The organism is Rhodococcus sp. LW-XY12, assembly GCF_019317345.1.
GTDB lineage: Bacteria > Actinomycetota > Actinomycetes > Mycobacteriales > Mycobacteriaceae > Rhodococcus > Rhodococcus pyridinivorans.
The window spans coordinates 974,940-1,087,709 of record NZ_CP079225.1; the positions used below are offsets into that span (position 1 = coordinate 974,940).

Annotated in this window: 110 protein-coding genes, 2 tRNA genes and 2 pseudogenes (2 of these 114 running past the window's edge); 66 read left to right on the forward strand and 48 right to left on the reverse strand. The window is 68.3% G+C overall.

The genetic code is table 11. The annotated features are described in order from the left end of the window. Both KXC42_RS04675 and KXC42_RS04680 read left to right on the forward strand, forming a co-directional pair. Positions 1–1,450, forward strand: the 3' portion of a protein-coding gene (locus tag KXC42_RS04675; RefSeq protein WP_219129993.1) for a cation-transporting P-type ATPase. Its footprint begins 1,331 nt before the window's first position; only the last 1,450 of its 2,781 coding nucleotides appear in the window; the start codon falls outside the window, past its left edge; its stop codon occupies positions 1,448–1,450. Positions 1,451–1,459: 9 nt separating this feature from the next. Beyond that, the gene (locus tag KXC42_RS04680) at positions 1,460–3,175 is read left to right on the forward strand and encodes a SulP family inorganic anion transporter (protein WP_039587489.1); all 1,716 of its coding nucleotides are present in this window, start codon (positions 1,460–1,462) and stop codon (positions 3,173–3,175) included. On the opposite strand, the gene KXC42_RS04685 is transcribed toward KXC42_RS04680, so the two are convergent. Next, complete coding sequence (locus KXC42_RS04685; RefSeq protein ID WP_219129994.1) at positions 3,160–4,569, reverse strand: hypothetical protein; 1,410 nt, start codon at positions 4,567–4,569, stop codon at positions 3,160–3,162. The genes KXC42_RS04680 and KXC42_RS04685 overlap by 16 nt on opposite strands. A gap of 196 nt (positions 4,570–4,765) precedes the next feature. Here KXC42_RS04685 and KXC42_RS04690 point away from each other — a divergent pair, with 196 nt between their 5' ends. The 3 genes from KXC42_RS04690 (at position 4,766) to KXC42_RS04700 (ending at position 5,816) form a co-directional block, all read left to right on the forward strand. Next, positions 4,766–5,215, forward strand: coding sequence for a DUF6325 family protein (locus tag KXC42_RS04690; RefSeq protein WP_006551605.1), 450 nt, complete (start codon positions 4,766–4,768; stop codon positions 5,213–5,215). Positions 5,216–5,247: 32 nt separating this feature from the next. Beyond that, on the forward strand, positions 5,248–5,535 hold the full coding sequence (locus KXC42_RS04695; RefSeq protein ID WP_039587683.1) for an SHOCT domain-containing protein: 288 nt from the start codon (positions 5,248–5,250) through the stop codon (positions 5,533–5,535). A gap of 74 nt (positions 5,536–5,609) precedes the next feature. Beyond that, entirely contained in the window at positions 5,610–5,816 is a 207-nt protein-coding gene (locus tag KXC42_RS04700) for a hypothetical protein (protein WP_039587485.1), read from the forward strand. Between the two features lie 80 nt (positions 5,817–5,896). Here the strand turns inward: KXC42_RS04700 and KXC42_RS04705 are convergent, their stop codons facing one another. Beyond that, positions 5,897–7,306, reverse strand: a complete 1,410-nt coding sequence (locus tag KXC42_RS04705; protein WP_219129995.1) for an MFS transporter — start codon at positions 7,304–7,306, stop codon at positions 5,897–5,899. A 162-nt stretch (positions 7,307–7,468) separates the two neighbouring features. On the opposite strand from KXC42_RS04705, the gene KXC42_RS04710 reads away from it, so the two are divergent. Both KXC42_RS04710 and KXC42_RS04715 read left to right on the forward strand, forming a co-directional pair. Continuing rightward, positions 7,469–9,271 (forward strand): glycoside hydrolase family 15 protein, encoded by a 1,803-nt coding sequence (locus tag KXC42_RS04710; RefSeq protein ID WP_219129996.1) that lies wholly within the window; start codon positions 7,469–7,471, stop codon positions 9,269–9,271. 312 nt (positions 9,272–9,583) lie between these two features. Then, positions 9,584–9,784 carry a cold-shock protein gene (locus KXC42_RS04715; RefSeq protein ID WP_033096757.1) on the forward strand — a complete coding sequence of 67 codons (201 nt, stop codon included), beginning with the start codon at positions 9,584–9,586 and terminating at the stop codon, positions 9,782–9,784. 409 nt (positions 9,785–10,193) lie between these two features. Here KXC42_RS04715 and KXC42_RS27080 read toward each other — a convergent pair whose 3' ends face one another. After that, positions 10,194–10,631 carry a hypothetical protein gene (locus KXC42_RS27080; RefSeq protein ID WP_257606026.1) on the reverse strand — a complete coding sequence of 146 codons (438 nt, stop codon included), beginning with the start codon at positions 10,629–10,631 and terminating at the stop codon, positions 10,194–10,196. 124 nt (positions 10,632–10,755) lie between these two features. Here KXC42_RS27080 and KXC42_RS04725 point away from each other — a divergent pair, with 124 nt between their 5' ends. From KXC42_RS04725 to KXC42_RS04760, 8 genes are all read left to right on the forward strand, one after another. After that, complete coding sequence (locus KXC42_RS04725; RefSeq protein ID WP_219129997.1) at positions 10,756–13,164, forward strand: ATP-dependent DNA ligase; 2,409 nt, start codon at positions 10,756–10,758, stop codon at positions 13,162–13,164. 43 nt (positions 13,165–13,207) lie between these two features. Then, a complete protein-coding gene (locus KXC42_RS04730) occupies positions 13,208–13,885 on the forward strand; it encodes a response regulator transcription factor (protein ID WP_006551596.1) in 678 nt (225 codons plus the stop codon). Next, positions 13,869–15,092, forward strand: coding sequence for a sensor histidine kinase (locus tag KXC42_RS04735; RefSeq protein ID WP_024103133.1), 1,224 nt, complete (start codon positions 13,869–13,871; stop codon positions 15,090–15,092). Before KXC42_RS04730 ends, KXC42_RS04735 begins: the two co-directional genes overlap by 17 nt. Further along, entirely contained in the window at positions 15,089–16,111 is a 1,023-nt protein-coding gene (locus KXC42_RS04740; protein ID WP_024103134.1) for a hypothetical protein, read from the forward strand. Before KXC42_RS04735 ends, KXC42_RS04740 begins: the two co-directional genes overlap by 4 nt. 148 nt (positions 16,112–16,259) lie before the next feature. Next, positions 16,260–16,532 carry a LuxR C-terminal-related transcriptional regulator gene (locus KXC42_RS04745; protein WP_016692216.1) on the forward strand — a complete coding sequence of 91 codons (273 nt, stop codon included), beginning with the start codon at positions 16,260–16,262 and terminating at the stop codon, positions 16,530–16,532. Then, complete coding sequence (locus KXC42_RS04750) at positions 16,529–17,743, forward strand: ATP-binding protein (RefSeq protein WP_039583976.1); 1,215 nt, start codon at positions 16,529–16,531, stop codon at positions 17,741–17,743. The genes KXC42_RS04745 and KXC42_RS04750 overlap by 4 nt, the downstream gene beginning before the upstream one ends. Then, a complete protein-coding gene (locus tag KXC42_RS04755) occupies positions 17,740–18,753 on the forward strand; it encodes a hypothetical protein (protein WP_219129998.1) in 1,014 nt (337 codons plus the stop codon). Before KXC42_RS04750 ends, KXC42_RS04755 begins: the two co-directional genes overlap by 4 nt. Positions 18,754–18,764: 11 nt before the next feature. After that, positions 18,765–19,094, forward strand: a complete 330-nt coding sequence (locus tag KXC42_RS04760) for a YnfA family protein (protein WP_006551592.1) — start codon at positions 18,765–18,767, stop codon at positions 19,092–19,094. A gap of 68 nt (positions 19,095–19,162) precedes the next feature. Here KXC42_RS04760 and KXC42_RS04765 read toward each other — a convergent pair whose 3' ends face one another. The 3 genes from KXC42_RS04765 to KXC42_RS04775 all read right to left on the reverse strand — a co-directional run bounded on the left by KXC42_RS04765 (position 19,163) and on the right by KXC42_RS04775 (position 21,522). Then, positions 19,163–19,615 (reverse strand): hypothetical protein, encoded by a 453-nt coding sequence (locus tag KXC42_RS04765; protein WP_219129999.1) that lies wholly within the window; start codon positions 19,613–19,615, stop codon positions 19,163–19,165. Between the two features lie 94 nt (positions 19,616–19,709). After that, positions 19,710–20,483, reverse strand: a complete 774-nt coding sequence (locus KXC42_RS04770) for an amidohydrolase family protein (protein ID WP_219130000.1) — start codon at positions 20,481–20,483, stop codon at positions 19,710–19,712. Positions 20,484–20,538: 55 nt separating this feature from the next. After that, positions 20,539–21,522, reverse strand: a complete 984-nt coding sequence (locus KXC42_RS04775) for a YafY family protein (protein WP_006551589.1) — start codon at positions 21,520–21,522, stop codon at positions 20,539–20,541. A 99-nt stretch (positions 21,523–21,621) separates the two neighbouring features. On the opposite strand from KXC42_RS04775, the gene KXC42_RS04780 reads away from it, so the two are divergent. Next, positions 21,622–21,993 carry a VOC family protein gene (locus KXC42_RS04780; RefSeq protein WP_230826417.1) on the forward strand — a complete coding sequence of 124 codons (372 nt, stop codon included), beginning with the start codon at positions 21,622–21,624 and terminating at the stop codon, positions 21,991–21,993. Positions 21,994–22,014: 21 nt separating this feature from the next. Here the strand turns inward: KXC42_RS04780 and KXC42_RS04785 are convergent, their stop codons facing one another. From KXC42_RS04785 to KXC42_RS04795, 3 genes are all read right to left on the reverse strand, one after another. After that, positions 22,015–22,830, reverse strand: coding sequence for a DUF5602 domain-containing protein (locus tag KXC42_RS04785; protein WP_019289869.1), 816 nt, complete (start codon positions 22,828–22,830; stop codon positions 22,015–22,017). An 89-nt stretch (positions 22,831–22,919) separates the two neighbouring features. Continuing rightward, the gene (locus tag KXC42_RS04790) at positions 22,920–23,828 is read right to left on the reverse strand and encodes an IS5 family transposase (protein ID WP_071936740.1); all 909 of its coding nucleotides are present in this window, start codon (positions 23,826–23,828) and stop codon (positions 22,920–22,922) included. Positions 23,829–24,045: 217 nt separating this feature from the next. After that, positions 24,046–24,118 (reverse strand) — tRNA-Arg (locus KXC42_RS04795). A 236-nt stretch (positions 24,119–24,354) separates the two neighbouring features. Between KXC42_RS04795 and KXC42_RS04800 the strand changes: the two genes are divergently transcribed. Both KXC42_RS04800 and KXC42_RS04805 read left to right on the forward strand, forming a co-directional pair. Then, positions 24,355–25,176: a M23 family metallopeptidase gene (locus KXC42_RS04800; RefSeq protein WP_219130001.1), complete on the forward strand. Its 822-nt coding sequence runs from the start codon at positions 24,355–24,357 to the stop codon at positions 25,174–25,176. 151 nt (positions 25,177–25,327) lie between these two features. Continuing rightward, positions 25,328–26,836, forward strand: coding sequence for a glutamate-cysteine ligase family protein (locus KXC42_RS04805; protein WP_039957993.1), 1,509 nt, complete (start codon positions 25,328–25,330; stop codon positions 26,834–26,836). Between the two features lie 5 nt (positions 26,837–26,841). Here KXC42_RS04805 and KXC42_RS04810 read toward each other — a convergent pair whose 3' ends face one another. The 3 genes from KXC42_RS04810 to KXC42_RS04820 all read right to left on the reverse strand — a co-directional run bounded on the left by KXC42_RS04810 (position 26,842) and on the right by KXC42_RS04820 (position 30,950). Continuing rightward, on the reverse strand, positions 26,842–29,154 hold the full coding sequence (locus KXC42_RS04810) for a M28 family peptidase (protein ID WP_219130002.1): 2,313 nt from the start codon (positions 29,152–29,154) through the stop codon (positions 26,842–26,844). A gap of 74 nt (positions 29,155–29,228) precedes the next feature. Beyond that, entirely contained in the window at positions 29,229–30,452 is a 1,224-nt protein-coding gene (locus KXC42_RS04815) for a globin domain-containing protein (protein ID WP_019289865.1), read from the reverse strand. Positions 30,453–30,506: 54 nt separating this feature from the next. Further along, the gene (locus KXC42_RS04820) at positions 30,507–30,950 is read right to left on the reverse strand and encodes an Rrf2 family transcriptional regulator (protein WP_006551570.1); all 444 of its coding nucleotides are present in this window, start codon (positions 30,948–30,950) and stop codon (positions 30,507–30,509) included. A gap of 146 nt (positions 30,951–31,096) precedes the next feature. Between KXC42_RS04820 and KXC42_RS04825 the strand changes: the two genes are divergently transcribed. From KXC42_RS04825 to KXC42_RS04835, 3 genes are all read left to right on the forward strand, one after another. Beyond that, positions 31,097–32,005 carry a universal stress protein gene (locus tag KXC42_RS04825; RefSeq protein ID WP_006551569.1) on the forward strand — a complete coding sequence of 303 codons (909 nt, stop codon included), beginning with the start codon at positions 31,097–31,099 and terminating at the stop codon, positions 32,003–32,005. Between the two features lie 73 nt (positions 32,006–32,078). Further along, positions 32,079–33,119 (forward strand): LLM class F420-dependent oxidoreductase, encoded by a 1,041-nt coding sequence (locus tag KXC42_RS04830; RefSeq protein ID WP_006551568.1) that lies wholly within the window; start codon positions 32,079–32,081, stop codon positions 33,117–33,119. A 25-nt stretch (positions 33,120–33,144) separates the two neighbouring features. Continuing rightward, complete coding sequence (locus KXC42_RS04835; RefSeq protein WP_006551567.1) at positions 33,145–34,056, forward strand: universal stress protein; 912 nt, start codon at positions 33,145–33,147, stop codon at positions 34,054–34,056. 27 nt (positions 34,057–34,083) lie between these two features. Here KXC42_RS04835 and KXC42_RS04840 read toward each other — a convergent pair whose 3' ends face one another. Beyond that, a complete protein-coding gene (locus tag KXC42_RS04840; RefSeq protein ID WP_006551566.1) occupies positions 34,084–34,353 on the reverse strand; it encodes a hypothetical protein in 270 nt (89 codons plus the stop codon). 17 nt (positions 34,354–34,370) lie between these two features. Further along, the gene (locus KXC42_RS04845; RefSeq protein ID WP_039583966.1) at positions 34,371–35,294 is read right to left on the reverse strand and encodes a nitroreductase family protein; all 924 of its coding nucleotides are present in this window, start codon (positions 35,292–35,294) and stop codon (positions 34,371–34,373) included. 184 nt (positions 35,295–35,478) lie between these two features. Between KXC42_RS04845 and KXC42_RS04850 the strand changes: the two genes are divergently transcribed. After that, positions 35,479–36,126, forward strand: coding sequence for a response regulator transcription factor (locus KXC42_RS04850; protein WP_033096942.1), 648 nt, complete (start codon positions 35,479–35,481; stop codon positions 36,124–36,126). 25 nt (positions 36,127–36,151) lie between these two features. On the opposite strand, the gene KXC42_RS04855 is transcribed toward KXC42_RS04850, so the two are convergent. From KXC42_RS04855 to KXC42_RS04895, 9 genes and pseudogenes are all read right to left on the reverse strand, one after another. Continuing rightward, the gene (locus KXC42_RS04855; protein ID WP_219130003.1) at positions 36,152–37,810 is read right to left on the reverse strand and encodes a GAF domain-containing sensor histidine kinase; all 1,659 of its coding nucleotides are present in this window, start codon (positions 37,808–37,810) and stop codon (positions 36,152–36,154) included. Then, complete coding sequence (locus KXC42_RS04860; RefSeq protein ID WP_071934469.1) at positions 37,807–38,454, reverse strand: alpha/beta family hydrolase; 648 nt, start codon at positions 38,452–38,454, stop codon at positions 37,807–37,809. Before KXC42_RS04860 ends, KXC42_RS04855 begins: the two co-directional genes overlap by 4 nt. Further along, positions 38,451–38,945, reverse strand: coding sequence for a hypothetical protein (locus tag KXC42_RS04865; RefSeq protein WP_200359550.1), 495 nt, complete (start codon positions 38,943–38,945; stop codon positions 38,451–38,453). Before KXC42_RS04865 ends, KXC42_RS04860 begins: the two co-directional genes overlap by 4 nt. After that, positions 38,942–39,385: pseudogene (locus tag KXC42_RS04870) on the reverse strand (tellurite resistance protein permease); the annotation flags it as partial. The gene KXC42_RS04865 and the pseudogene KXC42_RS04870, both read right to left, overlap by 4 nt. Positions 39,386–39,395: 10 nt before the next feature. Continuing rightward, positions 39,396–40,056: pseudogene (locus KXC42_RS04875) on the reverse strand (transposase). After that, positions 40,016–41,107, reverse strand: coding sequence for a hypothetical protein (locus KXC42_RS04880; protein WP_006551558.1), 1,092 nt, complete (start codon positions 41,105–41,107; stop codon positions 40,016–40,018). The pseudogene KXC42_RS04875 and the gene KXC42_RS04880 overlap by 41 nt, the downstream one beginning before the upstream one ends. A 527-nt stretch (positions 41,108–41,634) precedes the next feature. Further along, the gene (locus KXC42_RS04885; RefSeq protein ID WP_083543562.1) at positions 41,635–42,924 is read right to left on the reverse strand and encodes an ISL3 family transposase; all 1,290 of its coding nucleotides are present in this window, start codon (positions 42,922–42,924) and stop codon (positions 41,635–41,637) included. Between the two features lie 83 nt (positions 42,925–43,007). Next, complete coding sequence (locus KXC42_RS04890) at positions 43,008–43,664, reverse strand: tellurite resistance/C4-dicarboxylate transporter family protein (protein ID WP_231913152.1); 657 nt, start codon at positions 43,662–43,664, stop codon at positions 43,008–43,010. Positions 43,665–43,674: 10 nt separating this feature from the next. Further along, positions 43,675–44,541: an Fpg/Nei family DNA glycosylase gene (locus KXC42_RS04895; RefSeq protein ID WP_006551556.1), complete on the reverse strand. Its 867-nt coding sequence runs from the start codon at positions 44,539–44,541 to the stop codon at positions 43,675–43,677. 73 nt (positions 44,542–44,614) lie between these two features. Between KXC42_RS04895 and KXC42_RS04900 the strand changes: the two genes are divergently transcribed. Genes KXC42_RS04900 through KXC42_RS04910 form a run of 3 tightly spaced genes read left to right on the forward strand, consistent with a single transcriptional unit; the run spans position 44,615 to position 46,262 of the window. Beyond that, the gene (locus tag KXC42_RS04900) at positions 44,615–45,415 is read left to right on the forward strand and encodes a thymidylate synthase (RefSeq protein ID WP_039583962.1); all 801 of its coding nucleotides are present in this window, start codon (positions 44,615–44,617) and stop codon (positions 45,413–45,415) included. Next, on the forward strand, positions 45,415–45,900 hold the full coding sequence (locus KXC42_RS04905) for a dihydrofolate reductase (protein ID WP_033096739.1): 486 nt from the start codon (positions 45,415–45,417) through the stop codon (positions 45,898–45,900). The genes KXC42_RS04900 and KXC42_RS04905 overlap by 1 nt, the downstream gene beginning before the upstream one ends. A 35-nt stretch (positions 45,901–45,935) precedes the next feature. Next, positions 45,936–46,262, forward strand: coding sequence for a cupin domain-containing protein (locus KXC42_RS04910; RefSeq protein WP_006551553.1), 327 nt, complete (start codon positions 45,936–45,938; stop codon positions 46,260–46,262). A 58-nt stretch (positions 46,263–46,320) separates the two neighbouring features. On the opposite strand, the gene KXC42_RS04915 is transcribed toward KXC42_RS04910, so the two are convergent. Then, positions 46,321–47,847, reverse strand: coding sequence for a carboxylesterase/lipase family protein (locus tag KXC42_RS04915; RefSeq protein ID WP_071934472.1), 1,527 nt, complete (start codon positions 47,845–47,847; stop codon positions 46,321–46,323). A 55-nt stretch (positions 47,848–47,902) separates the two neighbouring features. Next, the gene (locus tag KXC42_RS04920; protein ID WP_071934473.1) at positions 47,903–49,126 is read right to left on the reverse strand and encodes a hypothetical protein; all 1,224 of its coding nucleotides are present in this window, start codon (positions 49,124–49,126) and stop codon (positions 47,903–47,905) included. Between the two features lie 59 nt (positions 49,127–49,185). On the opposite strand from KXC42_RS04920, the gene KXC42_RS04925 reads away from it, so the two are divergent. From KXC42_RS04925 to KXC42_RS04945, 5 genes are all read left to right on the forward strand, one after another. After that, entirely contained in the window at positions 49,186–49,848 is a 663-nt protein-coding gene (locus KXC42_RS04925; protein WP_024103164.1) for a TetR/AcrR family transcriptional regulator, read from the forward strand. Positions 49,849–49,852: 4 nt separating this feature from the next. Next, complete coding sequence (locus KXC42_RS04930; protein ID WP_071934474.1) at positions 49,853–51,475, forward strand: acyl-CoA dehydrogenase family protein; 1,623 nt, start codon at positions 49,853–49,855, stop codon at positions 51,473–51,475. Positions 51,476–51,572: 97 nt separating this feature from the next. Continuing rightward, complete coding sequence (locus tag KXC42_RS04935; protein ID WP_033096735.1) at positions 51,573–52,364, forward strand: FAD:protein FMN transferase; 792 nt, start codon at positions 51,573–51,575, stop codon at positions 52,362–52,364. Between the two features lie 330 nt (positions 52,365–52,694). Beyond that, on the forward strand, positions 52,695–53,072 hold the full coding sequence (locus tag KXC42_RS04940; RefSeq protein WP_373922181.1) for a recombinase family protein: 378 nt from the start codon (positions 52,695–52,697) through the stop codon (positions 53,070–53,072). After that, complete coding sequence (locus KXC42_RS04945; RefSeq protein ID WP_071934476.1) at positions 53,069–54,925, forward strand: zinc ribbon domain-containing protein; 1,857 nt, start codon at positions 53,069–53,071, stop codon at positions 54,923–54,925. Before KXC42_RS04940 ends, KXC42_RS04945 begins: the two co-directional genes overlap by 4 nt. A 19-nt stretch (positions 54,926–54,944) precedes the next feature. Here the strand turns inward: KXC42_RS04945 and pgi are convergent, their stop codons facing one another. Beyond that, positions 54,945–56,588 carry a glucose-6-phosphate isomerase gene (gene pgi, locus KXC42_RS04950; RefSeq protein ID WP_071934477.1) on the reverse strand — a complete coding sequence of 548 codons (1,644 nt, stop codon included), beginning with the start codon at positions 56,586–56,588 and terminating at the stop codon, positions 54,945–54,947. Positions 56,589–56,707: 119 nt separating this feature from the next. Here pgi and KXC42_RS04955 point away from each other — a divergent pair, with 119 nt between their 5' ends. After that, positions 56,708–58,159: an NAD-dependent succinate-semialdehyde dehydrogenase gene (locus KXC42_RS04955; RefSeq protein ID WP_006553757.1), complete on the forward strand. Its 1,452-nt coding sequence runs from the start codon at positions 56,708–56,710 to the stop codon at positions 58,157–58,159. 104 nt (positions 58,160–58,263) lie between these two features. Here KXC42_RS04955 and KXC42_RS04960 read toward each other — a convergent pair whose 3' ends face one another. Then, on the reverse strand, positions 58,264–58,599 hold the full coding sequence (locus KXC42_RS04960) for a chorismate mutase (protein WP_006553758.1): 336 nt from the start codon (positions 58,597–58,599) through the stop codon (positions 58,264–58,266). A gap of 234 nt (positions 58,600–58,833) precedes the next feature. Between KXC42_RS04960 and pcrA the strand changes: the two genes are divergently transcribed. After that, the gene (pcrA, locus tag KXC42_RS04965; RefSeq protein WP_071934478.1) at positions 58,834–61,212 is read left to right on the forward strand and encodes a DNA helicase PcrA; all 2,379 of its coding nucleotides are present in this window, start codon (positions 58,834–58,836) and stop codon (positions 61,210–61,212) included. Between the two features lie 110 nt (positions 61,213–61,322). Here pcrA and KXC42_RS04970 read toward each other — a convergent pair whose 3' ends face one another. Continuing rightward, the gene (locus KXC42_RS04970; protein ID WP_006553760.1) at positions 61,323–62,312 is read right to left on the reverse strand and encodes a M23 family metallopeptidase; all 990 of its coding nucleotides are present in this window, start codon (positions 62,310–62,312) and stop codon (positions 61,323–61,325) included. Between the two features lie 442 nt (positions 62,313–62,754). Here KXC42_RS04970 and sucC point away from each other — a divergent pair, with 442 nt between their 5' ends. Both sucC and sucD read left to right on the forward strand, forming a co-directional pair. Beyond that, positions 62,755–63,924, forward strand: coding sequence for an ADP-forming succinate--CoA ligase subunit beta (gene sucC / locus KXC42_RS04975; protein WP_006553761.1), 1,170 nt, complete (start codon positions 62,755–62,757; stop codon positions 63,922–63,924). A gap of 16 nt (positions 63,925–63,940) precedes the next feature. Further along, positions 63,941–64,843: a succinate--CoA ligase subunit alpha gene (sucD, locus tag KXC42_RS04980; RefSeq protein ID WP_006553762.1), complete on the forward strand. Its 903-nt coding sequence runs from the start codon at positions 63,941–63,943 to the stop codon at positions 64,841–64,843. Positions 64,844–64,911: 68 nt separating this feature from the next. Here sucD and KXC42_RS04985 read toward each other — a convergent pair whose 3' ends face one another. After that, positions 64,912–65,535 carry a YigZ family protein gene (locus KXC42_RS04985; protein WP_071934479.1) on the reverse strand — a complete coding sequence of 208 codons (624 nt, stop codon included), beginning with the start codon at positions 65,533–65,535 and terminating at the stop codon, positions 64,912–64,914. A gap of 83 nt (positions 65,536–65,618) precedes the next feature. On the opposite strand from KXC42_RS04985, the gene KXC42_RS04990 reads away from it, so the two are divergent. Genes KXC42_RS04990 through purH form a run of 4 tightly spaced genes read left to right on the forward strand, consistent with a single transcriptional unit; the run spans position 65,619 to position 70,631 of the window. After that, on the forward strand, positions 65,619–66,728 hold the full coding sequence (locus tag KXC42_RS04990; RefSeq protein ID WP_071934480.1) for a DUF5336 domain-containing protein: 1,110 nt from the start codon (positions 65,619–65,621) through the stop codon (positions 66,726–66,728). A gap of 49 nt (positions 66,729–66,777) precedes the next feature. Beyond that, positions 66,778–68,379, forward strand: coding sequence for a DUF6350 family protein (locus KXC42_RS04995; RefSeq protein WP_071934481.1), 1,602 nt, complete (start codon positions 66,778–66,780; stop codon positions 68,377–68,379). 55 nt (positions 68,380–68,434) lie between these two features. Continuing rightward, the gene (purN, locus tag KXC42_RS05000; protein WP_024103172.1) at positions 68,435–69,082 is read left to right on the forward strand and encodes a phosphoribosylglycinamide formyltransferase; all 648 of its coding nucleotides are present in this window, start codon (positions 68,435–68,437) and stop codon (positions 69,080–69,082) included. Continuing rightward, entirely contained in the window at positions 69,069–70,631 is a 1,563-nt protein-coding gene (gene purH / locus KXC42_RS05005) for a bifunctional phosphoribosylaminoimidazolecarboxamide formyltransferase/IMP cyclohydrolase (protein ID WP_071934482.1), read from the forward strand. The genes purN and purH overlap by 14 nt, the downstream gene beginning before the upstream one ends. Positions 70,632–70,670: 39 nt before the next feature. On the opposite strand, the gene KXC42_RS05010 is transcribed toward purH, so the two are convergent. The 3 genes from KXC42_RS05010 to KXC42_RS05020 form a co-directional block, all read right to left on the reverse strand. Next, a complete protein-coding gene (locus tag KXC42_RS05010) occupies positions 70,671–70,913 on the reverse strand; it encodes a hypothetical protein (RefSeq protein ID WP_006553768.1) in 243 nt (80 codons plus the stop codon). A 309-nt stretch (positions 70,914–71,222) separates the two neighbouring features. Further along, complete coding sequence (locus KXC42_RS05015) at positions 71,223–72,188, reverse strand: alpha/beta hydrolase (protein WP_039583540.1); 966 nt, start codon at positions 72,186–72,188, stop codon at positions 71,223–71,225. Between the two features lie 12 nt (positions 72,189–72,200). After that, a complete protein-coding gene (locus tag KXC42_RS05020; RefSeq protein ID WP_006553770.1) occupies positions 72,201–72,830 on the reverse strand; it encodes a DUF4126 domain-containing protein in 630 nt (209 codons plus the stop codon). A 72-nt stretch (positions 72,831–72,902) separates the two neighbouring features. On the opposite strand from KXC42_RS05020, the gene KXC42_RS05025 reads away from it, so the two are divergent. Then, entirely contained in the window at positions 72,903–74,291 is a 1,389-nt protein-coding gene (locus KXC42_RS05025; RefSeq protein WP_039583560.1) for an ATP-binding protein, read from the forward strand. Continuing rightward, positions 74,288–76,225: a VWA domain-containing protein gene (locus KXC42_RS05030; RefSeq protein WP_071934484.1), complete on the forward strand. Its 1,938-nt coding sequence runs from the start codon at positions 74,288–74,290 to the stop codon at positions 76,223–76,225. The genes KXC42_RS05025 and KXC42_RS05030 overlap by 4 nt, the downstream gene beginning before the upstream one ends. Before the next feature lie 27 nt (positions 76,226–76,252). Here the strand turns inward: KXC42_RS05030 and KXC42_RS05035 are convergent, their stop codons facing one another. From KXC42_RS05035 to rpmB, 7 genes are all read right to left on the reverse strand, one after another. Further along, positions 76,253–77,425 carry an MFS transporter gene (locus KXC42_RS05035; RefSeq protein ID WP_006553773.1) on the reverse strand — a complete coding sequence of 391 codons (1,173 nt, stop codon included), beginning with the start codon at positions 77,423–77,425 and terminating at the stop codon, positions 76,253–76,255. Positions 77,426–77,428: 3 nt separating this feature from the next. Further along, positions 77,429–77,851, reverse strand: coding sequence for a hypothetical protein (locus tag KXC42_RS05040; RefSeq protein WP_039958480.1), 423 nt, complete (start codon positions 77,849–77,851; stop codon positions 77,429–77,431). Between the two features lie 32 nt (positions 77,852–77,883). Then, on the reverse strand, positions 77,884–78,810 hold the full coding sequence (locus KXC42_RS05045; protein ID WP_071934485.1) for an AEC family transporter: 927 nt from the start codon (positions 78,808–78,810) through the stop codon (positions 77,884–77,886). A gap of 173 nt (positions 78,811–78,983) precedes the next feature. After that, complete coding sequence (rpsR, locus tag KXC42_RS05050; RefSeq protein WP_006553776.1) at positions 78,984–79,241, reverse strand: 30S ribosomal protein S18; 258 nt, start codon at positions 79,239–79,241, stop codon at positions 78,984–78,986. Between the two features lie 10 nt (positions 79,242–79,251). After that, a complete protein-coding gene (gene rpsN, locus KXC42_RS05055; protein ID WP_006553777.1) occupies positions 79,252–79,557 on the reverse strand; it encodes a 30S ribosomal protein S14 in 306 nt (101 codons plus the stop codon). Positions 79,558–79,559: 2 nt separating this feature from the next. After that, complete coding sequence (rpmG, locus tag KXC42_RS05060; RefSeq protein WP_006553778.1) at positions 79,560–79,727, reverse strand: 50S ribosomal protein L33; 168 nt, start codon at positions 79,725–79,727, stop codon at positions 79,560–79,562. Next, positions 79,727–79,963 (reverse strand): 50S ribosomal protein L28, encoded by a 237-nt coding sequence (rpmB, locus tag KXC42_RS05065; protein WP_033098235.1) that lies wholly within the window; start codon positions 79,961–79,963, stop codon positions 79,727–79,729. The genes rpmG and rpmB overlap by 1 nt, the downstream gene beginning before the upstream one ends. Before the next feature lie 101 nt (positions 79,964–80,064). On the opposite strand from rpmB, the gene mrf reads away from it, so the two are divergent. The 10 genes from mrf to KXC42_RS05115 all read left to right on the forward strand — a co-directional run bounded on the left by mrf (position 80,065) and on the right by KXC42_RS05115 (position 88,154). Further along, positions 80,065–81,282, forward strand: coding sequence for a ribosome hibernation factor-recruiting GTPase MRF (gene mrf, locus KXC42_RS05070; protein WP_033098236.1), 1,218 nt, complete (start codon positions 80,065–80,067; stop codon positions 81,280–81,282). Beyond that, positions 81,279–81,530, forward strand: coding sequence for a type B 50S ribosomal protein L31 (locus KXC42_RS05075; protein ID WP_006553781.1), 252 nt, complete (start codon positions 81,279–81,281; stop codon positions 81,528–81,530). Before mrf ends, KXC42_RS05075 begins: the two co-directional genes overlap by 4 nt. 32 nt (positions 81,531–81,562) lie before the next feature. After that, positions 81,563–81,736 (forward strand): 50S ribosomal protein L32, encoded by a 174-nt coding sequence (gene rpmF, locus KXC42_RS05080; protein WP_006553782.1) that lies wholly within the window; start codon positions 81,563–81,565, stop codon positions 81,734–81,736. A gap of 63 nt (positions 81,737–81,799) precedes the next feature. Continuing rightward, positions 81,800–82,495: a response regulator transcription factor gene (locus tag KXC42_RS05085; RefSeq protein WP_170318560.1), complete on the forward strand. Its 696-nt coding sequence runs from the start codon at positions 81,800–81,802 to the stop codon at positions 82,493–82,495. A gap of 8 nt (positions 82,496–82,503) precedes the next feature. Beyond that, complete coding sequence (locus KXC42_RS05090; protein WP_050993447.1) at positions 82,504–83,907, forward strand: HAMP domain-containing sensor histidine kinase; 1,404 nt, start codon at positions 82,504–82,506, stop codon at positions 83,905–83,907. A gap of 167 nt (positions 83,908–84,074) precedes the next feature. After that, positions 84,075–85,289 carry a S1C family serine protease gene (locus KXC42_RS05095; RefSeq protein WP_198040599.1) on the forward strand — a complete coding sequence of 405 codons (1,215 nt, stop codon included), beginning with the start codon at positions 84,075–84,077 and terminating at the stop codon, positions 85,287–85,289. Between the two features lie 74 nt (positions 85,290–85,363). Next, positions 85,364–85,861: a molybdenum cofactor biosynthesis protein B gene (locus KXC42_RS05100; RefSeq protein WP_006553786.1), complete on the forward strand. Its 498-nt coding sequence runs from the start codon at positions 85,364–85,366 to the stop codon at positions 85,859–85,861. Positions 85,862–85,868: 7 nt separating this feature from the next. Continuing rightward, positions 85,869–86,078: a hypothetical protein gene (locus tag KXC42_RS05105; protein ID WP_006553787.1), complete on the forward strand. Its 210-nt coding sequence runs from the start codon at positions 85,869–85,871 to the stop codon at positions 86,076–86,078. Between the two features lie 574 nt (positions 86,079–86,652). After that, positions 86,653–87,468 (forward strand): MspA family porin, encoded by an 816-nt coding sequence (locus tag KXC42_RS05110; RefSeq protein ID WP_198040600.1) that lies wholly within the window; start codon positions 86,653–86,655, stop codon positions 87,466–87,468. A 53-nt stretch (positions 87,469–87,521) separates the two neighbouring features. Beyond that, positions 87,522–88,154 (forward strand): MspA family porin, encoded by a 633-nt coding sequence (locus KXC42_RS05115; RefSeq protein WP_006553789.1) that lies wholly within the window; start codon positions 87,522–87,524, stop codon positions 88,152–88,154. Between the two features lie 89 nt (positions 88,155–88,243). On the opposite strand, the gene mscL (KXC42_RS05120) is transcribed toward KXC42_RS05115, so the two are convergent. The 4 genes from mscL (KXC42_RS05120) to KXC42_RS05135 form a co-directional block, all read right to left on the reverse strand. Beyond that, on the reverse strand, positions 88,244–88,675 hold the full coding sequence (mscL, locus tag KXC42_RS05120) for a large-conductance mechanosensitive channel protein MscL (RefSeq protein ID WP_006553790.1): 432 nt from the start codon (positions 88,673–88,675) through the stop codon (positions 88,244–88,246). 125 nt (positions 88,676–88,800) lie between these two features. Further along, positions 88,801–89,526, reverse strand: a complete 726-nt coding sequence (locus tag KXC42_RS05125; RefSeq protein WP_006553791.1) for an SAF domain-containing protein — start codon at positions 89,524–89,526, stop codon at positions 88,801–88,803. A gap of 103 nt (positions 89,527–89,629) precedes the next feature. After that, positions 89,630–89,917, reverse strand: a complete 288-nt coding sequence (locus KXC42_RS05130) for an FmdB family zinc ribbon protein (RefSeq protein ID WP_006553792.1) — start codon at positions 89,915–89,917, stop codon at positions 89,630–89,632. 84 nt (positions 89,918–90,001) lie between these two features. Continuing rightward, entirely contained in the window at positions 90,002–90,604 is a 603-nt protein-coding gene (locus tag KXC42_RS05135; protein ID WP_024103191.1) for a 5-formyltetrahydrofolate cyclo-ligase, read from the reverse strand. 61 nt (positions 90,605–90,665) lie between these two features. On the opposite strand from KXC42_RS05135, the gene KXC42_RS05140 reads away from it, so the two are divergent. The 7 genes from KXC42_RS05140 to KXC42_RS05170 all read left to right on the forward strand — a co-directional run bounded on the left by KXC42_RS05140 (position 90,666) and on the right by KXC42_RS05170 (position 96,085). Next, a complete protein-coding gene (locus KXC42_RS05140) occupies positions 90,666–91,577 on the forward strand; it encodes a UTP--glucose-1-phosphate uridylyltransferase (protein ID WP_006553794.1) in 912 nt (303 codons plus the stop codon). A 31-nt stretch (positions 91,578–91,608) separates the two neighbouring features. After that, positions 91,609–92,862 carry a gephyrin-like molybdotransferase Glp gene (gene glp, locus KXC42_RS05145; protein WP_019288788.1) on the forward strand — a complete coding sequence of 418 codons (1,254 nt, stop codon included), beginning with the start codon at positions 91,609–91,611 and terminating at the stop codon, positions 92,860–92,862. Beyond that, positions 92,862–93,497: a GNAT family N-acetyltransferase gene (locus KXC42_RS05150; protein WP_019288787.1), complete on the forward strand. Its 636-nt coding sequence runs from the start codon at positions 92,862–92,864 to the stop codon at positions 93,495–93,497. Before glp ends, KXC42_RS05150 begins: the two co-directional genes overlap by 1 nt. A gap of 256 nt (positions 93,498–93,753) precedes the next feature. Further along, positions 93,754–94,572, forward strand: coding sequence for a gephyrin-like molybdotransferase receptor GlpR (gene glpR, locus KXC42_RS05155; protein ID WP_024103194.1), 819 nt, complete (start codon positions 93,754–93,756; stop codon positions 94,570–94,572). A 163-nt stretch (positions 94,573–94,735) separates the two neighbouring features. Beyond that, positions 94,736–94,808 (forward strand) — tRNA-Ala (locus KXC42_RS05160). Positions 94,809–94,909: 101 nt separating this feature from the next. After that, positions 94,910–95,053 (forward strand): hypothetical protein, encoded by a 144-nt coding sequence (locus tag KXC42_RS05165; RefSeq protein WP_153811617.1) that lies wholly within the window; start codon positions 94,910–94,912, stop codon positions 95,051–95,053. A 183-nt stretch (positions 95,054–95,236) separates the two neighbouring features. Then, complete coding sequence (locus KXC42_RS05170) at positions 95,237–96,085, forward strand: SDR family oxidoreductase (RefSeq protein WP_071934487.1); 849 nt, start codon at positions 95,237–95,239, stop codon at positions 96,083–96,085. Between the two features lie 61 nt (positions 96,086–96,146). Here KXC42_RS05170 and KXC42_RS05175 read toward each other — a convergent pair whose 3' ends face one another. Continuing rightward, positions 96,147–96,614, reverse strand: a complete 468-nt coding sequence (locus KXC42_RS05175) for an FABP family protein (protein WP_219130004.1) — start codon at positions 96,612–96,614, stop codon at positions 96,147–96,149. A gap of 100 nt (positions 96,615–96,714) precedes the next feature. On the opposite strand from KXC42_RS05175, the gene arcA reads away from it, so the two are divergent. Next, entirely contained in the window at positions 96,715–97,926 is a 1,212-nt protein-coding gene (gene arcA, locus KXC42_RS05180; protein ID WP_006553799.1) for an arginine deiminase, read from the forward strand. A 7-nt stretch (positions 97,927–97,933) separates the two neighbouring features. On the opposite strand, the gene arsC is transcribed toward arcA, so the two are convergent. Beyond that, on the reverse strand, positions 97,934–98,281 hold the full coding sequence (gene arsC, locus KXC42_RS05185; protein WP_006553800.1) for an arsenate reductase (glutaredoxin): 348 nt from the start codon (positions 98,279–98,281) through the stop codon (positions 97,934–97,936). Between the two features lie 150 nt (positions 98,282–98,431). Between arsC and mscL (KXC42_RS05190) the strand changes: the two genes are divergently transcribed. The 5 genes from mscL (KXC42_RS05190) to KXC42_RS05210 all read left to right on the forward strand — a co-directional run bounded on the left by mscL (KXC42_RS05190) (position 98,432) and on the right by KXC42_RS05210 (position 102,313). Further along, entirely contained in the window at positions 98,432–98,881 is a 450-nt protein-coding gene (gene mscL / locus KXC42_RS05190; RefSeq protein WP_006553801.1) for a large conductance mechanosensitive channel protein MscL, read from the forward strand. Between the two features lie 12 nt (positions 98,882–98,893). Continuing rightward, on the forward strand, positions 98,894–99,256 hold the full coding sequence (locus tag KXC42_RS05195; RefSeq protein WP_006553802.1) for a GntR family transcriptional regulator: 363 nt from the start codon (positions 98,894–98,896) through the stop codon (positions 99,254–99,256). A gap of 114 nt (positions 99,257–99,370) precedes the next feature. After that, the gene (locus tag KXC42_RS05200) at positions 99,371–100,981 is read left to right on the forward strand and encodes a BCCT family transporter (RefSeq protein WP_006553803.1); all 1,611 of its coding nucleotides are present in this window, start codon (positions 99,371–99,373) and stop codon (positions 100,979–100,981) included. Then, entirely contained in the window at positions 100,978–101,424 is a 447-nt protein-coding gene (locus KXC42_RS05205; RefSeq protein WP_071934489.1) for a hypothetical protein, read from the forward strand. The genes KXC42_RS05200 and KXC42_RS05205 overlap by 4 nt, the downstream gene beginning before the upstream one ends. An 88-nt stretch (positions 101,425–101,512) precedes the next feature. Continuing rightward, complete coding sequence (locus KXC42_RS05210; protein WP_006553805.1) at positions 101,513–102,313, forward strand: hypothetical protein; 801 nt, start codon at positions 101,513–101,515, stop codon at positions 102,311–102,313. Positions 102,314–102,344: 31 nt separating this feature from the next. Here KXC42_RS05210 and KXC42_RS05215 read toward each other — a convergent pair whose 3' ends face one another. Then, positions 102,345–103,922: a dolichyl-phosphate-mannose--protein mannosyltransferase gene (locus KXC42_RS05215; protein ID WP_071934490.1), complete on the reverse strand. Its 1,578-nt coding sequence runs from the start codon at positions 103,920–103,922 to the stop codon at positions 102,345–102,347. A gap of 23 nt (positions 103,923–103,945) precedes the next feature. Between KXC42_RS05215 and rsmI the strand changes: the two genes are divergently transcribed. The 3 genes from rsmI (at position 103,946) to KXC42_RS05230 (ending at position 110,722) form a co-directional block, all read left to right on the forward strand. Beyond that, positions 103,946–104,833: a 16S rRNA (cytidine(1402)-2'-O)-methyltransferase gene (gene rsmI, locus KXC42_RS05220; RefSeq protein WP_071934491.1), complete on the forward strand. Its 888-nt coding sequence runs from the start codon at positions 103,946–103,948 to the stop codon at positions 104,831–104,833. A gap of 224 nt (positions 104,834–105,057) precedes the next feature. Further along, on the forward strand, positions 105,058–106,461 hold the full coding sequence (locus tag KXC42_RS05225; protein ID WP_006553808.1) for a sodium:alanine symporter family protein: 1,404 nt from the start codon (positions 105,058–105,060) through the stop codon (positions 106,459–106,461). Between the two features lie 286 nt (positions 106,462–106,747). Next, positions 106,748–110,722: a hypothetical protein gene (locus KXC42_RS05230; RefSeq protein WP_071934492.1), complete on the forward strand. Its 3,975-nt coding sequence runs from the start codon at positions 106,748–106,750 to the stop codon at positions 110,720–110,722. On the opposite strand, the gene KXC42_RS05235 is transcribed toward KXC42_RS05230, so the two are convergent. Then, positions 110,686–112,038: an aminodeoxychorismate synthase component I gene (locus KXC42_RS05235; protein WP_071934493.1), complete on the reverse strand. Its 1,353-nt coding sequence runs from the start codon at positions 112,036–112,038 to the stop codon at positions 110,686–110,688. The two genes, KXC42_RS05230 and KXC42_RS05235, sit on opposite strands and share 37 nt — an antisense overlap. A 12-nt stretch (positions 112,039–112,050) precedes the next feature. Beyond that, on the reverse strand, positions 112,051–112,770 hold the 3' portion of the coding sequence (locus KXC42_RS05240) for an RNA polymerase sigma-70 factor (protein ID WP_024103206.1). It continues 162 nt past the right edge of the window; the window shows 720 of its 882 coding nt (coding positions 163–882); its start codon lies off the right edge, out of view; its stop codon occupies positions 112,051–112,053.

Below are 112,770 nucleotides of genomic sequence, written 5' to 3' on the forward strand. Positions count from 1 at the left end.
CGAAGTGCCGTTCGACTCGGCGTACAAGTTCATGGCGACGTTCCATCACCTGCCGGTCGACGGCGCCCTACGATTCGTCGAGCTCGTCAAAGGCGCCCCGGACGTGGTTCTGGCACAGTGCGGCAGCGCCTTCCGTCCGGGACGACGAGCGGCGCCACTCGACGAGGTTCGTGACGACATCGTCGCGGCGAACCGAGCCCTGTCCGAGAAGGGACTGCGGGTCCTGGCGTTCGCGGCCCGTCTCGTCGACGGGCAGGAGGAAGCGGTGCGGATCGATCCGATGTCGTTCGTGGACGATCTCACCTTCGTCGGGATGGTCGGCATCATCGATCCGCTTCGACCCGAAGCGATCGAGGCGGTGCGCACCGCGCACGCGGCAGGTATCGATGTCCGCATGATCACCGGCGATCATGCGATCACCGCCTCCGCGATCGGCGCCGAACTCGGTCTCGGACCGGGCGTCGTCAACGGACCCGACCTACGTGCGATGCCCGACGAGGCTCTGGCGGCGGAGCTTCCGAACCTGCACGTGTTCGGCCGTGTCACTCCCCAGGACAAGCTCCGCCTCGTCGATCTCATGCAGAAGGAGGGCGCGGTCGTCGCGATGACCGGAGACGCCGTCAACGACGCCGCAGCGCTGAAGAAGGCCGACATCGGAGTTGCGATGGGATCGGGCAGCGAAGTGACGAAGCAGGCCGGGAGGATCGTGCTGACCGACGACAACTTCGGAACGCTGGTCACTGCGATCCGGCTGGGGCGAAACATCTACGAGAAGATCGTGTCGTACATCCGGTACCAGATGTCGAAGCTGTTGTCGCTCGTTCTGCTCTTCCTCGTCGCGAGCATCTTCGACATCAACGACGGCGTCGCCCTGACCCCGTTGATGGTGTTGTTCCAGCACTTCTTCATCACGTTGTTCCCGGTCGCCGTCATCATGCTCGACCCGCCTTCACCGGATCTCATGAGCAAGCCGCCTCGTGACCCGAATACACCCATCGCAAACAGAGCCGCTTTCGTGCAGTGGACGGTCTACGGAACCCTTCAATTCGCCGTGGCTCTCGCGGCCCTGCTCCTCGCCCCGGGCGAAATGAGCACGACCGAACCGTCGGTGCCGATGACGACCGCCTTCGTCGTGCTGTCGTTCGGCTCCGTTCTCGCCGGATTGTCCATGCGGCGCGATCCCGAATCCGGATTCGCCGCGCCGATCGTGGGCGCCCTCCGGATCCTGTCGATTCCGGTGGTGGTCACCGTGCTCGCCGTCGAGTCGGACTTCCTGCAGGACCTTCTCATGACGACGTCGCTGACGGGCGCTCAATGGCTGGTCTGCATCGGTTGGTCGGTGATCGTTCCGGTCGTCGTGGAAGCGGAGAAGGCGATCCGGCGTCACCGACACACACCGGACCTGTCGATCCCCGCGCCGGTGGCGGTTGCTCCTGCGCGTGCTCACTGAGGCCGGGTCATGTCACGAATCCAGGGCTTGGGGGCGCTTCCCGGAATCGCAACAGCTCGTGCCTATCGCCGGGAGTGGCTGCGTCCGGACATCACTGCCGGTCTCGTCCTCACCGCACTGCTCATCCCTGCCGGAATGGGCTACGCGGAAGCGGCGGGTCTGCCTGCCTATGCCGGCCTCTATGCAACCATCGTTCCTCTCTTGGCCTATGCGGTGGTCGGCCCGTCGAAGATCCTCGTCCTGGGCCCGGACTCGTCGCTCGCTCCGCTCATCGCAGCGGCCGTCCTTCCGCTCGCCGTCGCAGACGATCCGGAGAGCGCCTTGGTCTTCGCCGGGGTACTCGGTGTGCTCGTCGGCGTGATCCTGCTCGTCGGAGGATTCCTCCGTCTCGGCTTCGTCACCGAACTGCTGTCCAAACCGATCCGGCTGGGTTACCTGAACGCCATCGCACTCGTCGTGATCGTCGGACAACTTCCGAAACTGCTCGGCTTCTCGGTCGACGCGCCCGGCCTCCTGGGGGAGATCCGAGAGATCGGGGAAACCGTGGTAGGTGGTGGGATCGACCCGGTCGCAGCCGGTATCGGGCTCGCCTCGCTCGCGGTCATCGTGGGTTTCCGATTGTGGTTGTCGCGGATACCGGGAGTCCTGGTCGCGGTCGTCGGAGCGATCGTGGCCTCCGCTGCGCTGGATCTCACCGACGACATCGGAATGGTCGGCGCGCTGCCCGAGGGACTCCCGCTCCCGTCGTTCGGCGGGGTCGAGTGGTCGGACGTCGCCCGTCTCGTCGGACCTGCAGCCGGTATCGCGCTGATCGCTTTCGCCGACACCGGAGTGCTCTCCCGCACCTTCGCCGCGCGACGGGGTGAGAACGTGAACGGGAGCACGGAGATGAAAGCGGTGGGTGTCGCCAACATCGCCGGAGGACTCTTCGGAGGGTTCCCGATCTCCGCAAGCGGATCTCGGACGCCGGTCGCCGAGCAGAGCGGCGCGCGAACCCAATTCGCGTGTGTCGTGGGAGCGGTCGCCGTTCTCGTCTTCGTTCTCGTCGCTCCGGGGTTGACCACCTATCTACCCGATGCGACTCTCGGTGCTGTAGTGATCGTCGCCGCCACGGCCCTGGTGGACGTCCGGGGCATGGTCCGGATGTGGAGGATGAGCTCGGTGGAGTTCGGGCTGGCCGTCGCGGCCTTCCTCGGGGTCGCTCTGGTGGGCGTGCTGCAGGGCATCGTCGTCGCGATCGGTCTGTCCTTCGTCTCGGTGGTCGCGCGCGCCTGGCAGCCGTATCGCACCGAGCTCGTGCGGACCGCCGATCGTCCGGGATTCCACGACGTAGAACGTCATCCCGAGGGCAGTCGTATCCCGGGTCTGGTGATCGTCCGGTTCGACGCCCCGCTGTTCTTCGCCAACGGGGAGATCTTCGATCAGTACGTGCGGTCGGTGGTGGCCCGAACCGAAGCGCCGGTCGAATGGGTGGTCATCGCGGCCGAACCGATCACGGGACTGGACACGACCGCCGTCGACGAGCTCGTCGACCTCGACACCTATCTGGAGGGCAACGGCATCCGCCTCGTGTTCGCCGAGATGAAGGGGCCGATCAAGGACCGGCTCATCAGATTCGGGGTCGGGGACAGGTTCGACCCGACTCGCTTCCATCCGACCGTCGAGGACGCGGTGAACGCCTTCATCGGCAGGACCGGTCGAAGCGACGATCAGATCGTCGGCTGATCCTCGATCGTCGGTCGGTCCTCGACGGTACGGGCGGGCCTGATCACCAGTTCCAGGACCAGCAGCGCCAGTACCGCACCCAGCACGATGAGCGCGACCACGAGCCCGGTCGGGTAGCGCCAGAACATCACGAGCAGTGCAGCCACTCCGATGACGACCGCCCGGATCGCGACGCGGGCACGGAAGGCCGCTTCTTCGAACGCATTCGGCGGGCGGGGCCGACGTAGCCGCTGGACGGCACCGAGGCTGCGGCCGAACCCACGCCGAACGGTCCGGGCGGAGGACGAGCCACCGGTGAGGTAGGCACCGAGAGCGATCACCAGTCCGAGCACCGCGACCGCCCGAAGGCTGGTCCGCAGCGGCATCAGCACGGCATCGATGATGGCTGCTGCCGCCTCCGGCGACAGGACGTCGGGCGGGACATCGTCGAGATACAGCGACCGGACGATGATGAGCGCGACCGCCAGAACGAACATTCCTACGACCAGTGCGAGGCCGACGAAGGCGAGTGCGCGTAGGCGACGGCCCGGCGGCGCGACGGCGACTGCGCCGGCAGCAGCGGCGAGGGTGATCCAGGGCAGCACATCCGAAATGTTGTCGAGAGTGTTCACGGCTCGCTGCGCCCGGACCAGTTCCGGTGATCGGAACAGGACCAACTGCTTGTCGACACTCGGGATCTTCTCCGCGAACGTGAAACCGCGGTCGAGGAGACGGCCCTTCACGTTGTCGATCACCGTGCCGAGCGAGATGCTCACCGTGCCCGAATCGTCGACCGTCACCGACGACGGCCCGACGTTGCCGGTCACCACCGCGACCAATGCGTTGTGGGCGGCGCGGTGGGCCTGGATCCACAGATCCTCGAACTGCTCGCTCTGCACCAGTGACAACACCGTCTCGTTGACGAAGTTCCGCGCCTGTCCGGTGATCACCGGTGCCAGTCCCTCGACGGCGCGGTCGACGCGCGGCGCGTTCTCTGTGGCCGGAACGGCGTCGGTGAGAGCGACCAGAGCGTCGGTCGTCAGACCTTCGACGTCGACGCGTGTGAAGATCTCGTCGGTGACGGAATTCGCGATCTGCGTCTGGATGGCGGGGTTCGAGCCCAGCGGGGCGACGGTTGTCACGTACCGGTCGGTGTCGAGGATCTCGCTGCGCACGAACCGTGCGGTGACCGAGAGGACGGCCAGGACCGCGACCAGCACGGCGAGCAGTGCAAGGGCAGCCCAGCGCCAGCCGTGTCTCGCAGGCCGCGGCTCGGGAACGGGCTCCACCCCGACAGTGGCTCGTTCGCGAAGCGTGGCGACTTCCGCACGCAACCGATCGAGTTCGGCGCGCTCGTCGTCGTCCAGTCGGTCGGGTCGGGGACCTTCACCGCCTGTGCCGATGTTTGTGGTCATCCCTGCATCGCCCCCTTTCGGGGCCGGACCCATTATGCGCCGTTGCCGACAACTCCGGTTGGAATTTGGATCCTATTCCCTTCAGAAGTGGACTTCGAGTGGTCATACTCGACAGGAGGGGATCTGTTGTCGACGACACCGACGGAAGTCCACTCCCGGCTTCCGCCAACGATCTTTCATCGAAAAGAGGCTTCAGGTGACCGATTCGGATATCGACGAGATGGGCCCGGTCGACTATCTCGTCATCGAATTCCCCGCCGACCGACCACCGAACGGTTCTGCTCTACCGCTGCTGCTCGACCTTGTCGAGCGAGGCATCATCCGGGTGCTCGATCTCGCGTTCGTCCGCAAGGACACCGACGGTTCGGTCGCCGGGATCGACATCTCCGAGGTCGGGCTCGAAGGAGAAGTCGACGTGACGTTGTTCGCGGAGGCGTCGTCGGGCCTGCTCGGCGACACCGATTTCGACGAAGCGGGGGCTGCGCTCGAACCCGGCTGCTCGGCGGCCGTGCTCGTCTACGAGAACACCTGGGCTGCTCCGCTGGCGCGGGCACTGCGTCGCAACGGCGCCGAACTCGTCGCGTCCGGGCGTATCCCGGTCCAGAGCATCCTGGCTTCGCTGGAGAAGCTCGACGTCGAAATGTGACTCGAGCGAACGAAATACACGAGGAGATCGACATGCCAGGACTACTCCGCGGGGTGGCTCGCACCGCAGTCGTAGCCGGGACGGCGACGGCCGTCTCCAACCGCGTCTCCCGCCGGCAGGGAGAACGATGGGCATCGCAGGGCCAGGCCGTCTACGGGCGTCCCGCCCAGTACGCACCCGAACCCGAACCCATGCCCGCGCCGCCTCCGGGTGGAACGGATCGCATCACCGCGCTGAAGGACCTCGCCGAATTGAAGGCCCAGGGTGTGCTCACCGAGGCCGAGTTCGAGAGGGAGAAGGCGCGAATTCTCGCATCCTGAGCCCGAGTCCGGCCTCTGCGTCGAGCGGACACGACCACTCCCACGCGCCGCCGACGGGTCGAGGAACGAGCTTCATGGGCGACTGGAGGTGTACGGTACACCGGATCGACGAGCCGACCGACTACGTGGCGAGGCTGTCGCTGGTACTGGCGGACGACCTCACCCCGACGGAGGTGCAGGACCGCGCTCGTGTGCTGGCCCGTCAGCTCTTCGGGCACGACGTCGACGTCGGGGAGGTCGAGCCGGAATACTGGTCGGCCCGTCGGCCGCCGTCGACCTGAGATCGTAGCGGTGACGCACTGTATCTGTTGAAAGAGAGCGTATTCCGTGTGTCTCGGGCCCTCTCCTCGCGACACGGTCGTCACTGGGCTCCGGAGGCGGAAGGCGTGGCACTCGAGGTCGCGGGAAGGAGCGCGGACGCGACGAGTCCGACGAGCCCGATGCACGCCAGCACGATCATCGCGGCCGCATACGACCGGTCCGGCGTGGCGAGGCCGACGACGAGGACGGTGCCTGCCACGGCGGTGCCCAGGGACGAACCCAGATTGGACACGCACCGCGACAAGCCGGAGATCTCACCCTGCTGTTCCTCTGGGAACGCCGACTGCACGACGTTCACGGACGGAGTGAGCATCGCACCCAGTCCGACGCCGATGAGCAACAGGCCCGGGGCGAACGCCCATGCGCTGGTCCATGCACGGACCATCAGGAGCAGCACCACGATGCCGCCGAGGGTGACGACGAAGCCGCTCATGATGAGGGCACGCTGTGAATGCCGGGCGGCCAATCGTTCCGCCAGCAATGAGGAACCGAGAATGCCGGCGGTGGCGGCGGTGAAGATGATGCCCGTCTCGATTGCGTTGTAGCCGCGGACCACCTGCAAGAATGCCGAGACGACGAACGCGACGCCCATCAGCAGCAGCCACTGGATGTTCTGGGTGACGAGCGCGAGATTCGATGTGCGATTACGGAACAGGTCGGTCGAGAGGAGTGACACTCTGCCGGCCCGTTCGAAGCGTCGTACGTGCAGGAAGAACCCGACGACGAGCAGGATTCCGATACCGATGAGGCCGGCGGATACCGAGAGTGCGTTGTCCGCCTGGAGAATCCCCATGACGATACAGACGAGACCTGCGGCGGACAGGACGGCACCGATCCCGTCGAAGGGTGTGGTCGGATCCGGGGGCAGGGGATCCTCGAGTCCTTTGCTCAGAACGACTATGGCGGCGACGATCAGTGCCTGGAAGACGAAGGCGGCCCGCCAGTCGATCGCAGTAGTGATCAATCCACCTATCAGCGGCCCGGCTGCGGCGCCTATCCCACCCATGCCGGTGATCACGCCGAAGGCCCGTGCCCGGGACTTCATATCGGTGAAGAGCATCGTCGTGAGGATGTACACGGGCGGGATGAGCAGTGCGGTGCCGATTCCTTCGAAGATCGAGTTGCCCAGGATCAGGATTCCCAGACCCGGTGCTGCCGCACTCAGGAGGGCGCCCACGCCGTACAGGATGAGTCCGGCGACGAAACACCGCTTGCGACCCCATCGGTCCGTCAGTTTCCCACCCGGAATCATAAAAGCTGCCATGACCAGAAGGAACACGGTGATCGCGGTCTGCACACCCTGCACCGTGGTGTCCAGGTCGACGCTGATGTCGTTGATCATCACGTTCATGTTCGAACCTGCGAAACTGCAGATGAACTGAGCGAGGGCGAGTGGGAGCAACATTCGCCGAATAGGGGCGGAAGGTTTCGCCACCGGATTCTCGGTCATCTCGTACTTCCCGTCGCGAAGGACGTCGCCGAAACTCTGAACGTCATGATCCACCGCGGTGGTGGACGGTGGCGCCGACGAGTCGAAACCGTGACCTTGACCTGATATCCGAGACCGGAGGAAGATCGAAGAACTCGACTCCTCTTCTCGCGAGGTAACGTCATGCTTCTCGAGGACTACGGCTTCATCGGTGACCTGCAGACCTCCGCGCTCGTCGGCCGGAACGGCTCGATCGACTGGCTGTGTATGCCCGCGTTCGACTCCGGGTCGTGTTTCGCGGCCCTGCTCGGCGGCCCGGAGCACGGACGCTGGCTCGTCGCGCCCGAGGCGGAACCCGTGGCGGTCACCCGTCGCTATGTCGACGACACCCTGGTGCTCGAGACCGACTTCGAGACTGCAGAGGGCGCCGTCCGTCTGATCGACTTCATGCCTCGTCGGGGATCGGGTCCACCTCGGCTGATCCGTATCGTCGAGGGGTTGCGGGGCCGTGTGCCGATGCGAATGCACTTGGCGATACGCCCCGATTATGCGGCGGTCACACCGTGGGTCGAGGCGGTGACCGACGGTGCTGTCGCGACGGCCGGCCCGGACGCCTTCCACCTGTGCACGACGGTGCCGTTGGAGATCCGTGCCGGGACCGTCGAATCCGAGTTCGTCGCCGTGGAGAGCGGCCGATACCGATTCGCTCTGGACCGGTACCCATCCTTCGAACCGGCCCCCGTCGTCGAGGATGCCGAATCCGCGCTCGCGCGCACCGTGGAGTGGTGGCGCGAGTGGACCGGCCGGTGCACCTACAAAGGGGCATATCGCGACGAGGTGATCCGCTCTCTGATCGTCCTCGAGGGGATGACCGACGAGACGACCGGTGCGATCGTGGCGGCCCCGACCACCTCCCTGCCCGAAGCGCTCGGCGGGGTACGCAATTGGGACTACCGCTACTGCTGGTTGCGCGACTCGGTGTTGGCGCTCGAAGCGCTGCTCGCCGGGGGATACACCGGCGAGGCTCTGGCCTTCCGCGACTTCCTGCTCCGGGTGGGAACGGGTGATCCTGCCGATGTGCAGATCATGTACGGGATCAGGGGAGAGCGTCGACTGACCGAGTTCGAGGTGGAACATCTGCCCGGTTACGAAGGGTCGGCGCCCGTCCGGGTCGGAAACGCCGCAGCCGAACAGTTCCAGCTCGACGTGTACGGCGAGGTCCTCAGCGTGGCGTACAAGGGAGCCGAAGCGCTCGGTAGGATCGAGCCGCACATGTGGCCCCGCTGGCAGGCCGTGATCGAATACGTCGAAGGAATCTGGCAGGAACCCGACGACGGGATCTGGGAAACACGCGGCCCCCGGCGCCATTTCACGCAGTCCAAGGTCATGGCCTGGGTCGTCTTCGACCGCGCGGTCCGGCTCGCCGAGGGATTCGGGCTCGACGCACCTCTCGACCGGTGGAGGCGGACCCGCGACGAGATCCACGACGAGATCTGCGAACGTGGATACGACCCGGTCCGTGGCACGTTCACGCAGTACTACGGCTCCACGGAACTCGACGCCAGCGTTCTGCTGATTCCGCTCGTCGGCTTCCTGCCCCCGACCGATGATCGGGTCACGTCCACGATCGACGCGATCCGGAACGAACTCGGCCGCGACGGCTTCGTATCCAGGTATTCGACGACGGATACCGACGACGGGCTTCCCGGGGACGAAGGACAGTTCCTGGCCTGCTCGTTCTGGCTGGTGAGCGCGTTGGCGCTCAACGGCCGGGTCGACGAGGCCCGCGCGTTGTTCGAGCGGTTGCTCGGACTCACCAACGACCTCGGACTGCTCGCCGAGGAATACGACGTGCCGGCGGGACGGCAGGTCGGCAACTTCCCCCAGGCATTCAGTCACCTCACCCTCGTCGGCGCGGCCTGTGCGATCACTGTCGCCGAACGGGCACAGGCAGTGGATCCGGTCGACGGAGCACCGGCCGTATGACCCGACGTCATCCGAATGTCATGTGTCCGTAGGCTCTTCACACAAATGCGTGCGTGCTGTATGTATCCTGTCGGCACCCACAGCCCGGATACGCCCCCACGATCGTCGGTGTCTGTCCATCGAACGAACTACATTGGCACGCCGTGAAATCGGTAGAAATCGTACGAATGTCGCCGATTCGGCGTGGACACTTCCCCGGACCCGCCGGGCACGTTTCAATGACAGGTGCAGAGGGGCTGTCGGGAGCGCAGGGGATACGCTTCCGCGTCGCTGCTCCGTCGGGACAACGCGAACGGTGGCAGGGGAGCGACAATGGAACATGGTGTTGTGCTGTGGTTCGACGCCGGTCTGGGTCACGGGTTCATCCGTGACGACGACGGTACGGAGATCCTGGTGCACTACTCACAGATAGATGGGAGCGGCTACCGCTTCCTGACCGGTGGCCAACAGGTCCGTTTCGAGATCGGTTACGGGATCTTCGGTCGACATGCGGTCAACGTGCAGGTGTGCTGACATACGGGACGTTCGGATGGTGGGATCGGGAGATGGACACACGGGCGAACGAGTGGGCGGAGGAGACCCACCTCGCTGCTGCAGCTCCGACCGAGGAGCAGATGTGGGCCTCGCGGGCCAAGATCTGCAGGCCGCCGACCCGAACGATGAGACGGTCGCGTCGATCGCTGCGCGGTGGGGCTTCTCCTCGCCCGGAATAGACTGCACCGGAAGCGAACGATGCGTTCGCTGTCGACTCTGTCGGCGGGGCGCGAGACTTCCGACGCAGGGGGTCGGATCTGTCGACCTGCCCCGTCGGCCGTGCCTCGAGTACGCACAATCGGTCCCGGTGAGGGCATTTCGGCGTATGCTCAGGACATCGGTGATCGCCTGTCACCCCCTGCGTGGACGATCGCCGGCGCCGGGTGGATCAGAGGTAGGCCACTCGGGCGATGCCGAACCCTGTCGCCCATTTCCCCCTGCTCGGGTGGCAGGGTTTCGGCGCGCCGCAGGTCGTTCGGCGCGCGGGCGTCATCACTTCAGCGGTCGGAATCCGGCCCCGTTCCTCGTGATTCGCCGGGATCGTCGTCGCCGTCGTCCACTTCGGGAGGGACGCGGGGAGTTCGGCTGCATAGGGTGCACGGGGTGGGGCGATCTCGTCGAGGCGTTCGTTGATCGCATGGGTGATCAGATCGTGTTGCACACGGGAGAGGGGAAGCAGGCCGTCGAGATACGCCTCGATCTCCATCTTCCCCACCTCGCCGCCGAGTGCGAAGTGGCGGAGCCACAACTCCTCGACACCGGGTTCGGAAGCGCGGAGCGCAGCGAGGAGTTGCCGGCGATGCTCGCCGTCGGGGAAATAGTTCATCGCCGCGTCAGACCGACTCTCCGAACCTACCTCCTTTCGAAGCTCGGCGTTCCCGGACGTGCAGTCCCGATCGTCACCCTTCGACACCGCACCCGAACGCGTCCGAATTGGCAGAATTCGAGATATGCCGACCCGGACGATCGACGGTCACCGCATCACCCTGACCAACCTCGACAAGGTGCTGTATCCGCGCACCGGGACGACGAAGGGCGAGGTCGTCGAGTATTACGAAGCCGTCGCCGAGGCGATGCTTCCCCATATCGTCGGCCGGGCCGCGACCCGCAACCGGTGGCCGAACGGTGTCGGCGAACAGTCCTTCTTCGAGAAGAACCTCCCCGACCACGCACCGGCCTGGATCGACCGTCGCACCCTGCACCACAAGGACCGCCGGGTCACCTACCCGCTGTTCGATTCCGCCGCCGGGCTCGTCTGGCTCGGGCAACAGGCAGCCCTCGAACTCCACGTGCACCAGTGGCGTTTCGACGGAGAGAAGGCCGGACCCGCGACCCGCATCGTCTTCGACCTCGACCCGGGGCCCGGCGTGGGCCTGGCCGAGTGCGGGGAGGTCGCGCGCCACGTGCGCGACACCGTCGCCGAACTCGGGTGGTCGGCCTATCCGGTCACCAGCGGCAGCAAGGGCATCCACCTGTACGTCCCGCTCGATCGGATGCTGTCGTCGTCGGGGGCGTCGAAGGTCGCGAAGCAGGTCGCGCGCAATCTCGAGACCACCCTTCCCGACCTGGTGACCGCCACGATGGCGAAATCGGCGCGCGAGGGCAAGGTCTTCGTCGACTGGAGCCAGAACAACAGTTCCAAGACGACGGTCGCGCCGTACTCGCTGCGCGGTCGCGACGAGCCGTGGGTGGCGGCGCCGCGCAGCTGGGACGAACTCGACGACCCCGACCTCGCGCAACTGCAGTTCCGGGAGGTCCTCGCCCGCATCGAGGAGTTCGGGGACCTGCTCGCCGGTCTCGACCCGCCCCTCGACAAGGCTGTGTCCGGAGACAAGGCCGTGTCCGGAGACAAGGCCGTGTCCGGAGACAAGGCCGGGTCCGGCGGCAAGACCGTGTCCGGCGGAGACGCCCTGGACACCTACCGCGGCAAGCGCGACGCGTCGCGCACCCCGGAACCGGTACCCGACCGCGTCCCCGACGACGGTCCCGGCAACAGGTTCGTCATCCAGGAGCACCACGCGCGTCGCCTGCACTACGACCTGCGCCTCGAACGCGACGGTGTGCTGGCCTCGTGGGCCGTACCGAAGAACCTGCCGGACACCTCGGGGCGCAACAATCTCGCGGTACGGACCGAGGACCACCCGATCGAGTACCTGACCTTCCACGGGACGATCCCGAAGGGCGAATACGGCGCCGGCAGCATGACCGTGTGGGACACCGGCACCTACGACACCGAGAAGTGGCGGGACGACGAGGTGATCGTGCGGTTCCACGGCGACCGGATCGAGGGACGGTACGCGCTGATCCGCACCGAGAAGAACCAGTGGCTGGCGCACCGCATGAAGGACCAGTCGCCGCCGAGCACCGAGTCGTCCGATGCCGAGCCGGCCTCCCTCGTCGGATCGTCGGGGTCCAAGGCCTTCCCGCGCGATCTCGCGCCCATGCTCGCGACCTCCGGTGACGTCTCGGGTCTCGACGCCGAAGACTGGGCGTTCGAAGGCAAATGGGACGGATACCGCGCCATCGCGGAGATCGAGGACGGCACCGTCAGGCTCCGCAGCCGATCCGGTCGCGATGTCACCGGCGACTACCGGAAGCTCGTCGAACTCGCGACGATCCTCGACGGTCACCGGGCGGTGCTCGACGGGGAGATCGTCGCCGTCGACCGCTCCGGGGTGACGAGCTTCTCGATGCTGCAGCGGGGCGTGAACTACGAGTACCGCGTGTTCGACGTGCTGTATCTCGACGGGGTGTCGCTGCTGCGGAAGACCTACGACGATCGCCGACGGGTCCTCGAGGCGCTCGCCGCTGCCACGGACGGACTGATCGTCCCGGATCTGCTTTCGGGTGACGGCTCGAAGGCTCTCGCGCGCAGCCGCGCGAAGAACTGGGAGGGCGTGGTCGCCAAACGCCGGGACTCCGTGTATCTGCCGGGCAAGCGCGGCGCCGGATGGATCAAATCGAAGAACTGGCTCACCCAGACCGTCGTGCTCGGCGGATACCGCCGTGGCAACGGCAACCGTGCCTCGACCTTCGGCTCTCTGCTGCTCGGCGTCTACGACGACGACGGTGAGTTCGTGTACGTCGGCAAGGTCGGCACCGGTTTCGACGACGAGACGCTCCTGTCGGTGGCGAAGGCTGTGAAAGGGCGCACGAGCCGCACGAACCCGTTCGCGAACGAAGTGCCGGCCGCCGAACGCCGCGATGCGGTGTGGTTGCGGCCCGAACTCGTGGGGGAGGTGCGGTTCGGAGGATGGACGGAAGGAGACCGGGTGCGGCACGCGAGCTGGCGTGGTCTGCGCGACGATGTGGACGCGTCGAGTGTGGTGCGAGAAGAGGAAACAGGCGCTGACTGCTAACGTTCGTTCGAAGTCGGGTGATCGGGCATTAGGGGAGGCATCAATGGCCGAGGGCTCGCGTGGCGTCGTCCGTCGGATCGGTTTGGTCGAGGATCACGAGTCGGTCGCGCTCGGGTTCGCAGCGATGCTCGCCGATCAACCCGATCTCGAGCTCGCAGGTACCGCCACCACCGTCTCGGGTCTGCTCGAGCAGGTCACAGACCTCGACCTCGCCGTTCTCGACCTGCGCCTGTCCGACGGATCCTCCCCGAAGAGCAACGTCGAGCAGCTGCGCGCGGCGGGCCTCGAGACCCTGGTCTTCACCGGCGCCGAGAACCCGTATCTGCTGCGTTCGGCCGCCCGCGCCGGTGTGCTCGGGGTGGTGCGGAAATCCGAGCCCGCGGCCGTGGTGATCGAGGCGATCCGCGTGGCCGCCGCCGGAGGGCAGGTCGCCAGCACCGAGTGGGCCGCGGCGATCGACGGTGATCCCGAACTCGACGATGTCGGCCTGAGTCCGCGGCAGCTCGAAGTGCTCGAACTGTATGCGTCGGGGGAGAAGCTCGACCGGGTCGCCCGGCTGACGGGTCTCGCTCCGCAGACCGTCAACGACTACCTGCAGCGGATCCGCCAGAAGTACGCGGAGGCAGGTCGTCCCGCACCCACGAAGACGGATCTGTACAAACGTGCCGTCGAGGACGGGTGGCTGCCGATGCCCGAACGGTCGGATGTCCGCCGTCGCTGACGAGCCGGCCGGGGACACCGGGGAGAAGTCGCACGATCGCAGCACGGCGGCTGCCGACCGACTTCTCCGGATGTTCGCGCGATTCGTCGCGATCGGATATCTCTGCTACTTCGCGTTGCTCGTGCCGGAGATCCTCGAAGTGTCGGCACTCGTCGCGTGGTGGTGGACTCCCACCGCGGCCGTCCTCATGTTCGGATCCGGGGTCGCGCTCGGCTTCGCCTCGTTCCGCGGCACGGTGTGGATGCAGCGGACCGCGACCGTCAATGCGCTCGCCTACGTCGTGATGGTCGCATTGTGGTTCGTGGCGTGGAACGGGACGCAGATCCCGCAGGACCAGTCGTTGTGGTTCACCGCCTTTCCCGGCCTCGCGTCGCTCGCGGCGGCGGTCGCGTGGAGACCCCGGCGGGCGTTCGTCCACATGATCCTCGTGGTTCTGCTCGCGCAGTGCGCGAATCACCTCGCCCGCGACGCCCCCTTCGGATACTTCCTGGCACCCGACCTGGCGTTCGCGTTCGTCTTCTGCACGGTCTTCCTCGCGGCCGCGGTGGTGGGACTCGGCACCGGCCGCACCCTCGACGAGACCATCGCTGCCACCCAGGCCACGGCGGCCGCCGCGGCCGCAGCGGAAGCACGGAACGCCGAGCGCGCACGGTTCGATGCCCTGGTCCACGACCGCGTGATGTCCACCCTGCTGGCGGTGTCACGCAACGCACCCCGAGAGTCGCTCGTCGAGCAGGCCGAACGAGCGGTCGCCGAACTCGACGAGTTGCGGCGCGGCACCGATCGGGAGTCGGCGCTCGACGCCGCCGCGGTCGTGGCGCGGCTCCGATCGGCGGCGACCGAGGCCGACGAGGATGTCGTCTTCACCGGCCGTGTCGCCCCGGGATCCGGCGACGTTGCGTTCCCACCCGAACCTGCGCGCGCGACCGCCGCTGCCCTCGCCGAGGCGGTACGCAACAGCGTGCGGCATGCCGGAAAGGACGCGTCCCGCACGGTCGAGGTCGACGTGGCACCGAGATGGATCTCCGTGCAGGTCGTGGACGACGGCAGAGGTTTCGAACCCGAGGCCGTCGACCCGCACCGGCTCGGTCTGGAAGTGAGCATCCGAGGACGTATGCGCCGGGTGTCCGGGGGCCGGGCGGTCGTGCAGTCCGCGCCGGGGGCCGGGACCCGGGTGTTGTTGTACTGGCGGGATCCGGCCGCATGAACACTGCGAACTCGACCGTCTCCGATCTGCTGCGGATGCACAGCAGGCCCGCGCGGGCCTTCGCCGTCCTGTACGCGGTGACCTGCGTGGTGCTCGCCCTGAACACCGCGCCCCATGCGGAGGTCCGCTGGCCCCTCGCGATCGCCGTGATCGTGTGTGTGGCCGCCGCCTACGCGCTCGTCGCAGTCGAGGGGGACCCACTACCGGTGCGACCCGCACTGGCGATGACGTTCTCGGGCGCGATCGCGTCGGCGTCGGTGCTGTGGGTGGTGCCCGCCGATCCGGCACCGCACCCCATCGAGTTGTGGCCGTTCGGGATGTCCACGACGATCCTCGTGTTCATGTGCGTGCGGGGACGCACGGCGTACGCCTGGTGCGGGATGCTCCTCATGCTCGTCGTCGCCGCGCTGTGGTCGCATCTCACGGGCCCCGGGATGGGCTACGGGCTCGGCCTGACGATCACGAGTGCGGGACCGGTGCTCATGGGCACCGTCTGCGCCTACACGATCCGCCCGCTCGCGCGGTCGATCTACCTGCTGCGCGCCCGGTCGATGCAGCGGATCGCGGCCGAGTCCGCGGCCGCCGCGGCTCTGGAGGAACGTGACGTCCGCCTCGGAAGCCTCGACGCGTCGGCGCGTCCGTTGCTCGAGCGGATCGTCTCGGGCGAACCCCTCGACGAGAACGAACGGATCGAGTGCGGACTCGTCGAGGCACGACTGCGCGACGGTCTGCGTGCGCCCGTACTCCAGGTACCCGAGGTCGACCGGGCCGCCGCTACGGCCCGCCGGCGCGGCGTCGAGATCGTTATGCTCGACGACCACGCCATGGACTCGGCATCTCCTGAGGTTCGGCGCGCCGTCTACCGGGAGGTGGTGGACGCGCTCGATTCGGTGAGAGAAGGGTCGGTGACCGTGCGTGTGTTGCCGCCGGCCCGCGCGGCGATGGTGACGATGCTCGTGAAGGGCGAGGATGTGCGCCGAATCGAGATCGGACACGACGGCCGGCGCACCGGTAATTAGGCGAAACACCGATGCCCATATTCTCTTGGGCAGAGAAAAATCTGTCTGGGTAGTTGTCGGTTTCAACCGTTAAGTTGTAGGCACTCGAAACGGAGTTCGTCGGGGGACTCGGTTCGATCCCATGTATTCATCTCGGTAGGGACGCGCTATGACGACGATGCTCGAACATTCCCCGGCACAGAAGCCTGCGCCTCAGAAGCCCGCACTCTCGGCTCGCGAGATCGAGATCCTGCGGGCCTGGCTGCTCTGCGAGTCCAAGTCCGAGGCGGCTGCGAGCCTGTTCGTCACCGCAGCCACGGTCAGCACCCACATCGTCCGCATCCGTGAGAAGTACGCCCGCGTCGGGCGTACGGCGACCACGAAGACGGCACTGCTCGCCCGCGCTCTGCAGGACGGTGTGGTCTCCATCGACGAGCTGTGACCCGTCGGCCTGCCACCACACAGGGTGGACACACGACGGATCCGACGAGCGCGGCCGACCGGATCCACCGGGTCTTCGGTCGGTTCATCAGCGCGGGCTACGTGTTCTACCTGCTGTTCGTCGTCCCCACAGCGGTGTCGCAGGCCCACCTCACGGCATGGTGGTGGTTGCCGACGGCACTGCTCGCGATCTTCGGCACCGGGATCGCGCTCGGGGTGGCGACCTTCCTGAGCGATGTCCGGTGGGTCGGACGACTCGCAGCCGCCAACGCCGTCGCCTTCCTGGTCGCGGCGGTCCTGTGGTTCCCGGCCTGGACGGGTGAGGTTTCCACGAACACGGCCTGGCAGGCGCTCTTCCCCGGAGTGGCAGGACTGTCCGCGGCGGCAGCGTGGCGGCCGCGGACGGCGCTCGCCTACCTCACGGTGGTGGTGCTCGTCGTGCAGACCACCAACTATCTGCTGGTGAACACCACGACGGGATACCGCTTCGTCCCGGAACTCGCGTTCGCGCTCATGTTCTGCGGGGTCTTCGCCGCCGCGGCGATCGTCGCCTTCCGCACGGGCGACGTCCTCGATTCCACCGTCGCGGCCACGGAGAAATCCGTCGTCGCAGCAGCGGCGGCCGCGGCCAGGACGGTCGAACGCGAGCGGTTCGACGCACTCGTCCACGACCGGGTGATGTCCACCCTGCTCGCCTCGGGTCGCGGCGCATCCGACGGTCCCGTCGCGGCCCAGGCCCGTCGTGCGCTGGAGATGTTCGACTCCCTGCGGCGCGGCGACGACACCGAGAGCAGCTTCGACGCCGACCGGGTGGCAGCCCAGTTCCGCTCGGCAGCCTCCGAGGTCGACGAGGACGTCGAGTTCACGACCACGACGAGCACCGATGCCGGACCGCACTACCCGGCCGACGTGATCAGAGCGGTCGCAGCCGCACTGGCCGAGGCCGTGCGGAACAGCGTGCGCCACGCCGGCCCGGGCACGCAGCGGGCCGTGCACGTCGACCTCGGGCCCGGATCGGTCCGGGTGGTCGTCCGCGACGACGGCCACGGATTCGACCCCGCCCAGATCGACCCCTACCGGATGGGCATCCGCGCGAGCATCCACGGACGCATGCGCGGCATGGCCGGGGGCGACTCGGAGATCACCTCGGGTCCCGCGGGCACGACGGTGACGCTGCACTGGTGCGATCCGGCCGAGCGTCGCGCGCCGTGACCGCCGAACCCACCCGCGACGTGCGCGACCTGCTGGGGATGCGCACCACGGCCGCACGTGCGCTCGTGAGCCTCTACGCCCTGGTCTGCCTCGTGCTGGCGGCGTTCGGGGCCGAGCACACGTCCGCGAGCTGGCCTCCCGCCCTCGCCGTGCTCGTGTGCACGTTCGCGGCGTTCACCCTCATCACCGTTCCGGGCGACCCGCTGCCGATGCCGGCGACGATCCTGCTCGCCGCCACCGGGACGGTCTCGTCGGCGCTCGTGTTCTCGGTGCTACCGGTGCCGTCTCCGGGAGGCATCGCGACCTGGCCGCTCGGGATGTCCACGGTCGTCTTCACCTTCATGTGCGTGCGCGGTCGCACCCTCGCGGCGTGGATCGGGTTGGCCTGCATGATCGAGACCGCGACCTTCTGGACCTACGCCACCGGACAGGGGATCGGCTCCGGCCTGTCGCTGTCGCTCGTCAACGCCGCCCCGGTCCTCATGTCCACCTTCTTCGCCTTCACCCTGCGACCCCTCGCCGGATCCATCTACCTGCTGCGTGCGATGTCGTTGCAACGCAGCGCAGAACAGGCGGCCTCGGCTGCAGCGCTCGAGGAACGCGACGCGCAGCTCGACCGGCTCGACTCCCTGGCCCGTCCCCTCCTCGAACGCATCGCGACCGGAGAGGTACTCGAGGCGGGGGAGCGACGCGCCGGTGTGCTGCTCGAAGCACGTCTGCGGGACGGGCTTCGAGCACCGGCCCTGCAGGATCCCCAGGTCGTCGAGGCGGCCGACGCCGCGCGCCGGCGAGGCGTGGACGTGGTGATGCTCGACGATCACGGCCTGGACGGGGTGCCCCCCGACGAACAGGCCCGCCTCCGCCGTGCGGTCGCCGACGAACTCGACTCGGTGTCACACGGTTCCGTCACGGTGCGGGTCCTGCCCCCGGGACGCCGGGCCCTCGTGACGATCCTCGTGCGCGGGGACTCCGTGCGCCGCATCGAGCTGGGCAAGGCGTCGCAGGGTTAGAGTCACACCTCGTGACCGTGCTGAAGTCGTTGCTGCTGTTCGCCGTTGCCGCCCTGTTCGAGATCGGTGGTGCGTGGCTGGTGTGGCAGGGCGTGCGCGAACACCGCGGCTGGATCTGGATGGGGTTGGGCGTGATCGCTCTCGGCGCTTACGGTTTCGTCGCCACACTCCAGCCCGACGCGAACTTCGGTCGCATCCTCGCGGCGTACGGCGGTGTGTTCGTGGCGGGTTCCCTGGTGTGGGGCATGGTGATGGACGGCTTCCGGCCGGATCGGTGGGATGTCGCGGGCGCGCTGGTGTGCCTCGCCGGCGTCGCCATCATCATGTATTCACCCAGGTGACGCTGCATCCGGCCTCGCCTCGGTGACGAGGCATCCGGCACAGTGGCGGCCGGATGCCTCTCCGGACGTCACGGCACCACGACGCCGCCGACTGCGGGGGTCGAGTTGCACAGCGGTCCACTGCCGAGATTCACCGAACCGAAGACCGTCGCCACGACCTCGCCCGGACCGGTGTCGACCAGGGTCGACAGGTTCGGGTACGTACCGACCAGATCGACGATGCCGGTGCGACCGTTGTTGCGGTTGAGCCATGCGACGCTGACCTGCCCCGCTGCCGGGACCGGCCACAGGGCCTCCTGTGTGGAGAACAGGACGTGGCCACCGGGGATGCCCTCGTCCGGTCCGGGTTGCGCCGTGACCGAGGTGAACGACGCCAGGCTGCCCTGGTTGATGCAGCCGATGGTGATCGCCGTACCCAGAGGCTGAGGGGGTGCAGCGGTGGCCACACCGGTGAATGCGATTGCGGCGGCGACGGGTGCCGCCAAGGCGAGAACTCGACGTGGAATTCGCAGTGCAGGCATGGTGCTGCTCCTCGGAAAGGGAAGGTCACGTCCGGGAGCCGACCGCAGCGAGGAATACCGCGGCGCGTCCCGCGCACCGATGACGTGCGTGAGTCTATCGAGACACCGAAGGCCCAGGAGCGGTTTCGGTCTCGATCCGATACATCTCGGAAGCATTGCGGCGCAGCACCGCGTCGGCGAGTTCGTCGCCGAGGACGTCCTCGACGAGGGTGATGTCGCTGTCCCGGAACGGTCGCGGTGCCCGTGTCGACGGCAGGTCGGTACCGAACACGAGTGCACCGGGATTCACATCGGCAACGGCGCGCAGCGTGTCGGCCACAGGCAGGTCGACGCGTCCGAACCCTGTTGCCTTCACGTGGATACCGCTCTCCACCAGCCGCAACAGTGACGGCAGGCCCTCCTGCGACAGGCCCAGGTGGTCGACGGAGACGGCGGGCAGTGCCGCGATCGTGGTGTGCAGCTCGGCCAGATCGCGCGAATCGACGTACAACTCGGCGTGCCAGCCGACGAGATCGTGGACCCGCCGGGCGAGCCGGTCGAGGTCGGACAGTGCCGCCGATCCGCCACGGCGGACGTTGAATCGCACGGCCCGCACTCCCGCCGCGTCGAGCCGGGTGATCTCGTCGTCCGAGGCGGTGGCCGGAAGTTGTACGACGCCGACGAAAGTGGGCCCGAGCCGGTCGAGCGCGTCGAGGAGATAGCCGTGGTCGAAAGCCTGGAACGACCCCGACACCACCGTGCCTCCGGTGACACCCAGATGCGCGACCCGCGCGAGATAGTCGTCGACGGCGAACGGTTCGGGCAGATAGCCGTCGTTCTCGACGAGGGGGAAACGCGGATCGATGATGTGCAGGTGGGCGTCGAACATCTCCCCACGATAGGAAGCCCGGTCCGAGCGGAACAGGGTTCGGATCAGCGGGAGTTCACTCGCGGCGGCGATGCGCGGTGTGACGGCGGAGGAGGGATTCGGCCAGTTCCGCCACGAGGTTCCGTGCCTCGGGTGGCCCGACGATCTCGATGTGCTCACCGAACTGCAGCAGTTGCCGCACACCGTCGATCGAGTCGTAGGCCACCGTGATCCGCGAGACGTCCGGTCGCGGCCCTGCGGTGCTCCCGCGCAGGCGGGCACCGAGGATGCGCCGGGCGAGATCGAGGCGGTTCGCCGCGAGATCGGCGGTGACGACGACGTCCTCGCGTCGTTCGAGTGCGTCGCCGAGTTCGCGTGCCAGGGCGGGCAGGGTGCGGCCGGGGGACAGGCGGCGCGGCCGGTCGAGCACTGTCCACGCACTCAGGCGGGTCAGTGCGAACAGTCGTGGTCGCCCCTCGTCGTCCGCCACGAGATACCAACGGCCGGCGCGGGAGAGCACACCGTAGGGATCGACGACGATCTCGCGTTCGCCGCGGTGCCCGCTCGACCGGTACGTGATGGCGAGTTGCCGTCCGCGCCGCAGGTCGCGGGTGAGGGCAGCGACGTCGGCCCGGTCCTCGGTGGCGAACCATCCCCGATTGTCGACGGTGACCACCTCGGTCAGTGGCAGCAGGTCGTTCTCGCGTGCGGTGGAGGGCGTGCGCCGGGCGCGTGCGGTGAGCTTGTGGACGGCGTCCCGCGCGGCGGCGTCGACACCGAGTTGGCGGGCCCGGCCCATGTCGACACCCAGGGCGCGCAGGACATCCACCTCGGACGCGTTGAGCCGGTTCAGGTCGGTCTGCCGGCCGGGGAGCATCACGATGCCGCCGTATCTGCCGCGTTCGGCGACCACCGGAAGGTCCGCAGCAGCAAGCGTTTCCACATCGCGCAACACGGTGCGCTCGGAGACGCCGAACTCCTCCGCGAGTTCGGCGGCCGTGACCCGGCTGCGGGCCTGCAGGACGACCAGCATGCTCAGCAACCGCTGCGGCCGGTTCATCGGATGCGCGATCTCCTTTCGAAAACACGACAGGAACTGTCGGGTTTCGGTGTCACGGTAGTCCTCGAAGCCTTCACCGCCTACCGGAAGGAGGGACCGATGACCGTGTCGTCGCCCAACCTGTTCCTGATCTACGTGACCGACGTCGAACGCGCGACCCGCTTCTACAGCGACCTGTTCGCCATGACCCCGCAGATGACGACCCCGCGCTACGTCTCCTTCGAAGTGGCGCCGGGAGTGCTGTTCGCACTGTGGTCGGGTCGCGCGGAGACCGTGGATGCGACCGCTCCGCGGTTCTCCGAGGTGGGCGTGATGGTGCCGGGCTCGACCGCCGCCGTCGATGCGATCCACGACGAGTGGGCCGGTAAGGGGGTGACGGTCGTGGAGGCGCCGCACGACGAGGTGTTCGGGCGGACGTTCGTGGTCTCGGACCCGGACGGGAACCTCATCCGCGTCTCCCCGCTGGACTGAGCCTCCGCTCGACCGACCGGCCTACGACGCCTCGCGCATCGTGAGCCCACCGAGTTCGACCGTGTACGTCTGCGACGCCTCGTCCCACCACACGGAGTAGGTGGTGGGGTAGAGGCCCTCGCGGTGGTACGCCTCGGGCAGACGGAGTTCCTCGTGGTGCGCCGGCCGCGTCGCGAGCCACTCCCGGCTCAGCATGGGTTCGATGAACGCCTGCCGTCCGTCCCACGTGCCGTAGAGCACGGTCTCGGTGAGGTGGTGTCCCGCCGCCGGATCGTGCTCCGACTCGGTGGTGTCCACCCAGTGCAGTCCCATGCCCGCGACGGTCGACGTCAGCGGATCCCCGGACGGTGCGTACCCCTCCGGTATGTAACGCGGGTCGGGCACGCGGGCCGCGGCCGGGATGTAGCCGGGGGCGAAGGGATGGATCGACTCCACCGTGGGCCGATCCAGGAGATAGAAGTGGACGTCGAAGTGCGGGACGTCGAAGCCGTGCTGGGGGTCGTGGCCGTGCGAGTTCCAGTCGACCGTGACGTGGTCGAACGCGGTGGCGGCCGCCTCCTCGGGCAACTCGAGCACGTAGGCCTCGGTGACCGGCAGCAGCGCACCGGGCAGGTCGTCGAGGGCCGCCGCATCGAGTCGCACCCCGATGGTGGCCGGCGTGCCCGCCTCGTCGACGGTGACGTACGTGCGGGCGTTGCCCGCCCCGACGGGATGAGCGGGTCCTTCGACCAGGCCGGAGACTCCCCCGGCTCCTGCGGGAGCGGGAGTGACGAACAATCCGAGGACCGCCGCCGAGACGATCACGGCGAGATGTCGGGCACGAGGCCGAATGTCCATGCGGGGTCCTCGATTTCCGTCGTCGTCGAGCGGCATCGTTGTGGATGCTAACTGTCGCGCGAACGGTGGAGGGCCGACTAGGCCCTGTTTCATAAGCAAGCGCTCCGCAACCACATATTGATCGCAGCGATACGCACCACCGCTGTGTAACGGACCGCGAGCTTGTCGTATCTCGTTGCCACAGCACGATTCTGCTTGAGCAGGTTGATCCCGCACTCGACAGCATGCCGCTGCTTGTAGAGTGCGGGATCGAACTCCGGCGGCCTACCGCCGACCGATCCTCTGCGTCGGCGATGTTCCACCTGATCCGACTTGACCGGAATCGTCGCCCGAATCCCGCGTTTACGCAGGTGAGCGCGATTGGCAGCGCTGCTGTACGCCTTGTCCGCCAACACTCGATCCGGTCGCGTCCGAGCCCGGCCACCACCGAGGCGAGGCACCTCGATCGCAGCGAGAACCGTCGTGAACTGCGGGCTGTCCCCGTATTGACCGGCGGTAATCACGATCGACAAGGGCTTGCGGCCCTGTTCGCAGGCCAGATGCGCCTTGGTGGTCCACCCGCCCCGCGAACGACCCAAGGCGTGGTCGTCCGGTTCGGTCTCTACCCCGCCGGGTGGCTCACGCTGGAGATCACCGTCTTTGCGGGCGCCAGCGGCGTGCTGGTGGGCCCGTGCGATCGTCGAGTCGACGCTTACGTCCCACGTGATCTCACCGGCAGCGTCGGCCAGGGCCTGCAACGCGGTCAGGATCTGCGTCCACACCCCGGCGCGTTGCCACCGGCGGAACAGTCCGTAGACCGTCTGCCACGGTCCATATCGTGTCGGCATCTCCCGCCACGGTGCGCCGGTGCGGATGCGCCACCTGATTCCGTCGATGAGCTGGCGTTTCGTCCATTTCGGTGGACGGCCGGTCTTCTGTGGACAGGGCAGCAGCGGCGCCAACCGCGCCCACTGGGCGTCGGTCAGGTCCGCGCGCCGCTGGACGGCTACGCTGGGCACGAGGTCTCCGGTATTCAAGGTTTTGCTTGGTCGCTAAACCCCGATACCGGAGACTTCACTCATTCAGTTGTTGCGACACTCCTGCTGGCACCATCTCGGTTCAAGATCACTTTCGAAACACGGCCTAGATCGAACTGTGATGCGTGGACGGGACGGTGCCCGTGACGTTCCGGGGGTGGGGTCCGGGAGTGCTCGCGGAGCCGGCGGACCCGATGTGTGCCCCCGGCAGGATTCGAACCTGCGACACCCGCTTTAGGAGAGCGGTGCTCTATCCCCTGAGCTACGGAGGCGTCCGGCCGGGCGAAGCCGACCTTGGCGCGTTGTGAGTGTAGCCGCCGGGCGCGTGCCGTAACCAAGCGCCCGTTCTCGAGGCTCTCGAGGCCGGGCGTACGACCTGCATGTTCCCGCCGATTGAGATCAAGGAAGGGTAACACTGGCCTTTCCCTATACCGTTTTGTTACCTTGGGTCGCCAGGAGCGGCCGGGGGGATACCCGGTCGAAGTCGGGACGAAACAAGGGACACACTGTGGGACGCCATCAGCGCACACGCGAAGACGAAGCATTCGACCTCGAGGCGATTCGCGTGCCGTCCTCCGGCAAGGGCCGTCACCGCGTAGAACCCACCGGTACGTCCGCGCCGGTCAAGGCCGCCACCGTCGCCGCTGCCACGGGTGCCTTCTTCGCCGTCGGCTCGCAGATCGGCGCCGGCACCGCTGCCGCGCATCCCGGCCACGACCACGTCCAGGCCGAGGCCCCCGCGCCCAGCCTGCCCTTCGAGCTCCCCGCGGGCCTGCTGCCCGAGGGTGTCGAGATCCCGGCCATCCCCGGCATCACCACCCCGGCCGAGCAGGGCGCACCCGAGCTTCCGGCCGAGGTCACCGGCTTCCTCGATCAGTTCTCGGGTCCCAGCTGGCTCGACCAGCTCAACCCGGCTTCTCCCTCCGCCGTCCAGCCCGTCTCCGGCACCCTCACCTCCGACTGGGGTCCGCGCTGGGGCGCCCACCACGGCGGCATCGACATCGCAGCCCCGATCGGAACGCCCATCAAGTCCGCGGCCAACGGCACGGTCCTCGACGCCGGACCGGCTTCCGGCTTCGGCCAGTGGGTCCGCGTCCTCAACGACGACGGCACCACCGCCGTCTACGGTCACGTGAGCACCTACCAGGTCTCGGCCGGTCAGCGTGTCAACGCCGGCCAGCAGATCGCCACAGTCGGCAACGAGGGCTGGTCCACCGGACCGCACCTGCACTTCGAGGTCTGGGACACCGAAGGAACCAAGATCAACCCCAACGCGTGGCTGAGCGATCGCGGCGTCGTCACCGACTGGGGCGGCTACCGCGCCGTCTGATCCCACCGCAGTGTTCGATCCCACCCGACGGCGCGCCGTCGATCCCACCGCAGTGTTCGATCCCACCCGACGGCGCGCCGTCGATCCCACCGCCAGCATGAGCGCGCGCTAGGCTTGGCTCGACAGACCGCGCGCCGACCCGGGGGTTCCATTGGGAGCTGAGATATCCGCACGTTCGTTCACCGGGGAAGACCGGCGGATGTTCCGGAGCAAGGTTCGCGACTGCATGAAGGCGCTCGAGCGGATGCTTCGAGAGGACGTCTTCGTCGACGTGCACTCGTCACCCGAACCGCATCTCGGCATGGAGATCGAGTTCAACCTCGTCCGCGACGACATGTCGCCCGCGATGTCGAACCTCGAGGTGCTCCAGGCGATCGACGATCACGCGGTCTTCCAGACCGAACTCGGCCAGTTCAACGTCGAGATGAACGTCGAGCCGCGACGTCTCACCGGCGACGAACCCTTCGAACTCGAAGAGTCGCTGCGGTCGTCGCTGCGGCGCGCCGACGAGCGGATGCACCTGCACGACGCGCAGCTGGTCATGATCGGCATGCTGCCCACGCTCGAACTCGACGACCTCGAACGGGGCCGGATCACCGCCAATCCCCGCTACGAAGCGCTCAACGAGCAGATCTTCGCGGCGCGCGGCGAGGACATCGAACTCGATCTCGACGGTGTGCCGTTGCCCGGCAGCGATGTCGTGGAAACCCTTCGCGCAGACATGAATTCGGTGGTTCCCGAGGCGGCCTGCACGTCCCTGCAGCTGCACCTGCGGATCGCCCCCGAAGATTTCGCGACGCACTGGAACGCCGCCCAGTGCCTGGCCGGAGCGCAGGTCGCGCTCGCGGCGAACTCGCCCTTCCTCGCCGGCAAGGCGCTGTGGCACGAGAGCCGGATCCCGTTGTTCGCGCAGGCCACTGACACGCGTCCGCTCGAACTGCGGAACCAGGGCGTCCGTCCCCGCGTGTGGTTCGGTGAGCGGTGGATCGATTCCGTCCTCGACCTGTTCGAGGAGAACTCCCACTACTTCACGGCTCTCCTTCCGGAGGTCTCGGACGTCGATCCGATGGCCGAACTCGACGCCGGCCGGATTCCCGAACTGCGCGAACTGCAGATGCACAATGGCACCATCTACCGGTGGAACCGGCCCGTCTACGACATCAGCGACGGCCATCCGCACCTGCGCGTCGAGAACCGTGTGCTCCCTGCAGGACCGACCGTCCTCGACACCATGGCCAACGCCGCCTTCTACTACGGGACGCTGCGCGCCCTCACCGACGCCGACGAGCCGCTCTGGCGCGACCTCAGCTTCGACGCCGCCGAGCGGAACCTCGTGCTCGGTGCGAAGTTCGGTCTCGACGCGAAGCTGTACTGGCCGCGCACCGGATGGGTCGGCGCCGACGAACTCGTGCTGCGGTGCCTGTTGCCGCTTGCGCACCAGGGCCTCGAGGCATACGGACTGTCGGCGGCGGTCCGCGACCGCTATCTCGGCATCGTCGAGGGGCGTGCACTGACCCGGCAGACCGGGGCAGCGTGGCAACGACGGCAGGTGGCCCGACGCGAGGCTGCCGGCGAGAACCGTCGCACCGCCCTGCTCGGGATGATGAAGGACTACGTGCAGAACATGGCCTCGGGTACTCCCGCTCACGAGTGGGAGTGACGGCCCTACAGTTGTAGGGTCCGCGTCACGGCCACCGTCGGCTGGACGACGACGCGATCCGCGGGTGGCTCGAAGCCGGCTACTTCGCCGAGATCGTCACCGAGATCGGCGACGCGGACGCCTAGGCGGCTCTCGAGCATGCTCAACGTCAGCTCGACCTCGATCCCGTCGGCGCCGGGAGCCCAGAACAGGAAACCGAAGTCGTCGGACGGCTCGGCGCGGAAGCCGTCCACCGTCGCGCCGTGGACGTGGGCGGTGGTGTTGTCGATCCACAACCCGACAGCCTGGGCGTTCCTCGGTGAGCTCAACCGCAGTCGTATCTTCCGGGCGCTTCCGCCGGTCGTGTCCTCGAGGATCTCGACCTCGGGCGCCTCGAGGTCGGCGACCGGAGCGGGCCCGTGGTACATCGGCCGGTACTCCCGCCACGGGAAGGCGGTGGGGAGCGATTCGGGACCGGTGGTGAGCAGCCCTTCGCTCCAGTCGGATCTCGGGCCGTCCGGCGATCCCCACACCGCGGCACCCCGATCGGCGTCGAGCGAGTACCAAAGGTATTCCTGCCGGGGATCGGTCGCCCCGTCCCGGTTGAGGTAGCCGGCGAGCAGCGTGCCCACCACGACGATCGCGATCGTGCCGGTCGCGGAGACGACGAGCCCGCGGGTGGTCGACGCGAACGGCTCGCACAGCGGGAGTACCGCGGCGAACGTGAATGCGACGAACAGACCGGCCACCGGTGCCCCGTAGAGGAGTCCGGCGTCGAACGACACCAACACGGCGGGCAGGCCGAAGATCAGCGACCCGAGCGCGCCCAGCGTGATCGCGACGAGCGGCCACACCGTGTCGCGTTGCGGAAGGAGCAGCGCCACCAGCAGACCCAGCGCCGCCGGCAGGATGAGTACGAGCATTGTCAGAGGCACACCGGCGAAGGGGATGCCGGCGAGCGCGAGCAGCGCGACGAGCGTGAACGCTCCGCACGTGAGCGCGGCGGCCGGACGGCCGCGACCCCACCACGATCGCGCGACCAGCAGGACGCCGAGGGCCGCGACGACCGCCGCGAACTGGAAGACACCCGGCCGGTAGGGCTCGTCGGCGACCGGCGCGGCCATGCCCGGATCGACGGTCTGCACGATCCACCACGGCAGCCACGCTGCGCCCGCCGCGAGCACGGCGGCGAGCAGGGCCACGGCCACGGCCGCGCCGACCTGCCAGGCAGACGTCTCGCCGCGGCGCACCTGCAGTACGACGATCGCCCCCACGATTCCGGCCAGCGTGATCGCCCCGACGATCTCGGCCCAGCGCGGAATGTGGAGAAGTCCCCAGGGCGCGGTCGTCACGACCTGGTCGCCGCCGTCGCCGACGGTCGTGAGATCGGATCCGGCGAGCGTGCGGGCGGTCGTGAGGGAGGTGTCGCCCATGTGTTGCAGCGACGTCCGGCTGAGACGGTCGGGGGTGTCGAGAGGGCTGTGGTAGTACGCCGAGCCCGCGGAGATCGCGGTGTCGAGGGCGTGGTGGCCGTGTTCGGCGAAGCGTCGGAAATCGGTGTTGTTCGGCAGTGCCTCGAAGATCAGCTCGGTGAGGGAGTCGGCGTTCGCTCCCGGCGCTCCCGCAAGGCTGTCGATCAGGACGCCGTTCGGTGAGGTGATCCGGAAGGTCGTCGGAGTACCGGCGTTTCCGCGCGCCTCGTGGTTGAGCACGACGACGGGACCGGCCCGCACCGACTCCGTGCCCACGAACCGGTGGGCGCCGAGCAGACCGTTCTCCTCACCGTCGGTGAGCAGGACGACGACGTCGTTCCGTGGGGGAGGACCGGAATCGATGGCACGCGCGACCTCGAGGACCGTGCCGACGCCGATCCCGTCGTCGCCCGCGCCGGGGGAGCCCCGAACCGTGTCGTAGTGCGCGGCGAGCACGACGGTGCCGGTGGGGTCGGTACCGTCCCGGGTCGCCACGATGTTCTGCACGCGGGCGCCGCGCTGGGTGGCCTCACCGGACCGCGCCATCCATCCGACGCCGGAGTCGACGCGGGTGGACCACCCGAGTTCCTCGAGGACGGCGACGAGATGGTCGCGGGCATCGGCGTGGGCGGTCGATCCGAGCGGCCGTGGGCCGGTGGCGATCGCGTCGATGTGTTCGCCGGCGCGGGCGGCGCTGAAGACGTCGGCGGGGGCGTCGGTTCCGAGCGGCTCGTCGGACCCGGGGAACAGGGCGACGAGGCCCGCCACGAGGAGGACTCCGATCAGTGCGAGGACACGGCTACCCAGTGCCGTGAATCGGCTGCGCGGGGACCGGGCCGGGTGGCGAACAGCCGCGGCGGAGTCCATGGGTGCAGCCTAGCCGCGAATGCAGCGGTGCCCCGGCAGACTCGGCCGGGGCACCGCGATCGGATCGGGTCGGATCAGGAGGCAGGCGCCCAGCTGTCGGGCCCGAACACCTCGTAGTGGATGTTCTCGGCCGGGACGTTGCGCTCGATCAGGGCCTCGCGCAGCGAGAGCATGAACGGCAGCGGGCCGCACAGGTAGGCCTGGGTCTTCGGATCGAGCGGCAGATCGGAGATGTCGGCACGTCCGACGCGGACCGTCTCGAGCGGCCGGCGGTTGCCGAGGTCCTCGTACCAGCGGTACAGCTGGGCCGACGGGATCTTCTCGGCAAGGGTCTCGAGCTCGCGGCGGTGGGCGTGGCTCGCGACCGACCGGTCGGCGTGCAGGACCGCGACGGGACGCTCGTCGCCGACGCCGGCGAGGTGATCGAGCATGCCGATCATCGGGGTGCATCCGATGCCGGCGGACGCCAACAGGATCGGGGTGTCGTCCTCGGTGAGTACGAGATCGCCGAAGGGAGTGGTGACTTCCAGCTCGTCGCCCTCGAAGACGTTGTTGTACAGGAAGTTCGACACCTCACCGGCGGGAAGCACGGTGCCGTCGGGTGCGGTGGTCTCCAGGACCCGCTTGACGGTGATACGCCAGTCGCCCTTCGCGGGTGCGCTCGACAGGCTGTACTGACGGATCTGGCGGGCGCCGTCGGGGAGGCGGACGCCGACCGAGAGGTACTGGCCCGGACGGAAGGTGGGCAGCGGGGAACCGTCGAGCGAGGTGAGCACGAACGAGACGGTGTCGGCGGACTGGTGGACGCGGTCGGCGACGCGGACGGTGCGCCAGACGTCGCCGGCCTCGACACCTGCGGCCCGGTACAGATCGGCCTCCATCGAGATGAGGGTATTGGCCATCAGCCAGTACAGCTCGTCCCACGCCTTCGCGACTTCCGGAGTCACTGCCTCTCCGAGGATTTCGACGATCGCCTCGAAGAGGTGCTTGTGGACGATCCAGTACTCGTCGGGCTTGATGCCGAGCGAGGCGTGCTTGTGGGCGATGCGGGACAGGATCGCCTCGACACGGGCGGGATCGGGATCGAGCTGGAGCGTCGCGAAGGCCGCGATCGATCCGGCGAGTGCCTTCTGCTGCTCACCCTGCTTCTGGTTGCCGCGGTTGAACAGATCGCGTTCGAGCTCGGGATGGGCGGCGAACATCTTGCTATAGAACAACGGGGTGATGTCGCCGATGGCGGCTCCCACCGCCGGGAGGGTCGCGGCGATGACGTCCTTGGATTCGGGTGAGAGCGGCATGGTGTGTCTCCTCGTGTGTGTCGTGACGGGCTGCACCGGCAGCCTCGCCGTGGGTCAGCGGCCGGTGGGTGGTTCGAGGGTGAGCAGGACCGGACCGGCGTCAGGGGTCGCCAGGTCGGCGATCGTGACGTCGTCGAGAGCGGCGTAGAAGGCGTCCTGTGCGGTACGCAGCTTCGAGCGCAGGGTGCAGCCGTGACGCAGGGGGCACGGCTTCGCTCCTTCGCACTCGACGACTTCTTCTTCACCTTCGAGGGCTCGGGTGAGCCATCCGAGGCTCGCCGTGCGGCCGAGTTCGGTGACGGTCAGGCCTCCGCCGCGTCCGCGGCGGGTGGCCACCACCCCGAGCTCGCCGAGTCGGGCGACGACCTTCGTCGTATGTGCGTACGACAGATCGAGCTGGTTTGCAATCGTTCTGGTACCGGGCATACTCCCCGCCGGGCCGGCGACGAGATGCATCACAACTCTCAGTCCGAGATCGGTGAACCGGGTGAGTTGCATGGCCCTACGCTAGTAAATTCGCATTCGCGATGACAATTTTATGTGACGCACATCGCTGTCGATGGAATGCATTGCCACCGAAGGAATCCCGATGTGATGACCAAAGTCCGTATCCGGACGTACCGGATCCGACTAGCCTCACGGACGTGAAACCTCTCGGTGAAGCACCCCGCGACCACAACCACGTAACCGTCGGTGCCGACGGTTCCCCGGCCTCCGAGCGGGCGGTGAGGTGGGCTGCCGCCACCGCGGCCGGCCGGAAGATCCCACTGCATCTCGTCCACGCGGTGGACTTCGCACCCTCGGGTTGGACGAAACTTCCCTTCTTCCGCCCCTCGCAGGTCTTCGAATGGAGCGAGGCCGAGGCTCAGGCACTCCTGAAGGAGGCTGCAGAGACCGCCGAGGCGGTGGCGCCGGACCTCGAGATCACCGCCGAGCTCGCCCTCACCGGAAGCGCCAAGTGGCTCGTCGAACTGTCCCGCACGTCGCGCATGATCGTCCTCGGGGCCACCGGCAGCACCAAGATGGGGGAGGCCTTCCTCGGTTCCACCCCGGTCTCCGTCGCCGGTCATGCCGAATGCCCGGTCGTCGTGGTGCGAGGACCGGAAGGGCCCGTCCCCGACGAGCGACCCGTCGTCGTCGGCGTGGACGGCAGCCCCGCGAGCCGCCAAGCGGTCGATCTGGCGTTCGAGGAGGCATCCTGGCGCAGGGTCGACCTCGTCGCCGTCCACGTCTGGAGCGACCTGAAAGTCGGGGAGATCGACGAGTCGCCCCTCGACTTCGATCCCCGCGCGTTCGAGGAGTACGAGCACTCCCTGCTGTCCGAGTGCCTCGCGGGCTACGGCGAGCGCTATCCGGACGTGACGGTCCACCGGAAGGTCTACGTCGACGGCCCACGCGCCCATCTGCAGTCCTGGAGCGAGAAAGCCCAGCTCGTCGTGGTAGGGACTCGCGGCAGGGGAGGCTTCAAGGGGATGGTGCTCGGTTCTACCGGAAACGCGCTCATGCGCGAGGCGCGCTGCCCGGTGATGGTGGTGCGACCGGTCACCTCCTGACGGCGGTAGTGTGCGGGGCACATGGACGATCGCGCCCCCGAACGGGGGTGTGCAGCAGGGACGAAGGTGGCGCATGCGCATCGGGATGGGACTGAACTACAGCGGAGGTTTCGCGGAGACCGCGGCGGAGGTGGCCGACCTGGAGAAGGCCGGCCTCGACATCGTGTTCGTACCCGAGGCCTATTCGTTCGATGCGGTGAGTCAGCTCGGCTATCTGGCGGCGAAGACCTCCCGGGTCGAACTCGCCTCCGGCATCCTCCAGTTGTTCACCCGGACACCGACGCTCACCGCCATGACGGCGGCCGGTCTGGACTTCGTCTCCGACGGCCGATTCGTGCTCGGTGTCGGCGCGTCGGGCCCTCAGGTCATCGAAGGTTTCCACGGCGTTCCCTACAACGCGCCGCTGGGTCGCACCCGCGAGATCGTCGACATCTGCCGGCAGGTGTGGCGCCGCGAGAAGGTGGACCACCAGGGCAAGTACTACCAGATCCCGCTGCCCGAAGACCGCGGCACCGGACTCGGCAAGCCGCTGAAGATCATCAACAAGCCTGTGCGCGAACGTATCCCGATCATCATCGCGTCGCTCGGCCCGAAGAACGTCGAGATGACCGCCGAGATCGCCGAGGGCTGGCAGCCGCTGTTCTATTACCCGGAGAAGGCCGCCGACGTGTGGGGCGAATCGATCGCGAAGGGCAAGGCCAAGCGCGATCCCGCACTCGGCGACCTGCAGATCTACGCGCAGACCCCGCTCGCCATCGGCGACGACGTCGACCACATGCTCGACTGGGTCCGGCCCATGGTCGCGCTGTACGTCGGCGGCATGGGCGCCAAGGGCAAGAACTTCTACAACGACCTCGCGATCCGCTACGGCTACGCGAAGGAAGCCGAGACCATCCAGGAGCTCTACCTGGCCGGCAAGAAGGAGGAGGCGGCCGCGGCGGTGCCCGTCGAACTGCTCCGCTCGATCTCCCTGATCGGTTCGGAGGGCTTCGTGCGGGAGCGAGTCGCTGCCTTCGCGGAGGCCGGGGTCACCACCCTCAACGTCACCCCCTTCGCGGCCGACACCGCAGGTCGTGTGCGACTGATCGAACAGCTGCGGCAGATCTGCGGCTGACCCACCGAGAAAGGTTCCTCGTGCGATGACCGAGAACAAGCCGATCGTCGTGGCCGTCGACGGATCCGACGCGTCCACGACCGCGGTGCACTGGGCGGCACGGACGGCTGCGATCCGCGGCCTGCCGTTGCGCATCGTCACCGTCGTGCACATCCCCGCCTTCTATTACTCCGAGCCCTACCTCGCGCAGAGCTTCCACGAGGAGATGAAGGCGACGGCCCGCGACCGGCTCGACAACGCGGCCGTGCTCGCCCGGCAGATCATCGACGAGAACCGTCACGGGAACGTCGAGATCACCACCGAACAGCTCGAAGGCAAGGTCGTTCCCACGCTCATCGCACAGGCCGAGCACGCCGACCGGCTCGTCGTCGGCTCGCGCGGCCTCGGCGAGGTGAAGGGCCTGCTCGCCGGTTCGGTCTCCACGGCGGTCGTCTCGCACGCGATGGCGCCCGTCGTCGTGGTGCGGGGCCGCACCTTTGACGGTGCGCCGCCGACAAAGGGGCCCGTCGTCGTCGGTGTCGACGGCTCGGTCTCGTGCCGCGACGCGGTGGAGGTCGCGTTCGAGGAGGCATCCGCACGCGGCGCGACGCTCGTCGCGGTGAACGTGTGGAGCGACGTGAGCGTCCAGCCCTCGCTCGGCGCCGTCCCGGAGGACCCGCACTGGAGCCGGATCCAGACCGGTGAGGAGATCGTGCTCGCCGAACGTCTCGCCGGATACCAGGAGCGGTACCCGGACGTCACCGTCGAACGTGTCGTCGCCCGCGACCGGCCGGTGCGAGTGCTCAGCGAATACGCCGAGGCCGCACAGCTTCTCGTGGTCGGAACCCGCGGACGCGGCGGCTTCAAGGGGTTGCTGCTCGGCTCCACGAGCAATGCGCTGATCCAGACCGCGGACTGCCCGGTCCTCGTCGTCCGGTCGAAGCAGACCGAGGACTGATCCCGGACGAGGGAGCGATGCGGGGCGTCACCCGAAGTCGTCGACGCCCCGCTCGCGCAGTTCCCTCCACGCGTCGGCCGGATGCACGCCGCGGCTGATCGCGCCGTTCTCGATGAGCACCCCGAGCATCTGCGAGAGTACGAACGCGACGTCCTCGACGCGCCCGCACTCGTAACGGGCGGACAGCCACCCGGAGACGTTGCCGGCCTTGGCGGCCTGTGCCATGTCCAGGGCCGTGCGGAACAACTCGCGGGTCGGATCGTCGATCGGATCCTCGGTCGGTGCGCTCATCGTCACCTCGATCTCTCTTCTCGTCAGAAACCCACGCGCAGGATCACCAGCGGCACGACCGGCAGGTCGAGCATCTCTGCCAGGCGCGAACCGGCGTCCTCGACCCGCAGCGGATGCGTCACGACCGACGCCGACAATCGCGCATCGATGGCCGCGAGCCAGCACCGCTCCACCGCCGCGCCCACCCGGACCAGATCCGCCGGCGAGGTGGACGGGGCGGAGAACAGCAGCACCGATTCGCGCGCGATCGCCGCCGCCAGCGCATCGACGTCGGGGATCCCCGACGTGACCATGGCCTCGCCGGCCGCGCCGTGTTCGTCGAGGGTCGCGCTCCAGGTGGTGACCACCTCGGCGTTGCCGCGCGGCTGCCAGTGGGAGGTCCACGAGAACATCTCCCGCTGGTAGTGCGGGTGACGCCGGCGGGCCTCCGCCGCATAGGCGAGCACCTGCGCCAGGGCGACGGCCTCGTCGGCGGCGAGCAGACGCACGTCGACGTCGGGTATCTCCCCGGCCGCGGCGACGACGTCGGCGAGCGTCGCCGTCGGCACCGGGATGTCGGTGAACGATTCGCGATGGCTGCGCCGATGCGAGATGGCGGCGTACAACCGCAGGTCGCGGCTACTCGGGGTACCCGAGCCGAGCGTCTCGATCCGGGCGATGAGCTCCGGACGTTGCGGATCGGGCAGCACCGAGGTGCGCGATCGGTTGCCGAGGACCCGGATCGCGAGCTCGAGATTCGCGAGGGCCGTGCCACACGAGATCAACCGGTCGACGCGCAGCGGGTCCGGTCCCGGCTCGGCGAACTCGAGGCGTTCCTCCAGTTCGGCGCTGTGATCGGGCAGTCGCAGATTCCACGGTTGCGTGTCGTGTACCGAGGGTGCCTCCACCACCGCACGCGCAATGATCTCGGTGTCACCGAGCGACCAGGTTCCGGCATCGACAGTCACGACATCCTCCGCGTCGGCTCGTTCGCCCTACATGTCCACCTCTGCCCTTCCAGCGTCTCCCGAGCGGCGCCCGCGGGGCAGGGGGAGAAGGTCCCCAGATGGGTGTCGAACGGCCCCAAGGACGTGGGTATCGCGGTACACCTGGGACAATGACGGGACAGCATGTCAACGAAAGGTGCCCGAGATGACCCGCGTGTTCCTCGTCGACGATCACGAGATCGTGCGGCGCGGCCTGGTGGATCTGCTGAGCAGCGTGCCCGACTTCACCGTCGTCGGTGAGGCCGCCTCGGTGGGCGAGGCCCTGGCCCGCGTGCCCGAGAGCGGCGCCGACGTCGCGGTGCTCGACGTGCGGCTTCCCGACGGCAACGGTGTCGAACTGTGCCGCGAGCTGCGTACCCGCATGCCGGGTCTGCGCGCCCTGATGCTCACCTCCTACGCCGACGACGAGGCACTCTTCGACGCGATCATGGCGGGTGCCTCGGGGTTCGTGCTCAAGCAGATCCTCGGCACCGACCTCGTCTCGGCGATCCGCACCGTCGGCGAGGGCGGCTCGTTGCTGGACAGCCGTGCCACCGCCGCCCTCATGGAGCGGATCCGGGCATCGCGCACGGCCGATCCACTGGCCGAGCTGTCGGAGCAGGAACGCGCCGTCTTCGAACTCATCGGTGAAGGCCTGACCAACCGCGAGATCGCCGAGCGGCTGTTCCTCGCGGAGAAGACCGTGAAGAACTACGTCTCGCGGCTGCTGGCGAAGCTCGGCATGCAGCGCCGCACGCAGGCCGCGGTGCTCGCCACCGAGCTGCGCAACGAGCGCGGCAAGCCGACATCCTAGTCCGACGCGGGCGGGACCCGTTCCGTCAGAGCGGGACCGCCCACAGCACCCGGGTGCCGCGCGGGTGGGCCGGACCGATCTCGCACGACCCGCCGCACTGCACGGCGCGCCGCTCGAGGTTCGCCAGCCCGCTGCGGCGAGGCATGTCGGGCAGACCCGTGCCGTCGTCGAGGATCTCGATCCGGAAATCGTCCTGAACCGAGACCGACACCGAGATGTTGTCGGACTGGGAATGGCGCAGCGCGTTGCTCAGCCCCTCGCGGAGCACAGCCTCGGCATGCGGGTGGATGCGCATCGGCACCAGCGTGTCGATGGGTCCGACGAACTGCACGTTGGGCGCCACCGAGGAGTGGATGCTCAGGTCGCCCACCACGTCCAGCAGTCTCCGGCGCAGACTGTTCGACGCCGCCGCGCCGGTGGTGTGCAGATCGAAGATGGTCGTGCGGATCTCGCGCACCGTCCGGTCGAGCTGTTCGATCGCGTGGCGGATCACCTCCACGACGCGTTCGGTACCCGCACCGTCCGCGGTCGCGCTCTGCAAGCTCATACCCGTGGCGAACAGGCGCTGGATGACGTTGTCGTGCAGGTCCTGTGCGATGCGATCGCGATCGGCCAGCACGTCGAGCAACCGCTTCTTGCGTTGCTGTTCGGCGAATTCGAGGGCCACGGCCGCGAGGTTCGCCATGGATTCGAAGCGGGCCACGTCCTCGTCGTCCCACGGTTCGGTACCGGCCTCGCGGGTCGCGACGAGCACACCCGTGACCGTCGACGTCGCCGACAGCGGCAGCACCACCGCGTGTCCTTCGTCGCCCTGCTCCATCGGTGGCAGTCCCTCGAGGGTATCGAGGTGCATCGGCTGCCTGCTCTTGAGCGCTTTCAGCACAGGCGATCCGGTGAGATCGAAACGCTTGTCCTTCCCGCACGGCGCCGCGGGGGACGCGGCCTGCAGGCGGCCGTGGTGGCCGTCGACGAGCACCACATAGGCACCCGCACACCGGGCGAGTTCGCGGACCTGGCCGGTGAGCATCGACAGCGTCTCGTCCACCGACCCGCCCATCAACAGCCGGGAGTTGATGGATGCCATTGCGGTGAGCCATCTCTCGCGGTCGAGGGAGCCCTCGAACAGGCGCGCGTTCTCGACGGCCACACCGGCGGACATCGCGAGCACCTTGAGGATCACCTCGTCCTCTTCGGTGAACTCGGGTGCCCCCAGCTTCTCGGTGAGATAGATGCTGCCGAAAACCTTGCCGCGCACCATGATCGGAGTTCCGAGGAAGCTCTTCATGGGCGGATGGTTGGGCGGGAAACCGATGGAGGCGGAATGCTTCGACAGGTCGCCGAGACGGACCGGCCGGGGATCGTTGATGAGCAGACCGAGGATGCCCCGGCCCTCGGGCAGATGGCCCATCACCTCGCGCTGCGTCGGATTGATCCCGACGTACACGAACTCCGACAGACCACCGTCGGCGGCGCGCACGCCGAGCGCGCCGTAGCGGGCGTCGAGGAGAGCGGTCGCCGCGGTGACGATGCGCTGGAGCATGGAGTCGAGTTCGAGACCCGATCCCACGACGAGCACCGCTTCGAGCAGTCCGCGCAGGGTCGTCGGGGCGTCGACGGAATCGTCGAGCCGGTCGCGGAGCTCGGCGAGCAGCGTGTCGATGGCGACGTCGGTGGGCTCGATCATGACTTCTTCTCTTCCAGCAGGTGCAGCGCCGCGGACACGGCGGATTCCGAAGGATCCGTCTTCGCGCGGCTCAGGTCGTGTGCGGCCCCGGTGACCTCGACGAGGGTCGTGGCCGCGGGCAGGAGATCGAGTGCCTCCCGCAGTTCGTCGAAGGTACCGAAGGGGTCGCGGTCGCCGTGGACGAACACCGTGGGCACCGAGATCTTCGGCAGGTGCTCGGTGCGCAGCTTCTCCGGCTTGCCCGGGGGATGGAGGGGATAGGACAGCAGGACGAGGGCGTCGGCGATGCCGGGTTCGTCGGCCGCGAGCATCGACGTCTGCCGGCCGCCGTAGGAGACGCCGCCGAGCAGCAGGGGCCCGGACACGCGGTCGCGCAGCTCCGCGGCCGCGGCGGACACACCCTCGCGGTCCTCCGCGGCGCGGGACGGCTGCGGGGGTCCCTTGGGCTTGCGACGGCGAAACGGCAGGTCGTAGCGCAGGGCGAGGAAGCCGGCATCGGCGAACCGGGAGCACATCAGCTGCAGGATCCGGGCGTCGCAGTTGCCGCCGGCGCCGTGCGTCAACGCGACGGCACCCCGCGGACTGCCCTCGGGAAGATGCAGGTGACCGGCCACGGTGCCGGTGTCCAGCGGTTCGACATTCACACCGATACGGTAACCGCCGCGTCGGCGACGGCACCGGTGACGAAGCCGTAGACGCTCTTGTGGAGGACGTCGATCGCCAGCTCGGAACGGGGCCACGTTTGCGGGGGCGCTCCCACGCCGGTCGCGTTCTCGAGGATCTGGTCGTTGGTCAGACGGACGACGGTGAACTTCGACGATGCGAGCGGCCCCCGCAGGCCCACCTCGGCCATGACCGAACGCAGGACGCCGAGGGCGATACCCTGCCCGAAGTGCATCGCCCAGTTCAGGGCGGTCGAGTGCTGTCCGGCCGATTCCGAGGCGCCCGTCAACCGTGCGAGTACGCGGCCCGGCACGTGGGAGTTCGGTCGCCCGGTGACGGCCTGCTCGATCTTCTCCCCGATGGTCATGGCGGCCACGCCGGCCGCACCGGCGACCAGGCCTGTGGCCCTGGCTGTCGTGCTCGCCGTCCGCTGGTACGGCGGGATGGGGCGGGCCCGAGCACGGGCGGTCACCGTCGGTCGCGCTCGACCGGCCGTATGAGCCGTACCCACATGCGGTGCAGCATCGCGGCGAACACCGCGACCCAGGCCGCCACCGCGACCCACAATTCGGCGGCGCCGATCGCGCCGACCAGTGGCAGATCGTCGGCGCGACCCAGATACATCCCCGCGATCGCGTACATGCCGAGCGGGAAGACGATCGACCACAGGGACGAGTCGTAGTCCAGCCGCACCCGGTGGACGCGGTGTCGCCACCAACCGGCCGCGACGAGCGGGGGGAGCAGCCACGTCGCGAAGACCCAGATGACGACGGCGAGGCCCGCGATCAGTCCGCGGGTCGCGTCGACCATCGGTGCGTCGTCCATCTCGACGATCCGTGAACCCGCCACGACGGTGATCGAGCACGCTCCCATCGACACCCAGTAAGGGGCTCTCCGCATTTGAGCGGGGCGTGTGCTGATTTCATGCTGCTGGTCTCTGCCCTCGGGTGAGGGCGATGTGGACCATGATGCGCCTTCGGTAGTTGTCCATGTTGGTGAAGCCGCATCCGACACGCTTGGTTTGCTTGATGATCCGGTTGAAGCCCTCGGTGCGGGCGTTGGTCACGTCTTCGGTGAGCGCGACGAGCACCGCTGGCCACCAGGTGTCGATCGTGGTCGCCAGGCGGCTGGTTTCCTCCATGTCGGCGCGGGCGGCGGCGTCGTAGAAGTCGTACAGCCTGCGCCGGATCTGGTGCGGCTGGTGTTCGGCCAGCAGCAGGCGCAGGCGTTCCTTGACGGCATGCGCGGCGGCCGTGCAGTTGCCGGGTGATCCGTTGACGGACCTGGGTGACCATGAGGTTGGCGAGGGCGACGAGATGCCACTTGTCGACTGCGATCCGCGCGTCCGGCAGGGCGGTGCGGATCCCGGATCGACAGGTACAACAGCGCCCGCCCGCACACCCGCCTCGGCAACGCCCCACCCGCCGAGTACGAGGCAGCGCACTGCGCTGAGCCCACCAAGTCATCGCGACCGGCAATGACACCTGCATAGACGTGGCATCAACGCGTAGATGTTTCAGTTTCTTCTGTGCTGGGGCTGTGTCAGGTGCTGGACCGGGTGTAGGCAGCGGCGCGCACCACATCGTCGTCCTCCAGTCCAGCTCCTAGTGCTCCGCCCACGGTGGCCAGGCTGGCGGTGAGCCAGCTGATCTTCGCGTAGTCCAAAGCGTTCACTGGGTGACCGGCGACACCGGCCAGTACCTGCTCGTCGATGAGCAGCAGCGCGCCGACCCAGGACAGGATGAATAAGCCGAGGTAGAACACCACAACCCCGATGGCCACGGTCGCGGTGGTGGCCAAATTGAACAGGATCACCTGCTCACGTTGGGCTCGCCGCCGTGGGCGCTCCCACAAGTCGGCTCCCAGGATCAGGGTGGCACTCACCGCCCCGATCGCCATCACCGCCAGCAGGACCAGGCGCACCGGCCCGTAGGCCATGGCCAGTACCCATAGGTCCGAGGCCACCAATGTCAGCATGCCGGTGGCCGCTGCCACGACCATCGCCCGGGAGAGCCGGGCCACGAAGGCCCAAGGCTGGTTGGCGCGGATCATGCCCAGCAGCAACCGCACGTTGCCGCTCAGCACTCGGGCCGTGAACTGCACGACGTTGTCGTCCGGGCGTTCGTCGAGATCGGTGGACAGCTGGTGGGCTCTTCGAGCAAGATCCCGCTGGGCGTTGAGGTCTTCGGCGTCGTAGCCCAGGAGCTGCCCGACCACGTGCACGGTGGTCTCTTGCACCTTCTGCCGCACGTGCACGGCTCCCAGGGTTGGGACGGAGACCAGTCCTACCCCGTGCACGGGGCTGAGCTGGGTGAGCACCGGACGTCGGCCGGTCTTCAGGGGGATCTCGGTGAGCACCACGGCCAAATCCCAGTTCTCCTCCAGCACGCGGTTTCGGGCCGCCTCCAGCAGGTCCAAGGTCTCGGTGGGTGGATCGACCAGCCGGTCTTCGGCCATCTTCAGTTGCCAGCGCACTCCCGGATACCGCTGCACCAAAATCTTGCGCACCGAGGTGGTGACCTCGGGGCCGAGCATCGCACTCAGGGATGGTGAGACCACCAGGCCGATGAGCAGCTCGGCATCGGAAAGGGGTTCGGCAGGATCGGCGGTGGATCGGCGACGCTTAGCAGTCACCGCTCCATGGTGAGGCAACCACGGGCCGATTGCCACTGGCTCGATGGAGCCCCAAGGTTTCGTGCAGCACCGCGGGCCGGATTCGGTGGTCGCCTCGATCCCGGAGAGAGCGGTGCTGCTCACTGCGAAATCCTCTCCCCGCCGACGCCGCCAGCGCGAAGACATCACAGCCAGCGGGCCCGGGACCTGCCGGTGTCGAGGACGGCTTCTCGATGATGCTGCAGTGACGGATCGGTTGAAGTGCTTCGGCGGTGTGGGAGCAGTGATCAGCGTGGGGCCGGTCGATTCCGTTCGGACAGGTGATGCATCGACTGCCCAGCGGCAGGTGCGGTACTGATGCGGGGGTACCCGGTGCAGGGGTGTCAAGGCCCAGCTCCGAAGACGGCAAGCCGGGCACGTGAAAGGCGAATTATGGCCCGCCGCAACCCGAGCGGGAAGGCATGTGTGGCACGAGGCGCCGAAGACGGGCCGGGCGTTTACTGCAGAGATAAATGGCTCTCCGCATTTGAGCGGGGCGTGTGCTGATTTCATGCTGCTGGTCTCTGCCCTCGGGTGAGGGCGATGTGGACCATGATGCGCCTTCGGTAGTTGTCCATGTTGGTGAAGCCGCATCCGACACGCTTGGTTTGCTTGATGATCCGGTTGAAGCCCTCGGTGCGGGCGTTGGTCACGTCTTCGGTGAGCGCGACGAGCACCGCTGGCCACCAGGTGTCGATCGTGGTCGCCAGGCGGCTGGTTTCCTCCATGTCGGCGCGGGCGGCGGCGTCGTAGAAGTCGTACAGCCTGCGCCGGATCTGGTGCGGCTGGTGTTCGGCCAGCAGCAGGCGCAGGCGTTCCTTGACGGCATGCGCGGCGGCGATCTCGTTGGTCGGATCCTCGGCGGCGAGGGCGGCGTTGAACCGGGCCTTTTGCTTCACGGTGAGGTGCTCGTAGCCGGTGAGCAGCAGTTGCCGGCTGGCCCAGACTTTGTCGGTGGCGGTGCCGCGGCGGCCGTGCAGTTGCCGGGTGATCCGTTGACGGACCTGGGTGACCATGAGGTTGGCGAGGGCGACGAGATGCCACTTGTCGACTGCGATCCGCGCGTCCGGCAGGGCGGTGCGGATCCCGCCCGCGTACGGCGCGGACGGGTCGATCACGACCAGGTCGATGCCGGCCCGGAACGCGGGTGTCTGCAGCGCGGGCCAGTCGATCACGCACGCCCCGGAGCGTCCCGGGGTCAGCCCGAGAAGGTGCCCGGGCAGGGTGGGGTCGGCGTTGACGAACGAGGTCATCCACGGGTTCGACCGTGTCCAGCCGGCCTCTTCGAGCACCCAGCGCACCGACCGGGCGCGGGTCTCGTCGATGTTGAGCACGCGGGTGGGTTCCGGCTCGGGCAGCCACTGGTTGGCCAGTGCGATGAGCGCCCGGTGCGCGGTCGACCACGCCACCTGGTACTCGCTAGCGACCTCGCTGACGGCGCGGTTGCCCGACGCGATCGCCGAACCGATCTTCTCTCGTAGCCGGGTCGTGAGCCGCGACCGTGCCGGCGCAGCGCGGGACTGCTGCGTGAATGTCGCTGTCCCACAGGCCGGTTCGCGGCACACCAAGCGCCGTTTGAGCCACCACAGATCGGTTCTTTGGCCGGAGGCAGGCAAGTCCTTGACTCGAACCAGTGGCCGCTCCTTGATCCTTGAGGTGAGCACCCCGCACTCGGGGCAGGCGCCCTCCGGGTCGATGACCTCGATGACGACACGCACCGTGTCGGCATCGATTCGTTCGAGCTGCGGGACGGTGAACTCGTCCTCCAGCCCGAGCAGCACTGACGTACCCTCGTTCATGCTCGTGGTCTCGCTGTTGTCGCGTTGTGAGAGACCAACAGCATGTCGGGGCCACGAGCCCCATCAACTACCGGGCACCCCGCTCAAGCGCGAAGAGCCCAGTAAGGGGCGGTCAGGTCGGTGGGTCGCAACGGGTACTCCAACATCCGAACCGCGGCGAAGACGCCGGCCGCCGCGTACAGGAACAGCCCGACGCCCCAGGTGAACACCGCGAGGGCGGCGAGGAGCCGGTCCAGTTCGCGGTAGACCGGTTGGAGCGTGGCCGCGGCGATGGCCACCGACTCGCTGGCGACGACCCAGATGAACCACGTTCCGTTCGCCTTCGCGAGGACGGGACGCTCCGCCGTGCCGAGCACGGCGGTCCACGGGACGACATATCCGAGCACCAGCCACGTCGCCGCCGCGCCCACGAGTAGTACGGCCGCGGTGGAATGCCAGCCGTCCATCATCAGGCGTACGCCGAGCACGTTGCTGCCCGCGACGAAGGTGAAGAAGCCGAACGCCCGTCCGGAATCGGCGAGATCGGCGCGGACCTCGTCGCGGAACGCGAAGAACCGCCACACCGACAGGGCCACCAGCGTCGCGTATCCGATCGCGGACACGATCAGCAGCACGGCCGATGCGAGGTGGAAACCGCGGAGGTGGAGTCCGGTGGACACGATTCCGCCGGCCATGACGAAGGCGAAGTAACGCGGCGCGAGGATGCGGACTTCTTCGCGGAGACGGGAAGGGGCCTGCACTGCGTGCCCGCTACTTCAGCAGGCGGGACATCCGCCGGTCGGCGAGGACCTTCCCTCCGGTCTGGCAGGTCGGGCAGTACTGGAACGAACGGTCGGTGTAGGAGACCTCGCGGACGGTGTCGCCGCACACCGGGCACGGCTCACCGGTGCGGCCGTGCACGCGCAGCCCCGACCGTTTCTCGCCCTTGAGGCGCGCCGCGTCCTGCCCGACCGAGCGCGTGACGGCATCGGTCAGCACCGACCGCATCGCCCCGTACAGCGCGGTCACCTCGTCGTCGGTCAGCCGTCCGGCGGTCGCGAACGGTGACTGCTGCGCGACGTGCAGGATCTCGTCGGAGTAGGCGTTGCCGATGCCCGCGAGAATCTTCTGGTCGATCAGCAACGTCTTGAGGCGCGAGGTGCTGTCGGTCAGGAGCTCGGCGAACTCGTCGCGGGTGAGGGCGAGCGCGTCGGGGCCGAGGCGGGCGATGCCGGGCACCTGCTGCGGATCGTCGACAATCCAGACCGCGAGGCGCTTCTTCGTGCCGGCCTCGGTGAGATCGAAGGCCGGTGTCGTCGCGTCGGGGGCGAACAGGTGCACGCGGAGGGCGAGCGGACCGCGACCGAGTTTCGGGGGAGTCTGCGACGGTTCGTCGAGCCAGCGCAACCAGCCGCCGCGCGACAGGTGCGTGATCAGGTGCAGCCCCGAGCAGTCGATCGCGAGGAACTTGCCGAAGCGCACCGCTCCGGTGATGTCGCGTCCCTGCAGCGCCGTGATCGGCGGGTCGGCCGTCTGCAGTACGTTCAGCGCCGCGACGTCGATGCGTCCGATGACGCTGCCGACCGCGTGCTCGCGCAGGAACACCGCAAGTGCTTCCACCTCGGGGAGCTCGGGCATGGGAACAGGCTACGGTCGCCGGGCCGTTCGCGGGTGGCGACGGACACCTTCGACCCACCGATAGACTGCGCTCGTGACTGTGTCGACGCCCTACGAAGACCTGATGCGCCTGATCCTCGAGACCGGCGCGGAGAAGGCGGACCGTACCGGAACCGGCACGCGGAGCCTGTTCGGCCATCAGATGCGCTTCGATCTGTCCGAGGGCTTCCCGCTGATCACCACGAAGAAGGTGCACCTGAAGTCCATCGTCTACGAGTTGCTGTGGTTCCTGCGCGGCGACTCCAACGTCAAGTGGCTGCAGGAGCACGGCGTGACGATCTGGGACGAGTGGGCCGCACCCGACGGCGATCTGGGCCCGGTCTACGGCGTGCAGTGGCGCTCGTGGCCGACCCCCGACGGGCAGCACATCGACCAGATCGGCCAGGTGATCGAGACCCTGCGCACCGACCCCGATTCGCGGCGCATCCTCGTCTCGGCGTGGAACGTGGCCGAGCTCGACAAGATGGCGCTCATGCCGTGCCACGCCTTCTTCCAGTTCTACGTGGCCGACGGCAAGCTCAGCTGCCAGCTCTACCAGCGCAGCGCCGACATGTTCCTCGGCGTGCCGTTCAACATCGCCAGCTACGCGCTGCTCACCCACATGGTCGCGCAGCAGACCGGACTCGAGCCGGGAGAGTTCATCTGGACCGGCGGCGACTGCCACATCTACTCGAACCACATCGAGCAGGTCACGGAGCAGCTCACCCGTGATCCGTATCCCTACCCGACGTTGAAGCTGCACCCGCGCGACTCGATCTTCGACTACCGCTACGAGGACGTCGAGGTGGTCGGCTACCGGCACCACCCGGCGATCAAGGCGCCGGTGGCCGTCTGATGGGGGATGTCACCCTCGTCTGGGCTCAGGCACGTGGTGGTGTGATCGGCCGGGAGAACACCATCCCGTGGCACATCCCCGAGGACATGGCGTTCTTCAAGGACGCGACGATGGGAAAGCCGGTGATCATGGGCCGGCTCACCTGGGATTCACTGCCGCCGAGGTTCCGGCCGCTACCGGGACGCCGGAACATCGTCGTCACCCGCAACGTCGAGTGGTCGGCCCAGGGCGCCGAGACCGCGACGAGCCTCGAGGACGCACTGACACTCGCCCGTGAGGACGAGGTCGTCGTCATGGGTGGGGGCCAGATCTACGCGCAGGCGATGCCGTTCGCGAAGCAGCTGCTCGTGACCGAGGTCGACCTCGACGTCGCAGGAGATGCGACCGCACCTCCGATCGGCGCCGAGTGGGTGGCGGATCCCGGAGAATGGCTGACGTCCACCAAGGGAATCAGGTTCCGCTGGATCCGGTACGCCCGAAGCTGAGTTCTCGCGGCGGCATCTGAGCGATACTGCGGTACATGGACAAGCTCTCCTTGACCGCCATGGCACGGCAGCAGCTCAAACTCGCAGCGACGTCCAGCAGCGGACGCAGCTCCCAGACGGTTTTCGGTGGGCATACCAAGCACCTGCGGCAGACCGTCGTCGCGTTGCTGGCGGGGCACGAACTCGGCGAGCACGACAGCCCGGGCGAGGCGACCCTGCAGGTGCTGTCGGGTCAGCTCCAGCTCGTCGCCGGCAACGACGTGTGGAAGGGTTCGGCGGGCGACATGATCATCATCCCGCCGGTCCGGCACAGCGTCAGCGCCATCGAGGACGTCGCCTTCCTGCTCACCGTCGCCAAGTAGCGTCGCTCACTGCACGCGCCGAGTAGCGACGCTCATTGCGCGCGTCGAGAAGCGGCGCTTACTGAACAGGTGCCGGAGCGGCGTACCCGCGGTAGCCCTCCCACGCGAGGCGGCGCTCGCGACGCGGATCGTGCTCGATGCGCGTGACCTCGTCGAAAATCACTGTCGCGCGGTCCTTCTCGTCGTAGGGTGGCCACGACGGCAGTGGTTCACCGTGCCGGGCCACGTTCAGCCACTGGCGCTGCATCGCCCCGGCGGCCGTCCGCAGACCACGTCGCCCACCGAGTGCCGTGAGCGCCCGGCCGAGCGGTTCGTCGGTCTGGTCGAAGACCGCGAGCAACTCCACCGCGTGCGTCGCATCGAAGCCCGTCCACCGCAGCACTCGCGGCGCGAGATCGAAGCGGTACATGAAGGTCGGCGCGAAACGCGAATGTGCCTGCGCGAACTGCACGGACGGATACCAGAAGGTGAGGTCGCCGCCGAGATCGATCGCGGCACGCTCGTCCGGATATCCCGGATAGATCCCCGTGATGCGATCCTTCGCCTCGGGATCGGTCGCGGCGAACAGTGCGTCGATCCGCCGAGGGTTCGTCGGCAGCGCGTCGAGGAACTTCGGGAACAGTGCACCTTCGCGGTCGTTCGTCCCGAGCACGAGCGGAACGGGATGCGCCGCGCCCGTCTCGTACGCCTCGAGCGGTTGGAGCGGAACGAAATCGCCGTCGACGACCGGGCCGAAGGGATGCAGACCGGGAGTCGCGCGCAGTACCTGCGCCCCGAGGCGCGATCCCACCCGCCCGAGTTCGACGGGGGAGGTGTCGAGCAGCGCCTGCGCGGCGGTATCCGGATCGGCACCGAGCAGTTCGACGAACTTCCGGCCCCATTCGGCCGAGCGGTCGGAGGTGACGACGAGATTCGGCGCCGGGCTCTGTGCGATCGCGGCGGAGAACAATCCGCGCGCGGCGGGTGTCGCGAGCAGGGTCGTCACCGAGGTGCCGCCGGCGGACTCGCCGAAGATCGTCACGTTGTCGGGGTCGCCGCCGAAGGCCGCGATGTTGCGCTGGACCCATTCGAGCGCCGCCACCTGGTCGCGCAGACCGAGATTGGAATCGAATCGGACCGAATCGGTGGAGAAGGACCCGAAGTCGAGATAGCCGAGCGCTCCGAGGCGGTAGTTGATCGACACGTAGACTACGTCGCCGCGTCGGACCAGCGACTCGCCGCCGTAGACCGACAGGGCACTCGTGCCGAGGGTGAAGGCGCCGCCGTGGATGAACACCATGACCGGTCGCGGTGCATGGACCCGACCGGCGGGGGCGAGCACGTTGAGGGTCAGGCAGTCCTCGTCGGGACGCACTCGCACCCCGCGACGACCGGTCTCGGCGTAGCGCGGACGCTGCGGGGCGGCATTTCCGAACTGCGTCGCATCGCGCACTCCCGTCCAGGGCTCGACCGGTTGCGGCGCCCGCAGCCGCAGCGGGCCCACCGGGGGAGCGGCGTAGGGAATGCCGCGCCAGGCGAGGAGGTCGCCGAGCCGGGTGCCGCGGACGGTTCCGTCGGCGAATGTGACGTGGGTCTCGGGCGTCATGCTCCGCACTGTACGTGACGGGGCGTCACGGTAGCCGCCGTGTCCACCGTCGACGTCACCAGAAGTGGGGCTCGAGGCCTCGGCCCGCGAGCTCTGCCCGTACGTAGGTGCGCAGCGTCGCGGTGTCGGGGAAGCGCTCCTCGTCGAGGGCGACGAACGCGAGTGTGTACCGCTCGTCGGTGTGGCAGGCGTAGACCGACAGGCGGGTCGTGGTGCGGGCCGGCCGGGTGTCGAGTCCCGGGTGCATAGCGCGCATCGCGATCCCGGTGGTGCGGTACGGGCCCAGCGTGGTGAGCTCGCGGGGCACCACGCCGATGTTGGAACACAACAGGTCCCGCTCACCGGCACCGCGCGCGACGCGGGCGGCGATCCGGTCGGGGAGGAGTTGCAGGATCTCGGCCGGCATGTTGTGCGGCGCGCCCTCCCGCGGCTGCGAATAGGCGTGCGCGGCGCGGGCGCGGATGGAGGCGAGCGTGTCGCCGTCGTCGACGGTGATCCCCACCATCGACACGCCGTTGGAGACGGTTCCCTCCTTCCGGTCGTCGACCGGAACGGAGATGCGCACGGGGAACGGGATGCGGGCGCGCCGGGCGACACCGGCGGACGCGGCGAGCAGCAGGGCGTTCGGGCTGCCGTCCTCCGCGGCCGCGACGGCCTTCCACTGCGCCGCGTCGACGTCGACGAGCGCGGTGCGCGGTCGCGAGTGCACCGTCTGCGGCGCGGGCGGTTTCTCCGTGCGAGGTGTGTACTTCACGCGGCGCAGCCCGCTGCCGACCTTCCGGAACAACTGCATCGCATCGCGTAGGTCGGATTGGCGACCGGGGTCGGGTCGTCGCGGCCGGTCGGCGAGCGCGTCGGCGACCGCGCGGACGAATCCCCGCGCGTCGGTCAGGACGTGCGAGCACACGATCGACAGTGCGGTGCCGCCGCTCGTGAGTCGGGTCGCGGCGACCGCCCAGCCGGGACCGAGCTCGGGATCGACGTCCACGTTCGCGTGCTCGTCGGCCCAGGCGAGGAGCTCGTCGTCGGGGATGGGGGTCGCGGGATAGCGCAGTGGATGGACGTGCGTGTTGGGTTCGAAGCGGGGGCGTGCACCGGGAACCCGGGGACGGACCACACGGCGACCGAGCGGGCCTTCGGACAGCACGTCGTGCAGGGACAGCAACAGGGTCGCGTCCACGGTCTCGTCGGTGCGCCACAGACCCTGCATCACCGACGGCAGGCCGGTTCCTTTGTGGCGGTGGAGGAACATCTCGTCCACGACGCTCAGGCGATTCACAATCCCGACCGTAGCGCCGACCGTTGACCGAAGCACTGAACCGAGGTTCAATCCTTGGTGTGGCGTACCGGCGGACACCCGCAGTGCAGGAGCGACTCGACGCGCAGCGCGAGGCGATCGCCGCTGCCGCCGTGACTCTGCTCAGCGAACGCGGATACAGCGGACTGTCCGTCTCGGCGGTCGCCGAACGGGCCGGCGTCGCCACCGGCAGCGTCTACCGGCACTACGTCGACAAGTCCGATCTCATGGTGCGGATCTTCCGGGAACTGTGCGAGCGGGAGGTCGAGGCCGTGACGTCCGCGGCCGCAACCGGATCCGGTGCCGACCGGGTGACCGCGGTGGTCGACACCTTCTCCCGCCGTGCGCTGCGCAATCCCACCCTCGCCTACGCCCTGCTCGCCGAACCGGTCGACGCCGCGGTCGACGCCGAACGACTCGTGTTGCGCCGCGCCTTCGCAGCGGCCTTCGCGAACGCCGTGCGCCACGGCGTCGAGACCGGTGAATTCCCCGAACAGGACGTCGAGCTCACCGCCGCGGCGCTCGTCGGGGCTGTCGGTGAGGTGCTCACCGGTCGCCTCCCCGGCGCGGCCGACGGTCGCCTTCGAGACAGTGCGGCCGACGGTCGCCTTCGAGACAGCGCGGCCGGATCCACCGTCCCCGACCTCGTCGTCCTCGTACTGCGAGCGGCGGGGCATCTGCCTTCCGGAACGACTCAGGAGTGAAGCCGTGAATTTCCCCGCCACCCACGAAGTGTTCAACCAGGTACCGGACCTCGAGCCCTACGGGGCCGCCGACGACCCCGCCCTCCTCGAAGGACTGCGCCGCGAAGGGGCGAGTTGGGCCGAGGACGAGGTCCGCGAACTCGGCGCCCTCGCCGGCACCGCCCGTGCCCAGGACTGGGGGCGGCTCGCCAACGAGTATCCGCCCGTGCTGCACACCCACGACCGCTACGGCCACCGCGTCGACGAGGTCGAGTTCCATCCGCACTGGCACGACCTGATGACCGTCGCCGTCGAGAACGGCCTGCACGCGGCACCCTGGCGCGACCCGCGTCCCGGCGCGCACGTTGCCCGTGCCGCGAAGTTCTACGTGTGGGGGCATACCGATGCCGGGCACATGTGCCCGATCTCGATGACCTACGCCGCGATCCCGGCGCTGCGCCACAACGCCGAACTCGCCGAGCGCTACGAGCCGCTGCTGGCCGCGCCGCACTACGACTTCGGGCTGCGCGAACCCTCCACGAAACGTGGCCTGATCGCCGGGATGTCGATGACCGAGAAGCAGGGCGGTTCCGACGTCCGCGCCAACACCACCACCGCGACCCCCAACGCCGACGGTTCGTACACGATCGTCGGGCACAAGTGGTTCACGTCCGCGCCGATGTCCGACCTGTTCCTCACGCTCGCGCAGACCGAGCACGGACCGTCGTGCTTCCTGCTCCCGCGCGTCCTGCCCGACGGCACCCGCAACGCCATCCGCATCCAGCGGCTGAAGGACAAGCTCGGCAACAAGTCGAACGCCTCCTCCGAGATCGAGTACGAGAACGCGATCGGCTGGCTCGTCGGCCCGGAAGGTCGCGGCATCAACACCATCATCGAGATGGTGAACATGACGCGACTCGACTGTGTCATCGGCTCGGCCGTGAACATGCGGATCTCGACGTTGCGCGCGGTTCACCATGCCCGTCACCGGAAGGCGTTCGGCGCGTTGCTCGTCGACCAGCCGCTCATGCGCAACGTCCTCTCCGATCTCGTCGTCGAGTCCGATGCCGCGACGACGATGATGATGCGTCTGGCCGGGGCGACCGACCGCGCCGCCGGGGACGAGCAGGAGGCCGCCCTGCGCCGCATCGCGCTGGCCGTCACCAAGTACTGGGTGTGCAAGCGGGCACCCGCGGTCGCCGCCGAAGCCCTCGAATGCCTCGGCGGCAACGGCTACGCCGAGGAATCGGGCATGCCGCGGCTCTATCGCGAGTCGCCGCTCATGTCGATCTGGGAAGGATCCGGCAACGTCGCGGCACTCGACGCGCTGCGTGCAATGGCGCGGCAACCCGACACCGTCGAGGCGTTCTTCACCGAGGTCAGGCTTGCGGAAGGTGCCGATCCGCGGCTCGATTCGGCCATCGCCCGGATCGGCAAGGAACTCGCCGACCTCGAGGACGCCGAGTACCGGGCACGGCGGGTCGTGGAGCTCATGGCCCTGGCCCTGCAGGGCGCGCAGCTCGTCCGGCACGGACATCCTGCCGTCGCGGAGGCGTTCTGCCGCAGTCGGCTCGACGACGACTGGGGCATCGCGATGGGCACACTGCCGACCGGCGTGGACACCGCCGCGATCCTCGACCGGGTCTGACGAGGGCGGGTCCGATCCTGCGGCGCTGTCACCCGTCTCAGGTCGAGGGCATACTGGAATACGTCCTGCGAGGAATCGACTACGGGTGGAGCCCGTCATGATCGGCAGCAACGAATGGTGGGAGTGGGGTCGGCAGATCGCACTCGCGGTGACCGAGCCGCATGCACTGCACCGTGCCCGCATGATCGTGCGCGGCGTCGTCGCCGAATCCGAGGCGGTGAGCGACAGCCGCCGGGGCGACGCCGAGATCCACTCCGTCAACCTCGCGCAGGGCACTCCGGTCACGATGAGCCCCCGACTGGCATCGATGGTGCGGTCGGCGCTGTGGGCGGCCCGCATGACGGGCGGGACCATCACCCCGGTCGACTCCGACGACGCCTCCGTCGATGCCGGAGCCATCCCGCCGATCCATCCCATCCCCACCTACCGCGACGTGCAGATCGACGGAGACATCGTGCTCGCTCCTTTCGGGGTGAGTCTCGAACTCGGCGCGACGGCCGTGGCCGACACCGTCGACTACTCCGCGGCGCTCGTCGCGAATCTGCTCGAATGCGGGGCGCTCGTGCGCATCGGCGACGTGATGGCCACCGCGGGGCACGCGCCTGCCGGGGGATGGCAGGTGCCGCTCCCGGACCGGGGCTCGGTCGAACTGCCGGCCGGATCGGCGATGGCGTCGCACACCAGCGACGTCGCCGACCCCGAGCGGTGGCGTCTCGTCAGCGTCATCGCTCCCGACGCGGTGTGGGCTCATGCGGCCGCGGCGACGGCGTTGCAGCGGGGCATCGGAGCCCTGTCGTGGCTCGAACAGTACGACCTGCCGGCGCGTCTCGTCGACACGCACGGACGGGTCCGGACCACCACGGCCTGGTCCGATCCGAAGGCTGCTTGATCTCTCGAGCAGGGTGCGGTCAGGCTGACAACAGTGGGCGAAATACCTGACACTACATGATACTTTCTGATACTCACTCAACCGCGCGCATCGGAGAGGCCGCCGAATATCGGAACATGTCAGTCGTCGGGGGTGCGTAAGGCAGCGGCGGAAGGCCGGTTGCCTTCTCGCCGTACGGGTTCCGGTCAGCGCATTTTCGAGCAAGCAGACCTCGACCTGTATCTCGGTCGGCCCGCAGCCGGGAGGACGCCCTCGGCCCGGATCGAAGCGTTGTACTGCCGTGTGTCGGGCTCCGCAGGGCAGGAATCATCGCTCGCCAATCAAGAGGCGATGTTGCGCGAGAGCGCCACCGGTGCCGTGTACCGGGTGTACAAGGACCGTGGATCCGGGCTGCGAGAGAAGCTGGCCGGATTGGATCGGTTGCTCGACGACGCCGCCCGGGGACACTTCACGGTGGTACGGGTGGTGTGGCGGGATCGCTTGGCACGGTTCGGGGTGGTGTGGATCGAACGGTACCTGTCGGTGGTCGGAGTTACCGTCGAGGTGCTGCGTGAGCAGGGCGAGATATCGCTGGCGGAGGAACTGATGGACGACTTCATGGCACTGCTGGCGTCGTTTTCGGGTCGGTTCTACCGGCTGCGGTCGAAGCAGAACCAACGTCGACTTCTCGATGATGCGGGGGCACGGTTGGGCAGGGATGAGCAATGACCGACACCACCGACCACTGTCGGTTCGCTTTTACCACCCGACCGTATCTCGCAGTCGACGACACCACCGGAGATCCGATCGGACTCGACGATCTCGACACCCGTATCCGATGGCTGCTCGACCTGATCACCGGCGCCGAAACCGAACTACTCACACGTCTGTGGCATCCCGCCACCTTCGACACCCTCTCCGCCGGCCGCGACCGCGACGGCCGGGCTCTGCCGAAACACGGGCACGTCGTCGCCGCTCGTCTCGGCTGGGCCCCGACCTACCCGGACGGAGTGTATGTGCCGTCACGGGTGTCACGGGTGGTCACCGCACAGGCCACCGCGACGCTACGGACCTCGGCCTACCGCGACACTGCTATCGCGTCGCTCTCGGCCCGGTTCGATCCCGCTACCGGGCGTATCGCCCCGCCTGCCGGTGGGGAGGTGCCCGTGCCGTCGGGCTTCGCCCGAGGTGTACGGCGGCAGTTGCTCGCCCGTACCCGCCGGGCCGATGCTGCGGGTGCATCGACCTCGGGCGCGGCGACCACAGACGATGCCGCCTCGGATGCGGCAACCTCGGATGCTGCAACGTCGGATGCTGCGCAGCCCGAACGGCTGCGGATCACCGACATCCAAACCCCACCGAAGGTCACCGCGATGGCCCGCCTGTCCGCCGCCGACAAACAACTCACCGAGCTCACCGTCACCGACCGCACGATGGTGCTGACGGTGAAACTCCCGACCACCGCGACACCCACCACGCGAGCGCAATGGCGGGCGGTGCGGTTGACCGCCGCGCTCCCGCCGCACCTGCACGGTCGCCCGATTACTGCGTGGCATCTGCCGACCCTGACCCTCGACGGCCGGGGTCTGCTGCTGCGCTGCGCGGCCACCGAAGCCGTCCCCACCGGTGACCTGAGCAGTGCCACGGTCGCGGTGGGGGTGGACTGGTCACCGTCGGCCCTCGGGGCCGCCGCGATCGCCACCGATACCGGTGACGGGTTGGTCTCCGATTTTCGGGGTTACACCTACGATGACCGCGGTCTCGGTATCAAACTCGCCCGCCTGCAGACCGAAGGCCAATTCCTGCACCGCAAGGCCGCCCGCCTGCGCCAGCTGGCCGAGAATGCGCCACCCCAGGTGCGGTCGGAGTTGGAAGCGAAGATCGCCGTGCTCGACGAGAATCGCACCGCGGTCGGTGCCAAGCGGAGAAAGATCAACCGGGAGCTGGCGTTTCATTTCGCGCGTCAGGTCACCGACTACGCGGTCGCCGCCGACGCGACGATGATCGCCGTCGAAGATCTCGCGACCCTCGAACCGCGTGGGCGTGGCCGGGTGAACAACAATCGGGCGGCGCAGTCCGCGCGCCGCAAGGCCGCCGACGCGCTGGCGCATACTGCCGCACGGGTGGGTGTGGTGGCGGTGACGGTGCCGGCGAAGGGGTCGTCGGCGTGGTGTCCGGGTTGCAACGAGGAACTTGCCCGGCCGAAGGGATATCACGATGCCTGGTGCGAATCCTGTCGACTTGGAGGGAATCGTGATCGTGTGGCGGGGGTGAACCTCGCCAAACGCGCTCTCCTCGGCCGAGGTGCGGCGGTCCGCACCCGCGCTGGGCGCCTGGAGATCCGCACCACCGAGCATGCGCCGGTGCGCCGGTGCCGGGACAAGACCGGCCCTACCCCGGGCAGGCCGCGGCATCGCCGGGTCCGCCATAGTGTTCCGGCCCCGACTCCCGCTGAGGGGGTGAACACGTTGAAGCCTCGTCCTGCACCTGAAGCGTCGGTGTGGGACACGGTCGAGCCCGCGGCATCGGATGATGTCTCGGGTAGCCGTGAGGAACGTGGATCTGGGCCGCCTGGCATGTAGGTGGCAGGAAGTATCAGGTTTACGTAGACGCTCCGTCGCGCAGGTTGCGGTAGATCTCGATCAGGTGGTCGGTGGACGCGTCGCCGGTGTCGGGTGTGTCGTCGCCGGCGAGGACGGTCTGCAGGGCGGTGGCCTGGGTCTTGCCGAGTTCGACGCCCCACTGGTCGAACGAATCGATCCCCCACACGATGCCTTGGACGAAGGTCTGGTGTTCGTAGAAGGCGATGATCTGCCCGACCACCGAGGGGGTGAGTTCGGGGGCGAGGATCGTCGTCGACGGCCGATCCCCGGGCATCACCTTGTGCGCGACCAACGCCTCGTCGACGCCGTCGGCACGGACCTCGTCGGCATCACGCCCGAAGGCCAACACTTTGGCCTGGGCGAACATGTTCGCCAGCAACAACACCTGCATGCTGGTCTGCCCGTCGCGGGCGGGTAGGTCGTCGCCGCTACGGGCCAGGCCGAGGAAGTCGACGGGGACGATCTCGGTGCCCTGGTGCAACAGCTGGAAGAAGGCGTGCTGACCGTTGGTACCGGGCTCACCCCAGAACACCTCCCCGGTCGGACACACCACCGGTGTGCCGTCGGCGCGCACGGATTTACCGTTCGATTCCATGGTCAGCTGCTGCAGATAGGCCGGCAGCCGCGCCAGATCCTGCGCATACGGCACCACCGCCCGCGAGCGGTGGCCGAGGACGCTCGCATTCCACACCCCGATCAACCCGGCCAGCAACGGTGCATTCTGTGCCGGCTGCGCGGTGGCGAAGTGGGTGTCGAGGGCGTGCATGCCGGCGAGGAACTCGCCGAACCGCTCGCGGCCGATCGCGCACATGACCGCCAGGCCGATGGCCGAACCCACCGAATAACGCCCGCCGACCCAGTCCCAGAACTCGAACATGTTCGCCGGGTCGATACCGAACTCGACCACCCGCTCGGTGTGCGTCGACACCGCGACGAAATGCTTCGCCACGGCGTCCTCCCCGAGGGCGTCGACGAGCCAGCGGCGGGCGGCGGTGGCGTTGGAGAGGGTTTCGAGGGTGGAAAACGTCTTCGACGCGACGACGAACACGGTCGTCGCCGGGTCCAGGTCGGCCAGCGCCGCGGTCAGATCCGCCGGGTCGACGTTGGAGACGAACCGCGCCGCCGGCCCGTCATGAAAACGCCGCAACGCGCGGGTGACCATCGCCGGACCCAGATCGGAGCCGCCGATGCCGATGTTGACCACCGTGGCGATCGGCTGCCCGGTGGCGCCGCGCCAGTCGCCGCTGCGGAGGCGGTCGGTGAACTCGCCCATCCGGTCGAGCACGGCATGGACATCGGCGACGACATCGACCCCGTCGACGACCAGTTCCGCCTCGCGGGGCAGGCGCAGGGCGGTGTGCAGCACCGCCCGATCCTCGGTGACGTTGATGTGCGCACCCGAGAGCATCGCCTCCCGAGCCGCGGCGATCCCCGCGGTGTCGGCGAGCTCGAGCAGGGCCTGCACGACCGGGGTGTCGAGGCGTTGCTTGCTGAAATCGATCACCAGATCCCCGGCAGGGACCGTCAACGCCGAGACCCTGTCGGGTTCGGTGGTGAACAACTGCCGCAGCGACACCGATTCGAGCCGGTCGCGATGGTCTTCAAGAGCTTTCCACGGTGCCGTTGCGGTTACGTCGCTCATGTCGTCGACAGTAGTGCGCCCCGACACGGTGCGCCCGGTGTGCAACTGGGCCCCGGTGTGTGACGAAGGGATCCCTCGGTTTCCCACAGCGAGCGACCGCGACGCGCATGATGGGGCATATGGATGCTGCAGAACTGATTCGGTCCGTCCCCACCGACCTGTTCCTCGGCGGTGAGTGGGTGGCGGCCGAGAACGGAGCCACCTTCGGAGTCCACGATCCCGCGACCGGTGACGAACTCACCCGTGTCGCCGATGCCGCGCCCGGTGATGCCTTGCGGGCCCTCGACGCGGCCGTCGCGGCCGGTCCGGAATGGGCTGCGACCCCGCCGCGAGAACGCGCCGAACTGTTGCGGACGGTGTGGCGGAAGATCACCGAACGCGCCGACGACTTCGCGCTGCTCATGACACTCGAGATGGGTAAGGCACTACCGGAGAGCCGATCGGAGGTGACCTACGGCGCCGAATTTCTGCGATGGTTCTCCGAGGAGGCGGTCCGCATCGCCGGTCGCTACACGCCCGCCCCTGCCGGCACCGGTCGCGTTCTCGTGACGAAACAACCCGTCGGTCCCTGCCTGGCCATCACACCGTGGAACTTCCCGCTCGCGATGGGAACCCGCAAGATCGGTCCCGCCCTCGCGGCGGGATGCACGATCATCGTCAAGCCCGCGTCCGAGACGCCCCTCACGATCCAGCTGCTCGCGCAGCTCTTCGACGAGGCAGGACTACCCAAGGGTGTCCTGTCGGTGCTCCCGTCTTCACATGCCGGTGAGGTCACCGGGCCGCTCCTCGAGGATCCCCGGCTGCGCAAGCTCACCTTCACCGGCTCCACCGAGGTCGGGCGCATGCTCGCCGAGAAGGCCGGTCGTTCGCTGCTGCGCACCTCGCTCGAGCTCGGAGGCAACGCGCCGTTCGTCGTCTTCGAGGACGCCGACCTCGACGCCGCGGTCGAGGGCGCGGTGGCAGCCAAGCTGCGCAACGGGGGAGAGGCCTGCACGGCCGCGAACCGCTTCCACGTCCACAACTCGGTGCGCGACGCCTTCGTCGCCAAGCTCACCGAACGCATGGCGTCGTACAAGCTCGGGCCGGGAACGGACCCCGACGCGACGCTGGGCCCCCTGGTCAACGAGAACCAGAAGAAGACCGTGATCGAACTCGTGCAGGACGCGGTGTCGGCGGGTGCCTCGGTGCGCCTGGGCGGTGAACCCGCGGACGGACCGGGATGGTTCTACCCGGCCACCGTGCTCGACGACGTGCCGAAGCAGGCCCGCATCCTGCAGGAAGAGGTCTTCGGGCCGGTCGCGGCCGTCACCGGCTTCGACACCGAGGAGGAAGCCCTCGCAGCGGCGAACGATACCCGCTACGGGCTCGCTGCCTACATCTTCACGCGCGACCTCGACCGGGCCCTGCGCGTGTCGCATGCGCTCGAAACGGGCATCGTCGGTGTGAACCGCGGTGTCGTCTCGGATGTCGCGGCCCCCTTCGGCGGAATCAAGGATTCCGGGCTGGGACGCGAGGGCGGTACCGAAGGCATCGAGGAATTCCTCGAAACCAAGTACATCGCCCTGCAGTAGGGAACTCGGCGATGGTCGGGACGGCCTCGCCGTCAGTGACGCGGACGGCCACGCCGTCAGTGACGCGGACGGCCTCGCCGTCAGTGACGCGGACGGCCTCGCCGTTAGTGGCCCAGGCGGCCACGCCCGAGGCGGAGCAGCAGCATCGCCAGGGTGTGGCCTTCCTGGCCCAACTCGCTGAACCGCTCGAGGACCTTCATCTCGCGGCTGTGCACGAGACGGGTACCGCCGGACGCCATGCGGGTACGCCCGATCATGCGGGAGACCTCGGTGCGGCGCTTGACCGCGGCCAGGATCTCGGCGTCGAGACGATCGATCTCCTTGCGGAGCTCCTCGATCTCGGCCTCGGTGGGCACTGCGGTGTCGTCGGTCGCGGCCGGTGTTCCGGCGTTCGCCTGGTCCGGCTCGCCGGAAAGGGAAGAATCGATGTGCGTGCTCATGTCGTCTCCTCGCATCTGCTCTGAAGGATCGCCCGTATGGGAGCGGCTGTTACCGGTATCGGGTCGGGCCGGCAGTCGGGAATCGACAGCGACAACCGGAACTCGATCCGAGCCTGCAAAGGACAGAAGACATGGTCTCCAGTTTGCCACTCACCATGTAGGCCCTGCCACTCGGCTTGATCGACTGTGTGGTCCGGATCCGTTGTCCGAACGGTCCGGTAGTTTGGTGAAACGATGAACACTCCCGTCGCGCTCGCAAACTCCCGCCCCGGATCCGATGCTCTTCTCGAAGGGCTCAATCCGCAGCAGCGGGAAGCGGTCACGCACGAAGGAGCCCCGCTGCTGATCGTCGCGGGCGCGGGCTCCGGCAAGACTGCGGTGCTCACGCGTCGCATCGCCTATCTGCTGGCCGAGCGCGGCGTCGTCCCTGGTCAGGTGCTCGCCATCACGTTCACCAACAAGGCCGCCGCCGAGATGCGCGAGCGGGTGGCGGCTCTGGTGGGGCCGCGCGCGAATGCGATGTGGGTCTCGACCTTCCACTCGAGCTGCGTCCGGATCCTGCGCGCGCAGGCGGGTCTGCTGCAGGGCATGAATTCGAATTTCACGATCTACGACGCCGACGATTCCCGTCGTCTGCTCACGATGATCGCGAAGGATCTCGAACTCGACAGCAAGAAGTACTCCGCCCGGCTGCTGTCCACACAGATCTCGAACCTGAAGAACGAATTGATCGGGCCGGAAGAAGCCGCCCACGAGGCGGAGACCGATTCGGCGGCCACCGAACTCACCCGCGTCGTCGCTCGGGTCTACGCGCACTACCAGCAGCGCCTGCGCACGGCGAACGCCTTCGACTTCGACGACCTCATCGGCGAGACGGTGGCGCTGCTGCAGGCTCATCCGCAGGTCGCCGAGTACTACCGGCGCCGGTTCCGTCACGTCCTGGTCGACGAGTACCAGGACACCAACCACGCGCAGTACGTGCTGGTGCGCACCCTCGTGGGCGATCCGGAGGAGGAATCCGCCGTGCCCCCGAGCGAACTGTGCGTGGTGGGCGACGCCGACCAGTCGATCTACGCCTTCCGCGGCGCCACGATCCGCAACATCGAGGAGTTCGAGCGCGACTATCCGCAGGCGCGCACGATCCTGCTCGAACAGAATTACCGCTCCACCCAGAACATCTTGTCGGCGGCCAATTCCGTCATCTCCAAGAACATGGGTCGCCGCGAGAAGCGGCTGTGGACCGATTCGGGTGAGGGCGAACTCATCACCGGCTACGTCGCCGACAACGAGCACGACGAGGCGCGGTTCGTCGCCGCCGAGATCGACCGGCTCGTCGACGGCGGCGACACCACCTACTCCGACATCGCGGTGTTCTACCGCACCAACAATGCCTCCCGCGCGTTCGAGGACGTCTTCATCCGGCACGGTGTGCCCTACAAGGTCGTCGGCGGTGTGCGGTTCTACGAGCGCAAGGAGGTGCGCGACGTCGTTGCGTACCTGAAGGTGCTCGACAACCCCGACGACACGGTGAGCCTGCGCCGCATCCTCAACACCCCTCGCCGCGGTATCGGCGATCGTGCCGAGGCGTGCGTGGCGGTGCACGCCGAGCGGCTCGGTGTGAGCTTCGGGCAGGCCCTCGCCGACGCCGCGGCCGGCAAGGTCGCGCTGCTGAACACGCGGGCGCAGAAGGCGATCGCCGGTTTCGTCGAGATGATGGACGGCCTGCGGGCGATGCTCGTCGCGAGCGACGCCGACGGCAACGACATGGTGGACATCGGCGACGTCGTCGAGGCGATCCTCGATCGCACCGGATACAGCGCCGAGTTGTCGGCGAGCGACGACCCGCAGGACGGCGCCCGTCTCGACAACCTCCACGAACTCGTCAGCGTGGCAAGGGAATTCAGTGCCGACGTCCGTAACGCGGCCGGGATCGTCGACGACGAACGTGAAGAGGGGGATCCCGAACCAGGATCGCTCGCGGCGTTCCTCGAGAAGGTCTCGCTCGTCGCCGACGCCGACCAGATCCCGGAGAACGAGGCCGGTGTGGTCACGCTGATGACGTTGCACACCGCGAAGGGCCTCGAGTTCCCGGTTGTGTTCGTCACCGGTTGGGAGGACGGCCAGTTCCCGCACATGCGTGCCCTCGGCGATCCGGCCGAGCTGTCCGAGGAACGGCGACTCGCGTATGTCGGCATCACGCGCGCCCGGCGTCGTCTCTATCTCACGCGGGCCGTGTTGCGTTCGTCCTGGGGGCAGCCGCTCACCAATCCGGAATCTCGTTTCCTGCAAGAGATTCCGCAGCACCTCATCGACTGGCGACGCCTCGAGCCCACGCCCGCCCGTGGTCAGGCGATCGGCTCGGGCACTGGTTCACGGTTCGGTGCGGGCGAGCGGCGCGGATCCTCGGGAACACCGAGTTTCGGTGCGGCGCGCGGACGCAACAACCACTTGGTGCTCGACGTCGGCGACCGCGTCAGCCATGACAAGTACGGTCTCGGAACGGTTCTCGAAACTCGGGGCTCGGGCCCCACGGCCACCGTCGTGATCGACTTCGGCAGTGCCGGCAAGGTGCGGTTGATGCTCGTCGGCGGTGTGCCGATGATCAAACTGTGATGCCCTGAAAGCCTGTGTCAGGCGCGGATTCGCACGAAAGAGCGGGTCCGCACCGAAGCGGGAAAGAGGGCGGAACGGGACGCACGCCGAACGTACGGCGGCGAGGTCGGTCAGTCGCGCTGGATGCCGAGGGCGATACCCCGGGTGGCGAGCCACGGGACGGGATCGATCTTGTCGACGCCGTTGAGGTGCACCTCGAAGTGCAGGTGCGGGCCGGTGGAGAAGCCGCGGTTGCCCATGGTGGCGATCTGGTCGCCGGCCATGACGTGTTGACCCACGGTCACCAGGGACTGGTCGATGTGCCCGTACACGGTGATGGTGCCGTCGGCGTGGAGGAGGCGGACCCACATGCCGAAGCCGGAAGCCGGGCCGGAATCGATGACCTCACCGTCGGCGACCGCGAGGATCGGGGTGCCGATGGGGCCTGCGATGTCGACGCCGGCGTGGAGGGTGCCCCAGCGTGCGCCGAAGTTCGAGGTGAACGACCCCGCGGCGGGGAGGACGAACAGCGGGCGACGGGCCGCGGCCTCGCGCGCAGCGCGTTCCTCGCTGAATCGCTGGCCCTTGGCCAGGAGATTCGAGAACTGCGACAGGTCGTTCGGGTCGGCGATGTTGAGCACCTGCGGGGCCTGCGACGGCTCGGCGTCGGCGCTCGGCGCGAACTGTGCGGCCTGCGGCACTGCGGTGGCCGTGATGATCGAGGAATCGGCTTCGCCGGCGGCGAGAGCGACCTCGGAGTGCTCGGTGTTCTGTCCCGGACCACCATTGGCTGCGGCCTGGCCCGCGGCGACCACGGCGCCTGCGGCGACCGCGAAGACTGCGGCGCGGCCCTTGAGGGCAGTGGGGGGAGTGGGAAGTCGATGGGCTCCACCGCGGGATGCGGGAGCGGTGACGTCGGTGCTCTCGTCGCGACGATCCTGCGCGAAGCGGTCGTCGCGGACGGCGTGGCCGAAGGAGTCGGAGTAGTAGGTGGGCTCGGAACCGGGGCCGGTGTTACGGAAGTCCATCGTGGCGGCTTCCCAGGCATTCCAGTCTTCGGGTGCCGATTCGGGACGGCGGGTTCGGCTCTCGGCACTCGGGTTACCAGAGCGCATCGCCATCCTCCGTTCGTGACCTCATCGTTACTTCGACCAGGCGACGGTAACGAAGTGATCGCGGGGGTGGCAAGCCGTAGTTCGTCCGGCGGACGTTATGTGAGTGGCATCACAGTGCAAACCGGGGCAAATTGGGACATGCCCCAGCGGCCGGAGTTCCAAACACTGTTTTCCGACACGTCACGAGTCTGTTGCATCGCGGCAGCGTGGGATCCGGTGTCGGGGAGCGAGTGGGTACCTGTCATTCTGAACCGAGTGCTCCGCTCGAACGTGGCGCCCGCCACGTCCCGGGAGGGGAACTGTGAAGTCGTTCCCGGACCTACGCGCGCGTGACCTGTGCCACATGGGACTGCCGCGCGTGATCCGCGGCCCGGCCGAGAAACTAGAGTCCGAAACGACCCGCTCGATACCCCGGAGCGGGCGTGAACGCAGACGAGACGGTGAGCAGATGGATCTCTTCGAATATCAGGCGAAGGAACTCTTCGCCAAGCATGACGTGCCGACGTCGGCCGGCCGTGTTACCGACACTGTCGCCGGTGCCCGCGAGATCGCGGAGGAAATCGGGAAGCCGGTCATGGTCAAGGCCCAGGTCAAGGTCGGCGGCCGCGGCAAGGCCGGTGGCGTGAAGTACGCCGCCACCGCAGACGACGCGCAGACCCACGCCGAGAACATCCTCGGGCTCGACATCAAGGGTCACATCGTCAAGAAGCTCCTGGTCGCCGAGGCCAGTGACATCGCGGAGGAGTACTACATCTCCTTCCTGCTCGACCGCACCAACCGCACCTACCTGGCGATGTGCTCGGTCGAGGGCGGCATGGAGATCGAAGAGGTCGCCGCCACCAAGCCGGAGCGCCTCGCCAAGGTCCCCGTCGACGCCGTCAAGGGTGTCGACCTCGCGTTCGCGCGCGAGATCGCCGAGAAGGGCCACCTGCCCGCCGAGGTCCTCGACGCCGCAGCCGTGACCATCCAGAAGCTGTGGGAGGTCTTCGTCAAGGAAGACGCTCTTCTCGTGGAGGTCAACCCCCTCGTCCGTACCCCGGACGACCAGATCCTCGCCCTCGACGGCAAGGTCACCCTGGATGCCAACGCCGACTTCCGTCAGCCCGGCCACGCCGAGTTCGAGGACAAGGACGCCACGGATCCCCTCGAGCTCAAGGCCAAGGAGAACGACCTCAACTACGTCAAGCTCGACGGCGAGGTCGGAATCATCGGTAACGGCGCCGGCCTGGTCATGTCGACCCTCGACGTCGTCGCCTACGCAGGCGAGAAGCACGGCGGCGTCAAGCCCGCCAACTTCCTCGACATCGGTGGCGGCGCCTCTGCGGCCGTCATGGCTGCCGGTCTCGACGTCATCCTGAACGACGCTCAGGTCAAGAGCGTGTTCGTCAACGTCTTCGGTGGCATCACCGCGTGCGACGCGGTCGCGAACGGCATCGTCAAGGCCCTCGAGATCCTCGGCGACGAGGCCAACAAGCCGCTGGTCGTCCGCCTCGACGGCAACAACGTCGACGAAGGTCGCCGCATCCTCGCCGAGGCCAACCACCCGCTGGTCACGGTCGTCGCCACCATGGACGAGGCTGCCGACAAGGCGGCCGAACTCGCCTTCGCAGCGAAGTAAAGGGACACACAGAACAATGGCAATCTTCCTTACCAAGGATTCCAAGGTCATCGTCCAGGGCATCACCGGCGGCGAGGGCACCAAGCACACCGCGCTCATGCTCAAGGCCGGCACCCAGGTCGTCGGCGGCGTGAACGCCCGCAAGGCCGGCACGACGGTCTCGCACACCGACAAGGACGGCAACCCGGTCGAGCTCCCCGTCTTCGGCTCCGTCGCCGAGGCCATGAAGGAGACCGGCGCCGATGTCTCGATCGCATTCGTTCCCCCGGCCTTCTCGAAGGACGCCATCGTCGAGGCCATCGACGCGGAGATCCCGCTGCTCGTGGTCATCACCGAGGGCATCCCGGTGCAGGACTCCGCCTACGCTTGGGCGTACAACGTCCAGAAGGGCAACAAGACCCGCATCATCGGCCCCAACTGCCCCGGCATCATCACCCCGGGTGAGGCGCTCGTCGGCATCACCCCGGCGAACATCGCCGGCAAGGGTCCGGTCGGCCTCGTCTCGAAGTCGGGCACCCTGACCTACCAGATGATGTTCGAGCTGCGCGAGTACGGCTTCTCGACCGCCATCGGCATCGGCGGCGACCCGGTCATCGGCACCACCCACATCGATGCCATCGAGGCGTTCGAGAAGGACCCGGAGACCAAGGTCATCGTCATGATCGGCGAGATCGGCGGCGACGCCGAGGAGCGCGCGGCCGATTACATCAAGGCCAACGTGACCAAGCCCGTCGTCGGCTACGTCGCAGGCTTCACCGCTCCCGAGGGCAAGACCATGGGCCACGCCGGCGCCATCGTCTCGGGCTCCTCGGGCACCGCTCAGGCCAAGAAGGACGCTCTCGAGGCGGCCGGCGTGAAGGTTGGCAAGACGCCGTCCGAGACCGCTGCGCTCGCTCGCGAGATCCTGCAGTCGCTCTGACAGCAGCGTCGCCTTCCGTGCGCGCCTTCCGGTGGCGTTCCGCCATCGGGAGGCGCGCACGCGCCGTTTCAGGAGTCGATCCAGTCGACTCCCGCGGGTTCGAGTTCGCCCGCCCCGGACGTCAGTGACGCCACCCAGCCCTCCAGTTCGCTCCGCTCGCGCCCCGCGACGGTGAGGACCACCCGGTCCGCATAGGCCACGTCGAGCACTGCGACCCCGCGGCCGCGCAGTTCCGCCTCCACGCGACCCGCTTCGCCGTGATCGATCGCGAGGGTGAACTTCTCCTGCTGCCTGCGCTCGACGAGGGGCGCCTCGTCCAAGGCCGTCGCGACCACACCCGAGTACGCGCGCACCAGCCCGCCCGCGCCGAGCTTGACCCCTCCGAACCATCGGGTTACCACCACCGCGACGTTCACCAGATCCCGGTGGTGCAGGACCTGCAGCATCGGGATGCCGGCCGTGCCGCCCGGCTCCCCGTCGTCGCTCGACCGCTCGGCACGCGCCGACGGGTCGTCACCCACCACGAACGCCCAGCAGTGATGTCGGGCATCGGGATACAGTCGGCGTTGTTCGTCGACGAAGGCGAGCGCGGCGTCGGCCGTGTCGACACGACGAACCGCGGCGAGGAAACGCGAGTGCTTCACCTCCGTCTCGACCACGACGTCGGGGCCCGGGGCGAGAGTGTGCGGCATGGACCCCATTCTCTCGGGTAGTCCCTAGGCTGTTGACTGCAGGACGAGTGACCGACACACACCGATCGACGGCAGGAGAATCGATGACATTCCCCGCAGGCGCATCCGCCCAGAGCAAGGTGGTGCCGTTGTTGCTGCCACTCGCGGTGGCCGTGCTCGGTGCCGTGAACTTCCTCCTCGGCCTCACGCCCTTCGTGAACATCACCTTCGGCTCGCAGGTGGCGCTCACGTCCTTCGATTTCGGCTTCGCCGTCGTGCCGCTGGCCTTCCTGCTCTTCGGCGGTGTGAGCGCGGCGCTGTCGCTGCTCCCCGGCCAGGACCTGCGTGCGGTGGCCGTCGCGGCGTCGGGCGTCGGTTTCGTGACATCCCTGTTCCAGCTCTTCCATCTGCCCGAGGACACCGGGATCGCGTGGGGCGGCGTGACGATCCTCGTCCTCGGTTTCCTGCAGTTCGCGCTGGCGCTCGTCGCATTGCTGTTCGGCCTCGGCATCCTCGTGTCCGGCCGGTCGGGTGAGCGGAGTTCCTTCGGGTCGCCGCAGAGCGCCGGGCAGTACCAGGGATTCGGGACCGGTGCGGGAACAGGTCAGCCCCAGGGCTCCGGTTCGCCGCAGATTTACGGTCCGCAGGGATACGGCCAGCCCTACGGCTCGCAGCAGGGAGCCGTCGGGCAGTCCCAGTTCGGTGCGCCGCATCCCGGACACCAGGCGTATCCCGGACAGCAGACGTCGGGGGAGTACTCCGGCGCGCAGCAGTATTCGGGGTCGCAGCAGTACGGCGGTTCCCAGCAGTATCCGGACGCCCAGCAGTACGGCGGGCAGCAGTACAGCGGAGCCCAGCAGTTCCCCGGTTCCCAGCAGTTCCCGGGCGCTCAGCAGTTCCCGGGCGCTCAGCAGTTCCCGGGCGCTCAGCAGTACGGCGGGGGAGCACAGTATTCCGGTGCCCAGCAGTACGGCGCCGGCCAGCAGTACACGGGTGCGCAGCCGACCCAGCAGTACCCGGTCCAGGAACCGCACGGCGCTCAGGACTCGACGGACCACACCGACACCCGGGCGGACGGCCCAGCCACCCGGGCGGACGGCACAGTGTCCGATGACGACACGACGGGCACGGAACGTCGCGAGGAGACCGGGACCACTGCGACCGGCGACCAGGACGCCACGCAGGCCTTCCGCGCACCGGACGACCAGCGGTGATCGGCGCGCCTGACACCACGATCGCCGTGTCGGTGACACTCTCGAACCGATGACTTCGACGCTCGGCCGGTCCACCCGGCACGTTCCAACCGACGACGACAGCCTGGACCCGGAGCGGTTTCGCATCCTGCTCGGCACCGCCGCCCGCGTTCCGGCGGTGACGCTCGCCGTCGTGGCCACCATCGTGGTGACGACGATGGTCGTCGCCAACAGCGACCTCACCGGCATCTACGCTGCGATCGCCGGCACGTGGCTCGCACTGCACCAGGTGACGCTCACGATCGACGGCACGTCGCTCGGTGTGCTGCCGCTGCTGCCCACCGCGGTCCTGGTATGGCAGGCGGCGCGCGGGTGCGCGTCCGCGGCCGACGCGCTCGTCGAGAACAGTGGGTACGCCCTCGACCGTCAGGATGTCTCGCGCATCACCGTCGCCGTCCTCGCCGGCCCGCTACTGGTGACCGCGGCGTCGCTGATCGTGCTGCAGGATGCGGCGAGCGTGCTGCCGGTGACGCCTCCGAATGCAGCTGCCGCGCTCGCGTGGGTCACCGCCATCTACCTGGCCGCGGCTCTCATCGGTATCGGCTCCCGTGTGTGGAAGCCGCTGGTGCGCTACTACTCGGCTCCCGATTGGCTCGTGCTCGCCTTCCGTCCGGCACTGCGGGTGCTGCTGGGGATGTTCGCCCTCGGTGGGGTGGCGGTCGTCGCCGGACTGTTGTGGTCGTGGAACGTCGTCGGTGAACTGCTCGCGCGCGGGGATCACTGGACCGGCGTGCTGGGGCTGACGGTGATGTCGATCCTGTACCTGCCCAACGTCATCATCGGTGCCGCGGCCGTTCTGGCGGGCAGCACCGTGCACGTCGGCGACATCCACCTGAGCCTGTTCGAGGCGACGGGCGGTGACCTCCCGGCGCTGCCGGTGCTCGCGGCGGTCCCCTCGGGTCCGGCCGCAGCGTTCTGGCCGGTGCTGCTGGCCGTTCCGGCGACGGTCGGTGCGCTGCTCGGACGTTTCGCCGCGCAGCGAACCCTGCAGGCGAAGGCCGACGGTGCCCCGGTGGGCAGCGCCGACGCTTCATGGACGGTGCTCGCTGCCGCAGCGGGCGCCGGACTCGTCACGGCGCTGGCGACCTGGGTTGCGGGCGGCCCGCTCGGCGTCTTCGGCACGGTCGGCGCCAACTGGTGGCTCGCCGGCATCCTCGTCTTCGCCTGGTCGGGCCTGCTCGGCATCATCACGGCGCAGCTGCTCGTGTGGCGCGAAGGACGATTGGCCGCGGTGGCACTGCGCGCCGACACCGAGGTGGACGAGGAGACCTCGGAGGATGCGACGGACGCGGACGAGGCCGACGACGCCGCTGATGCAGGAGCCGACGGAGAACTCGAGGCGGCCGAGAACGAGACCTCGGCACTCGAAGCTCCTGTGGCAGAGGACACCACCGCCGCCGAGCGCGAGGTGGCAGAAGCCGACGAGGACGAAGCCGCCGCAGTCGACGAGGACGAGGCTGCCGAGGACGACGCGGAGAGCCTCGAAGAGGATGCGGACGCCGACGACGTCATCGACGCCGAGGTGGTCGAGGTCGTCGACGAGGATGACGCCGAGGACGACGACGAGCCCGCCGAGGAGGTCGCGAACAAGGCCGAAAAGGGTGCCGACTAGGCTCTCCTACGGCCGGTCGATCGGCCGACCCACCTCGACTTCACAGGAGTGGACCCTGACTGCCTCGCGTGACCAGCTGCCGCCCACCGCGCCGGCGCGGCTCGTCGTCCTCGCTTCGGGCACGGGCAGCCTCTTGCGTTCGCTGCTCGACGCCACCCGGACCGACGGATATCCCGCGACAGTCGTCGCTGTCGGTGTCGACCGCGAATGCCCCGCCGAAGGGCACGCCGCCGACGAGGGGATCCCCTCGTTCCGCGTCGCGTTGCGCGACTTCGAGGACCGCACCGCGTGGGACCGCGCGCTGACCGACGCGGTCGCCGCCCACGAACCCGACCTCGTGGTGTCCGCAGGCTTCATGAAGATCCTGGGTTCGGCGTTCCTGGAACGGTTCGCCGGCCGCATCATCAACACTCATCCCGCGCTGCTGCCGTCGTTCCCCGGCGCGCACGCCGTCGCCGACGCCCTGGCCTACGGCGTCAAGGTCACCGGTTCGACGGTGCATCTCGTCGACGGGGGAGTCGACACCGGACCGATCCTCGCGCAGGAAGCCGTGCAGGTGCTCGACGACGACGACGAGGACACCCTGCACGAGCGCATCAAGGTTGTGGAGCGGCGGCTGCTGGCCGAGATGGTCGCCGCCGTCGCCACCCGTGGAGTTGTTTCCGATGGACGAAAGGCCGTGATCCCCGGTGACCGAACGTAAGACTGTGCGCCGCGCGCTGGTCAGCGTGTACGACAAGAGCGGGCTGGTGGAGCTGGCGACAGGGCTCCACGCGGCAGGTGTCGAGCTGGTCTCGACCGGCTCCACGGCCAAGACCATCGCCGACGCAGGCGTGCCGGTGACGAAGGTCGAGGAACTGACCGGCTTCCCCGAGTGCCTCGAGGGCCGGGTGAAGACCCTGCACCCGCGCGTGCACGCCGGCATCCTCGCCGACACCCGCAAGCAGGACCACCTCGATCAGATCGCCGATCTGGGCATCGAGGCGTTCGAACTCGTCGTCGTGAACCTCTACCCGTTCACGCAGACGGTCGCCTCGGGTGCGAGCCCCGACGAGTGCGTCGAGCAGATCGACATCGGTGGCCCGTCGATGGTGCGTGCCGCGGCGAAGAACCACCCGTCGGTCGCAGTCGTCGTCGACCCGGCCGCCTACGGTGACGTGCTCGCCGCCGTCGAGGGTGGCGGTTTCACCCTCCAGCAGCGAAAGCGTCTTGCCGCGCAGGCGTTCCAGCACACCGCCGCCTACGACGTCGCGGTGGCGAGCTGGATGAACAGCGATTACGCGGCGCCCGAGGGCGACGAGTCGCAGTTCCCGGCGTGGACCGGCGCTACCTGGACCCGCGCGAATGTCCTTCGCTACGGCGAGAACCCGCACCAGGCCGCGGCCCTGTACGTGAACGAGGCCGGTGAGCCGGGGCTCGCGCAGGCCGAGCAGTTCCACGGCAAGGAGATGTCCTACAACAACTACCAGGACGCCGACGCCGCCTGGCGCGCCGCGCACGACCACAGCGAGCCGTGCGTCGCGATCATCAAGCACGCCAATCCGTGTGGCATCGCGATCGCCGACGACATCGCCACCGCGCACCGCAACGCGCACGAGTGCGATCCGGTCTCGGCCTTCGGTGGCGTCATCGCCGCCAACCGTGAGGTGAGCGTCGAGATGGCCGAGCAGGTCGCCGAGATCTTCACCGAGGTGATCATCGCCCCGTCGTACGCCGACGGTGCCGTCGACGTGCTCTCCCGCAAGAAGAACATCCGCATCCTGCGCGCCGATTCGCCGAAGTCGGCTCCGGTCGAGATCCGTCAGATCTCCGGCGGGCTGCTCCTGCAGGAGCGCGACGTGCTCACCGCGGACGGCGACTCCACCACCAACTGGCAGCTCGCGTGCGGCGAGGCAGCCGACGAGGCCACGCTGCGCGATCTCGAATTCGCCTGGCGCGCATGCCGTGCAGTGAAGTCCAACGCGATCCTGCTGGCCTCGGGCGGCGCGACCGTCGGTGTCGGCATGGGTCAGGTCAACCGCGTCGACTCGGCGCGACTCGCCGTCACCCGTGCGGGTGATCGCGTCGCCGGGTCGGTGGCCGCGTCGGATGCCTTCTTCCCGTTCGCCGACGGTCTACAGGTGCTGACCGAGGCCGGCGTGAAGGCGATCGTGCAGCCGGGTGGCTCGGTGCGCGACAACGAGGTCATCGAGGCCGCTCGCGAGGCCGGCGTGACGCTGTACCTCACCGGCGCGCGGCACTTCGCGCACTAGTCACGAACACACACGCGCGGCACCCACGCGCATCGTCGCTCAGGCGGCGTGCGCGTGGGTGCCGTTGTCGTGCGCGGTGGGTTCGACGGTGCGCTTGCCGCGCCCCTCGGAGATGACGAGCTTGGCAGCGCCGCGGTCGAGCAGCTCGCGGATGAGATCCGCGGAGGCGGCGCCGCTCTCGGTACCGCCGACCCGGCTCAGGTCGATGGTGATGGCGTGACCGGTGAGGTCGTCGGGCAGTTCGGTCGACACGGTGCCGCCGGATTCGATTCTCAGTTTCATGGTGTTTCTCCTGTCGAGGTGATCTTGTACGGGTCGCGGTCGGGGATAGAGAAAGGGCACCCGGGGCGTATGTGCCCCGAGTGCCCGAGAACGAGTCGTCGTGTGACTTCTATTCTCGGGATCGCTCCGCCGCGAAGTGGAAGAAGAAGTGAGAAAACGGTACGGAACAACCGGCTACGTACATGTGCTTGTATCGCATCGGACCGTACCTTTCTCATGTGAACCAGTTGGTTAACGGATGACCATACACGAACAACGCGGAATGGACATTTGTTATTTCCGCGTCGTCCGTGCGTGGGGGTGGGCCGATCAGCCCCTCAGCTTGTCGAGCCACGCCTCGAAACCGGACGTGAACTCGTCGGAGAAGGGCAGGTCGGCGACGTAGTCGGCGCCCGTCGACTGCTGGTCGCCGATGTCCTTGAGCACGTGGTTGGTGCGCGTCATGCGCAGCGACGTCAGACGGGTGTGGACGAGTGCCGCGTCGAGCGCGTCGACGTCCTCGACCCGCACCTGGATGTCCTTGGACGAGACCGCGGTGAGCACCGGCAGGTCGCCGGCGACCTGTGCGGCGAGCATCCGCGGATCGAGCGCGTCCTCCTCGGCGAGTGCCTTCGCGTTGGTGGGGACGAGCCCGGCGTTGCGCAGCGGCTCGGGGAGAGTGTCGCTGAGGGTGCCGTCGGCGCGGAGCGACTCGACCGCGCCGGTGAGCGCGACCCGCAGTTCATCGGCGATCTGGACGGGAAGTTGTCCCGCGGCGACGACGGCGTCGAGCTGTGCGTCGATCTGGGCGGTCAGCAGGTCGAGCAGGCGCACGGCGAGCGGTTCGAGCAGGCCGAGTCCGGCGATCGAGTCGTTGTCCTGGGCGAGCGACAGCGCGATCAGCGCGCCCTCGCTGTGCCCGACGACGTAGAGCCGCGCCGGGTCGACCCCGCGCTGCGAACCGAGGAAGGCGAGCGCGTCGGCGGCGCCGTCGATGAAGGTCGAGAAACCGAGATCGGCGACGTCCTCGACGCTGTACGGGCCGAGCGCGGTCACACCGCTGCCGAGCTTGTCGTAGCGCAGACTCGCGAATCCCTTGCGTTCGAGCACGTCGGCGAGATGCCGCAGGGTGCCGATCGATCCGGGGAGCAGTGCGCTGTCGCCGTTGCGGTCGGTGGGACCGCTGCCGGCGAGCAGCAGCACGGCGGGCACCGGACCCCTCATGGAGACGGGTACCCGCAGGCTGCCGTGCAGGGTCACGTCGCCGCTGGAAAAGGTGATCTCGGTGTCCGACATGTCATGTGTCTATCAGAAGTCGCCGGACCGGCCCGTGTCGAGGGCGCCGCGGTGTGGCGTCGGTTTCGTGCGTGACGAACGGGCCCGGCGTACCCGACGGTAGCCCCGTACGCCGAGCCATCCGAACAGCGCCAGCAGCGGGACGACGAGCAGGGGAGCGAGCAGCGCGATCAGCGACGTGACGAACGAGGCGACGCTCTCGACGATCGACAGCACCGGGTTGCCGAAACCGGCGGTGGTCGCGGTACTCGCGACCCGCGTGCCCGTCTGCGCCGTGCTCACCGCCAGGGCGGTCGGGGCGCCGATGACGATGCCCGCGAGTGCCGCCATCGCGGGATCGAGACTCGCGAAGGCCGCCCACGCCGCAAGCGCACCCGCGACCGGCCGGGTCACCGTGCCGAGGGCGGACAGTGCGTTGTCCACGAGCGGCACGAGGTCGGCGACGACCTCCACGGCGGTGGCGATCGTCAGGGCGACGAGCGCCGAGGTGGACCCGAGCCACTGCATCGATTCGTTGAGGACGACCCCGAAGAGTTCGAAGTGGACCGCGGCCGACAGGAGCAGCAGCGGCAGGAAGGTGCGCAGCCCGGTGGCGGCCGCGAGCCCCAGCCCGAGCAGGGCCGCCAGGATCCAGGTGTCCATGCGGCGAGTGTAGGCGGACCGGTCGCGGGATCGCGGATGCCGAAACGGCGGTTCGGTCGTACCTTGGGTGAGGTGACGTCACCCACACCGCGCCCCTCCACGGTCGGCGAGCTCCGCGCCTCCGGCCACGTGCAACGGTCCGTCAAGAACGAGATCCGGCACAACCTGCTCGCTGCGCTGCGCGACGGTACCGATCCGTGGCCCGGCATCCTCGGTTTCGAGGACACCGTCGTCCCGCAGCTCGAACGCGCCCTCATCGCCGGTCACGACGTGGTCCTGCTCGGCGAACGCGGTCAGGGCAAGACCCGCCTGCTACGTACCCTGCCGCTGCTGCTCGACGAATGGACCCCGGTCATCGCCGGTTCGGAGCTCGGCGAGCATCCCTACGAGCCCATCACCCCGGCGTCGATCCGCCGGGCCGCCGAACTCGGCGACGACCTGCCCGTCGCGTGGCGGCACCGCAGCGAGCGGTACGCCGAGAAGCTCGCGACGCCCGACACTTCGGTCGCCGACCTCGTCGGCGACGTCGACCCCGTGAAGGTCGCCGAGGGCCGCAGCCTCGGTGATCCGGAGACGATCCACTTCGGTCTCGTGCCCCGCGCGCACCGCGGCATCGTCGCCGTCAACGAACTGCCCGACCTGGCCGAACGCATCCAGGTGTCGCTGCTCAACGTCATGGAGGAACGCGACATCCAGGTGCGCGGTTACACGTTGCGCCTGCCCCTCGACGTGTTGCTCGTGGCGAGTGCGAACCCCGAGGACTACACGAATCGCGGCCGCATCATCACTCCGCTCAAGGACCGCTTCGGAGCGGAGATCCGCACGCACTACCCGACGCGACTCGAGGACGAGATCGCCGTCATCGAGCAGGAGGCGCATCTGCAGGCCCGCGTCCCCGACTATCTGCTCGAGATCCTGGCACGGTTCACCCGGCTGCTGCGCGAATCGACGTCCGTCGACCAGCGTTCGGGTGTCTCTGCACGGTTCGCCGTCGCCGGCGCCGAGACCGTCTCGGCCGCGGCCCTGCATCGCGGTGCGGTCCTCGGCGAGGACGATCCGGTCGCGCGTCCCGTCGATCTCGGCACCGTCGTGGAGGTGCTCCGAGGCAAGGTCGAGTTCGAATCCGGCGAGGAAGGAAGGGAATTCGAGGTCCTCGATCATCTCCTCCGGCGCGCGACGGCCGAAACGGCCCGCTCGCGACTCGCGGGCGTCGATCTCGGGCCGCTCGTCTCCGCCGTCGAGCAGGGCGAGCCGGTGGTCACCGGTGAGCGGATCACCGCGAAGGTGCTGCTCGACGAACTCCCCGAACTGCCTGTGCTCGATGCCGTCGCCGAACGGCTCGGTGCCACCGACACCGGAAGTCGCGCTGCGGCAGTGGAACTCGCCCTCGAAGGTCTGTATCTGGCACGGCGCATCGCCAAGGACACCGGCGACGACGGCTCGGCGGTGTACTCCCGATGAGCAGGTCCGCCCGCTACGGTCCGTATACCGGGGGCGATCCGCTCGCCCCACCGGTGGACCTGCGCGACGCGCTCGCCGCGATCGGCGACGACGTCATGGCCGGCGCCTCACCCAAGCGCGCCCTGCGGGAGTTGCTGCGCCGCGGTCACGACGGTATGCGTGGCCTCGACAAGCTTGCCGCGCAGGCGAATCGGCGTCGACGGCAGCTGCTCGACCGCACCAACCTCGACGGCACCCTCCAGGAGGTGCGCGAGCTTCTCGATCGCGCCGTGCTCGAGGAACGCAAAGAACTGGCCAGGGCCCTCGACGACGACGCGCGGTTCGCCGAGATGCGGATCGAGGAACTGCCGCCGTCGACGGCGCAGGCCGTGCAGGAACTCGCCGACTACGACTGGCGCAGCGCGCAGGCCCGACAGGATTACGAGAAGATCCGCGACCTGCTCGGCCGGGAGATGCTCGACCAGCGCTTCTCCGGGATGAAGCAGGCGCTCGAGGGGGCCACCGACGAGGACCGGCAACGCATCTCGGAGATGCTCGAGGACCTCAACGACCTGCTCGACAAGCACTCCCGCGGTGAGGACACCGAGGAGGACTTCGAGCAGTTCATGGCCCAGCACGGCGAGTTCTTCCCGGAGAACCCGCAGAACGTCGAGGAACTGCTCGACTCCCTCGCACAGCGGGCCGCGGCGGCGCAGCGGCTGCGCAACTCCCTCACCCCCGAGCAACGCGACGAACTCGACGCTCTCGCACAGCAGGCGTTCGGATCCCCGGATCTGATGAGCCGGCTCGACCGTCTCGACGGCCACCTGCGGGCCGCGCGTCCCGGCGAGGACTGGACCGGCTCCGAGCAGGTGCGCGGCGAACAGGGCATGGGTCTCGGCGAGGCCACCTCGGCGCTGCAGGAGTTGTCCGAACTCGACCAGCTCGCCGAGCAGCTGTCGCAGCAGTACGCCGGGGCGTCCCTCGACGACATCGACCTCGACGCGCTCGCCCGTCATCTCGGACCCGAGGCCGCGGCCGATGCACGCACCCTCGCCGAGCTCGAGAAAGAACTGCAGCGACAGGGCTTCTTCGACCGCGGTGCCGACGGGCAGTGGCGACTGTCGCCCAAGGCCATGCGCCGGCTCGGCGAAGCGGCGCTGCGCGACGTCGTCAACCGCATCTCGTCGCGCACCGGGCAACGCGAGTCGCGGCGGGCGGGTGTGCTCGGCGAACCGACCGGCGCGTCGAAGGCATGGGAGTTCGGCGACACCGAACCGTGGGACGTCGTACGGACCCTCACCAACGCGACCCTGCGCAGTCCCGGTCTGCCGGTGCGGATGTCGGTGCAGGACGTCGAGGTGATCGAGACCGAGCAGCGGACGCAGGCGGCGGTCGCGCTGCTCGTCGACACGTCGTTCTCGATGGTCATGGACGGTCGCTGGGTGCCGATGAAACGCACGGCCCTCGCGCTCGACCATCTCGTGTCCACGCGCTTCCGCGGGGATGCGCTGCAGCTCATCGCGTTCGGCCGGCACGCCCGTGTGGTGTCGGCGCCCGAACTCGCCGGGCTCGACGGCGTCTACGAGCAGGGCACCAATCTGCACCACGCCCTGATGCTCGCGGGTCGTCACTTGCGTCGACATCCCAACGCGCAGCCGGTGGTCTTCGTCGTCACCGATGGTGAACCCACCGCTCACCTCGAACCGGACGGCTTCGCGGCCTTCGACTACCCGCCGAGCGCACGCACGCTGGGGCTGACGGTGCGCGAACTCGACCACATCGCGCGGCTCGGCGCCCAGGTCACGATCTTCCGGCTCGGCAGCGATCCGGGGCTCGCGCGGGTCGTCGACGTGCTGGCGCGTCGCGTCGGGGGACGAGTGGTCGCGCCCGATGTCGACGGTCTCGGGGCGGCGGTCGTCGCCGACTACGTGCGGGCCCGTCGGCGGTCGTAGGAACTCGGCGCGAGGCGCCCCGGGAACTCAGTGGCGCACCGACCGCCACGTGGTCGTCGCGGCGGCGGACAGCAGGGCGGCGGTCACCCAGAAGATCGACGCGACACCGGCGACCCCGGCGATCGCGCCGGCCACCATGGGCACCGCGACCTGCCCGAGACGGTTGCCGGTCAATCGCACCGCCAGCGCCGACGCGCGGTCGGCCGGTGCGACGAGTTCGACCACCCACGTCATCGTCAGGGGTTGGCCGACGCCCCAGAACATTCCGCACACGGCGAGCAACGCGCCGATGACCCAGGGATTCGGCACGAGCGGCAGCAGCGCGACCGGCACGATGGTCCCGGCGGTCGCGGAGACGAGCAGCCACCTGCGCGGAATCCGGCGCAACGCCCACGGCAGCAGAGCACGCGAGACGATCGACGCCATGGTGCGGGCGGTGAGCAGGATCGACACCAGGAGCACACCGAACCCGAACTGCTCACCGAGCAACGGCAGGTAGGCCACGACCAGGTCGACCGAGGCGAGGACCACCAGGCTCGACAGCATTGCGGGCTTCATGCCCTTCGTCGCGAGCATCGACAGGATCGACTGCGGCGCGCCGTCCTCCGCGGTGCGACCGGAGCCGGGCGGCTCGCGGAGCCCCAGCACCAGCGGCAGGGAGAGCAGCGAAAACACCGTCATGACCAGCAACGCTCCAGTGGTCTCGACGGAGCCGTTGCCGTCGCCGGTGGTCGCGGCGATCACGCCGGCGACGGGCACACCGACGGCCTGACCGACCGACACACCCAGCGTGAGACCGGCGAACCCGCGATCCAGTTGCCCCGGCGGCGACAGGATCGACACGAATGCCTGCCCCGACACCGTGACGAGCAACTGTCCGAGACCGAGCACGACGTTGCCGGCGGCGAGCACGAACAATCCCGAACTGAGAGCGATCAACCCGGCACCGACCGTGGTGACGACGATGCCCGAACGCAGAATGGCGGTCGTGTGCCCGCGGTCCACGACACGTCCCATCCGTACCGCCGCGATCAGCGGAACGATGGCGTAGAGCGCGGTGACGGCACCGATGGTCGTCGCGTCACCGCCCAGCGCGAGAATCCGGTAGGAGACCAGGACACGGATCGACTGGAATGCCGCGTGCAGCAGGGCCGTGGACAAGCACAGATACAGCAGCCAGTGACGCGGAGGATGCGGCATATGTCAGGCGCCGGCGGTCACGACCCGGTCGCCGAGCGGCGACTGCAAGGAGACCTCGAGGGCGCCGACGACGGCGACCATGATGCACATGCGGTCCTGCATCTCCGGCAGCGTGCCGCCGAGGAGCGTCACCGTCACCGTGTCGTCCGTTTCGGTGACGGTCGCGTCGACGCCGAAGCACTCGGGGGTGCCCGTCTCGAAGTGCAGGGCGAGCCGGTCGTCGCTCACCCGCGACCACGACAGGATCGTCAGCGGATGCGCATCGACGATGTCGGGTCGCGCCGAGAACGCCGTCGCCCCTGCCGGAACCGGTTCCTCGGGCAGCGCGGGGACGTCCGGTGTACCCGAACTCGATCCGCAGGCCGCGATGAGCAGGCACATCGCGAGGACGGTGATTCCCCGGCAAGCACGGACGACGGAACGCATGGTTCCCACGGTATTCCCGTGTCGCGTGTTCATCACGCCAGCAGGGCGGCGGTCACGCCGATCGCAGGGATGGAGGCGAGGGTGGTGACGAGGGCGGCGTCGCGGGCGAGCACCGTGCCGCGACCGTAAGCGCTCGCGTAGACGAACACGTTCTGCGCGGTGGGAAGCGCGGCGACCACCACGACGGCGAACAGCGCATGGCCGTCGAGGCCGAACACGAAACGCCCCATCAGATACGCGAGCACCGGCTGGGCGAAGATCTTGAGCACCGAGGCGAGCGCGATGTCGCGGCGCGGGCTCGTCCCCTTCTCGAGCACCCGGACGCCCTGCAGCGACAATCCGAACGCGAGCAGCGCACCGGGCACCGACGCGCCGCCGAGCAGATGGAACGGCTGCAGCAACGCCTCGGGAGGCGTCCACCCGCTGATCGCGATGGCGAGTCCGGCCGCGGCGGCCAGGACGATGGGGTTCTTGAACGGCGCGAGCAGGGTGTCGAGGAGCGAGACCCCGGCGCGCATCGTCGACAGGTCGAGCATCGTCAGCGCGATGGGGGAGAGCACGACGATCTGGAACAACAACAGGGGCGCGACGAACGACGCGTCGCCGAGCACGAAGACCGCAATGGGGATGCCGAGGTTCGCGGAGTTGACGTAGCCGGCGCACAGCGCGCCGATGGTCGCCTCGGGAACCGCACGTCGCAGCCAGAGCTTCGCGACGACGAAGTGCACGATCGCGACGGCGAACGCCGTGGCCGCTGCGATGTAGAGATTGGGCGAGAAGATCACCGACAGGTCGGACGTCGCGAGCACGTCGAACAGCAGCGCGGGGGTGGCGACGAAGAAGACGAGCCGGCTGAGCACCGTCTGCGCCTCGTGCCCGAGGGTGCCCAGGCGCCCCAGCGTGAAGCCGATGGCGATGATCACGAAGATGACACTGAACCCCGCGATCACACCCGACACGGTTGCCTAGTCTAAGGACCCCGGAGTGTCGTCCCGCCATCGGACCGCAGCGAGCGTCGAGACCGGTGTTGTTTGTGATTCTCGGCCGATCTTCGAAAACAACACCGGTCTCGGGTGCACATACGACGACGCCGCCCCTCCCGATGGGGAGAGGCGGCGTCGGAAGCTACGACCTACTTGCTGCTGACGTAGGGGAGCAAGGCCATCTCACGGGCGTTCTTCACCGCGACGGCCACCTGACGCTGCTGCTGCGGGGTCAGGCCCGTGACGCGACGGCTGCGGATCTTGCCGCGGTCGGAGATGAAGGTGCGGAGCAGATTGACGTCCTTGTAGTCGACGTACTCGATCTTCGCCGCGAAGAGGGGGTTCTTCTTGGGCTTGCGTCCCTCTACGGCACGCGACTTCTTCGACGGTCCTCGCTTGACTGCCATATCTCGCTCCTCACCAGCTCGACTTGTGGACGCCGGGTAGTTCCCCGCGGTGGGCGAGTTCACGCACACGCACTCGTGAGAGCCCGAACTTTCGCAGGTGGCCGCGCGGGCGGCCGTCCGCAGCGTCTCGATTGCGCAATCGTACCGGACTGGCGTCGCGGGGTAGACGCTGCAGTGCCCGCTGGGCTTCGCTGCGCTCTTCGGGCGAGGACGACGGTCGGCGCACGACCTCCTTCAGTTCCGCGCGGCGCTCGGCGTACCGGGCCACGATCGCCTTCCGTTGCTCGTTGCGTGCGATCTTCGATTTCTTCGCCACGACTACTTCTCCTCGCGGAAGTCGACGTGTCTGCGCAGCACGGGGTCGTACTTGCGCAGGACGAGACGGTCGGGATCGTTCCGGCGGTTCTTCCGGGTGACGTAGGTGTAGCCGGTCCCGGCGGTCGAGCGAAGCTTGACGACGGGCCGGATCTCGCTGCGTGCTGCCATCAGAACTTCTCCCCGCGGGCACGCAGACGTGCGACAACGCTCTCGATGCCGTCGCGGTCGACGATCTTGATGCCCTTGGTGGACAGGTTCAGCGCGACCCGGCGTCCGAGCGAGGGTACGAAATAGGTTCTGCGCTGGATGTTCGGGTTCCACCGCCGGTTGGTGCGGACATGGGAGTGCGATACGGATCTCCCGAAACCGGGTCGCCGCCCGGTGAGTTGGCACGTGGCCGACACGTCGGCTCCTTTCGTAGGTAACGACAATCATTTTCGACAAAGTGCGCCGCCAACTGTACGCTTCGACATTGTTAATGACAATCGTTATCGAAAGGGATGCTGTGGACATCAGGACGCCGCTCGTCATCGTCTGCGGATGGCGCGGACGGACTGCGCAGGCCGCGCGGTCACTACTGCGTCCGGGCACCGCGGTCGTCCACCATGACCTGTCCGGTCTCGACCAGGGCGTACTCCGCCGCTCCGTGCTCACCGTCGAGGATGAACGCACCGAGATCCTCGAACTCGCGCACGGGTGCGTCTCCTGCACACTGCGCGAGGATCTGCTGCCGCTTCTGCGCCGCATGCGCGACTACAGCAGCGTCGACCGGATCGTGCTGCACCTCGACCCGCAACTCGAACCCGAGGCATTGTGCTGGGCAGTCGAACATGTCGTGGTGAGCGGGATCGTCGGTCGTGTCGACGGACCCGCGTCCCTCGATGTCCGGGTGGACGGCGTCGTGACCTGCCTCGACGCCGCAACCTGGCTCGAGGACGCGACGGGCGACGACGAACTGAACGAGCGTGTCGACGACGACCGCACCCTGGCGCAGGTCGTCGTCGGCCAGGTCGAGTTCGCCGATGCGCTGGTGGTGCTCCCCGGAGCGGACGGCTGGCAGCAGGCGCGCCTGCACGCGGTGCTCACCCGACTCGCCCCGGACGCGCCGATCGCGTGGGCGGGGGAACCGGACGTCGAGCGGCTCCTCCGGGAGATACCCGCCACCGCTCGTCGGGGGGCGATCGACGGGGCGCACTCGCCTCTCCTGCGAGGTCAACCGCCTCTCGACGACGACTGCGGAATCCGCCTCGTCGAGTTCTCCGCCGACCGGCCGTTCCATCCGGAACGTCTCCACCACGCGATCGACGTGCTGCTCGACGGCGTCGTGCGCGCCCGCGGGCGACTGTGGGTCGCCACCCAACCCGACAATGCGCTGCTCGTCGAATCAGCCGGTGGAGGACTGCGGGTCGCTCACGCGGGGCCATGGCTCGCGTCGATGACTCCCGATCAGCAGCGCGAGATCCCGGCGGAACGCCGCGCGATGGCGTCGCTGCGCTGGGACGAACGCTACGGCGACCGGGACACGAGCATCGTCGTCCTCGTCCACGACGCCGACTCGGAACTCATCGACCGCACGCTGCGCGCGGCGGTCGTGACAGACGACGAGTTCGCCCGCCCCGATCTGTGGCCGACCTGGCGCGACCCCTTCGGCCGATTCCACGAAGACCCTTGTGACGACCTCCCGGCAGACCGCCGCGACAACGAGAGAGAAGGACACCGATGAAATCAGGCCTGCATCCCGACTACCACCCCGTGGTCTTCCAGGACGCCAACACCGGCGCCACCTTCCTGACCCGCTCCACCGCGACATCCGAACGCACGACCGTCTGGTCGGACGGCCTTACCTACCCGCTGATCGTCGTCGACGTCACAAGCGACTCGCATCCGTTCTGGACGGGCGCCGCCCGCCTGCTCGACACCGCCGGTCGCGTCGAGAAGTTCGAACGCAAGTACGGCCGGCGCCGACCCTGATCCCGCACGTCCCGACATCGAAGGAGAACCACATGGCAGTCCCCAAACGCAGGAAGTCCCGCTCCAACACCCGTCACCGCCGGTCGCAGTGGACGGCGAAGGTCCCCGATCTCGTGCCGATCACGGTCGACGGAACGACCGTGAAGGTGCCCCGCAGGCTCGTCGAGGCCGTGCACAGGGGTGAGGTCGACCCGCGGACCGACTGAGTCGTAGGGCCCGCCGGCCACCGCGGGTTCTCAGCGCGCTCTCAGTAGGCGCAGGCCACAATGGTGATCATGCGCATTCTGGTGGTCGACGACGACCGTGCAGTGCGGGAGTCGCTGCGCCGGTCACTGAGCTTCAACGGATACACGGTCGACCTCGCGACGGACGGGCAGGACGCCCTCGAACAGGTCGCGACGTCGCGTCCGGATGCGATGGTGCTCGACGTCATGATGCCGCGCGTCGACGGTCTCGAAGTGTGCCGCCGGCTCCGCAGCACCGGCGACGACCTGCCGATCCTCGTCCTCACGGCGCGCGACTCCGTCTCGGAGCGGGTCGCGGGTCTCGACGCGGGGGCCGACGACTACCTGCCGAAACCGTTCGCGCTCGAGGAACTGCTCGCGCGACTGCGGGCGCTGCTGCGTCGTGCCGCGCCCGACCCGGACTCGTCCGCCGACGAGGTGCTGCGGTTCGCCGACCTCAGCCTCGACCCTGCGACCCGCGAGGTCACTCGCGGCGACCGGCCGATCAGCCTCACCCGCACCGAGTTCTCCCTGATGGAGATGCTCATGGCAAACCCGAGGAGGGTCCTCACGCGCAGTCGCATCCTCGAGGAGGTGTGGGGTTACGACTTCCCGACCTCCGGCAACGCCCTCGAGGTCTACGTGGGGTATCTGCGACGCAAGACCGAGGCCGGTGGGGAACCGCGCCTGATCCACACGGTGCGCGGCGTCGGGTACGTGCTGCGCGAGACCCCGCCGTGAGCGACCTGATGCGACCACCTCTTCTCCTGACCCGCTCGGTGCCGCTGCGCATCCGCGTCACGCTTCTCGCGGCCGGCGCAGTGGCGCTCGCCGTCGCCGTCACCTCCATCGCGGCCTACGCCGTGGTCTCGCGGGCGTTGTACTCGGAGGTCGACACCCAGTTGCGGGCGCGGGCCGCCGCGCTCGTCGAGTCGAGCACCCTCATCACCTACGACCCGCGCTACATCGGTGGGGCCCAGCTCTACAGCTCCGACATCAGCGTTGCCCTGATCTACCCGGATCTCGGCAGGTACGTGCCGCCGGGCTCGTCGGTGCCCATCGGCGAACCCGAACTGGCGGTGGCCGAGGGCGACCGGGAGTCGTCGCTGCGCACCGTCGCCCAGCAGCGCGTACTGGCCCAGCGCATGCCCGACGGCAGCACGGTCGTGATCGCGCAGCGACTGCGTCCCACCGTCGAGATCCTCAACCGCCTGGCGAGTGTGCTGTTCATCGTCGGCGGGTGCGGGGTGGTGCTCGCCGCCGCCGTCGGCGCGACCGTCGGCCGCACCGGTCTGCGTCCCGTCGCCCGGCTCACCGCCGCCGCCGAGCGGGTCGCGCGCACCGACGACCTGCGGCCCATCCGGGTGACCGGCCACGACGAGCTCGCCCGCCTCACCGAGAGCTTCAACATGATGCTGCGTGCGCTCGCCGAGTCGCGAGAACGGCAGAGCCGGCTGGTCGCCGACGCCGGCCACGAACTGAAGACACCCCTGACCTCGCTGCGCACCAACATGGAACTGCTCATCGCCGCGAGCCGTCCCGGTGCACCGAGCCTGCCCGACGAGGACATGGCCGAGCTGCGGGCCGACGTCATCGGCCAGATCGAGGAGTTGTCGACGCTCGTCGGCGATCTCGTCGACCTCGCTCGTGAGGATGCGCCGGAGACGGTCTTCGAGGTCGTCGACGTCGCCGAGGTGGTGGACCGCAGTCTCGAACGTGCGCGTCGACGGCGTACCGACATCGAGTTCCGGGCCACCACCGAGCAGTGGTTCGTCTTCGGCGACCAGGCCGGACTCACCCGCGCCGTGGTCAACGTCCTCGACAATGCGGCCAAGTGGAGCCCGGCGGGGGAGGACGTCGTCGTGAACATGCGGCAGATCGCCAGCGGTCTGATGGAGCTGACCGTCGACGACGCCGGCCCGGGGATCCCGGAGGAGGAACGCGAACTGGTGTTCGAACGGTTCTACCGGGCGACGACCGCGCGGTCGATGCCGGGATCCGGTCTGGGACTGGCCATCGTGCGACAGATGGTCACGAAGCACGGCGGGACGATCGCCGTCGAACGGTCGAATCGGGGCGGCGCGCTGATCCGCATCGTGCTGCCCGGCACACCGGCCCTCGACGGAGAGACACACCCCACCGAGATCGAGTGAATTCGACAGCAGAATTGCGGGTACTTCTGAGGCGACTCTCAGCTGCCCGGTCCATGCTGGACGAAGAAGCGCGGAGGTGCTCGACGCACCCCGCATCATCGGCCACCGCACGCCGACGTCGACCCGTATGCGTCCGGTGGCCCCGGCGGACGAAGGTGAAGTGACGAATGAGTGAGGACCCCACCCGCGGCGCGGGAGCACCGCAACCGCAACCCCATCCGTACGGCCCCGGCGGATACACCGGCCCCTACCCGCAGACACCCCAGCAGTCGGCACCTCCGCCACCGACCGCAGGATTTGGCCGGATGCCGGGTCGCTCCGCCCTCGCCGTGGGGGCCATCGCGCTCGCGCTGGTGAGCGGCGGCATCGGTGGCGCGGTCGGCGCGTGGTCGGTGCGCGATTCGTCCGGACCGGTCGTCAACTCCCTCGACGCTCCGAAGCCCGATACCCAGTCGGTCGCCGCTGCCCCCGAGGGCAGCGTGCAGGCCGTCGCCGACAAGGTCGTGCCGAGCGTCGTGCGGATCGAGGTCGCAGGACGCACCGGCGCGGGTGAAGGGTCGGGCGTGGTCCTGTCGTCGGACGGATTGATCCTCACCAACAACCACGTCGTGGCGGGTGGAGGTCAGGGGGCGCAACTGACGGTCTTCTTCTCGGACGGGTCCACCGCGCCGGCGACGGTCGTCGGTGCGGATGCGGTGTCGGACATCGCTGTCATCCGGACCGAAGGGCGCACCGATCTCACTCCCATCGAACTCGGTAGTTCGGAGAATCTCGCGGTAGGCCAGGAGGTCGTGGCCGTCGGATCACCGCTCGGACTGCAGAGCACCGTGACGGCGGGCATCGTGTCCGCACTCAACCGGCCCGTGTCCACGAGCGGGGACAACGCCAATCAGGCGTCGGTCATCGACGCGATCCAGACCGACGCGGCGATCAACCCCGGCAACTCCGGCGGTGCGCTGGTCGACATGGAAGGCCGCCTCGTCGGCATCAACACCGCGATCGCCACGGCCGGCGGACAGTCGGGTTCGATCGGCCTCGGTTTCGCGATCCCCGTCGAACAGGCCCGGCGTGTCGCGCAGGAACTCGTCGACACGGGTAAGGCGACGCACGCGATCATCGGTGTCCAGGTTCCGTCCCGGGACGACGCCTACGGTGCGCGCGTCGTGGAGGTCGTGCCCGACGGGCCGGCCGACCGAGCCGGAATCCCCGACAACGCGATCATCGTCCGGATCGACGATCGGGTCGTGACCGACGGCGACTCGCTCATCGCCGCGATCCGCTCCCGCGCGCCGGGGGACACCGTGAAGATCACCTACAAGACGCCCGACGGCAACGAGACCACAGTCGACGTGGTGACTGCGTCGGATTCGGCCGGACGATGAGGAACGACATGGACATAGCTCACATTCCGGTACAAGAGCCGCATGCTTTCGAGCCGCAAACTACCGTGGACCTCATGGAACTCGAAGCTCCCAGAAAAGGCCGCGCACTCGTCGTCGTCGTCGACGATCGCGTCTCCCACGGCGACAGTCCGGACTCCGCGGGCCCGCTCGTCACGGAGCTTCTCGTCGAAGGTGGCTTCGCCGTCGACGGTGTCGTCACGGTCGCTGCCGACGAGGTCGAGATCCGAAATGCACTCAATACCGCAGTGATCGGCGGCGTCGACCTGGTGATCTCCGTCGGTGGCACCGGTGTCACCCCGCGCGATGTGACTCCCGACGCGACCGAGGACGTACTCGATCATGAGATCCGCGGCATCGCCGAGGCGCTGCGTTCGTCGGGCCTGGCGTCGGGCGCCGTCGACGCCGGCCTCTCCCGTGGTCTCGTGGGAGTCTCGGGATCGACGCTCGTGGTGAACCTCGCGTCGTCGCGTCCCGCCATCCGCGACGGGATGGCGACGTTGTTGCCTCTCGCCGCGCACGTCATCGAAGAGTTGTCCTGGATGGAGGAGTGACGACGCCGTGTCCGACGACCGTGATCCCTCGCACGACGAGGTGACCGGCGAGCAGCAGCAGAGCCGTGCCCGGATCGACCGGGCACGGCTGGCGCGCATCTTCGGGGATGTACTTCCCGAGACGACACGCGACGAACGCGGCGAGAACGACTCCGGCGGTGGCGACTCGGATGAATGGCTGCGCAGGCAGGTGCCTCCGCACCATTCCGGTGGGTGATCTGTATCACTGATGTCGAGTTGCGCTCAACCGGATTCCAACCCGTTGTCGACCGCAACGAAACGTCGCCGCAACGGTCCGTTCATCTCCATCTGGTCCGCGCGATCTTTTGGATCTGTGTTTCCAGTCACAGAAGGCATTTCGTCCTGCACTCCGGGTGCACTGAATATGTGGCTTCTACCTGCGCCGATGTGGCGGTGGGCGGGTCATGTACGTGTAATCCCGGGTTACATATTCCACCCCGAAAAGTGTCCGATTTGCCCGCTTCGGTGAATCGCTGGGCGTGTGGCCTGCACCGCGCCTATACCGGAGCGTTACGAAAGCTAGGCGTTGCTCCAGGAATGGTCACGGTCTAATCTCCCTCTCAGGTTCAAACCGGTCGAGCCCAGGCTTCACGGCCTGGGCTCGGTCACGAATCGGTAAAGCAAAACCGTGCGGACGATGGACGTACCGACACACCGACGGGTGATCCGCCGGTGTGTTCGCTGTGGACAGCGGCCCGCGGGCGACAGGGCGACCACTTGTTGTCGGACGCGGTGCGCAACCCGGCACGCAGAGAACGGATGAGGCATTCATGAAGATTCAGACGCGACGTGGCTTCCGGGCCACCCGCAACGCCACGGTGGCAGCAGCTGCTGTGGCCGGTCTGGTTCTCGGATCGGCCGGCGCCGCAGGTGCCGAGGTCAACGACCAGAACCGGATCGTCTCCAACGGCCACGAGGTCATCGTCACGCAGGAGGACACCTTCATCAACGGTGTGCCCCCGATCGGCGGCAGCCCGCTGAGCCGTGAGTGGTTCCACAACGGCCGCGGCATCGCCAACATCGTCGGCCCCGAGGCGGCGGACTTCGAGGGTTCGACCTTCCAGTTCGGCTACCAGGTCGCGTGGAGCGCTTCGGTAGACGGCGCGGTCGGTTTCAGCTGGACCAGCCCGCAGATTGAGCTGGGTGCAGTGCGAGGTGTCAAGAACGTGCCTCTCTACGACCAGGTGTGGAATACCAACGACGACGGTAAGTACATCGACTACGACGGCAACGTTGTCGAAGCAGAGGACCGCGTCCCCGCGACAACAGATGGCACCGAAAAGGGTGACCCGCTGTTCGTCCCGAATGGGAAGACCAGCCCTGAGCCGTACGCCGAGGACGCCCTCGAAACGTCCGGGCTGCTGCCGCAGGCTACGGTCGCGATCGAGCTGACCCCGGCTCCTGGTATCGAAGAGGTTGTAGTCGCCGAAGGTGAGTTCGACGGCGACTTCAAGGAAGTTCAGATCGCCAACGTCCACGGTGCCGCTACAGGCGTCATCGGCCCGGTCTCCCTCCGTCCGTTCGTCCGTGTGATCACCGAGAACGGCGACAACGTCACCACCTACGGCCAGGTCTGGACCCTCTAGTCCTGCTCCGCGCCATCCCGCAAGAAATCCCCACCACCACAAACGGAGTAATCATGGGAATCAAGTCGCGTGGCTTCAAGGCCGCTCGTAACGCCACCGTCGCCGGTGCCGCCGTCCTCGGTCTGGTGCTCGGTGCCTCGGGCGCCGCTTCGGCCGAGGTCAACGACCAGAACCGCATCGTCTCCGACGGCCTCGAGGTCGTCGTGACCCAGGAAGACACCTTCATCCAGGGTGTTCCGGCCCTCGGTGGCAGCCCGTTCAACCGCGAGTTCTTCCACAACGGCCGCGGCACCGCGAACCTCCTCGGTGAGGGCGCAGCCGACGCCGAGGGCACCACCTTCCAGTTCGGCTACCAGTTCGCGTGGGCCGGCAGCATCGACGGTGCCATCGGCGTGACCTACTCCACCCCGCAGCTGGAGCTCGAGATCAGCGACTCTGTCGGCGCAACCGTTACCGACATCCTCCCGCAGGCCTACGCCGAGCTCGAGCTGACCCCGGCTCCGGGCATCGAGGAGCTCGTCGTCGCCGAGGGCGAGTTCGACGGTGATTTCAAGACCGTTCAGTTCTCCAACGTCCACGGCACGGCCTCCGGCGTCCTCGGCGCCGTCCAGGTCCGTCCGTTCGTCCGCGCCATCACGGCCAACGGCGACAACGTCACCACCTACGGCGCTCCCTGGACCGTCTAAGTAGACGTCCGGCTCAGGCCGAACACAGCACGACAAGACCGGGCTCGCTCGAATCTCGAGCGGGCCCGGTCTTTTTCGTCGTCGACCACCTACTCGATGCCCGGGTTGGGTTTGGCGTGAGCGCCCTGAGTAGCCTGGCCGGCCTGTGCCTCGAGGATGTCGCGGATCTGGATGAGCAGGTCCTCGGCGCTGGCCTGCTTGTCCTCCGGTTCGGTGACGAACTTCTTCTTCGCCGCGTTGGCGGGGACGATGAGCACGAAGTACACGACCGCGGCGATGATGATGAAGTTGATGATCGCGGAGATCACCGCGCCGATGTTCACGAAGGTCTCCGGGTTGCCGCTCACGATCTCGAAGCCCCAGCCCATCTCGTTGTCGCCGCCCACCGCGCTGATGAGCGGCTCGATGATGTTCGCGGTGAAGGCGGTGACGATAGCGGTGAATGCCGCACCGACCACGACCGCGACGGCGAGATCGAGGACGTTGCCCCTGAGTATGAAGTCCTTGAAGCCCTTCAGCATGGTGTGCTCCTTTTCGCGGCCTGTCCGCCGGAGCCGCGCACATGAGGTAGGTCACACGGACGTTCACACGATAAACCGCGAGGTCGGTTACGGGTGGCGATTGCGCTGGGGAAACGAGCGGATGCTCAGTGCAGTGTGACGGTCAGAGCACTGACGAGTGACGCCGCCGCGACCGCCGTGGCAGGTTCGGGCTCCAGCGCGACCAGCACGACCCGCTCGTTCCGATCCCTCGTCGAACCGCCGGATTCGGCCAGCACCACCACTGCACCCCGAGCGAGGACGTGGGCGCCGGGCAGGGGTCCCTCTTCGGTCTCCGTCACCGTCAGGACATCGACGCGGTCGCCCTCACGGAGCAGTTCGCTCACCCCGGCATCGGCGAGCCGGATGGGCACTACGCGGGCCTCGGTGGAGCCGGTGGCGACTGCGGCGAGACGAGGACCGAGAAGGCGGGTGTCCACGAGGGGTTCACCGGCCGGCACAGGGCCGGCGAGAGTGTGGCCCACGGCGTCGTCGACGTCGTGCAGGGTCCCGGCGACCACAGTGGACCGATCGCGCTCCACGTGCGCGACATCGTCGGCCGTGAGGGTGTGCCCGGGCGCGAGATCGTGAGCCGCGACAACGACACCCACACGATCGGTGTCGGGGTCGCCGCGCAGCGCGAGGATCACCGCGAGGACGGCGAGGAGTCCGGCCGCGATCCGTCGGGCCCGGACGATGCGCGACCAGCCGGGGCGGAGGAGTTCGACGAACCGGTCGGGGAGGGTGGGCTGCAGCGAGGCACCCGCAGAGGAGCGCGAGTGGTGCGGATGCGCGCGCGCACGCTGGAGGAACGAGAAAGGGCCGACGGGCATGCCCCGAACCTAGAAGGTGGGGATGCTCTGTCGGCCCCGATGAACCCTCGGAGACGGCGGTCTGTGGATGACTCGACCGCCTGTGGACAAAGGAGTCCGGAGGTCAGCTCGCGGCGGCCGCCGGAGCCGAGGACGTGCTGCTCGACGACGAGCTGCTGTCGCTCGACGAGGAGCTGGTCGAGCTCGTCGACGCGGATTCGCTCGCGGTGCTGCCGCTGCGGGAGTCGGTGCGGTAGAAGCCGCTGCCCTTGAACACGATGCCGACCGAGTTGAAGAGCTTGCGCAGCTTGCCCTCGCACTGCGGGCATTCGGTCAGGGAGTCGTCACTGAAGGACTGCACGATGTCGAACTTGTTGTCGCAGGCCGTGCAGGCATATGAGTAGGTGGGCACCGGTTGATCCTCCGCCAGTTCGTCGAACCGCAGTATTCGTCGTACTGCAGTTTTGGCACTCTACCGCCGACAGTGCCAACAGCGCTAGGGAGTGTGTTGTTCCGCACGGTCGCCGCTACCGAGCCGGACCAGCCCTTTCCCGGGTGTCAGCGCCCATCCCATACGGATGTCGTGGGGGTCCTCGGGGAGTTCGTCGACGAGCTCTTCATCGCGGACCACCGCGATGATCACGGCCTCGGGTGAGGCGAGGTGCAAGGTGCGGTCGTAGAAGCCGGCGCCGCGGCCGAGCCGCACGCCCCGCGCGTCCACCGCCAGGGCCGGGACGAGCACCGTGTGAGCCTTCGCCACCGCCTCGGGCGGGAAGATCTCACCACCCGGCTCGCGCAGCCCGAAATCGGCCGCCATCAGCGTCTTCTCGCCCATGTAGCGGGCCCACGACAACGGTTCGCCGGTGCGGGTCACCGGGACGAGCACCGTCGTTCCGGCCTCGGTCAGAGCGTCGAGGAGCGCGATCGATCCGGGCTCCGAACCCACGGGCACATATGCGCACACCATCGACCCCGCCGGGGCCAGCGTCGAGGCCACCGTGGCGAGCGCGGTGTCCTCGATTCTGCGCCTCGCAGCACTCAGCTCGCGCCGAGCTGTAAGAATGCGGTCACGCCAGACCGCTTTCGGGGGTGGGGGCATGTCTGCGCCTTACGATCGCCGAACCACCGTCCTCGGTGGCCGAAGTTTAGGGTGGGAGTCTATGACGAACAGTACGACCGGAGGCACGCGGCATTTCAAGACCGCGGTTGTCCCCGCAGCAGGTATGGGGACGCGGTTCCTTCCCGCAACCAAGACGGTTCCGAAGGAACTCCTGCCGGTGGTCGACACGCCCGGCATCGAGCTCGTGGCGGGTGAAGCCGCGGAGTCGGGCGCCGAACGCCTTCTCATCGTGACAGCGCCGGGTAAGGACGGCGTGGTCGCGCACTTCGTCGAGGACCTCGTCCTCGAGTCCAAGCTCGAGGAGAAGGGCAAGTACGAGCTCCTCGCCAAGGTCCGCAAGGCCCAGGGGCTGCTCGAGGTCGAGTCCGTGGTCCAGGAGAAGCCGCTCGGCCTCGGTCACGCCGTGGCGTGCGCCGAAGAGGCGCTCGATCCCGACGAGGACGCGATCGCCGTGCTGCTGCCCGACGACCTCGTGCTGCCGGTCGGCGTGCTCGAGACGATGCAGCGCGTCCGCGCCAAGCGTGGCGGTTCTGTGCTGTGCGCGATCGACGTGCCCAAGGAACAGGTCAGCGCGTACGGCGTCTTCGACGTCGAGGTCGTGCCGGACGCCGCCAACCCCGACGTGCTCAAGGTACTCGGCATGGTCGAGAAGCCGGCCGTAGAGGACGCACCGTCGACCTTCGCCGCCGCCGGCCGATACCTGCTCGACCGGGCGATCTTCGACGCACTGCGTCGCATCGAGCCCGGAGCCGGGGGAGAGTTGCAGCTCACCGACGCGATCGCCCTGCTCATCTCCGAGGGCCACCCCGTTCACGTGGTGGTGCACCGCGGCACCCGACACGACCTCGGAAATCCCGGGGGCTATCTGCGCGCTGCGGTTGACTCGGCGTTGAACACGGAAGAGTACGGGCCCTCGCTGCGCGAGTGGCTCATCGAGCGCTTGAAGCGCTGACTGCAGGACGGGCTGGAGGACGAGAAGCGGTATGCGGTCGGTTGAGGATCAGCAGGCCAGGGTCACGGCGGCGGCAGTCGCACCCCGGCCGGTCCGGGTGGCCATTTCCGAGGCGCAGGGTCTGCTGTGCGCGGAGGAAGTGGTCACCGAGCGACCCCTACCCGGATTCGACCAGGCGGCGATCGATGGCTACGCCGTGCGCAGCGTCGACCTCCAAGCCCCGGCCGAGACCGACGGCGGGTCCGCGCCCGCCGAGGTGACGCTGCCGGTCGTGGGCGAGGTGCGTGCCGGTTCGCGTCAGCCGATCCGTCTCCAGCCCCGTCAGGCGGTGCGCGTCGACACCGGTGCGCCGCTGCCGACGCTCGCCGACGCGGTGCTGCCGCTCGACAACACCGACGGCGGTGCCGCGCGCATCAAGGTGCTCGAACCGGTGCGGTCCGGCGACTACGTGCGCCGCACCGGCGACGACGTCCAGCCCGGCGACATCGCAGTGCGGGCCGGGACGATCATCGGGGCCGCCCAGGTAGGTCTGCTCGCCGCGGTCGGCCGCGACAAGGTGCTCGTCCATCCGCGCCCGCGACTGTCGGTCATCTCCGTCGGCGGCGAACTCGTCGACGTCGACCGCACCCCGGGGCCGGGACAGGTCTACGACGTCAACTCCTACGCGCTGGCCGCGGCCGCGCGTGACGCCGGAGCCGACGTCAACCGGGTCGGGATCGCCAGTACCGACCCGAAGCGGCTGCGCGAGGTCGTCGAGGGTCAGCTGATCCGCGCCGAGATCGTCGTGATCGCCGGGGCCGTGGGCGGCGGCGCGCTCGAGGAGGTCCGCGAGGCGCTGTCCGATCTCGGCGAGATGGGCGTCGAGCGGATCGCGATGCATCCGGGCTCGGTCCAGGGCTTCGGACGTCTCGGCCGCGACGAGGTGCCGACCTTCCTGCTGCCCGCCAATCCGGTGAGCGCGCTCGTCGTCTTCGAGGTGATGGTCCGGCCGCTGATCCGCATCGCGCTCGGCCGTCGCCAGCCGATGCGCCGCGTGGTCTCGGCACGCACGGTCGCCCCCATCACCTCGATCCCCGATCGCAAGGGTTTCCTGCGCGGCCGGCTCATGCGCGACGAAACGACGGGCGACTATCTCGTGCAGGCGCTCGGCGGCGCCGCGGGTTCGTCGTCGCATCTGCTCGCCACCCTCGCCGAGGCGAACTGTCTCGTCATCGTCGATCCCGAGGTCTCCGAAATCCGCACGGGAGACCCGGTGGACGTGGCGTTCCTCGGGCAGCGTGGTTGATGTCCCGTCATCCCGGCTGGCCGGCGGAGCTCGGGCCGCTGCGGGTGGCAGGGGGCGTGGTGACCGTCCGATCGATCCGACTGCGCGACGCCGCGGCGTGGAGCCGTCTGCGTCTGCGTGATCGCGCGCATCTCGAGCCGTGGGAGCCGACCGGTGAGGCGCCGTGGGACATGCGGCACCACATCTCGGTGTGGCCCGGGCTCTACCGGAGTCTGCGCTCGGAGGCCCACAAGGGCCTGATGCTGCCGATGGCCATCGAGCTGGACGGCAGATTCTGCGGGCAGCTGACGGTGGGCAACATCGTGCGCGGAGCGTTGCGCTCGGCCTGGATCGGCTATTGGGTGGAGAAGGAGGTCAACGGCCTCGGTGTCGCGACCGCCGCCGTCGCCCTGGGCCTCGACCACTGCTTCGGCCCGGTCGGGCTGCACCGCGTCGAGGCCACCGTGCGCCCGGAGAACGAGGCCAGCCGCGCGGTGCTGCGCAAGGTCGGCTTCCGCGAGGAAGGTCTGCTGAAGCGCTACCTCGACGTCCAGGGCCGGTTCCGCGACCATCTGCTGGTCGCGATGACGGTCGAGGAGGTGCCGGGCTCGGTCTCGGATCGCCTCGTCCGTGCCGGTCGCGCGACCTGGTCCTGATCGCTTTCCGTCTCGAGTCGGGTTCGTCCGCTATGTAACGCAGGTTACTCGCAACTCGAGTAACAATCCCCAGCGCGTGTGGGATCTCTGTGATTAGAGTGAAGAAAGTGTCAATTGGTTTCGCGTGACTCGAGTGACGTCTGTTGTCGATCGAGTCGGCGTTTCTGTACAGGTAAACGCGGTGATGCCGTTAGCCTCATGTAGGTCGGTGGCGTCGACGGGCTGGTAGGGCGACGACTGGAGGGAGGACCACCGGATGCCGAACTCGCTTCTGTGGATCGGGCTCGTTGCCGTGTGGTTGTTCGTTCTGGTTCCCATGCTGGTCACGAAGCGTCCTCGAATCCGGCAGACGACCGACGCCGCGCTCGCAACTCGAGTTCTGCACCGCGGAGACGACGAGCCGATCACCCCTCGAGGGCCGGCCGCCGGGCACCGCAGCGATCCTCATTGGCGTCCGAGTCGTGACCGCACGCACCGCACCCCCGCGGAGGACCGCATGAACACTGAACTCGACGACAGGCCGGAGATCGATTCCGACGAGGCCGACGTCCACCACGAAGCAGCACCCGATCGTGAGCCCGTGCGCGCACACGCACCGCAACGCCGGGGCCGCGGCGGATTCGACCCGCACGCCGATGCGGTCGCCAGCGCCGCACGATACGAATTCCGGCAGCGGGCCGTCCTCGGCCTGCTGATCGCCGCGATCATGACCTCGGCGCTCGCCCTGATCGTCTCGTCGGTCATGTGGTGGCTCGCCGGTCTCGCGGCCGTGGCCCTCGTCGCCTATCTGTTCTACCTGCGGCGCCAGGTGCATCTCGAGCAGGAGATCCGGCGGCGTCGCCTCGCGCGACTGCAACGGTCCCGCGCGGGGGCCCGCGGCGGCCACGACGACGTTCCACAGCGCCTGCGTCGCCCGGGGGCCGTGGTCCTCGAGGTCGACGACGAGGATCCGGAGTTCGAGCACCTCGATCGCTACGAGGACGACTACGGCATCGACCACGGCTACGACGTCCGAGCGAGCGACGGCGACGACGAGTCCGGCGACTACGTCGTTCCCCGCGCAGTGGGGGAATGATCGTCCTGCGACGCTTACGGCGGGGCCCGCATCGAATCTGTGCGGGCCCCGACCCGGCTTCGGAGCAGGCCGTGAAATCGCCCGTCACCTGCGCCGACACTCCGATTTCGTGATGGACGGGGTGGTTTGCTAGAGTTTGCGAGTCGGTTCCCTCGGAACCTACGGGGCTGTGGCGCAGTTGGTAGCGCGCTTCGTTCGCATCGAAGAGGTCAGGGGTTCGATTCCCCTCAGCTCCACCCCTGAAAGCCCCGCCCTCGGCGGGGCTTTCGTCGTATGCAGGGCCATTCGCTGGCGGGTCCACGCCGAACCCGGCAGACTGTGTGGCATGGACCACAGGATGAGTGACGACGAGTTGCGTCGGGCGATCCGGGTACTGCGCGAGCGCGCCGACCTCGCGCGCAGCGAGAATCGCCACGACGATGTCGAGATGATCGAGCGCACGATTCGGCAATACCAGGAGGAGATGGCCCAGCGGCTCTGAGTTTCCATCCGCCGGAGCCCAACACTCCGGCTCACAGGTCGCTTCGCTCGGACACACAAGTCGCTTCGCTCGGACACACAAGTCGCTTCGCTCCGGACACACAAGTCGCTTCGCTCCGGCGCATCCGGTTCGTCCGTGGCGCGCCGGAGCGTCGAGTCGTCACGGCGAGGCTAGGGTGTCGCCATGGCGATCACCGACCTGCGCGGAACCAAATTCCTTGTGACCGGCGCGGCCAGCGGAATCGGCCGCGCCCTGGCCCATGCGGCCTCCGATCGCGGGGCCCGGCTGGTGCTCACCGACCTGCAGGAGGCGGCCCTCGACGAGGTCGTCCGCAGCGTTCGTGAACGCGGCGGCACCGTGCTGCACTCGGCCGCCCTCGACATCTCCGACTACGAGGCCGTCACCGCCTTCGCCCGCGACGTGCACGAGGCGTGCGGGTCGCTCGACATCGTCGCCAACGTCGCCGGAGTGTCGGTGTGGGGCACCGTCGACCGGCTGCAGCACGAGCACTGGAAGCTCATGGTGGACGTCAACCTCATGGGGCCCATCCACGTCATCGAGAACTTCGTGCCGGCCATGATCGAGGCCGGTCGCGGCGGGCACATCGTCAACGTCTCCTCGGCCGCCGGGCTGCTCGCCCTGCCGTGGCACGCCGCCTACAGCGCAAGCAAGTTCGGTCTGCGGGGAGTGTCGGAGGTGCTGCGGTTCGACCTCAAGCGCGACTGCATCGGTGTCTCGCTGGTCGTCCCGGGGGCCGTGCGTACACCGCTCGTCGACACCGTGCAGATCGTCGGCGTCGACCGTGATCGTCCCGAGGTCCGCAAACTCACCCAACGGTTCGTCCGCCACGCCGCGACTCCCGAGAAGGTGGCCGAGCGCATCGTCACCGGCATCCTGAAGAACCGCTTCATGGTCTACACGTCCTTCGACACCCGGTTCGGTTACTGGTGGGCGCGTAAGTTCGCGCCGCCCTACAACCTCGTCATGCAGGCCGCCAACGACTACTTCCGTCGCGTCGTCGGCACCAAATGAAATTCGGCGCGACATGATTCAGTGGATCCGACACCGCTCGGCGGGGCCGGAACCACCTGAATCATTCCGGCGCGCGGTGCAGCTCGGCGTGCAAATGATGCGTCAGAGGGGTGTCGGCGTGGGCCATCCAGAAGTCGTAGACCAGCACGTCGCCGTCGACCTCGAAACGCCGCCGGACCTCGTGCACGGGCTTGGCGTCGGGTGAGCGCTCCAGGGTGAGGGTGGTGAAGTCCAGCACGCCGCCCTCCGGCCGGGCCCGCTGGATCTCGACGAACCCGGTGGGCTGCGAGACGAGCAGTTCGACGTCGTCGCCGCTGCGGCGCAGGTAGCCGTTCTCGGTGTGCAACGGGCGTCCCTCCGTGCGGTGCCGCGTACGGCTGACGTACATCAGGACGGGCTTTCCGGGAATGGTGGCGAACTCGATCGTCTCGTCGTACGCGAAGTCGTCGATGGTGCGGTAGTGGCCGTCGCCACCTCCGGTCCAGCGCCCGGCGAACGGTGCCAGGCACCCGAGCAGGTCGTCGGCCATGAAATCTCCCTCGTGTTCTCGGTGTGTTCTTCGCAATCGTTGCCGCCGTACTCGACGCGCCTGACCCGGATGCCGCCGTCCTGCGCGATACCGTGAGCATATGAGTCATCGCTGGGGTGTCGAGTCCGAAGTCGGTGAACTCCGCGCCGTGATGCTGCACCGGCCCGGTGCCGAACTCGAACGCCTCACGCCCCGCAACAACGACCAGCTGCTCTTCGACGCCCTGCCGTGGGTGGCGCGCGCCCAGGAGGAACACGACGCCTTCGTCGAGCTGCTGCGCAGCCGCGGGGTGGAGGTGTTCCTGCTGGCCGACCTGCTCACCGAGACACTCGAGGCCAGTGGCGCCGCGCGGGTGCAAAGCGTGTCGTCGGCCGTCGACGCACAGCGTCTCGGTTATGCCCTCGCGGAGGAGTTGACGGGCCATCTGCGTGCCCTGCCCGCTGCCGAGCTCGCCCGGATCCTCATCGCGGGCATGACCTTCGACGAACTGCCCGCGGTGGGCAACGGCGCTGCCCCGTCCCTCGTGCGGCTGATGCACCACGGTTCCGATTTCGCGATCGCACCGCTGCCGAACCTGCTCTTCACGCGCGATTCGTCCTTCTGGATCGGCTCGCGCGTGGCGATCCCCAATCTTGCGCTGCCCGCGCGCCGGCGCGAGACCAGCCTCACCGACCTCATCTACGCCTTTCACCCGCAATTCCTCCACGTGCGACGCGCGTACGAATCGCACACCGCGCCCGTCGAGGGTGGCGACGTGTTGCTCCTCGCGCCCGGCGTCGTCGCCGTGGGGGTGGGGGAGAGGACGAGTCCGGCCGGTGCGGAAGCGTTGGCGCGCAGTGTCTTCGACGACGAGCTCGCGCACACCGTGTTGGCGGTCCCGATCGAGCAGCGCCGGGCGTCGATGCACCTCGACACCGTGTGCACGATGGTCGACGTCGACGCGGTGGTGATGTACCCGGCGATCCGGGACAGCCTCCAGGCGTTCGCCATCCACCGCGAGAACGGCGCGGTGCAGATCTCGGGGCCGCGCCCCTTCCTCGAGGCCGCCGCCGACGCGATGGGGATCGAGAAACTGCGTGTCATCGACACCGGTCTGGATTCCGTTGTCGCCGAGCGTGAGCAGTGGGACGACGGGAACAACACGCTGGCCGTGGCGCCCGGCGTCGTCGTCGCCTACGAACGCAATGTCGAGACGAACACCCGCCTCGAGGATTCGGGGATCGAGGTACTGCGGATCGCCGGGTCGGAACTCGGTTCCGGCCGCGGCGGTCCACGATGCATGTCGTGCCCGCTCTCGCGGGCGGTCCTGTAACTCCTCGTCAGAGGATCTCGCGCACCTTGTCGACCGGACGCGCGAGCACGGTGCCCTTGTCGGTGACGACCAGCGGACGCTCGATGAGGATCGGATTCGCGACCATCGCATCGAGCAGTTCGTCCTCGGACGCCTCGGCCAGGTTCAGCTCCTTGTAGAGCGATTCCTTCTTCCGGATCGCTCGACTCGGTGTGAGACCTGCCGCATCGAGCAGCGCCTGCAGTTCGTCTCGGGAGGGCGGAGTCTCGAGATATTTGATGACCGTGGGTTCGAGTCCGTTCTCCTTCAGCAACGCCAGAGTGTTGCGTGACGTGCTGCAGCGCGGGTTGTGATAGATCGTCGCCGTGGTTGCCATGGCCCGATTCTGCCCCGGCGCAATCCGTAACCCGCTGCCACCCGCCGCCGTGTTGCCCGATTCGTCCCTGTTGAAGCCGGTGGGCAGCGTTACTACGATCTCCGCGCACTGAAGTTTTTCGACTTCTCACCAGAAAAGGCACGGAGCACGATGCTCAAAGGTTTCAAGGATTTCCTGCTGCGCGGAAATGTCGTCGAACTCGCCGTCGCAGTGGTCGTCGGCGCGGCGTTCACGTCCATCGTCACGGCGTTCACCGATCACATCGTGAACCCGCTGGTCGCTGCTGTGGGTGGCGACAATGAGATGGGCTTCGGCTTCCGCCTGCTCTCGTCGAACGACGCGACCTTCGTCAACCTGGGCGCCGTCATCTCCGCGGCGATCAACTTCTTGATCATCGCGGCCGTCGTCTACTTCGTGCTCATCGTGCCGGTCAACGCGGCCAAGGCCCGCTTCGCGCCGGAGAAGGAGCCCGAGGACGAGCCGCTGAGCGAGACCGATCTGCTCATCCAGATCCGCGACCTGCTCGAGACCGGGAGTTACAACCACGCCCCTGCCGAGGTGCCCTCGGCCGAAGCGCCCGTCAAGGTCACCGAGCGCTGATAACCTGCGAGAATGTTCGACCTCGCCATCGATCCAGACTCGCCTGTCCCGCCGTTCGAGCAACTGCGGCGACGCATCGTCGACCTGGTCCACGATGGTGAGCTGATCGCTGGTACCAAGCTGCCCACCGTCCGGGGCCTCGCCGACACCCTCGGCATCGCTCCGAACACGGTCGCCAAGACCTACCGGGAACTCGAGAAGGTGGGTGTGCTCGAGGCCCGGGGGCGGGCGGGGACGTTCGTCGCCGACACGGGCGATCCCACCCGCACGCGGGCCCAGCGATCCACCAACGAGTACGTCACCGAGGTGAGGGCACTCGGGATGTCCGACGAGGAGATCCTCGAGTTCGTCTCGGCCGCCCTGCGCGCGGGTTGACCTGCCGATCTTCCGGTTCGTGCAGAGAATGCACGGCGCGTCCGGAATGTGATGATTTTCTCGGGTTCGACGATTCCGCTCCGCAGGCGCCCGAAACTTGCAAGGTTTGTTCGCATGAATGTCCCTGGTGATCGGCCCGGGTCCGAGGAGATCGACGAGGTCTCGGGCGCCCGTGCTTCTGAAGTAGCCGCGTCCGCGGCGCATCCGCCGCAGACCGACAAAGTGGTCTTCGGAGTCGCTGCCGCGCTGGTCGCGGCGATCGTGGTGTGGGGCCTGGCCGCCACCGACAATTTCGGGACCGTTACCGGGAACATCCTCGACTGGATCGTCGTCGAGTTCGGTTGGTTGTTCGTGCTCACGGCGAGCGGATTCGTGTTCTTCGCGCTCTGGCTGGCGGTGAGCCGATACGGCCGCATTCCGCTCGGCAAGGACGACGAGAAGCCGGAGTTCCGCACCGTCAGCTGGATCTCGATGATGTTCGCCGCCGGCATGGGCATCGGCTTGATGTTCTTCGGTGTCGCCGAACCGCTCTCGCACTTCGTCGAGCCGCCACCGGGCAGCACCGGCGGCACCGGCGTCGCGATGGCGACCTCGATGTTCCACTGGAGCCTGCATCCCTGGGCGATCTACGCCGTGGTGGGTCTGGCCATCGCCTACGGCACCTTCCGCAGGGGTCGCAAGCAGCTCATCAGCTCGGCGTTCATCCCGCTGCTGGGACGCCGGGCCGAAGGTCCGCTCGGCAAGGTCATCGACATCCTCGCCCTGTTCGCGACCCTGTTCGGCACCGCGGCGTCGCTCGGCCTGGGCGCGCTGCAGATCGGCTCGGGCTTCGAGGTCACCGGCTGGCTCGAGACGGCCGGAGTGATGCTGCTCGTCGCGATCGTCGCACTGCTCACGCTCGCGTTCATCGCCTCCGCGGTCACGGGTGTCGCCAAGGGCATCCAATATCTGTCGAACATCAACATGGTGCTCGCCGCGATCCTGGCGATCTTCGTGTTCGTGCTCGGACCCACCGTCTTCATCCTCAACCTCGTGCCCACCACCCTCGGTGCCTACGCCGCGGAGTTCGCCCGCATGTCGGCGCGCACGGCCGCCTCCAACGAGGCCGCAGGTGAGTGGCTGTCGAGCTGGACGATCTTCTACTGGGCGTGGTGGGTCTCGTGGGCGCCCTTCGTCGGCATGTTCCTCGCCCGCATCAGCCGCGGCCGCACCATCCGCGAGTTCATCGTCGGTGTCATCCTCGTCCCGAGCCTCGTCAGCCTCATCTGGTTCTCGGTGTTCGGCGGCGCCGGTATCGGACAGCAGCTGGACGGCCTGGACATCGCGGGTGCCGACAGCGTCGAAGGACAGCTGTTCGGGGTGCTCGGCAACCTCCCGCTCACCGGCATCGCCACGGTCGTCGCGATGCTCCTCATCGCCATCTTCTTCATCTCCGGAGCGGACTCCGCGTCGATGGTGATGGGCAGCCTCAGTCAACGCGGCACCCTCGCGCCGAATCGCGGCGTCGTGGTCTTCTGGGGCGGACTCACCGGCGGTGTCGCGGCCCTGCTGCTGTGGAGCGGCGGCGAGGAAGCCCTCAACGCCCTGCAGACGATGACGATCATCGCGGCAGCTCCCTTCCTCCTCGTGATGATCGGTCTGTGCGTGTCGCTGTACCGGGATCTGCAGCGCGACCCCCTGATCACGGGCGGGCGCAGGAAACGGACACTGCGCAAGGTCGAATGACCGAGCGGTCCCACATCGCGGACGTCGAGTTCCTGCTCGACGTCCTCGATGCGCGTCCGGGCACGTCCGTCCTCGCGATCGACGCCGGGCCCGCCTCCGCCGTGGTCGCCGAGAACGTCGGTCCCCACGGCCGCGTGCGCGTGGCACCCTCGGTGACCCGCGCCCACGAGTTCGCGCAGCGGGAGAAGTTCGACCGCATCTACGCACTCGACATCCCCGACCTCCGCGAGGACACCGCCGCCGCGGCCGCCCTCGCGCCGCTGCTGACCGACGACGGACAACTGTGGGTGATCGACGGGGCAGGACCGGGGGAGGACACCGGAACCGTCTCGATGACCGTGAGTACCGTTCTCGCACGGGCAGGATTCGCGATCGTCGACATCCTCGAACGCGGATCGCGAGTCGCGGTGTGGGCGGCGGCCGGACGACGGCATCACGGGTGACACACGACGCCGCGTGCCTGCGGTGAGTTGTCGCCCACCCCGAGTACGGTGTCGCCTGCCCGGCAGTTGCTCTTCGAGAGGAGTGCGCGTGACCGACACCGACCGATTCGACGAGGCCCTCGACCGCGATTGGTCCCGTTACGCCTCGCAACTGGCCCGGCGCATCTCCGAACTCGCCGGACCCGACGCCTTCGAACTGCACGCCGAGACCGCCTCGGGGCCCGCGGCCTGCGTGCGGGTGCTCGCGAGCGCCGGGGGACACGCCACGATCGAGGTCACCGGATCCGAGCCGGTCACCAGGCCTGTGTCCGAGGCCGACACGCTCGCCCGGCACATCGTGTCGGTGCTGCGCGGTCGCGGGAAGGTGCCGCATCCGGCCTTCTTGCAGGCACACCCGCCCTCAGCCCTCGGCGACCTCCGCGAACGCGTGAGCGATGCGCTCGCGCACGCCCTCGGCCGTCCTGTGCCGGTCGACGCCGACGGCGACTTCGTCGTCGTCCTCGACTCCCATGTGGTCTTCGTCGTGATCGACGACGACGGCAGCATCCGGCTGTGGGCACCGCTGCTGCACGCGATCCCCGAGGACGACACCCCGGGAGCCGCGCCCACCGGCGGTCGCACCCACGCGCTCGCCGAGCTCACCGAACTGAACCGGACGTGGCCGCACATCAAGGTGGTGCTCGTCGAGGACCGGCTTGTCGCCACCGTCGACCTGCTCGGCGATCCGTTCGTGCCCCGCCACCTGTCCGAGCTGCTCCAACGACTCAAGGGCTTCCTCACGGTCGTCGACGAGCGATTCGAGCGCCGCTTCGACGGCATCCGCTACGGCTCCGACAGGGACCGCGACGTCGAGCTGGCCGAGGGCAGCGTGCTCGACGAACCCAACTGAGCTCTCCTCGGGACGAGCGACTGCGCTCCGCTCAGCGCCAGCTGGGGAGCCACAGCTGGTCGTTCCAGTGCTCCGGGGTGATCGGCAGCGCCGTGAGAATCGGCCACAACCACACGAAGTTCGCGATGACGAGCCCGACATACAGGCACACCACGAGCAGCCCGGTCGTCCGTCGTTCCGTCGAGGCGTGCGGCGACCCGAGGATGTCGCCGAGCACCAGCGCGACACCCATCACCAGGAACGGCGCCATCGGCACCGCGTAGAAGTAGTACATCTGCCGGTCGAGGCTCGCGAACCACGGGAGGATCCCCGCGCCGTATCCGGTGAGCACCGCGGCCCACCGCCAGTCGCGGCGGACGAGCAGCTGCCACAGTCCCCATCCGAGCACCGGCACCGACACCCACCACAGCGCCGGCGTTCCGATCAGCATCACGGCCTTGACGCACTGCTCGGCGTCGCATCCGCTGATCCGCTCACCGTCGGCGAAGTAGTACAGCATCGGACGCAGGCCCATCGGCCACGTCCACGGCTTCGACTCCCAGGGATGCTGGTTGCCGGCCGAGTTCGTCAGGCCGGAGTGGAACTCCAGGACGCTCGCGCTGTAGTACCAGAGTGACCGCAGCGCGTCGGGCACGAACGAGAACATCCCGTCGTGGCCGATCCGCGAGCCGACCGCGTGACGGTAGACGCCGGTCTCGCTCGCGAACCACGCCCAGTAGGTCGACAGGTACACCCCGAGCGGGACGAGCACGAGGGCATACAGTGCCGGGCCGATGTCGCGCAGGGCCGTCCCGATCCACGGTCGCTGCACCCGGTACGCGCGACGCGTCGCGAGGTCGAAGGCCACGGACATCAGCCCGAAGAACGCGATGAAATACAGGCCCGACCACTTGGTGCCCACCGCGAGACCCAGCAGGATGCCCGCACCGAAGCGCCACCAGCGCACCCCGAAACGCGGACCCCACACACTGTCGAGGACACGGCCCTCGGCGTGCACCTTCGCCATGCGGGAACGCACATCGTCGCGATCGACGATCAGGCATCCGAAGGCCGCGACGACGAAGACCGCCTGGAAGATGTCGAGCATGCCGAGGCGGGACGACACGAAGGTCACCCCGTCGACGACGAGCAGCAGACCGGCGATCGCGCCGAGCATCGTCGAACGGGTCAGCCGCCGCACGATCCGCACGACCAGCAGGACGAGCACGACACCGGCCGCAGCGGCCGAGAAACGCCAACCCCACGCGGTGTATCCGAACAGTGCCTCGCCGAGCGCGATCATCTGTTTGCCGACGGGCGGATGCACGACGAGCCCGTAGCCGGGATTGTCCTCGATCCAGCCGCCGGTGAGCACCTGCCAGCCCTGCGGTGCGTAGTGCTTCTCGTCGAACACCGGCGTCTTCGCATCGGTGGGGTAGTTGAGCATCGTGAACCGCGTGATCGCGGCGAGCGCCGTGACGAAGGCGGTGACGATCCAGCCCCGCGCCCGATCTCCCGGAAGGGGCTCGGGTCCGGGCACCAACGGGCCTGGACCGATGAGGCGACGATCCTGCGCTGCCGACGGACCACGGCCGGGGGCCTGTGAAGGGCTGCGGTCCGTCACGGTCACGTTCCGATCGTAGGCTGAGCCGTATGCAGGCAGCCAAACCGGTCCACGGCGCGAACCCGGGAGAGGGCCGGCTCGTGCTGGCCGCCACTCCGATGGGAGATATCGGTGACGCCTCGGCGCGTCTCCGCGACGCTCTCGGCACCGCCGACGTCATCGCCGCCGAGGACACCCGGCGCACCAAGGCACTCGCCGCGGCGCTCGGCGTCACCATCACCGGGCGGGTCGTGAGCTTCTACGATCAGGTCGAGGTGTCGCGACTGCCGGGCCTGGTCACCGACATCGAGGAGGGCCGCACCGTCCTGCTCGTCACCGACGCGGGCATGCCGTCGGTGAGCGATCCCGGCTATCGGCTCGTCGCGGCGTGCGTCGAGACCGGTCTGCCGGTGACCTGCCTACCCGGCCCGTCCGCCGTGACCACCGCCCTCGCCCTGTCGGGCCTGCCGGTCGAGCGGTTCTGCTTCGACGGGTTCCCACCCCGCAAACCGGGCCAGCGACGCGCGTATTTCGGCACGCTCGTCCAGGAGCCTCGCGCCGTGGTGTTCTTCGAGGCACCGCACCGGCTCGCGGCCTGTCTGGCCGACGCCGTCGACGTGCTCGGCGGTGACCGTCGCGCCGCCGTCTGCCGCGAACTCACCAAGACCTACGAGGAAGTGCGCCGCGGCACGCTCGCCGAACTCGCCGAGTGGGCCGTCGAGGGCGCGCGCGGTGAGATCACCGTGGTGCTCGAAGGGGCGGTTGCCGTGGCCACCGACCCCGTCGACCTCGTCGACGAGGTGGAACGGAAGGTCGAGGACGGGATGCGGCTGAAGGACGCCTGCGCCGTCGTCGCCGAAGCGGCGTCGACGTCGTCCGGTGCGACGGTCTCGAAGCGCGAACTGTACGACGCGGTGCTGGAAGCGCGTCGCGACTGACGCGGTGCTGGAAGCGCGTCGCGACTGACGCGGTGCTGGAAGCGCGTCGCGACTGACGCGGCCTGCCGCCCACCGATCGAGAAGAACGCATATCGGACGCGCCGCGGGGTCCGGGGACATTGCGTGCCACGGAAGCCTAGACTCTGCCGGGTCCCGAGCGCAGACGTCACCGGCACCGGCCGGTCGGACGCTGTCGGGGGCTTCGGACGATCAGGAGGACGCGGATGGATTCGGTGAACGATTTCCTCGTCGAGGTGGGCGGGGTGGTGTGGGGGCCGTACCTGCTCATCCCGCTGCTGTTGGGCACGGGCCTCGTGCTCACGATTCGGCTGAAGGGCATCCAGTTCCGCAAGCTGTGGCCCGCACTGCGGCTGGGTCTGATCACCCGCCACGACGAAGGCGCCACCGAAGGCGACATCTCCCAGTACCAGGCACTGACCACCGCGCTCGCCGCGACGGTGGGCGTGGGCAACATCGCTGGTGTCGGCACCGCGATCTACTTCGGCGGGCCCGGCGCGCTGTTCTGGATGTGGGTCACCGGCCTGGTCGGCATGGCCAGCAAGTACTCCGAGGCGTTCCTCGGCGTGAAGTACCGCACGACCGACGCCAAGGGTGAGCAGAGCGGTGGTCCGCAGTACTACCTCGCCCGCGCCATCCCCAACAAGGCCGGTCTCGTCCTGAGCCTGCTGTTCGCGGTGTTCGCCGTGCTCGCCAGCTTCGGCATCGGCAACATGACCCAGGCCAACACCGTCGCCACCCAGCTCGACGGCACCTTCGGTGTGCCGACCTGGCTCAGTGGCATCGTGATGACCGTGCTCGCCGCGGCAGTCCTGCTCGGCGGCATCAAGTCCATCGGCAGGGTCACCGCCGGCTTCGTGCCCGCGATGATCCTCCTCTACGTCGGCGCCGGCATCATCGTCCTCGCGGTCAACTTCACGCAGATCCCCGATGCCTTCGCGCTCATCTTCACCGATGCCTTCACCGGCACGGCGGCCACCGGTGGCTTCATCGGATCGGTCTTCATGATCGCTCTGCGTTACGGCGTGGCGCGCGGCATCTTCTCGAACGAGTCGGGCATGGGCAGCGCGGCGATCGCCGCCGCGGCCGCCCAGACCACCCACCCGGTGCGTCAGGGCCTGGTGTCGATGACCCAGACGTTCATCGACACGATCATCGTCGTCACCTTCACCGGTCTGGTCATCGTCACGACCGGAGCCTGGGAGTCCGGCGAGCAGGGCGCCGCGATGACATCGGCCGGCTTCGCCGACGGCCTCGGTGGGGACTGGGGTCACTGGATCGTTGCCATCTCGGTCGTCTTCTTCGCCTTCTCGACGATCCTCGGCTGGTCGTACTACGGCGAGCGGTGCGTCGAGCGTCTCGTCGGTCGCCGCGGCGTGGTGCCCTACCGCGCGATCTTCGTGATCGTGGTGTTCATCGGTGCCACCACCCAGCTCGAGGTGGTCTGGAACTTCTCGGACGTGATGAACGGCCTCATGGCGCTGCCGAACCTGATCGGTCTGCTGGTGCTGTCGGGTCTGATCGCGCGGGAGACGAAGGCCTACCTGGATCGCGATCCGTATCTGTTGAACAGCCCCGTCGCGACGGACGATCCCGACGTCGTGAAGTAGGCCGGGGATACGCGAAGGGCCCCGCGTGATGCGGGGCCGAACGTATGTGGAGCATGCCTCCACGCCGACCCGGAACTACCCCTCGTCAGTCCCTATCGGCGTGGAGGCCCCCGCCCCACACTGCAAGGCCGAACCTTGCGTGGTCACCACTCTTCCCCGTCTTTGATGGGGACGAAGAATACCGACCGGCGCGGAACCGGTATCATCCCTGCTCAGACGTGGTGAGGAATTTTTCCGCAGCGGATGTTTGCAGGCGGGGAACGGGAGCACGAAGGGCGCGGAACGGATGTCAGAGACCGGCGGAAAGCCTGGTTCGGCGCAGCGTCAGTTCTTCGCCGACCAGTTGCGCATGCTGTTCGCCGCAGCCGGTCGTCCCGCCCTCAAGAAGGTCGTCTCGGATGCCGCGACCGTCGCCCGGGCGGTGGGCAGCGACCGGACCGTCTCCGTACAGCGGGTCAGCGACTGGCGCAGCGGCAACCGGATGCCGGCCAACTTCGAGTCGGTGCATCCGGTGCTCGTGGTCCTCATCCGCGCGGCGCGGGAGCTCAACGCCGAACCGCCGGCCCCCGGTCTGTACTCCCTGAAGCAGTGGGAGAACTGGTGGAAGGCCGCGCGCGGCCAGGCGAACGCTCCGCGCACCAAGGAATCGGCATCGGTATCGGTGCCGCCCGGGATCCGCCCTTACAAGGGACTCGCCTCCTACCGTCAGAACGACGCCCGGTTGTTCTTCGGGCGCGCCCAGAGTGTGCGGACCCTCGCCGACGTGGTGACGGCCTCCCACGGGCAGGGCCCGGTCGTGGTGACCGGTGCCTCCGGCGTCGGCAAGTCCTCGCTCGTACAGGCCGGTCTCATTCCCCAGCTGTGTTCCGCGCCGGACTGCCACCCGGTGGTCCTCACCCCCGGCACCGACCCGGTGGCACGACTCGTCGACGCGCTCCCCGAACTGACCGACGTCGGCGACCCCGCCGACCACACCGCCGTCCACGCGGCCCTGCGTGCCGCGACCTCCCGTACGTCGTCGTCCTTGCTGCTGATCGTCGTCGACCAGATCGAGGAACTGTTCACCCAGTGCAGCGACGTCGCTCTGCGCACCGAGTTCCTCACCCTCATCGAGACGGCGTCGACCGGTTCGGACGGCGACGCGCCCGCACTCGTCGTCGCGACGATGAGGTCGGACTTCTACGACCAGGCAGTGGCCACTCCCGTGCTCGCCCGGGCCCTCGAACGGCGGACCAAGACCGTCCAGCCCCTCGACCGCGACGATCTCGTCGAGGTCATCACCGCGCCCGCCAAACTCGTGGGTGTCCGCCTCGAACCAGGTCTCGTCGACCTCATCCTCCACGACCTCACCGGACTGGCCGACGGTGAGATCAGCGGCACCGAACTTCCCCTGCTGTCCCACCTGCTCGACTCCCTGTGGGACAAGCGCAGCGGGGGCACGCTCACCGTCGCCGCCTACCGCGCGACCGGCGGGGTCCGCGGATCCGTCGCCGCCGGCGCCGAACGAGCGTGGGAGAGTCTCGCCGACGATTCCGACCGTGCCCGTGCCCGCTCGATGCTCGTCCACCTGGTGTACGTCACCACGACCGGCACGGACGTCAAGATCGCGCGGTCGCTGAACGAACTGCTCGCGGTCGGCGGGGAGGATCGCGACGCGTCGAAGCGCGTCCTCGACCATTTCGTGTCGGCACGTGTGCTCGTCGTCGACGCCGACTATGTCGAACTCATCCACGATGCGGTGATCGACGCGTGGCCCCGACTCAAGTCCTGGATCCAGCAGGACCGCGCCGGTGCCGCCCTGCGACAGCAGATCGAGGCCGACGCGTCGACCTGGCTCGGCTCCGGACGCAACCGCGAGCTGCTCTACCAGCGCGGACGCATGGACGTCGTGTCCGAGCAGAATCCGCACCTCGCCATGGCGGGCACTCCCGAGGGCCGGCGCGGGCCGGTCGCGCTCAGCCCCACCGCGGTGGCCTTCCTCGACGCCTCCCGGCGGCAGATCGCCCGCGAGACCCGGACCCGGCGGGTCGGCATCACCGCGATGGCGCTGTCCACGATCATCGCGTTCGTCATGACCGGACTGGCCTGGGACGCGAAGAGCCGGGCCGAGACGGCACGGAGCACCGCGCAGTTCCAGCAGATCGTCGCGCTGTCCGACTCCCTGCGGGACAAGGACTCCACGATCTCGGCGAACCTGGCGCTCGTCGCGGCCGAACTCCAGCCCGACAGCCCGGTCGCGTACTCGAGGCTCATCGCCAGCCAGGCCGTGCCCCTCGCCTACACACTGAGCGGACACACCGGGCCGGTCTACGGCGTCGTCGTCTCCCCCGACGGGGCCACCCTCGCGTCGGCGAGCGATGACGGCACCGTCCGCCTGTGGGCACTCGACGGCGACGAACCGTCCGCCGTGGGCGAGCCGTTGCGGTTGTCGTCGAAGTACATGGCGTCCGTCTCGTTCAGCCCCGACGGCCGTTTCCTCGCGATCGGGGCAGGTGACGGCGGTGTGTGGATCTACGACGCGTCCGATCGTGCCGCGCCGCGCGTGGTGCTCGACCGGCAGGTCTACGCCGACGGCGCCGTGCACAACGTGCGGTACTCACCCAACGGGCGGGTGCTCGCCGTGCCCTACGACGACGGGCACGTCGCACTCGTCGACACCTCGGATCCCGGATCGGGCCGGTTCCCCGTCACCTTGGTCGACGAGCACGACGGTGGTGTGCGGACGGTGGCCTTCCGTCCCGGTGGGCAGGTCCTCGCCACGTCGAGCGACGACCGCACCGTCCGGCTATGGGACGTGAGCACGCCCTCGCGGCCGGTGCCGCTCGGTGAGCCGCTCACCGGTTTCGGCGACGTGGCCCATTCGGTGAGCTTCAACGGCGACGGCACGATCCTCGCGGCGAGCAGCGACGACGGTGTGCTGCACCTGTTCGACACCACCGATCCGAGCGCGGCCCGCCCGCTGGGGGTGCCGACGAACGCCCACACCGGCGGTGTCTGGAACATCGCGTTCCTCCCCGACGGACGCACACTGGCGAGCGCGTCCTGGGACGGCACCGCGAAACTGTGGGACGTCGACCCGTCGACACGAACCCTCGACGAGATCGGCCCGCCGCTGACCGGGCACGGAGGCGGTGTCCCGACGCTCGCGGTGAGCCCGACCGGGACCACCGTCGTCACCGGCGGACAGGATTCCAACGTCCGGGTGTGGACGATGCCGCAGACCCGGATGGCGGTCGCCGACGGAGCGCTGACCAGGCCGGCGATCGATCGTGCCGGAGCCCTCGTCGCGACCGGCAGCTACGGACCGGATGTCACGCTCTGGCGGGTCGATCAGGGCGGCGACTGGAACCGCGCCGGTGGGATCGCGTTGCCGCGCCCGCTCGGCGGTGCGTACGTGTGCGCGCTCTCGCCCGCGGGCACGATCCTGGCCACGGCACCGACCTCCGGCGGCAGCGTGCAATTGTGGGACGTGCGCGATCCGGCAACACCGAAGCCGTTCGGCGATCCGGTGCCGCTCGACACGAGGTTCACCTCCGCCCTGGCGTTCGGACCCGACGGCACGACCCTCGTGACCGGCGCCGACGACTCCACGGTGCAGTTGTGGGACATCGCGGATCCCGCCGAACCGGTGCCGTGGGGCCAGCCGCTGACGGGACCGAAGAATCTCGTGCGCAGTGCTGCCATCAGCCCCGACGGCCGAAGTCTCGTGGTCACGAGCGCCGACAGCGAGATCTACGCCTGGAACGTGACCGATCCGCGCTCCCCGACACGGGTGAACGTCTCGGACGGGCACGCAACCGGCGTGAACACCGTGGCCTTCGGCGGGTCGAGCGACGTGCTGGTGACCGGCGGGGACGACCACGACGTGGTGGTCTGGGACCGCACCGAGTCCGGTGACTTCGTCGCCCGCGAGACCCGGTTGAGCGGCCACACCGGCACGGTCTACTCCGTCTCCATCACCCTCGACGGCACCCGCGCGGTCAGCGGCAGCGACGACGGCACTGTCCGTCTGTGGGACGTCGCCGACCCGGGCGGCATGCACGAGATCGGTGGCCCGGTCACCGACATGGGAACGGGACGATGGCAGGTGACCTTCGCGCCCGACAGCACCATCGTCGCCGCCGGTGGCGACGGTCTGCTCCGCACATGGGGGCTCGACGCCGATGCCGTCGTAGCCCGCATCTGCCGTTCCACCTCGGTGCGACTCGAGGAGGTCCTCGACCGTTACGAGTTGCCGTCGCCTCCCGACGAGGTGTGCTGAACGGCTGCCCGCGCGTCGCCGAGCGCGAGGATGCTGGCGGCCTTGTCGAGGCATTCCTGCCATTCCGCGTCGGGATCGGAGTCGATGGTGATGCCGCCTCCCACACCGAGCGCGCACACGCCGTTGCCGCTGTCGTCGTGCCCGAACTCGACGGTGCGGATCGCGACGTTCAGTTCGGTGCCGGCGATCGGACTCGACATGCCGACGGTGCCGCAGTAGACACCTCGCGCGGAACCCTCCCACCTGGTGAGCAGCGTCCGGGCGCGGAGTTTCGGGCAGCCCGTCACCGATGCGGGCGGGAACGCCGCGTCGAGCACATCGGCGACCGTCACACCCGGTCGCCGCTCCGCCGCGACGGTGGACACCAGATGCCACACGCCGGGTGCGGGACGCACGGTCAGAAGATCCTCGACCCGCACCGAACCGGTCTCGGCGACGCGGCCGAGATCGTTGCGGACGAGATCGACGATCATCACGTTCTCGGCGACGTCCTTGACCGATGCCCGTAGCCCGGCGGGGTCGGCGGAGAGGGGGAGGGTGCCCTTGATCGGACTCGACCGCAGCGTGTCGCCGTGGAGGGAGACGAACAGTTCGGGCGAGAGCGACGCGACCGCACCCCACGATCCCTGCAGGTAGGCGGCGCGCGGAGGGTCAGTCCGGGAGATCCCGTCGGCGAAGAACGCCAGCGGATCGCCGTCCCATCTGCCCGTGAACCGCGTGCACACGCACGCCTGGTACACCTCGCCGGCGCGGATCGCGTCGAGACAGTGTTCGACGCCGCGGCGGTGCTCGTCGCGAGGCGGTGGTGTCCAGTCGATGTGCCAGTCCGTGGCGTTCGTCGACTCTGTGGCGTTCGTCGGCGGGGCGGCGGTCGACGGTGAATCGAGGACTGCCGCGGCGAGATCGTCGGGGCAGGGTGCGGTACCGAGGGTCTCGTACCACCAGCACCCGTCGGCGTCGAGACGCAGGACAGTGTCGGTCCACCCGCTCGCGGCGAGGGGCAGCGCGGGTCGGTCCGGGATGCGATCCGGGTAGGCGAGATAACCGATGCGCCCGCCTCCGATGAGCGGCCGGTCGTCACTGCGCTGGAAGCGCCGATCGGCACCGCCGGGCCCGGGAGCGTCCGCGGGGAGGGAGAAGACCTCTGCCGGTGGGACGGATTCGACGGACACGGACGGGACGAGCACGGCCGCCGCCCCGAACCATTCACCCGACAGTGCCGCCGGGGCGGGGATCGCGAGGATCCTGGCGCGTTCTGCGAGTGCACCGAGCACGCGATCGACGGTGCCGCCGCGGCCGAGTCGTTCCATCCGCATGGCGTCAGCTTGTCATGTCTGGTCGGAAGCATCGGGACGAGCCCGGAGATGCGTGAGCTTGTCGGGATTGCGGACCACGTAGACGCCGGTGATCAGGTGGTCGTCGATCTCGAGGTGCAGCACCATGTCGAGGACACCTGCCGAGTAGACGAGGAAACCGGGCATCGAGTTCACCACGGCCGGCTCGATGGTCATGTCGGGCAGCGGATGCCGGACCAGTCCGAGGAACAGGCCGGCGACCTTCGCGGAGCCGAAGACCGGAACTCGGGCCGCAGTGACCTTGCCGCCACCGTCGGCGAGGTACCGCACGTCGGGAGCCAGCAGCGACAGCAGTCCGTCGAGGTCGCCGGTGGTGGCCGCGGTGAGGAACGCCGCGACCACCCGGTCGGTCTCGTCGCCCGCGGGAGTGAAGCGTCGCTGCCGGGCATGGACGTGCTCGCGGGCGCGGTGCGCGATCTGCCGGACGGCACTCTCGGTACGGTCGACCGTCTCGGCGATGCGCCCGTACTCGAAACCGAACACCTCGCGCATCACGAAAACCGCGCGTTCGACGGGCGTCAATGTCTCGAGCACCAACAGCATCGCGGTCGACACCGACTCGGCGAGTTCGACCTCGGCGGCTGCGTCGGGGGCGGTGAGCATCGGCTCGGGCAACCACGGCCCGACGTAGTCCTCCCGGCGGCGTTGCGCCGAGCGCAGCGAGTTCAGCGCCTGACGCGTCACGATCTGCGC

What these genes read in the sequence shown, in the direction of transcription:
- KXC42_RS04680 (WP_039587489.1), top strand. Translation starts at nt 1,460, where the DNA reads ATGTCACGAATCCAGGGCTTGGGGGCGCTTCCCGGAATCGCAACAGCT.
- KXC42_RS04685 (WP_219129994.1), bottom strand. Translation starts at nt 4,569, where the DNA reads ATGACCACAAACATCGGCACAGGCGGTGAAGGTCCCCGACCCGACCGA.
- KXC42_RS04695 (WP_039587683.1), top strand. Translation starts at nt 5,248, where the DNA reads ATGCCAGGACTACTCCGCGGGGTGGCTCGCACCGCAGTCGTAGCCGGG.
- KXC42_RS04700 (WP_039587485.1), top strand. Translation starts at nt 5,610, where the DNA reads ATGGGCGACTGGAGGTGTACGGTACACCGGATCGACGAGCCGACCGAC.
- KXC42_RS04705 (WP_219129995.1), bottom strand. Translation starts at nt 7,306, where the DNA reads ATGACCGAGAATCCGGTGGCGAAACCTTCCGCCCCTATTCGGCGAATG.
- KXC42_RS04710 (WP_219129996.1), top strand. Translation starts at nt 7,469, where the DNA reads ATGCTTCTCGAGGACTACGGCTTCATCGGTGACCTGCAGACCTCCGCG.
- KXC42_RS04715 (WP_033096757.1), top strand. Translation starts at nt 9,584, where the DNA reads ATGGAACATGGTGTTGTGCTGTGGTTCGACGCCGGTCTGGGTCACGGG.
- KXC42_RS27080 (WP_257606026.1), bottom strand. Translation starts at nt 10,631, where the DNA reads ATGAACTATTTCCCCGACGGCGAGCATCGCCGGCAACTCCTCGCTGCG.
- KXC42_RS04725 (WP_219129997.1), top strand. Translation starts at nt 10,756, where the DNA reads ATGCCGACCCGGACGATCGACGGTCACCGCATCACCCTGACCAACCTC.
- KXC42_RS04730 (WP_006551596.1), top strand. Translation starts at nt 13,208, where the DNA reads ATGGCCGAGGGCTCGCGTGGCGTCGTCCGTCGGATCGGTTTGGTCGAG.
- KXC42_RS04735 (WP_024103133.1), top strand. Translation starts at nt 13,869, where the DNA reads ATGTCCGCCGTCGCTGACGAGCCGGCCGGGGACACCGGGGAGAAGTCG.
- KXC42_RS04740 (WP_024103134.1), top strand. Translation starts at nt 15,089, where the DNA reads ATGAACACTGCGAACTCGACCGTCTCCGATCTGCTGCGGATGCACAGC.
- KXC42_RS04745 (WP_016692216.1), top strand. Translation starts at nt 16,260, where the DNA reads ATGACGACGATGCTCGAACATTCCCCGGCACAGAAGCCTGCGCCTCAG.
- KXC42_RS04765 (WP_219129999.1), bottom strand. Translation starts at nt 19,615, where the DNA reads ATGCCTGCACTGCGAATTCCACGTCGAGTTCTCGCCTTGGCGGCACCC.
- KXC42_RS04770 (WP_219130000.1), bottom strand. Translation starts at nt 20,483, where the DNA reads ATGTTCGACGCCCACCTGCACATCATCGATCCGCGTTTCCCCCTCGTC.
- KXC42_RS04775 (WP_006551589.1), bottom strand. Translation starts at nt 21,522, where the DNA reads ATGAACCGGCCGCAGCGGTTGCTGAGCATGCTGGTCGTCCTGCAGGCC.
- KXC42_RS04780 (WP_230826417.1), top strand. Translation starts at nt 21,622, where the DNA reads ATGACCGTGTCGTCGCCCAACCTGTTCCTGATCTACGTGACCGACGTC.
- KXC42_RS04785 (WP_019289869.1), bottom strand. Translation starts at nt 22,830, where the DNA reads ATGGACATTCGGCCTCGTGCCCGACATCTCGCCGTGATCGTCTCGGCG.
- KXC42_RS04810 (WP_219130002.1), bottom strand. Translation starts at nt 29,154, where the DNA reads ATGGACTCCGCCGCGGCTGTTCGCCACCCGGCCCGGTCCCCGCGCAGC.
- KXC42_RS04815 (WP_019289865.1), bottom strand. Translation starts at nt 30,452, where the DNA reads ATGCCGCTCTCACCCGAATCCAAGGACGTCATCGCCGCGACCCTCCCG.
- KXC42_RS04820 (WP_006551570.1), bottom strand. Translation starts at nt 30,950, where the DNA reads ATGCAACTCACCCGGTTCACCGATCTCGGACTGAGAGTTGTGATGCAT.
- KXC42_RS04830 (WP_006551568.1), top strand. Translation starts at nt 32,079, where the DNA reads ATGCGCATCGGGATGGGACTGAACTACAGCGGAGGTTTCGCGGAGACC.
- KXC42_RS04835 (WP_006551567.1), top strand. Translation starts at nt 33,145, where the DNA reads ATGACCGAGAACAAGCCGATCGTCGTGGCCGTCGACGGATCCGACGCG.
- KXC42_RS04850 (WP_033096942.1), top strand. Translation starts at nt 35,479, where the DNA reads ATGACCCGCGTGTTCCTCGTCGACGATCACGAGATCGTGCGGCGCGGC.
- KXC42_RS04855 (WP_219130003.1), bottom strand. Translation starts at nt 37,810, where the DNA reads ATGATCGAGCCCACCGACGTCGCCATCGACACGCTGCTCGCCGAGCTC.
- KXC42_RS04885 (WP_083543562.1), bottom strand. Translation starts at nt 42,924, where the DNA reads ATGAACGAGGGTACGTCAGTGCTGCTCGGGCTGGAGGACGAGTTCACC.
- KXC42_RS04895 (WP_006551556.1), bottom strand. Translation starts at nt 44,541, where the DNA reads ATGCCCGAGCTCCCCGAGGTGGAAGCACTTGCGGTGTTCCTGCGCGAG.
- KXC42_RS04905 (WP_033096739.1), top strand. Translation starts at nt 45,415, where the DNA reads ATGGGGGATGTCACCCTCGTCTGGGCTCAGGCACGTGGTGGTGTGATC.
- KXC42_RS04910 (WP_006551553.1), top strand. Translation starts at nt 45,936, where the DNA reads ATGGACAAGCTCTCCTTGACCGCCATGGCACGGCAGCAGCTCAAACTC.
- KXC42_RS04915 (WP_071934472.1), bottom strand. Translation starts at nt 47,847, where the DNA reads ATGACGCCCGAGACCCACGTCACATTCGCCGACGGAACCGTCCGCGGC.
- KXC42_RS04935 (WP_033096735.1), top strand. Translation starts at nt 51,573, where the DNA reads ATGATCGGCAGCAACGAATGGTGGGAGTGGGGTCGGCAGATCGCACTC.
- KXC42_RS04940 (WP_373922181.1), top strand. Translation starts at nt 52,695, where the DNA reads ATGTTGCGCGAGAGCGCCACCGGTGCCGTGTACCGGGTGTACAAGGAC.
- KXC42_RS04945 (WP_071934476.1), top strand. Translation starts at nt 53,069, where the DNA reads ATGACCGACACCACCGACCACTGTCGGTTCGCTTTTACCACCCGACCG.
- pgi (WP_071934477.1), bottom strand. Translation starts at nt 56,588, where the DNA reads ATGAGCGACGTAACCGCAACGGCACCGTGGAAAGCTCTTGAAGACCAT.
- KXC42_RS04955 (WP_006553757.1), top strand. Translation starts at nt 56,708, where the DNA reads ATGGATGCTGCAGAACTGATTCGGTCCGTCCCCACCGACCTGTTCCTC.
- KXC42_RS04960 (WP_006553758.1), bottom strand. Translation starts at nt 58,599, where the DNA reads ATGAGCACGCACATCGATTCTTCCCTTTCCGGCGAGCCGGACCAGGCG.
- pcrA (WP_071934478.1), top strand. Translation starts at nt 58,834, where the DNA reads ATGAACACTCCCGTCGCGCTCGCAAACTCCCGCCCCGGATCCGATGCT.
- KXC42_RS04970 (WP_006553760.1), bottom strand. Translation starts at nt 62,312, where the DNA reads ATGGCGATGCGCTCTGGTAACCCGAGTGCCGAGAGCCGAACCCGCCGT.
- sucC (WP_006553761.1), top strand. Translation starts at nt 62,755, where the DNA reads ATGGATCTCTTCGAATATCAGGCGAAGGAACTCTTCGCCAAGCATGAC.
- sucD (WP_006553762.1), top strand. Translation starts at nt 63,941, where the DNA reads ATGGCAATCTTCCTTACCAAGGATTCCAAGGTCATCGTCCAGGGCATC.
- KXC42_RS04985 (WP_071934479.1), bottom strand. Translation starts at nt 65,535, where the DNA reads ATGCCGCACACTCTCGCCCCGGGCCCCGACGTCGTGGTCGAGACGGAG.
- KXC42_RS04990 (WP_071934480.1), top strand. Translation starts at nt 65,619, where the DNA reads ATGACATTCCCCGCAGGCGCATCCGCCCAGAGCAAGGTGGTGCCGTTG.
- KXC42_RS04995 (WP_071934481.1), top strand. Translation starts at nt 66,778, where the DNA reads ATGACTTCGACGCTCGGCCGGTCCACCCGGCACGTTCCAACCGACGAC.
- KXC42_RS05010 (WP_006553768.1), bottom strand. Translation starts at nt 70,913, where the DNA reads ATGAAACTGAGAATCGAATCCGGCGGCACCGTGTCGACCGAACTGCCC.
- KXC42_RS05015 (WP_039583540.1), bottom strand. Translation starts at nt 72,188, where the DNA reads ATGTCGGACACCGAGATCACCTTTTCCAGCGGCGACGTGACCCTGCAC.
- KXC42_RS05020 (WP_006553770.1), bottom strand. Translation starts at nt 72,830, where the DNA reads ATGGACACCTGGATCCTGGCGGCCCTGCTCGGGCTGGGGCTCGCGGCC.
- KXC42_RS05030 (WP_071934484.1), top strand. Translation starts at nt 74,288, where the DNA reads ATGAGCAGGTCCGCCCGCTACGGTCCGTATACCGGGGGCGATCCGCTC.
- KXC42_RS05035 (WP_006553773.1), bottom strand. Translation starts at nt 77,425, where the DNA reads ATGCCGCATCCTCCGCGTCACTGGCTGCTGTATCTGTGCTTGTCCACG.
- KXC42_RS05040 (WP_039958480.1), bottom strand. Translation starts at nt 77,851, where the DNA reads ATGCGTTCCGTCGTCCGTGCTTGCCGGGGAATCACCGTCCTCGCGATG.
- rpsR (WP_006553776.1), bottom strand. Translation starts at nt 79,241, where the DNA reads ATGGCAGTCAAGCGAGGACCGTCGAAGAAGTCGCGTGCCGTAGAGGGA.
- rpmG (WP_006553778.1), bottom strand. Translation starts at nt 79,727, where the DNA reads ATGGCAGCACGCAGCGAGATCCGGCCCGTCGTCAAGCTTCGCTCGACC.
- KXC42_RS05075 (WP_006553781.1), top strand. Translation starts at nt 81,279, where the DNA reads ATGAAATCAGGCCTGCATCCCGACTACCACCCCGTGGTCTTCCAGGAC.
- rpmF (WP_006553782.1), top strand. Translation starts at nt 81,563, where the DNA reads ATGGCAGTCCCCAAACGCAGGAAGTCCCGCTCCAACACCCGTCACCGC.
- KXC42_RS05090 (WP_050993447.1), top strand. Translation starts at nt 82,504, where the DNA reads ATGCGACCACCTCTTCTCCTGACCCGCTCGGTGCCGCTGCGCATCCGC.
- KXC42_RS05095 (WP_198040599.1), top strand. Translation starts at nt 84,075, where the DNA reads ATGAGTGAGGACCCCACCCGCGGCGCGGGAGCACCGCAACCGCAACCC.
- KXC42_RS05100 (WP_006553786.1), top strand. Translation starts at nt 85,364, where the DNA reads ATGGAACTCGAAGCTCCCAGAAAAGGCCGCGCACTCGTCGTCGTCGTC.
- KXC42_RS05110 (WP_198040600.1), top strand. Translation starts at nt 86,653, where the DNA reads ATGAAGATTCAGACGCGACGTGGCTTCCGGGCCACCCGCAACGCCACG.
- KXC42_RS05115 (WP_006553789.1), top strand. Translation starts at nt 87,522, where the DNA reads ATGGGAATCAAGTCGCGTGGCTTCAAGGCCGCTCGTAACGCCACCGTC.
- mscL (WP_006553790.1), bottom strand. Translation starts at nt 88,675, where the DNA reads ATGCTGAAGGGCTTCAAGGACTTCATACTCAGGGGCAACGTCCTCGAT.
- KXC42_RS05125 (WP_006553791.1), bottom strand. Translation starts at nt 89,526, where the DNA reads ATGCCCGTCGGCCCTTTCTCGTTCCTCCAGCGTGCGCGCGCGCATCCG.
- KXC42_RS05135 (WP_024103191.1), bottom strand. Translation starts at nt 90,604, where the DNA reads ATGCCCCCACCCCCGAAAGCGGTCTGGCGTGACCGCATTCTTACAGCT.
- KXC42_RS05140 (WP_006553794.1), top strand. Translation starts at nt 90,666, where the DNA reads ATGACGAACAGTACGACCGGAGGCACGCGGCATTTCAAGACCGCGGTT.
- glp (WP_019288788.1), top strand. Translation starts at nt 91,609, where the DNA reads ATGCGGTCGGTTGAGGATCAGCAGGCCAGGGTCACGGCGGCGGCAGTC.
- KXC42_RS05150 (WP_019288787.1), top strand. Translation starts at nt 92,862, where the DNA reads ATGTCCCGTCATCCCGGCTGGCCGGCGGAGCTCGGGCCGCTGCGGGTG.
- glpR (WP_024103194.1), top strand. Translation starts at nt 93,754, where the DNA reads ATGCCGAACTCGCTTCTGTGGATCGGGCTCGTTGCCGTGTGGTTGTTC.
- KXC42_RS05165 (WP_153811617.1), top strand. Translation starts at nt 94,910, where the DNA reads ATGAGTGACGACGAGTTGCGTCGGGCGATCCGGGTACTGCGCGAGCGC.
- KXC42_RS05170 (WP_071934487.1), top strand. Translation starts at nt 95,237, where the DNA reads ATGGCGATCACCGACCTGCGCGGAACCAAATTCCTTGTGACCGGCGCG.
- KXC42_RS05175 (WP_219130004.1), bottom strand. Translation starts at nt 96,614, where the DNA reads ATGGCCGACGACCTGCTCGGGTGCCTGGCACCGTTCGCCGGGCGCTGG.
- arcA (WP_006553799.1), top strand. Translation starts at nt 96,715, where the DNA reads ATGAGTCATCGCTGGGGTGTCGAGTCCGAAGTCGGTGAACTCCGCGCC.
- arsC (WP_006553800.1), bottom strand. Translation starts at nt 98,281, where the DNA reads ATGGCAACCACGGCGACGATCTATCACAACCCGCGCTGCAGCACGTCA.
- mscL (WP_006553801.1), top strand. Translation starts at nt 98,432, where the DNA reads ATGCTCAAAGGTTTCAAGGATTTCCTGCTGCGCGGAAATGTCGTCGAA.
- KXC42_RS05195 (WP_006553802.1), top strand. Translation starts at nt 98,894, where the DNA reads ATGTTCGACCTCGCCATCGATCCAGACTCGCCTGTCCCGCCGTTCGAG.
- KXC42_RS05200 (WP_006553803.1), top strand. Translation starts at nt 99,371, where the DNA reads ATGAATGTCCCTGGTGATCGGCCCGGGTCCGAGGAGATCGACGAGGTC.
- KXC42_RS05205 (WP_071934489.1), top strand. Translation starts at nt 100,978, where the DNA reads ATGACCGAGCGGTCCCACATCGCGGACGTCGAGTTCCTGCTCGACGTC.
- rsmI (WP_071934491.1), top strand. Translation starts at nt 103,946, where the DNA reads ATGCAGGCAGCCAAACCGGTCCACGGCGCGAACCCGGGAGAGGGCCGG.
- KXC42_RS05225 (WP_006553808.1), top strand. Translation starts at nt 105,058, where the DNA reads ATGGATTCGGTGAACGATTTCCTCGTCGAGGTGGGCGGGGTGGTGTGG.
- KXC42_RS05230 (WP_071934492.1), top strand. Translation starts at nt 106,748, where the DNA reads ATGTCAGAGACCGGCGGAAAGCCTGGTTCGGCGCAGCGTCAGTTCTTC.
- KXC42_RS05235 (WP_071934493.1), bottom strand. Translation starts at nt 112,038, where the DNA reads ATGCGGATGGAACGACTCGGCCGCGGCGGCACCGTCGATCGCGTGCTC.